This window comes from Sphingomonas glacialis (assembly GCF_014653575.1).
Lineage (GTDB): Bacteria > Pseudomonadota > Alphaproteobacteria > Sphingomonadales > Sphingomonadaceae > Sphingomonas > Sphingomonas glacialis.
This window is the reverse complement of sequence record NZ_BNAQ01000001.1, coordinates 287,627-401,320: the sequence shown is the minus strand read 5'-3', so window position 1 is coordinate 401,320 and position 113,694 is coordinate 287,627. Positions and strand designations below refer to the sequence as shown.

Below are 113,694 nucleotides of genomic sequence, written 5' to 3'. Positions count from 1 at the left end.
GCAGTGGGGCAAGGGCACGCACGCGCTGCCGAGCGGCGACGGAACGCGCGACCGCATCCTGTTCGATTCGACCGGCGGGACCGATCGCCCGCTCGACGTGACGCTCGAGCGCAGCGGGCAGAGTGTCGTCGTCCATGTCGGCAATGACGGCAAGGTCCGCATCGGTGGCTAAGCCCCGCGGCTTCACGCTGATCGAAATGATGGTCGCGCTCGCGGTGTTCAGCCTCGCCGCGCTCGCGCTGATCCGGCTCGAGGGCGCGACGATCCGCGGCGCCGCGACGCTCGACACGACGCTGCTCGCACAGACGGTCGCACGCAATGTCGCGATCGAGGCGATGACCGACGCCAAGCCCCCCACGATCGGCGCGGCGAGCGGCGTCGAGAGCAATGGTGGGCGCGCGTGGAGCTGGACTCGCAGCGTCCAGCCGACCGGCGACATTCGCGTGCTGCGGATCGACGTCACCGTGCGCGATCCGGCGGGGCGGCAGGCGGGGCGGCTGACCGTGGTGCGCGACGGGACGCGCGCGCCATGACGCCCGCGACCGACGACGCGGGCTTCACGCTCGTCGAGGTGATGATCTCGCTGCTGATCTTCGGCTTGCTCGCGGCGGCGGGGGTGGCGCTGTTGTCGTTCTCGGTGCGCGCGCAGACCGCGACGGGCGTGAAACTCGACGACGTCTCGGCGATGAACCGGCTCGGCGCGATCCTCACCGCCGATCTCGCGCAAGCGACGCCGCGACCGACGCGCGGCGAGGATGGGCGCGTCCTCGCGCCTTTCACCGGCGAAGCGGGAGCGGCGGCAGCGCCGATGCTGCGGCTGGTGCGCAGCGGCTGGAGCAATCTCGACGGCACGCCGCGTGCGAGCGTGCAGAAGGTCGAATATGGCGTGGTCGACGGCGCGCTGGTTCGGACCGCCTATCCGATGCTCGACGGTGCGCCGCCGCTCCCGCCGACGCCGCTGCTGGCGCACGTCCGCCAGGTCGCGCTGCGCTACCGCATCAAGGGCGCGTGGAGCGACCGCTGGACCGGCAGCCCGCAATCGCCGCTGCCCGACGCGCTCGAACTGCGCGTGGTGCGCGACAGCGGGATCGCGACGCGCCAGCTCTTCCTCGTCGGCACCGGCTATGGGAGGCGCGTCGATGACCGCGTCGGTTGAGCGCAAACCCTCCGAGCGCGGTGCCGCGCTGCTCACGGTGTTGCTGCTCGTCGCGGTGATCGCGGTGCTTGCCGGGACCGCGCTCGAACGACTGCGGCTCGCCACGCGGCTCGGCGGCAACGCCGTCGCGCTCGACCAGGCGCGCGCCTATTCGTTCGCGGCCGAGACGCTCGCGGTCGTCAGGGTCAGCGAGTTGCTGCGCAAGAGCCCCGACAAGGTGACGCTGCAGGGCGGCTGGAGCGGCACGCCGTACCCGCTGCCGATCCCGAACGGCACCGCGACGGCAACGGTCGTCGATGGCGGCAATTGCTTCAACCTCAACAGCCTCGTCACCGAGACGCCCGCGAAAAGCGGCAGCTATTTCGCCTACACGCCAGCGCAACTCCAGTTTGCGCGACTGATTCGTCTGGTCGATCCCGCAGCGGCATCGCCCGAGGCGATCGCCGCTGCCACCGCCGACTGGATCGACAGCGACGATTCGCCGATCACCGGCGGCGCCGAGGACCGCGACTATCGTGGTGGCGCGCAGCCCTATCGCACCGCGAACACACTGATGACCGATCCGAGCGAGTTGCGCGCGGTGCGCGGCGTGACGCGCAGCGATTATGACAAGCTCCGCCCGTGGCTGTGCACCTTGCCCGTCGCCGCGCTGTCGCGGATCAACGTCAACACGCTGTTGCCGGAGCAGGCGCCGCTGATCGCGATGCTGCGGATCGGCCTTTCGCCCGAGGCGGTGCGGCAAGTCCTGCTCCAGCGTCCGCCCTTGGGCTTCGCGACGACGACCGCCTTCTGGGCGCAAAGTGCGGTGCGCAGCAGCACCGGCGACGATGCACCGTCGCAGACCGACGTAAAGACGACATGGTTTTCGCTGAAGGTGCGCGTCGCGCTCGGCGGGGCCACGCTTGAACAAACCGGACTGATCGACGCGACGGCGCTTCCCGCGCGGCTCGTATCGCGGCAATGGGGCGAGCCATCATGACAGAAACGCTCGTCCTCTTCCTGCCCGCCCCCGATCTGCCGTGGCGCTGGCTGCGCATCGCGGGCGACACCGTCGCGGCGCGCGGCGAGGGCTTTCCGCTGCTCGCCGCCGATACGCCGGTGTCGCATGTCGCGATCGCGCCGGCCGACGCGGTGACGCTGCATTGGGCCGAACTGCCCGATCGCTCGCTTGCCCAGTCGGTCACTGCCGCACGCATGCTCGCGGCGGATGCAAGCGCTGGCCCGATCGGCGATCTGCACGTCGCGGTCGGGCGCGAGGGGGAGGTCGTCGAGCGGCCGATCGGCGTCGTTGCCGCGCTGCAGATGCGCGCATGGCTCGATCTGCTGGCCGAGAACGGCGTCGATCCCGATGCGGTCTTGCCCGCGCCGCTGCTGCTGCCGCGGCCCGAGACGGGCTATCTGCGCGCAGATCTCGGCGGCGAGGGCGTGGTGCGCGGGGTCACGAGCGGGTTCGCCGATGAAGCTCGGCTGACCGAGCTTGTCACGGGCGGCGTCGCGCCGGTGGTCCTGTCGCGCGATGCGCTCGAGACGGCGATCGTTGCGGCGGTGGCGGCGCCGTCGCTCGATCTTCGCCAGGGCGCGTTTGCGCGCAAGACGCGCCGCGCGGTCGATTGGGCGCTGGTCCGCCGACTCGGCTGGCTGAGCGCGGCGATCCTCGGCGTGACGCTGCTCATCACGATCGTCCAGCTGATCAAATATTCGACCGCGGCGGATGATCTCGAACGCCGCACCGAACTGCTCGCGCGGACCGGGCTCGCGCGCGGCGAGGCGGTGAGCGATGCCGATCGCCAGTTGACCGCGCGGCTCGACCGGCTGCGCGGCGGCGGTCAGGGCTTCAGCCGGACAACGGCGGCGGTGTTCGCGGCGATCCGCGCGACGCCTGGAAGCGAAGCGCACACGCTCGCCTTCGATCCCAACGGCACGATGCGCGTCGGCGTCGGCGTCCAGAACGAAGGCCAGATCCTCGACCTGCAGCGCCGGCTCGGCGCGAGCGGCTTCGACGCGACGCCGCAAGGCCAGTTCCAGTCGGTGAACGGCCGCCTCTCGGGGGATCTGACGGTGAAGCCACGATGACCGAGCGCCTGCTCCTCTGGTTTCGCGCGCGCACGCAGCGCGAGCAATATCTCGTGCTGACCGGCGCGGTGCTCACGCTGCTGGTGCTGTGCTATTTCCTCGTCGTGCCGCTCGGCGATGCGCTCGAGTCGGCCAAGGCGCGCCATGCCGATGCGGTGATCGCGCTCGGCGAGACGCAGATCCGCGTCGATGCGGTCAAGGCGGCACAGACGCTGCGCGTCGCTCCGCTCGATGCTCCGCTCGACTCGGTGATTCGCGCGCGCGCCAACGATGCCGGCTTCGCGCTGGCGAGCGTCACGCCGCAGGGCAGCGACCGAGTCGAGATCGCGATCGGCTCGGCGCGACCCGGCGCGCTGGTCGCCTGGATTGCCGAACTCGAGGCGGCGGGGATTCTCGTCGACCGGCTCGCCACCACTGCTGGCGCCGACCGTACCGTGTCGGTGCAACTGACGTTGAAGGCGAAGGGCCAATGACGCGCTTTCGATTGAAGACCGGCCCCGTCGCGCTGTTCGGCGCGGTGTTCGTCGTCGCGCTGCTCGTGCTGCTGCCGCTGCGCTTCGTGCTCGGGGCGTTCGAGCTCGAGCAAAGCCGAGTCGCCGCGCGCGAGGCGAGCGGCAGCGTGTGGTTCGGGCATCTCCGCGAGGCGCAGGTCGGCAGCATCGCGCTCGGCGATCTCAGCGCATCGCTGTCGCCCTGGGCGTTGCTCGCGGGCCGGGCGCGCGTCGATCTCGCGAGTCCGGCGACGGGTGCGGACGCGACTCGCGCGATCCACGGCGCGATCAGCGTTTCGCGGCACGGCGTCGGGCTCGACGACATGACCGCGAGCGTGCCCGCCGGTGCGGTGTTCGCGCCGCTCCCGGTCAGTGGGATCGATCTCGACGCCGTCACCGTCCATTTCGTCAACGGCACGTGCGAGAGTGCCGAGGGGCGCGTCAAGGCGGCGCTCGGCGCCGATATTGCAGGGATCAGCCTGGGGCAGGGGCTCACCGGCACCGCGCGCTGCGATGCAGGTGCTTTGCTGCTGCCGCTCGCGAGCCAGGCGGGGACCGAGCAGATCGCGCTGCGGCTGTGGCTGAACGGGCGGTTCCGCGCGGACCTCACGGTCAAGCCGAGCGACCCGAGCGCGGCGCAGAAACTCGAGCTGAGCGGCTTTCAACCGAGCCCGTCGGGGCATCGGCTGTCGATTGACGGTAAATTCTGAACGATCCATTCTTGACGCTGGCCCCTCGACCCCGCTAGGGGCGCTTCCTCTGCGGCGATCGTAGTTCAATTGGTTAGAGCGTCGGCTTGTGATGCCGGATGTTGCGGGTTCAAGTCCCGTCGGTCGCCCCACTTCTTTCAACAGCCAGGAATTTGTCCGTGACCACCGGCTGGGGCTTCCCCGATTTTGATGATCATGAGGGCGTGCACCTCTTCACCGATCCCGCTTCGGGGCTTCGCGCGGTCATTGCGGTTCATTCGACCAAGCTCGGGCCGGCGGCTGGCGGCGTGCGCTTCTGGCACTATGCCGATAGCGACCGCGCGATCACCGATGCGCTGCGCTTGTCGCGCGGGATGAGCTTCAAGAACGCGATGGCCGATCTCCCGATGGGCGGCGGCAAGGGCGTCGTGCTCGCGGCGAACCCCGGTGACAGCATCAGCCATGCGCAGCTCGAGGCGTTCGGCCGCGCGGTCGAATCGCTCGGTGGGCGCTATGTCACTGCCGAGGACGTCGGCATGTCCGAAGCGAGCATGAAGACGATCGCGACGATGACCAAGCATGTCTCGGGCCTTCCCGTCGCAGCGGGCAGCGCGGGCGGCGATCCCGGGCCGTACACCGCAATGGGCGTCTATCTCGGCGTCAAGGCAGCCGCACAGCGCGGTCTCGGCGCGACCGACATGAAGGGCGTGCGCGTCGCGATCCAGGGGGTCGGCAGCGTCGGCGGTGGGCTCGCCCGCTTGCTCGCCAAGGACGGCGCGGTGCTCACGCTGGCGGACGTCAACGCCGATCGCGCCAAGGCGCTTGCCGAAGAGCTCGGTGCACAGACCGCTGGTGCGGACGAGATTCTCGGCGTCGAGGCCGACATCGTCAGCCCCAACGCGCTCGGCGCGATCCTGACTCCGGCATCTATCGCTGCGCTTCGCACGACGATCGTCGCAGGCGGCGCGAACAACCAGCTCGAGACCAAGGCCGAGGGTGCGGCCCTCCAGGCACGCGGCATCCTGTACGCGCCCGATTACGTCATCAACGCCGGCGGCATCATCAACGTCGCGCTCGAATATCTCGGCCACGGCGATCAGGCCGAAGTCGAGACGCGTATCGCTCGCATCCCCGACCGGCTGGTCCAGGTGTGGGACGAGGCCGAGCGCACCGGCGCGCCGATCTCCGACGTCGCCGATACGATCGCACAGCGTCTGATCGGCCGCGCCTGAAGGCCGCCCACGCGGGCGCCCTCGGGCGTCCGCTGAGGGGCGGTCTGGCATTGGCGCGACGGGCGTTATCGGTCAGAAGGGCCGGATGCCACAGCGTCTCGCCCTGACCTCGCTACTCGTTGCGGATTATGATCTCGCCATTGCCTTCTTCGTCGATGCGCTCGGGTTCGAGCTTCGCGAGGATACTGCGCTCGGCGATCAGAAGCGCTGGGTCGTCGTTGCGCCGCCGGGTAGTGCAAACGGGCTGCTGCTGGCGCGAGCCGTTGGCGAGGCACAAGTCAGCGCGGTCGGCAATCAGAGCGGCGGACGCGTGTTCCTGTTTCTTGAGACCGATGATTTTGCCCGCGACCATCATGCCTATACGCAGCGCGGCGTCCGGTTCGTCGAGCCGCCGCGACACGAGCCGTACGGTATTGTCGCGGTCTTCGAGGATCTGTGCGGAAACCGCTGGGATCTGATCCAGCCGATACGTTCTGGCCACTGACCCGTGGGTGTAGCGCCCGTGAAGCGGCGGCGCGCCCGCGCTTGTGCCTAGACCCCGCACTTGTGCTTAGACCCTGCACTTGTGCTTAGACGTCGCGCGCAAATCCCGTACAGCAGCCTGATGAACGTAGAGCAGACGCAATGAGTGGCTGGATCGGTTTGGCGCTGATCGGCGTCGTGGCCGCCGCAGCCTTATGGGCCAGCGGCGTGTCGCGCTCGCTGTGGACGCTGGTCGGCGCTGCCGTGATGCTCGGGGCTGCGGGATACGCGCTTCAGCAACGCGCCGGGCTTGGCGAACATCTGGCGGCGTCGGATGCGATCCCCGTGGCGGTCGCCCCGGAAATGGTCGAGCTGCGCGACGCGATGCTCGGTCGCTTTACTGGCGACGGCGCATATCTGATCGCGTCGGACGCGCTGATGCGCGCGGGCAGCCGGCGTAGCGGCGTCAATGTCATCCTGCTCGGCCTCAACCATTATCCGCGCAGCCTGACGCTGTGGACCGGGCTGGGGACCGCGATGGCGCAGCACGACGCCGCGATGTCCCCCGCGGCGCGGCTCGCGTTCGAGCAGGCGACCCGGCTCGCGCCAGACCATCCCGCACCAGCATTTTTCGAAGGCCTCGCTTACGCGCAGGCCAGGGACTATCGCACCGCGCATCGCTATTGGGCGCGGGCGCTCAGCCTGGCGCCCGCTGGCACCTCGTATCGTCGCGAGATCGCATTGCGCTTGGCGGCGCTCGACATGGTCCTCGCGCAGCTCGACGCAGCGGGCACGAAAAAGGGCGCCTTCCGCTAGGAAGGCGCCCCAAATCTTCAGATCCGGGCCGAAGCCCAGTGATCTTAGTTGGCAGCCTTGGCGACGTTGTCGGCCTTGGCTTCGCCCGCGTCACGGACGTTGTCGGCAGCGTCATGCAGTTCGTCGGCCTTGTTCGCCAGGACGTCCGAAGCAACCGCGTTCGAGGTGTTCGAAGCCATGTCGTCGATCATCGACGCGTTGTTGTCGATGCCGTCGGCGATGACGTCAGCATTGTTTTCGATTGCAGCAGCTTCAGGGTTCTTGTTGCAAGCGGCGAGCGAGACCAGGCCGGCGGCGACGAGAACAAGGGCGATCTTCTTCATGCAATTGCTCCCAAGCAAATTAGCGCTTCGCAGTCGGCCCTATGCCGCCCGCGAAGATCGGAGGCATAGCGCCCCGCTGCGGTGCGTCAATCGCAAATCGGCCATAGACGGGCGCTTCTGCCACCTTTCGGCCATATTTGCGACGAAGCGAGCGCGGGCTATTTCTTCGGCGTAACCGGGCCGATTGCCTCGGGCGCATCGGCGACGATCGCGAGCATTGTCGCCCAAGCCGCTACATTCTGACGCAATTGTTGCGGATCGATCCGCTCGAGCGTGTCCTCTGGCGTGTGGTGGTAATCGAAATAGCGCGTGCCGTCCTGGTTGAGGTCGATCGCGGCGACGCCGGTCGCCAGAGTCGGGCCGACATCGGTCCCGTCGCCCCCGATTCCGCTGCCGCGAACGATTCCGAGCGGCGCGAGCGCGGCGGCGAGGCTATCGCCGACGGCTTTGGCGGTCGCGGGGAGGTTGGTTTCGAATCGCCAGACGCGGTCGGCGCCGAAGTCGGATTCGGCCGCCAGTGCGTGCGTCTCGCCGGCATGTGCCTTGGCATAGGCGAAGCCGCCGAAGCCGCCGGTCTCCTCGTCGCCGAACCAGACGACGCGAATCGTGCGGCGATGGCGACCGCTGTCCATCAGCCGCTTTGCGGCGGCGGTGGTGATCGCGACCCCCGAGGCGTCATCGATCGCGCCGGTGCCCAGATCCCAGCTGTCGAGATGCCCGCCGATCAGGATCGTGCCTGCCGTGGGATCGGTGCCGGGGACTTCGGCGACGACATTGCCCGACATGCGGGTCGGCACGAAGGTCGGGGTGAGGGTGAGGTGGAGCGTCACGGGCTTGCCGCGCTTGATCATCCGCTCGAGGTTGGCCGCATCGGCGACCGAGAGCGCGGCAGCCGGGATCGGTGCGACGCCCGTCGCGAAATTGGTGACGCCGGCGTGGGGGCCACGACCGTGGTCCGAACCGATCGAGCGGATCACGATCGCGCTTGCGCCCTTGGTCGCGGCGATGCTCGGTCCGGCGCGACGCGCCTGGCCTTCGGGGCCATAGGCCGATCCGTCCTGATTGGCCTGCATCGCGTTCGAGACGAAGGCGAGCTTGCCCGCAAGACTCCCGTCGGGCGCCGCGCGGAGGTCAGCGAGCGAGGGGAAGAAGGCGACCGGGAGCGTCAGCCCCGCGGCGGGCGTCGCGCCCGAATTGCCGAGCGCGGTCAGCCGCAGCGGCTGCGCGAACGGCGCGACCACCTCCGCCGTCTCGACGCCGCGGACCCAGACATTCTGCAGTTCATACGGTTCGATCCGCACATTCTTGAAGCCGAGGCTCTTGAGCTTCGCCACCGCCCATTGCCGCGCCCGCTCTTCCTGCGGCGAGCCGTCGGGGCGGGGCCCGACCTCGGTGGTGAGCCCCTCGACGATGTCATAGGCGATGTCGTCGTTCAGCGCCTTGTCGCGCAGCGCAGCGACTGCGGGATCGACCAGCGGGGCAGGGCGCTGGGCGAGCGCCGGGCCGGTGAGCAGGGTCGAGGCGAGCAGCAGGCAAGGGGCGAGGGCGCGAAGCTTGGTCAAGAAGGAGTCCCGTCTGTTTGCAAGGGGTTGATGGCGGCGACACCGAGCGAGGCGGCAGCGCGGACTTGGCGGATGTCGGTCGAAACGAGTGTAAGCCCGAGGCGTCCGGAAGTGGCAATGTGAATCGCGTCGGGAAGGCGCAAACCGAGTTCGAAGCGCAGCATGTAGCCCGTCGCGACATCGATATCGGATGGCGCGACAGTGGTGCGGGCCCAATCGGGAAGACGCGTGGGGAAATCGAGTAGCAGCGTCTGTGCTTTGGTAGGATCCAATTGCTGCATCCGGACCCGCCGACCGACCGCCGAGGCAAGCTCCCCGAAGCCGAAGTCGCTATAGCTGAGGCTGGGCTTGGTCGTCTCGATCCAATGCCGCACGCTGATCCAATCGGTATCGCGGAACACAAGCGTGCCCATCACGCTGGCATCGCAATAGTGGCTCAATGATCGTCCTCGTCCCGCATTTCGCGGAGCAGTTCGCCCCAGCTCTTCTCGAAACGCGGCATCGGGTGTTCAGCGTGGAAGCGCTCGAGTTCCGCGATGTCGATAGGCTGCGGTTCGCGAGCCGAGACGTCTGGCTCCCGCGCGGCAACGGTCGCCACCACCACGCCATCGCGCACGATCTCCACCGCGCCGTCGCGCTCGACCGCTTCGACCAGATCCGCGACGCGGCGATCATCCGAGATGTCGATCCGTTCCATCGTAACAGGCTACCGCACCCCGCCCACGTTGCCAACGCCCCCGCGCATCGCTATCTGCCACGCCAACAATCCACCATCTTTACCCCCGGAGTCCGCAGCCGATGGCCGTGCAGTACAGCTATGTGATGAAGGGCCTGACCAAGACCTTCCCCGGCGCCCCCAAGCCGGTGCTCAACAACATCTCGCTCCAGTTCCTCCCCGACGCCAAGATCGCGATCATCGGGCCGAACGGTTCGGGCAAGTCGACGCTGATGAAGATCATGGGCGGAATCGACCCCGAATTCACCGGCGAGGCGTGGGCCGCCGAGGGCATCAAGGTCGGCTATCTGCCGCAGGAGCCCAAGCTCGACGAGACCAAGGACGTGATCGGCAACGTCCGCGCGGGCGCGGGCCCGATCGGCGGGATGGTCGATCGCTATAACGAGATCGTCGCGATCATGGGCGATCCGCCCGAGGATTGCGATTTCGACGCATTGCTCGCCGAGATGGGCGATTTGCAGGAGAAGATCGACGCGGTCGACGGCTGGAGCCTCGACAACCAGCTCGAGATCGCGATGGAAGCGCTGCGTTGCCCGCCGGGCGACAGTTCGGTCACCAACCTCTCGGGCGGTGAAAAGCGCCGCGTCGCGTTGTGCAAGCTGCTGCTCGAAAAGCCCAACATCCTGCTGCTCGACGAGCCGACCAACCATCTCGACGCCGAGAGCGTCGCCTGGCTCGAAAACTACCTGCGCGACTATGTCGGCAACGTGATCCTCGTCACCCACGATCGCTACTTCCTCGATAACGTGGTGAACTGGGTGCTCGAGCTCGATCGCGGGCGTTACTACACCTATGAGTCCAACTATTCGGGCTACCTCGAAAAGAAGGTCAAGCGGCTCGAGCAGGAGGATCGCGAGGAGCAGGGCAAGGCCAAGGCGATCTCGGACGAGCTCGCCTGGATGCGGCAGACCCCCAAGGCGCGCCAGACCAAGTCCAAGGCGCGTATCCGCGCGTTCGACGAGCTGATGGAGAAGCAGGAGAACCGCTCGGTCGGCAAGGCGCAGATCCTGATCCAGCTGCCTGAGCGGCTCGGCGGCAAGGTGATCGAGGCCAAGGGCCTGACCAAGGCTTACGGCGACAAATTGCTGTTCGACAATCTCGACTTCGTGCTCCCGCCGGGCGGCATCGTCGGCGTGATCGGGCCGAACGGCGCGGGCAAGTCGACGCTGTTCAAGCTGATCACCGGCCAGGAGCAGCCCGATGGCGGCTCGATCGAAGTCGGCCAGACCGTCAAGCTCGGCTATGTCGACCAGTCGCGCGACGACCTGACGCCGTCGAACACGGTGTGGGAGGAAGTGTCCGACAAGCTCGAAGTGTTCCGCTTCGGCAAGCAGGAGCTCGGCACGCGCGCCTATGTCGGCGCGTTCAACTTCAAGGGCCAGGACCAGCAGAAGAAGGTCGGCCAGCTGTCGGGCGGTGAGCGCAACCGCGTCCATCTCGCCAAGATGCTCAAGGAGGGTGGCAACGTCCTCCTGCTCGACGAGCCGACCAACGATCTCGACGTCGAGACGCTGCGCGCGCTCGAGGAAGCGCTCGAGAGCTTCGCGGGTTGCGCCGTGGTCATCAGCCACGATCGCTTCTTCCTCGATCGCCTCGCGACGCACATCCTCGCGTTCGAGGGTGACAGCCATGTCGAATGGTTCGAGGGCAATTTCGAATCGTACGAGGAAGACAAGCGCCGTCGCCTCGGCGATGCGGCCGACCGCCCGACGCGGCTGGCCTACAAGAAGCTGACGCGCTGATCTGCGCGGTCGATGCGGCGGGCCCTACAGGTTCGCCGTATCGACGCTCAACCCGACGATCGTCGCCGCTGCGATGATATCGCCGAAAGCGACCGCGCAGCGTTCGGCGTAGATGTCGCCGGTGGGCGACCACATCTGGTGGATCGTGCGCGCCTTGATATCGACCACCCAATATTCGGGCATCGCGGCGCGGGCATAGCTCGCGACCTTGCGGCGGATGTCGCTGCGCATCGTCGTGTCGGACACTTCGATGACGAGGTGCACCGATAGGAGCGGGACGAAGCCCTCGCCGCGCGGCTCGCTCGTCAGCACGATGTCTGGCTCGGGCACGTCGTGCCCCGACAGCGCGATGCTCGCCTCGACCAGCGGGCGCAGCGGCGAGCCGATCGCCCGCAGCGCCGCGCGGATCGCATCATACAATTCGATCTTGGCGAGCGCGTGCGGTCGATGCTGTGCGTTCACGAAATACACCCCCCCGTCGATCAACTCGGTGCGAGTGTAGGGGGCGAATGCTCCTGCTTGGTGAAGCAGCAGATAATCCTCGGCCCGCAGCCGGACTGGCAGCGGCGCGGTATTGAGGGGCGGCGCATCGCTCATGCGCCTAGAATAACACTGCTATAGGTTAAGCGCAGTTGCGAAATTGGCCCCGTTTCGGTGCAGTCCGCTAGGCGGTGAAGCGCTTGGTGAAGCCCTTTGGCGCGCGCTCGTCGGCGGGAAGCGCCTCGACATGGTCGACGCGCGAATGTTCGGATCCCTCGCGGCACGCCTCGGCCATCGCGACGACCGCTTCATCCTCGCCGACGACGAGCAATTCGACTCGCCCGTCGTTCAAATTGCGGACCCATCCGGTGAGGCCCAGCTCCTGCGCCTTGCGCACTGCCCAATCGCGATACCCCGTCCGCTGAACCTTCCCACTCACGAACACGCGTTGCATCGTCATTGTCTTGTACTGCTCCCGACACGGCGCGCTTGAATGACGCACGCCGGACCGGCGCTATAGCCGCGTCGATCGCGCAACGCACGACCATCGATCGCACGGCGCGCAATATTCGTCGCACGCCGTGCTTCACATCCTAGAGCGGCGCGCATCCAAGCTGATCGGGCCGGCTCCGGCCGCGGCGAGATACAGGAAGACGAAGCAATACAGCATCGCCGCTTCGCCACCGTTGGCGGCCGGAAAGACGCTCTTGGGGAAATGCGCGATGAAATAGGCGGCGGCCGACATGCCCGACAGCACGAACGCCACCGGCCGAGTGAACAGCCCGACCAGGATCAGCGCGCCCCCGCCGAGCTCGAGCACGCCCGCCACGGTCAGCAAGGGATTGAGCGGCATGGGGAAGGGCGGGATGCCGAAGAATTTGGAGCAGCCATGCTGGACGAAGCCGAGCCCGACGATGATCCGCAGCAGGCTGAGCAAGCGGGGCGACCAGAGAGGGGGGAGCGGCATCGGCAAGGGTCCTTTGATGGTCAGGGCCCAACCGTGTGCGGCGCACCACCCAGCGTCAATCGCCGGGGATGAAACGCTCGGTTGCCGGGTAGGTGATCGCCACCACTTCATACGCGCGCTCGCCCGCGGGGAGGAGTACGCGCCGCAGATCGCCGACCGCCGCGCCGCGGAGCGCCCGCGCGATCGGCGCGTTCCAGCCGATCTTGCCCGCCGCGGCATCGGTCTCGTCGTCGCCGACCAGCGTCAGCACGCGCTCGACATCGTCGTCATCGGCGATCGTGACGGTCGCGCCGAACCAGATTCGCGCGCGATCGGGCTGCTGGGCGGGGTCGATCACCTTGGCGGCTTTCATCCGCCGCGCGAGGAAGCCGAGCCGCCGGTCGATCTCGCGCAGCCGCTTGCGGCCGTAGATATAGTCGCCATTCTCCGAGCGATCGCCATTGCCCGCCGCCCAGGAGATGACGTCGACGAGCTTGGGCCGCTCCTCGCCGAGCAACTGCCGATATTCGGCGCTGAGCACGGCGTAGCCGGCGGGGGTGATGTAGTTGGGAGGGTCGGTCATCGCGATCGTTCCGGCGGCCGGCTATTTTACGCGCTTGACGAGGACGCCGCCGCCGTCGCGTCGTTCGACGACGAAACCGGGCACCGCCTCGACCAAATCAGACAGCCGCGAAAAGCCATAGTTTCGCGTGTCGAAGCTCGAGCGGTTGCTCGCGCGCTGTCCGACCTCACCCAGCGAAGCGAAGCCCTGCCCATCGCGCTTTGACGCATCATAGGCATCGATCAGGAGGCGTACGAGCGCGCTGTCGACAGGTTCCTTTCCCTCTTTCGACAGGATCGCCGGCGGGAGCGGCATCGGCATCTCGGCGGCGGTCTTCTCTAGCGTTTCGACATCGATGAAGCGGTTGCACGCTTGCCGAAAGCCCTCCGGCGTGTTGGCGCGACCGAAGCCGTAGACTTGAAGCCCCTGCTGACGGATGCGTGTCACCAACGGCATGAAATCGCTGTCGGACGACATGATGCCGAACCCCGTGACGCGCCCCGTCAACAGCAGGTCCATCGCATCGATCGTCATCTTCATGTCGGTCGCGTTCTTGCCTCTGGTCAGGTCGAATTGCTGTTGCGGATCGAGTGCATAGCGCAGCGCGACCTCGCTCCAACCCTTGAGCGCGACTTTGCTCCAATTGCCGTAGATCCGCCGGATGTTGACGGTGCCAAGATCTGCGAGCGCGGTCAGGACCGGGTCTATCGCGGTGTGGCTGGCGTTGTCGGCATCGATCAGCAGTGCAACGTTGCCGGTGGGAACAAGGTCATTCATCGCACTATTCTAGACGCTTGCGATCGGCTGGGCCAGCCTCCGCGCTCAGCCTGGAATGCGCTTGCCGAGATACCAGCTGATCCGGTTCGACCCCGACGAGCGCGAGCGCGTGGGGTTCATCAGATCGTACACCACGGCATTCTCGAGCACGCGCTGGACGTAGTTGCGCGTCTCGTAGATCGGGATCGCCTCGATCCAGTCGAGCATGTCGACGCCGCCGCTGCGCGGGTCGCCATTCGCGCGGAGCCATTTGTTCACGTTGCCCGGGCCCGCATTGTACGCCGCCACCGCGAGCGGATAACTCCCGTACAGCTCGTAGATGTGCCGGAAATAGGTCGATCCGACCATGATGTTATAGTCGGTATCGGTCGTCAGCGCCGCGGCATTGTACGCCAGGCCGAGCTTGCCAGCCTGGTCGCGCGCGGTGCCGGGCATCAGCTGCATCAGCCCGCGCGCGCCGGCATGGCTGATCGCGGCGCGGTCGAACTGGCTTTCCTGGCGCGCGATCGCGTGGATCATCGTCCAGTCGTCCTGGCTCGCCACCGGCACGCGGACGTTGGGGAAACCGACGGTCGAGTATTCGCTGAGCCCGTTCTGCAGCGCGCTGCGCCCGACCATCACGCCGAGATCGGGCCGCCCGAGCGTGCGCGACAGTTCGGTCGCGAGGACATGGTCGCTGTCGCTCTTGGCATCGAGCGCGATCTGGCGGACGAACGCGGTCTGGTCCTCCCAATTGCCGACCGTGCCGAGATATTGCGCCGCGCGCACCGTCTCGCGCGCGTAGAACGCCGCGCGCGTCGACGGGTCGACCGGACGCAGCACCGGATCGCCCGGCGCGACGAGCGGCTGGCCGATCCGCTCGGCGGCAAGCTGGCCGTAGAACAGATCGCGGAACGCCGCGGCGCGCACGTAATAGCCGTTGGCCTCGTCGCGACGCCCGGCGGCCTCGGCGGCGCGCCCGGCCCAATACAGCCCCTTCGATTGCGTCGTCGGCGTCTTCGAGGCGGCGGCGTAACTGACGAACAGCGGCACGGCATCCGCCGGGCGGGCGAGCTGCTTCAGCGCGGTGCGGCCCGCGAGCCAGGCAAGACTCGTATAGTCGTCGCGCTCGCCATAAGGCCGCGTGCTGACGTCGGTGCCGATGGGATAGGCATCGCCGAGCTTGCGCGCGATGTCATAGGCGAGCGAATTCTGCCCGTCATTGGCGGCGGCGCGCGCGTTGGTCAGCAGCACTTCGAACCATTGCTCGGCGCTGCCCGGTACGACCGCGAGCGCGGGGCGCTGTGCAAGCGAATTGCGCGCGCTGGCCGAGGCGCCGGTGTTGCGATACCAGCTCGCCCGGTCGGCGATCCAGCCGGGATCGGTCGCGCCATAGGCCTGCGTCGCGATCAGCCGGTCGCCCGCATCGGGCGCGCTGGTGCGGAAGGCGAGCCGCGCGGCGAAGACGCTCTGCCGCGCCGGGCTGGTCAGCATCAGCTGGCGCTGCGCCGACGCGGTCGCGCCCTGCCACAGCAGCATGTCCATCCGAGCATCGTGATCGGCGGGCGACAGGGCGCCGGGGAAGGTCGCGAGGATCTTGCTCTCGTCGGTGCTCGACAGCGTTCCCGACACCCAGGCGGCGCGCGCCGCGCTGGCCGCTTCGCCTTGCTGCCCCGTCGCGGCGAGCGCTTCGGCAAACCGCGTCTTGCCCGCGCCGGTCAACGCGGGGAAGCGCCGGAAGAACGCGACCACGGTCGACGGCGACCAGCCGCCAGAATCGAGCGCCTTCTCCGCCATCCGCCGCATCGCGGTCTCGCCGGGCCAGCCGGGGTGCGCGAGCAGGAAGCGGGCGTAGCTGTCGAAGCCGTAGCTCGACGATTGCTGGAGCGATTTCCACTCGGCGATCGACGCGGCGATCGCGCTGTTGGTGGCGGTCGTGCCGGTCAGCACCTGCGTCGCGCGACCCCAGCCGAGCTGATCCTGCGCGTCGCCAGAGGTAACGGCGAGGGTCGAAATGCCCGCGAGCAGAACACCGGATTTGAAGAGCCATGCAATCATGTGGACAGACTATGCCTCCGGTCCGTATTTGTCCCGCGCATTACACCTCAAATGCGACGAAATTCGGTTCGCAGGAGCAATTCGCTATGTTTTCGGGATCGATCCCGGCGTTGGTCACGCCGTTCGCCGCAGACGGCAGTTTCGACGAGCGCGCCTATCGCGATTTCATCGAGTGGCAGATCGCCGAGGGCTCGGCCGGGCTGGTGCCGTGCGGCACGACGGGCGAGGCGGCGACGCTGACCGCCGAGGAGCATTTCGCGATCGTCGCGGTCTGCGTCGATCAGGCGCGCGGGCGCGTGCCGGTGTTGGCGGGCGCAGGCTCGAACGACACGCGCGTCGCGATCCACAACATCAAGGCGGCCAAGGCAGCCGGGGCCGATGCGGCATTGATGGTCCCGCCCTATTACAACCGGCCCAATCAGGAAGGCATCTTCCGCCATTTCGAGGCGGTGGCGGGGTCGTGCGACCTGTCGATCGTGCTGTACAACGTGCCGGGCCGCACCGTGACTGACATCGCGGTCGAGACCGTCGCGCGGATTGCGCACGCCATGCCGAGCGTGATCGGCATCAAGGATGCGACGGGCGTGATCCAGCGCGTGTCGGCACAGCGCGCGGCGTGCCCCGAGGGGTTCGAGCAGCTTTCGGGCAATGACGACATGGCGCTCGCGTTCAATGCGACCGGCGGGATCGGGTGCATCTCGGTAACGGCGAACGTCGCGCCGCGGCTGTGCGCAGAGTTCCAGGCGGCGTGTGCGGCAGGGGATTATACGCTCGCGCTCGAACTGCACGACCGCCTGTTCGCGCTGCACGTGTCGCTGTTCACCGATGCCTCGCCCGGGCCGGTGAAATATGCGGTAAACAAGGTTCGCCCAGATTTCCCGACGGCGCTGCGCCTGCCGATGACCTGGCCGAGCGAAGCGAGCCAGCGTGTGGTCGATGCAGGGTTGGCTGCGGCCGGGATCTAACGCCTCACACAATTGTCACCCCGGCCTTGTGCCGGGGTCCACCGTGCGGCAAAGTTCACCGCATGACGATCGAGCGAACCCCGTGCGTCTATATTCTGGCGTCCCAGTACTACGGATCTGTCTATGTCGGCGTAACCTCGAATCTAATTGGTCGCGTGCTCCAACATCGCTCCGGTACTTTCGACGGGCACACGAAGAAGTATGGGATACTCCGGCTCGTGTACTTTGAGGTCGCGGGAACGATGGAATCCGCGATCATGCGCGAGAAACAACTCAAGCGCTATCGCCGAGATTGGAAGCGGAACCTCATCGAATCCGACAACCCCGCCTGGAACGATCTCGCGGTTGGGTTCGGCCTCGAGCCGCTGCCGGCTAACGCCCTTCTCGGTGGACCCCGGCACAAGGCCGGGGCGACGGCCGGGTGACGGCGCTCAATCCTTTGCGAAGAACCGATCGATCACGCCCTGCGCCAGCCTTGCCGGCCGCATCGTCTCGACGTTGAGGCAGCACCAGCTCGACTTGACCTCGGCGAGCACGTCCTCGCCGCGCTTGATCACCGTCTCGTAGAATGCGCGCGCGCCCTGCACCTTTTCGAGCAGCACGGTCGCGATCACCTCGTCGTCGAGGAAGGTCGGCTTGCGATAAGTGATCTCGTGCTTGAGCGCGACCCAGGCGTGCGTCGCCACCGCCTCGCTCGGCGCGAAGCGCTGCCAGTGGCTCACCACCGCGTCCTGCACCCATTTGAGATACGAGGCATTGTTGACGTGCCCCATGAAATCAATGTCGGCAGCGTCGATGGCGATCGGGAAGCTGTGGGTCGCGAATTTGGGAGCGGCGAAATCGGACATGGCGGAACTCTACACTGGATCGGGCAATCACGCGAGCGGCCATTGCACCCAAACCTTAAGATAGGGGCTTCGCGCGCGCTTTGCTTGCGCGCGTCGGCTAAATTGTCCGCATGGCTTTTGTTTCGTCGCGGCAACGCCTACATCGCGGCTCCCATGGCACGTCCGAAACCCCCGCTCTTCGAAAAGACCAAGATCGTCGCCGAGAACCGACGCGCACGGTACGATTATTACATCGAGACAGTGTACGAAGCGGGAATCGCGCTGACGGGTACCGAGGTGAAGTCGCTGCGCAGCGGCACCGGCTCGATCGCCGAGAGCTATGCCGAGGTGAAGGACGGCGAGGTCTGGCTGATCAATTCGAACGTGCCCGAATTCAGCCACGGCAACCGCTACAACCATGAGCCCAAGCGCGTCCGCAAATTGCTCCTCAAGGAGCGCGAGATCAACAAGATGCATGGCGCGGTCAACCGCGAGGGCATGACGCTCGTGCCGCTGATGGTCTATTTCAACTCGAAGGGTCGCGCCAAGATCGAGCTCGCGCTCGCCAAGGGCAAGAAGGATCACGACAAGCGCGACTCGATCAAAGAGCGCGACTGGAAGCGTGAGCAGGGCCGGATCATGCGCGACCGTGGCTGATCGCGTGGCGCGTGGCGGACCCGTTGCCCGTGCGACGGGCTGGGCGCGCCGTCATGTGCCGACGCGCGACAGTATCGAGGCGAATCGCTTTCTCCGCCCCGTCTCGCACCGCATCCTCGCACCGTCGCTGTGGCGCTTCACGCGCCGCTCGGTGCCGCGCGGCGTCGCGCTCGGGCTGTTCACCGGCATCCTCTTTCCCCTGGCGCACATGCCGCTCGCCGCGCTGACCGCGCTGCCGGTGCGCGCGAACGTGCCCGTGGCGGTCGGCACGACGCTGCTCCACAATCCGCTGACCACCGTCCCGCTGTTCTGGAGCGCGTACGAGATCGGCCATTGGGTGCTGCGGCTCGACCGCGATGTTCCCGGCGCGCCGATCGCGAGCAACGTCGCGGCGAATGCGAGCTGGCTGCACTGGCTGGTGTCGCATGGCGGCCCCGCGACGATCGTCGGGCTGGTGATCCTGGCGATCGGGCTCTCGGTCGCGGGTTACGGCGTGACGAGCCTCGTCTGGCGGCTGCGGATCGCACGGAAATGGCGCGCGCGCGCGCATCGCGGCGGGGCGACAAGAACGATTTGACTGGCCGTGTCATAGCGGTACAACACGCGGCAATACGGTTCAGGAAGGATACATTTGTATGCGGTTTTCGCTCCTTACACTCTCGCTGCTGGCATCGGCCGCTGCGGGGGGCGTAACCTACGCCCAGACGAGCAAGCCCAAGCCCGTCGTTGCGCCGAGCGCAAGCACCGGCGCCGAGATCGGTAGCTTCGGCATCGATACCGCCGGCATGGATAGCGCAGTAAAGCCCGGCGACGATTTCGCCAAATATGCCGGCGGCGCGTGGGAAGCCAAGACGCAGATCCCCGACGACAAGGCGACCTACGGGATGTTCAACGCGCTGGCCGATCGCTCGCTCGAGCGGACGCGCATCATCCTCGACAAGGCGACGCAGACGCCGGGCAACAAGATCGGCGATTTCTACGCGAGCTTCATGGATGAAGCCGCGGTCAACGCGAAGGGCATCGCGCCGATCCAGCCCTGGATCGGCGAGATCAAGGCCGCCAAGGACAAGGCCGCACTCGCGACCGAGATGGCCAAGCTCCAGCAGCGTGGCGTCGGCGGCTTGTTCGGCGTCGGCGTCGGGCAGGACGACAAGGCTCCCGAGAACTATATCGTCCACGTCTATCAGGGCGGCCTCGGTCTCCCCGACCGCGATTATTATCTCAAGGACGACCCCAAGCTCGCCGACACGCGCACCAAATATCAAGCGTATCAGGCAACGATGCTCGGCCTTGCCGGGCAGGACAATGCCGCACAGCGCGCCGCCGCCGTGTTCGCGTTCGAGAAGACGCTCGCCGAGGCGCATTGGGACCGCGTCAAGTCGCGCAACGCCGATCTGACGTACAACAAATATCTCCCTGCCGACTTCGACGGCAAGGCCGCGGGCTTCCCGTGGGCGGCCTATTTCCAGGCGGCCGGGGCTGCCGGCCAGGCGAACTATATCGTCGGGATGCCGAGCGCGATCGCGGGTGAGGCCAAGGCGTTCGCCGATGCCCCCGTGCAGGTCGTCCAGGACTTCCTGATCCTGCGCACGATGCGCTCGTATGCGGGGTATCTGTCCAAGCCGATCAACGATGCCAATTTCGCGTTCTACGGCACCGTGCTGAGCGGCGCGCCGCAGCAGCCGGTGCGCTGGAAGCGCGGCGTCTCGACGGTGTCGGGCGCGCTCGGCGAAGAGATCGGCCAGCAATATGTCGCGGCTTATTTCCCGCCGGCATCGAAGGCGTCGGCCGATCAGCTCGTCAAGAACATCATCTCGGCGATGGGCACGCGGATCGACAAGCTGACCTGGATGGCGCCCGAGACCAAGGTCAAGGCGCACGCCAAGCTCGCCGCTTTCACCCCCAAGATCGGCTATCCGACCAAGTGGCGCGATTACACCGCGGTGCAGGTCAAGCGTGACGATCTCGTCGGCAACGTCGCCGCAGCGAACCAGTTCGAGTATCAGCGCGACCTGCACAAGCTCGGCCAGCCGATCGACCGTACCGAATGGGGCATGACCCCGATGACGGTGAACGCCTATGCCAACCCGCCGATGAACGAGATCGTCTTCCCGGCGGCGATCCTCCAGCCGCCGTTCTTCGACGCGAAGGCCGATCCCGCGGTCAACTATGGCGGCATCGGTGTCGTTATCGGCCACGAGCTCAGCCATCACTTCGACGATCAGGGCCGCAAGTTCGATCCGACCGGCGCCTTGAAGGAATGGTGGACGCCGCAGGACGTCGCGCGCTTCACCGCGATGACCGACCAGCTGGTCAAGCAGTATGACGCGTACGAGCCGCTCCCTGGCCAGCACATCCGCGGCGGGCTGACGCTCGGCGAGAACATGGCCGATCTCGCCGGTCTCGCGCTTGCGTACGACGCCTATCATCGCTCGCTCGGCGGCAAGCCCGCGCCGGTGATCGACGGGCTGACCGGCGACCAGCGCTTCTACCTCGGCTATGCGCAGGTCTGGCGGATCAAGTTCCGCGAGCCCGCGCTGCGCTCGCAGTTGCTGAGCGATCCGCATTCGCCGGGTCCGTTCCGCACGATGGAAGTGCGCAACGTCGACGCCTGGTACGCCGCATTCGGGGTAAAGCCTGGCGACAAGATGTACCTCGCGCCTGCCGAGCGCGTGAAGGTCTGGTAAAATGCCTGGAGGCCCCGGCGCAGCGCGCTGGGGCCTCCTTTTCGGTCTTTGAGCGCGGCGCGCCTCGTGACCGATCCGCGGCGCCCCGCCGCTTAAGCCCTTGACGTCAGCCGTGTAGCGCTCACAGCATGACGCGATGGTCCCGCTACCTGCGCCCCCCCACGCCACCGCCACACGCAGCGCCGCTCTGATTGCGCTCGGCTGCGGTCTGGCGGCCGCCTTGGTCATCCTCGGCATTCTCCACAGCCTTGTGATCGCTGCGGCTTTCCTCGCGGCGGCGCTCGTCGTGACAGGCGGGTTGATCGCAGCGCGCCGGCTGTTCCCGGCAACGGCCAGCACCGCGATCGAACCCGATTGGAGCGTCGCGCGCGCGCTCGCGGCAAGCAGCCCCGACGCGATCGCGGTGACCGACCGCGCTGGGCGGCTCGTCTGTGCGAACGACCGCTACGAAGCGCTGTTCGGCGGTTTTCCGACACCGCCCGGCCTGCCGCTCGACGCGGGCGGGGTCGATCGGCTCGGCAGCGCCGGGCGCGCGGCGTGGCGCGATGGCGCGGCGAGCGTCGATCGCCTGGTCGTCAAGGGCGCGGCGCTCTCGGCCGATGTCACGCGCGTCGGCGAGGACGAGAATCTGCTCGTCTGGCGCTTCTTCGCCTCGCAAGGGCTCGATCTCGCCAAGACGATGGAAAACCTCATCGCCGGTGCGACGGGCGACCGGCTCGGCAGCGCCGGGATCATGGCCGCGCTGATCAACCCCGACGGCCGGATCCGCGCCGCCAACCGCGTGCTGCGTTCGCGCGCGATGGGGCAGGAGGACGGCGCGATCATCGGGCGCGATTTCGCGCGTTTCCTCATCACCGACGCGCAAGGCATGGCGCGCTTCGAGCGCGAGGGGCTGACGCGCAATCCGTTGCGCGTGCTGCAGATCCCGTTCCTCGATGGCGAAGACGCGCCGATGCTCGTCGCGCTGATCGACGAGGAGGAGGGGCACGCCGCGATCGGCGAGAGCGCGAGCGCGCATATCCGCAGCCTCGTGTCGCTGATGCCGTTCGGCGTCGCGCTGATCGGCGGCGATGGCCGCTTCCTACAGATGAACGACGCCTTCGCGCGCGCCGCCGCGGTCGATCCGGCGAGCCCGCCGATCTATCCGGGCGATCTGCTGGTGCGCGAGGACAAGGGCGTCGTCGCCGACGCGATCCGCCGCTTTGCAGGCGGCGCGACGCATTCGACCGATCTCGCGGTGCGGCTTAAGGACCATCCCGACGAACCCGTCGCCTTGTCGATCGCGGGTGCGCGAGGCTTGGGCGATTCGGCGGTGCTGCTCAGCCTCAAGGACAATAGCGAGGAAACGCGGCTCAAGCGCGAGGTCGCGCAAGCGACCAAGATGCAGGCGGTCGGCCAGCTCGCCGGCGGCGTCGCGCACGATTTCAACAATATCCTCACCGCGATCATCGGCCACTGCGACTTGATGCTGATGCGCCATTCGCCCGGCGACAGCGATTATGACGACATCCAGCAGATCCGCGCCAATTCGAACCGCGCAGCGAGCCTGACGCGGCAATTGCTCGCTTTCTCGCGCCAGCAGACGCTGCGCCCGCAAGTGCTGCAGCTGCCCGACGTGATTTCCGAAGTCTCGACGCTGCTCAAGCGGCTGCTCGGCGAGACCGTCACGCTGACGGTGAAGCACGGCCGCAACCTCTCGCCGGTGCGCGCCGATCCGGGGCAGCTCGAACAGGTCGTCGTCAACCTCGCGGTCAATGCGCGCGACGCGATGATCGCCAAGGATCCGCGCGGCGTCGGCACGCTGACGATCCAGACCTACGCGGTCACCGCGGCGCAAGTGCGCAAGCTCGGCTCGGACATTCTGCCTGCGGCGGACTATGTCGTGCTCGAAGTGGCCGACACCGGCGGCGGGATCCCGCCCGACATCCTGCCCAAGATCTTCGAGCCGTTCTTCACCACCAAGGAAGTGGGGAAGGGCACCGGGCTCGGGCTGTCGACCGTCTACGGCATCGTCAAGCAATCGGGTGGCTGGATCTTCGCCGATACCGTCAAGAGCGGGCCGAAGGGCACGTCGGGCGCAGTCTTCACGATCTATCTGCCGGTCCACACCGCGGGCGCGCTGGTCGACGCGACGCCGGCCAAGGTGCTCCCGCGCGAAAAGCCCGCCGATCTGTGGGGCAGCGGCACGATTCTGCTGGTCGAGGACGAGGACATGGTCCGCGCCGTCGCCGAACGCGCGCTCGCGCGGCAGGGCTATACCGTGCTCACCGCCGAGCATGGCGAGGCGGCGCTCGAGCTGCTGGCCCGCTGCGATCGCCCCGATCTGCTCATCTCCGACGTCATGATGCCGTTGATGGACGGACCGACGCTCGTCCGCCAGGTGCGCGCGCGCTATCCCGACCTGCCGATCCTGTTCATGTCGGGCTATGCCGAGGAAACGATCCGCAAGTCGATCGATCTCGACAATGTTGCCTTCCTTGCCAAGCCCTTCTCGGTCCAGGAGCTCGCCGAGGCGACGCGCGACGTGCTTCGTGCGAAATGACTTGGCGGACGGCGTTCCAGGACGCTAAAGGCACACAATGAGCGCCCAGAGTATCCTGATCGTCGAAGACGAGCCCCTTATTGCCATGATGATCGAGGATTTCCTCGATGTGCTTGGTAAATCCGTCGCGGGCTCGGCCGATACCGTGGAGGGCGCGGTCGCGATCATCGCGGATGGCGGTGTCGATGCGGCGATCCTCGATGTCAATCTGCGCGGCGGCGAGAAGAGCTTTCCGATCGCCGAAGTGCTTGCGCAAAAGGGTATCCCGTTCGTCTTCGCCACCGGCGGATCGCACGATACCGTCGCCGAGCAGTTCCGCGACCGCCCGACCTTGCCCAAGCCGTTCACGATGGACGGCGTGTCGAAGGCGCTCGATGCGTTGGGCACCGCCAGCGCGGCTTGATTGAGGTTAGCCGAATAAACCCGGCTTGTTTGTGAACCGCGTGCAGACGCCATGAGTTACCCGCTCGACCTTTGATAGCGAGCGAGATCGACCCATGAGCAGCAACGATGAATCCTCCGTTTCCCGCCGGGCCGTCGTGGGCGGTGCTGCGCTCGGCGTCGCGACCGCTGCGACCGGCTCGGCCTTTGCCAAGACGCCAGGAACGCCCGCCGGGGCAGCGCCCGCGGCGGGGCTCAAGGATCCGCGGAGCGGGCCTAAGCCGCCGTTCGAAAAGCAGTCGCAGCCATGGCCCGGCCTGTCGTCGAAGATGACCCCCAAGCCCGACAATGGCGAGCAGAGCTATCGCGGCTCGGGTCGTCTGCTCGGCCGCAAGGCGCTCATCACCGGCGGTGATTCGGGCATGGGTGCGGCAGCTGCGATCGCCTATGCGCGCGAAGGCGCCGACGTCGCGATCAACTATCTCCCCGCCGAGGAGGAGGATGCGCGCGCTGTGGTCGCGTTGATCCGCGAGGCGGGCCGCAAGGCGGTCGCCATCCCCGGCGATCTGCGCAGCGAGGCCTTCTGCCAGAAGCTGGTCGAGACCGCGGTCAAGGAGCTTGGCGGTCTCGACATCCTCGTCAGCAACGCTGCGCGCCAGCAGACCCGCGCCTCGATCCTCGACGTGTCGAGCGAGGATTTCGACGCGACGATGAAGACCAACATCTATGCGCCGTTCTGGATCATCAAGGCCGCGCTGCCGCATCTCAAGCCCGGCTCGGCGATTATCGGCACGACTTCCGAACAGGCGACCGACCCGTCGAAGGATCTCTACGACTATGCGATGACCAAGGCCGCGACGACCAACTACGTCCGCAGCCTGGCGAAGCAGCTCGCCCCGCGCGGCATCCGCGTCAACGGCGTCGCGCCGGGGCCGATCTGGACGCCGCTCCAGGTGTCGGGCGGCGCGACGATGGAAAAGCTCGAAAGCTTCGGCAGCATGACGCCGCTCGGCCGACCCGGCCAGCCCGCCGAGCTCGCCGGAATCTACGTTCTGCTCGCCGAAAACGGCGCCAGCTACACCACCGGCCACGTCTATGGCGCGGCGGGCGGCGGCGGGATGCCATAACCTGCGGTGTTAACCTGTCCTACGACCCTCGGAAAAGCACCGTCGTTCCACACTTGTTCTCACAGAACAAATGCGATACATCGCTGTCACGCATTGAACGCATGAGGCGTTCGGTCTAGCGACGGGAGCTACCAATGGCGGTATCTTTGAAGGTCATCGACAGCAAAATGGCAGCATCCACGGACAAGGCCGCCGAAAAGGCCAAGGACGAACGCGCAAAGGCGCTCGAGGCAGCGCTCGCGCAGATCGATCGCGCGTTCGGCAAGGGCTCGGCGATGAAGCTCGGGTCGAAGCAGACGATGCAGGTCGAGGTGATCTCGACCGGCTCGCTCGGGCTCGACATCGCGCTCGGCGTCGGCGGCTTGCCGCGCGGGCGCGTGATCGAGATCTACGGTCCCGAATCGTCGGGCAAGACGACGCTCGCGCTCCACGTGATCGCCGAAGCGCAGAAGACCGGCGGCACCGCCGCGTTCGTCGACGCCGAACACGCGCTCGATCCCGTCTATGCCAAGAAGCTTGGCGTCAACATCGACGAGCTGATCGTCTCCCAGCCCGACACGGGCGAGCAGGCGCTCGAGATCGTCGACACGCTGGTGCGCTCGAACGCGATCGACGTGCTTGTCGTCGATTCGGTCGCGGCCTTGGTGCCGCGCGCCGAAATCGAGGGCGAGATGGGCGACAGCCATGTCGGCCTGCAGGCGCGCTTGATGTCGCAGAGCTTGCGGAAACTGACCGGCTCGATCAGCCGTTCGCGCTGCATGGTGATCTTCATCAACCAGCTGCGCATGAAGATCGGCGTGATGTACGGCAACCCCGAGACGACGACCGGCGGCAACGCGCTCAAGTTCTACGCCTCGGTCCGCCTCGACATCCGCCGCACCGGGCAGATCAAGGATCGCGACGAGATCATCGGCAACACGACGCGCGTCAAGGTCGTCAAGAACAAGGTCGCGCCGCCGTTCAAGCAGGTCGAATTCGACATCATGTACGGGCAGGGCGTGTCGAAGATCGGTGAGATCCTCGATCTCGGCGTCAAGGCCGGGCTGGTCGAGAAGTCGGGCGCGTGGTTCTCCTACGACAGCGTCCGCATCGGCCAGGGCCGCGAGAATTCGAAGACGTTCCTGAAGGAGCATCCCGAAATGTCCGACCGGCTCGAAGCCTCGATCCGCGCGCGCACCGACAAGGTCGCCGAGGAAATGATGGTCGGCGGCGAGCCCGATGACGGGGACGAGCCCGAGATGTGAGATCCGCTCCGGGCCGGCTTGGTCCGGGGCAGGGAGCGGCGGCGGGGCTCGGCCGCGTTCTTTCTACAGGCGGCTTTGGTTGGTCGTCGCAAAACCGCGAAGGCCCGCCAGCAATGGCGGGTCTTTGCTATGGCGGGCTCGTCAAACGGCAGGCGCTTCACAGGATCAGGCGCCGATCGAAAACTACGCTATCGTCACCCCGGCCTTGTGCCGGGGCCCGCCCCTCCGCCCGAGCAGCGTCCGATGTCGGACCGCCCCATGACGGTCGGGTCGTCGCGACGAGGTAGGCACCACGATGGTGCGACTTTAGTGCGACGTTCCGCGTTGCGCGTTACGATCGGTTGATCCTGTCCACCACCGGAGCGCGCGCATGACCCTCATCGTCCACCATCTCAACAACTCGCGCTCGCAACGCATCCTGTGGATGCTCGAGGAGCTCGGGCTGCCCTATGAGATCAAGCGCTACCAGCGCGACGCCAAGACGATGCTCGCCCCGTCCGAGCTGAAGCGCGTCCATCCGCTCGGCAAGTCGCCGATCCTCGAGGACACCGCCGCGGGGCAGACGCTGGTCGAGACCGGCGCGATCATCGACTATCTGGTCGAATATGCCGACGGGAAGCTCGGGCCGCCCGCGCACCGCGACGACGTGCTGCGCTATCGCCAGTTCCTGCATTATGCCGAGGGGTCGGTGATGCCGCCGTTGCTGTTGCTGCTCGTGCTCAACCGCATCCCGGTGATCGGCGCAACCGCCGCGAAGCGTGTCCAGCCGATGATCGACGTCCATCTCGATTACGTCGAATCCGAACTCGCCAAGCGGCCGTGGTTCGCCGGTGACCAGCTGACCGGCGCCGACATCATGATGAGCTTCCCGCTCGAAGCCGCAAAGAGCCGCGCCGGGCTCGACGACAGCCGCCCAGCGACGATCGCCTGGCTCGACAAGATCCATACCCGCCCGGCCTATCAGGCAGCGCTCGAAAAGGGCGGGCCCTACGCCTACGCGTGAAGACGGGGGCGACCCCCAATACCCGTCACCCCGGGCTCGTCCCGGGGTCCACCGTGATCCCGCTCCTGCCGTCGTAGCACGCGCGGCACGGTAGACCCCGCCACAAGGCCGGGGTGACCGCAGGAAGGAATGGTGCGGTAAGCGCTAAGCCCCATGCGGCGCATGCGGCGGCTCGATCTCCGCCGCCTGCGGCTCGCCGAGCGCGCCCTCCCACTTCGCCACCACCGTCGTTGCCACCGCATTGCCGACGACGTTGGTCGCCGAGCGGCCCATGTCGAGGAACTGGTCGACCGGCAGGATCAGCAGCAACCCCGCCTCGGGGATGCCGAACTGCCCCATCACCGCCGCGATCACGACGAGCGAGGCGCGCGGCACGCCGGCAATCCCCTTCGAAGTGATCATCAGCACGAGCAACATCACGATCTGCGTGCCGAGCGGCAGGTCGATCCCGTAGACGCGCGCGATGAACAGCGTCGCGAAGGTCATGTACATCATCGACCCGTCGAGGTTGAACGAATACCCCAGCGGCAGGACGAAGCTCGAGATCCGCCGCGGCACGCCAAAGCGGTCGAGCGCCTCGAGCGTGCGCGGATACGCCGCCTCGGACGACGCGGTCGAAAACGCCAGCAGGATCGGCTCGCGGATATAGCGCGCGAGACCGAAGGCGCGCGGCCCGATGAAGACGAACGCCGCGCCGAACAGCAGCAGCCACAGTGTCGCCAGCCCCAGATAGAAGCCCCCGACGAACAGCCCGAGCGACCACAAGATCCCGAGCCCATTCACCGTGATCGTCGCAGTGATCGCCGCGAACACCGCAATCGGCGCGCAGCGCATCACGTAATCGGTGATCTGCAGCATCATCGCGGCGAGCGCTTCGGCGCCGCGCACGATCGGTTCGCCCTTCTCGCCGATCGCGGTCAGCGCGACGCCGGCGAATACCGAGAACAGCACGATCTGGATGATCTCGTTGGTCGCCATCGCCTCGACGATCGACGAGGGGACGATATGCGTGATGAAGTTGGTAAGGTTGAACGCCTTCTCGTCGAGCCCAACCGAGGCGGCGGGCGGCGGCAGCTTGAAGCCGAAGCCCGTTCCCGGCGCGACCAGGTCGATCACCGCCTCGATCCCGTGGAACAGCAAAAGCCCAAGCGAGAGCGAGACGAGCGAGGCGGTGACGAACCACGCCATCGTGCGCCCACCCACCCGGCCAAGCGCGGCGATGTCGCCCATATGCGCGATCCCGACGACGAGCGTCGAGAAGACAAGAGGTGCGATGATCATCTTGATCAGCCGCAGGAAGATCGTCGTGACGATCGAGAAGCCCGCACCGATGTCCTTCAGCCGCGCGGTCGCGGCGGGGGTGCCGTCGGCGATCTGGAAATGGATCGCCCAGCCGACGATCAACCCGAGCACGAGCCCGATCAGGATATAGCTAGTCAGCCGTTTCGCCACGTGTCGCCCCAATGTCGTCTTTCACGGTCATCAAGGGGAGAATGCGCGCCCGGTCAAGCGCGCACCGCCACGCAAGGCGTTGCGAGCCGCTGGCAGGGCTGGCAGACACGTGCCCGAATTGGGGAGTGCGAGCATGGCCGATCAGAACCGAACCGCGTCGACTTCAGGCAGCCCGATCACCCGTCGCGCGCTCGTCGGCGCCGCCGCGGCGCTCCCCATTCTGTCGACGGCCGTCGTCCGCGCCGCTGCGCCCGACCTTTCGGGCCTGCGCTCGCTGACCACCGCCACCATGCCGATCAGCGCAGCCGAACGCCGCGCCCGGATCGAGCGTGCGCAAGCCCTGATGCGCGCCACCGGCATCGGCGCGGTGCTGATCGAATCGGGCTCGAGCCTGGTCTATTTTACCGGCGTCACCTGGCACCGCAGCGAACGCCTCACCGCGGCGATCCTGCCGGTCGAGGGCGAGCCGTGCATCGTCACGCCGTTCTTCGAGGAACCCTCGGTCCGCCAGACGCTCGGCGTCCCCGCGGAAGTTCGTGTCTGGCAGGAGGACGAGGATCCCGCCAAACTCGTCGCCGGTTTCCTGCGCGACCGTAAGCTTAGCGGTCGGCCGATCGGGATCGAGGAGACGGTGCGCTACTTCGCGGTCGACGGCCTCGCGCATGCGCTGCCGGGCGCGAAGATCGTCAGCGCCAACCCGGTCGTGCGCGGCGTGCGGATGCGCAAGACCGCCGCCGAGATCGCGCTGATGCAGGCGGCGACCGACGTCACCATCGCCGCCTATCGCTGGACCTGGCCACGCGTCGAAAAGGGCATGAAGCCCGCCGACGTGGCCGCGCTGATGAACGCCGCGACGGTGCAGCTCGGCGGCGACCCCGAATTCGCGCTCGTCCTGATCGGCCCCGCCGCCGCCTTCCCGCACGGGAGCCGCGATCCGCAGATCGTCGCCGACGGGCAGATCGTGCTGATGGACTGCGGCTGCGCGGTGCAGGGCTATCAATCCGACGTCTCGCGCACCTTCGTCTACGGCGCGGCGAGCAAGGAGCAGCGCACGGTGTGGGAGCAGGTCCGCACCGGCCAGGCGAAAGCCTTCGCCGCGGCGCAGCTCGGCACACCGGCGGGCGCGGTCGATGATGCGGTTCGCGCCTATTATACGTCGCTCGGCTACGGACCGCGTTACGCGCTCCCGGGCCTGTCGCATCGCACCGGCCACGGCATCGGGCTCGACGGCCACGAGCCGGTCAATCTCGTCCATGGCGAGACGACCAAGCTGATCGAGGGGATGTGCTTCTCCGACGAACCGGGCCTCTATCTGCCGGGCAAGTTCGGCGTGCGGCTCGAGGATTGCTTCCACATGACCCCGAGTGGCCCGAAATGGTTCAGCGTCCCGCCGACCTCGCTTGATGCGCCATTGGGCTAAAGGGGCCACAAGATGATGCCGATGCATCGCGGATTGGCGGCAGGCCTGATCGCCGCGCTCGGGCTGGCAGCGGGAGCGCTCGCATCGAGTACCGCGCCCGCCGAACCCGTCGCGGTCAGGACCGTCGGCGTCTGGCAGCCACCGGCCGGGACGAAGCAAGTCCCGCTCTGGCCGCACGGCGCCCCCGACATGGCTGGCTTCGCGCTGCCGCCCGAGCACCGCGAGACGAGCACCAATCCGCACCGCTTCGAAGGGCGCCCAGTGACGGGCGTGTTCAACGTCTCGACACCGACCCTCACCCTGTTCCGGCCAGGCCGCCCCGGCTCTGGCGCTGCCATGCTGGTCTTCCCCGGCGGCGGTTTTCAGGTGCTGGCGATCGACCTCGAGGGCACGGAGATCTGCGACTGGATGACCGCGAAGGGGATTATCTGCATCCTAGTCAAATACCGCGTGCCTAAGACCGACACCTATGGCGACGGCGATTGCCACTGCCAGGTTACGCCAAAGGTGCTCCGCGCGTTGCAGGATGCGCAGCGTGCGATTCGGACGGTCCGCGCCCGCGCCGCGGAGTTCGGGGTAAACCCCGCCAAGATCGGCGTGATCGGTTTCTCCGCGGGCGGCTACCTCGTCGCGCAAACGAGCAATATCTTCACGCCCGCATATCGCCCAGTCGATGCTATCGACCGTGTCAGCAGCCGACCCGACTTCGCGATCGCCGCCTATCCCGGGCATCTCTGCATGCGCGACACGGGCTTCAACCCAACGATTCGGGTGACGAAACGCACCCCGCCGACCTTCATCGTGCAGAACTGGGATGATCGCACCGACGCGGTCTGCAACAGCACGATGTATGCGCGCGCGCTCGATGCAGCCGGTGTGCCGGCCGAACTGCACCTCTTTGCGAAAGGCGATCACGCTTTCGCGCTGCGTCGCACTGGGCACCCGGTCGACATGTGGCCGTCGCTTGCCGAACGCTGGCTCCACGAGATCGGAATCCTGTGATCGCGCCAAGACCAACCGAGCCCCGCTTGAGCTAAGCCGCGCGCTCGCCTAAGCCACGGCGCATGACCCAGCCTTCGCTCTCGATCCCGGTTTCAACCAACGACATCCGGCGCAGCTTCCTCGACTATTTCGCGGCCAACGGCCACGCCAAGGTCGCCTCGGCGCCGCTCGTGCCGCAGAACGATCCGACGCTGATGTTCGTCAATGCCGGGATGGTGCCGTTCAAGAACGTCTTCACCGGGCTCGAATCGCGGCCCTATGTCACCGCCACCTCGTCGCAGAAGTGCGTGCGCGCCGGCGGCAAGCATAACGACCTCGACAATGTCGGCTACACCGCGCGGCACCACACCTTCTTCGAGATGCTCGGCAATTTCTCGTTCGGCGATTATTTCAAGGAGCGCGCGATCACGCTCGCCTGGAATTTGCTGACCAAGGAATGGGGGATCGACCCCAACCGGCTGACCGTCACCGTCTATCATACCGACGACGAGGCGTTCGACCTGTGGCGCCGCATCGCCGGACTCCCCGAAGAGCGCATCATCCGCATCGCGACCAACGACAATTTCTGGTCGATGGGCGACACCGGGCCGTGCGGGCCCTGCTCGGAGATCTTCTTCGATCATGGCGATCACATCCCCGGCGGTCCTCCCGGCAGCCCCGACGAGGATGGCGATCGCTTCGTCGAGATCTGGAACCTCGTCTTCATGCAGTTCGAGCAATCGGCCGACGGCACGCGCACCGCGCTGCCCAAGCCGTCGATCGATACCGGCATGGGGCTCGAGCGCGTTGCCGCGGTGCTCCAGGGCGTCCACGACAATTATGACACCGATACCTTCAAGGCGCTGATCGGCGCCTCGGTCGCGCAATCGGGCGCGGCGTTGACGCCGAGCACGCAGGCGAGCCACCGCGTCATCGCCGATCACCTCCGCTCGTCGGGCTTTCTCGTCGCCGATGGCGTGCTGCCGTCGAACGAGGGCCGCGGCTATGTGCTGCGTCGGATCATGCGCCGCGCGATGCGCCACGCGCATCTGCTCGGTGCGAAGGAGCCGTTGATGCATCGGCTCGTGCCCGCGCTCGTCGCGGAAATGGGCGCGGCATACCCGGAGCTCGTCCGCGCACAGGCGTCGATCGAATCGACGCTGCTGCAGGAGGAAACGCAGTTCCGCCGCACGCTGGTCAACGGCCTGCGGCTGCTCGACGAAGCGACCGCGAGCATGGAAGCGGGCGCGACGCTGCCTGGCGAGACCGCGTTCAAGCTCTACGACACGTTCGGCTTCCCCTACGATCTGACCGAGGACGCTCTCCGCGCACAGGGCTTCGGCATCGACCGCGCCGGCTTCGACACCGCGATGGCCGAGCAGAAGCGCGCCGCGCGCGCCGCCTGGAAGGGCTCGGGCCAGCGCGCCTCCGACGACGTCTGGTTCGACATCGCCGAGGCGACCGGCAGCACCGAATTCATCGGCTACACCGCCGAAGAAGGAGAGGGCCAGGTCGTCGCGATCGTCAAGGACGGCGCGCGCGTCGAGCGCGCCGTTGCGGGAGAGAGCGTCGAGATCCTGTTCAACCAGACGCCTTTCTACGCCGAGAGCGGCGGTCAGGTCGGCGACACCGGCACGCTCACCGCGCCGGGCGTGGTGGGCCAGGTCGAGGATACGCGGAAGTATCTCGGTCGCCTGTTCGCGCACGCCACCACGATCACGGAAGGCGAGATCGCGGTCGGAGACGCGCTTCACTTGACGATCGACCGCGCGCGCCGCGACCGCATCCGTGCCAACCACAGCGCGACGCATCTGCTGCACGAGGCGCTGCGCCAGCGGCTCGGCCTGCATGTCGCGCAGAAAGGGAGCCTGGTTGCGCCCGAACGCCTGCGCTTCGATTTCTCGCAGCCGAGCGCGATCGATCCGGCCGCGCTCGCCTTGGTCGAGGCCGACGTGAACCATCACATCCGCGGCAATTCGCCCGTCGCGACGCGGCTGATGACGCCCGACGAAGCGATCGAGGAAGGCGCGATGGCGCTGTTCGGCGAAAAGTACGGCGACGAAGTCCGCGTCGTGTCGATGGGGACCGCCAAGGAGGACGGGGTCGACAAGACCTACTCGCTCGAGCTGTGCGGCGGCACGCACGTCCGCGCGCTCGGCGACATCGGCCTGTTCGCGGTAGTCGGTGAAGGCGCCGTGTCGTCGGGTATCCGCCGCGTCGAGGCGCTCACCGGCGAGGCTGCGCGTGCCTATTTCACCGGCCGCGACGAGAAGCTCCGCGAAGCCGCGACCGCGCTCAAATCGTCGCCCGATGAAGTGCCGGCGCGCGTCGCCGCTTTGGTCGAAGATCGCCGTCGCCTCGAGCGCGAGCTCGCCGAGGCCAAGAAGGCGCTCGCGCTCGGCGGTGGGGCAGGGGCGGCGGCCGCTGGTCCCGAGATGATCGGCGACGTCGCGTTCCTCGGACAAGTGGTCGAGGGGCTCGACCCGAAGGGCTTGCGCGGCACGGTCGACGACATGAAACAACGCCTCGGCTCGGGCGTCGCGATGATCGTCGCGGTCAATGACGGTCGCGCCTCGGTCGCGGTCGGCGTCACCGCCGATCTCGTGGCGACGCGCAGCGCGGTCGATCTGCTCAAGATCGCCGTCGCCACGCTCGGCGGTCAGGGCGGCGGCGGTCGCCCGGACATGGCGCAAGGCGGCGGCCCCGATGGCGCCAAGGGTGGCGAGGCGGTCGACGCGGTCAAGGCGGCGCTGGCGGCGTAACGCCAGCCGTCCCGCCCCACCTCCAGCGTCGTCGCGCCCTCAGTCGAGCGTCGTCTGCACGCTCGCCAAGAGCGCGGGCGGGATCTGGTCGGGCAGGGCATCGACCGTCTCGGTCCCGCCTGCGCCAACCCGCGTCAGACGATAGAACAGGTTGGCGTCGACTCGCGCCTGCTCGGCAAAGAGCCGGTCGAGCCCCGCCTGATCGGCCGCCGACAAAGCCGACCAATCCAGCCGGCCGCGCTGATGAACGTGGCTCGCCGGCCCTCCCGCACCAACGAATCCGCCAAAGCCTTCGATCGAAATCTCACGCATCGCGATTGCCTTGGTTGGGAGGGCCGCGGGCCGACCGGGATTACAAGCCGACAGCAGTCCAAGCAGCGTCGACAGCGTTATGGACCGTAGGATCATTGGGGAACAGGCTCGTCGAGAGTTTACGGGTGCGGGCGGCGAATTTGGACATCGTCATATTGGGCATCGGCGGCGCTGTGGTCAGTGCCGTGTACCAGACCTTGCCGGCTTTTTCCCATGAATGCCCGCCAATCGCCTGGGCCGCCTTGTAGAAGGCGAGATTGGGCGGGCCGCTCGAATAATGCGGATCGAGGTTGCCGATGCCGGGATAATAATGGTCGGGCTGCGGCGCCATTGCGTGCGGGCTCTTGGGGGACGCCATGTCGCGCAGGCAGGTAAAGCCCTTCTGCTTGGAGAGCGGGCCCATGATGTCGGCGCCGATCAGCCAGTCGGCCTTGGTGACGACCTGCTTCTTCTCCCATTGGCGGAACATCGATCCGAAGACGTCGGACATGCTCTCGTTGAGCCCGCCGGCCTCGCCCGAATAGGCAAGGCCGAGGCTGTGCTGCGTCACGCCGTGTGTCAGTTCGTGTGCGATCACGTCCTCGCCGAGCGTGAAATCGAGGAAGATCTGGCCGTCCCCGTCGCCGTACGTCATCTGCGCGCCGTTCCAGAAGGCGTTGTTGTATTTGACGCCGTAATGGACGGAGGAGACGAGCGTCATGTGGTTGCCGTCGATCGAATCGCGCTTGAAATTGTCCCAGTAGAATTTCGCGACATTCTCCGATTCGACATAGGCGCGCTTGATCGGACCGTCGGGCGACGACCCCGGATTGGCGACCTGCACCCCGGGCAGCGCCGTCGTGTGGTGACAATCGAAGACGTGCGCGGCGGGAAGCACGTGCGGCAGCGGAAACGGGATCGGCGGGCGCGGCAGGGGCAGCCGGAGCGCGGTCAGCGTCAGCGCGGCGTTCTGCTGGCGCAACGCGCGGATCTGGCCGCTGATCTCGGCGGTGTGATGCAGCGCCTGGCGCGCCGCGTCGGACAGTTCGGGATCGGATGCGAAGCGGAGCAGGATGTCTTCTGGAATGATGCAGCAACCACACGTCATGATGTCCCCCTGGGCGATGATGATGCGACGACGCGATCACAGGCGCAGGACGGCGGGCTGGCGATTCTCTCCCGACGCGGGTGTCCGGTGCCGGCAGCGGAGGCTGTCGGATCGAGTCGATCGGGGAGAGGTTCGGCAGCGCGAGCGTTGGCGCTGCTCCTGGTCGCATCATGCGGCGGGCCGCGTCAAAGCCGGTTGCATCGGTTTCGGATGCGCGCGCGCGCGTGTTGAGCGCGTTTGCCGTTGATCGAGCCGGCGGGATGTTGTCCCAAACCGCTGCAATTGCCATCAAACGATGGCGGTTTGCCCTCAGTCGATCGCGGCGCGATTAGCGGCGTTTCGGATCAACGCGCGGCGGGGCCGCACGTCGGCGTCAGGCCGGGCTACCCTCGGTACGGATGATGCCGCGCACCCGCTTGAGCCGCGGCAGGACTTCCATCTCGGCCGCCGCCTTGATCTCCTGGCGCAGTTCGTCGCGCTTTTCGTGGATCGAGGCGATCACGGGCCCGACCGCGACGCCGAGATCGGTGAGCACAGCCTCGGCAAGTTGGAGCGAGCTTTCGAGCGTCTCGGGCACGGCATCGCTCGCCCCGGCCTTGTAGAGTTGCGCGGCATGCGCGGTATCGCGTGCGCGCACGATGATCGGCAGATCGGGCACCCAGCCGCGCACTCGCCGCGTCATCGACACGCTCAGCACCGGGTCGTTCATCGTCAGGATCAAGGCCTTGGCGCGCCCCAGATTGAGTCGGTCGACGAGCTCGGGACGGACCACGTCGCCGAAAATCACCGGATATCCCTCGGCGCGCGCTGCGGTCACTGCGTCGATGTCCGCCTCGACCGCGACATAGGGCTGGCCGTGCACCGCGAGCATGTCGCACACCATCCGACCGACGCGACCAAAGCCGATTACGACCGTGCCCGGCCCCTCGGGCGAAATCTCCGCCTCAGGCAAGGTGTCGCCGCGGAGCTCGATCCGCTTCGCCGCGCGCTTGCCGAGCATCGCCAGCAGCGGCGTGATGGTGAGGCCGATCGCGGTCACCGTCTGCCAGAAGCTGGTAAGTCCAGGCGCCAGCAATTGCGCCTGTCCCGCTGCGCCGAGCACGATCAGCGTGGTCTCGGACGGGCTGCCCATCAGCACGCCGGTTTCCGCGGCAACGCCGCCACCCAGACCCGAAAGCCGCAGCAGCGCGAAGGTCACCACCGCCTTGATCGCCACGACCGCCGCGATGCCGAGCAGATAGCTGCTCCAATCCGCGAGGATCGCGCCGATATCGACACTCATTCCGACGGTAATGAGGAACACACCGAGCGCGAGCCCCTTGAACGGCGCGGTCATCACCTCGACTTCGCTATGATAGTCGGTCTCGGCGATCAGCAGTCCAGCGAGCAGCGCGCCGACGATCGGCGAAAGGCCGGCGGCGGTGGTCGCCAGGCTCGCGGCGATCACCACGAGCAGCGAGGCGGCGAGGAACAGTTCGGGGCTCTTGGTGCGTGCAGCTTGCGCGAACAGCCGCGGCAGCAGCAAGCGCCCGCCCACGAACAGGATCGCGACCGTCAGCACCGCGAGGCCGCCGACCTTGACGAATCCGGCCCAGCCCGCCGCCGCCGCCATCGGCCCGAGCGCACCGAGCACGAAGATGATCGGGACGAGCGCGAGATCCTCGAACAGCAGCATCGCGAACGCGGTGCGCCCGACCGGGCTCGCGGTCCCCGCGATCGGCAACACCAGCGCAGTCGACGAGAGGGCAAGCGCGATCCCGAGCGCCATCGATCCCGTCCAGGCCAGCCCCATCAGCAGGTGCAGGCCGGTTCCGAGGATAATGCCCGACGCGATCAGCTGCGCGGCGCCCGTACCGAAGACCAATTGGCGCATCGACCACAGGCGCTTGAACGACAGCTCGAGCCCGATCGAGAACAGCAACAACACGATGCCGAACTCGGCGAAGGGTTCGATCGCGTGCGGGTCGGAGATCGTGATGTGGTACAACCAGGGGTAGCTCTTGACGAGCGCACCGAGCCCGAATGGCCCGACGAGCAGGCCGACGAGGATGAAGCCGATGACCGGACTGATCTTCGCGCGGGCAAATGCCGGAATGACCAACCCCGCGGCGCCGAGGATAACGAGCGCGTCGCTGAAGCCGGAAGAGAGAAGGGGAGATGCCATGCAGCCGTTAGACCAGCTTGCGGCCGCTTTGTCAGCTTATGCCTGACACAGATGTGCTGATTATCGGCGGTGGACCGGCCGGTATCATCATCCGATTGTTGGTTGCGGGCCGCTGAGGTCGGCCGATTGTGCTCCGAAGGCAGCGCGATTAACTGCGCGATCGTCGTCGTCGCGCCGCCCGATACCTGACGACCGTGCGGAGCAAGGAGCCCCGGGGTGCAAGCAGGACGCTCGCAACCCCGGGGCTCCTCATCTCCCGGAACGCCGGTATCAGCCGGTGATTTCGCCCATCTTGGCTTCGAGGTTGACGCGGACCTGCTCGAAGAACTGCTCGGTCGTCATCCACGGCTGCTCCGGGCCGATCAGCAGCGCGAGATCCTTGGTCATGTGACCGTCCTCGACCGTCTGGATGCAGACCTGCTCGAGCGTCTCGGCGAACTTGGTCACTTCGGGCGTACCATCGAACTTGCCGCGATACTTGAGGCCGCCGGTCCAAGCGAAGATCGACGCGATCGGGTTGGTCGAAGTCGCCTTGCCCTGCTCGTGCTGGCGGAAGTGGCGCGTGACGGTGCCGTGTGCGGCTTCCGCCTCGACCGTCTTGCCGTCGGGCGTGAGCAGCACCGAGGTCATCAGGCCGAGCGAGCCGAACCCTTGAGCGACCTGGTCCGACTGGACGTCGCCGTCATAGTTCTTGCACGCCCAGACGAACTCGCCGTGCCACTTGAGGGCGGACGCAACCATGTCGTCGATCAGGCGATGCTCGTAGGAGATGCCCGCTTCCTTGAACTTGTCCTTGAACTCGGTCTCGAAGACCTCGGCGAACAGGTCCTTGAAGCGGCCGTCGTAATATTTGAGGATCGTGTTCTTGGTCGACAGGTAGACCGGCCACTTCAGGTTGAGGCCGTAATGCATCGAGGCGCGTGCGAAGTCGCGGATCGAGTCGTCGAGGTTGTACATCGCCTGCGCCACGCCCGACGACGGGAATTGGAACACTTCGCGGTCGATGACCTTGCCATCGTCGCCTTCGAACACGAGCCGCAGCTTGCCGGGGCCGGGGACGAGGAAATCGGTCGCGCGATACTGATCGCCGAATGCGTGACGACCGACGACGATCGGGTGCGTCCAGCCCGGGATCAGGCGGGGAACGTTCTTGATCACGATCGGCTCGCGGAAGATCGTGCCGCCGAGGATGTTGCGGATCGTGCCGTTGGGCGACTTCCACATCTTCTTGAGGCCGAATTCCTCGACGCGCTGCTCGTCGGGGGTGATCGTCGCGCACTTAACGCCGACGCCGTACTTCTGGATCGCCTTGGCGCTGTCGACGGTGATCTTGTCGTCGGTGTTGTCGCGGCTCATCATGCCGAGGTCGTAATATTCGAGATCGATGTCGAGATAGGGGAGGATCAGGCGCTCGCGGATCCACTGCCAGATGATCCGCGTCATCTCGTCGCCATCGATTTCCACGACGGGCGTCTTTACCTTGATCTTCGCCATTTCCGCTCTTTCCTGAAGGGAGGTTTGGGGAGCGTCTAGGAGCATGGCGCGCGGTGATCAACCCGCACCCGGTCCAGGGCGGAGCGCTTTAGGGTTCGCGATTGTCGCAGCGAGGGGGGTGAGCTACAGTTTCCGGCATGATACCATCCGACAAGCTGAACCCGTCCGCCGAAGCCGTGAAATGGCGCGTTCCCGATCTGCACCCCGAAGGGCGTAAATATGTCGCGATCGCGCTGCTGATCGCCTTCCTCGCGTGGGTGTTCGTACCCATCCTGACGTGGCCGCTGCTCGGGCTCGCATTGTGGGTCGCCTTGTTCTTCCGTGATCCGGTTCGTGTCACGCCGTCGGGCGAGGGTCTGATCATTTCGCCTGCCGACGGCTTGGTCTCGATGATCGAGCGCGTGCCCGTTCCGCGCGAGCTCGCCGGGCCGAATGGCCTCGGCGACGCGCCGCTGATCCGCGTTTCGGTGTTCATGTCGGTGTTCGACGTGCACATCAACCGCACCCCGATCGCGGGCACGGTCAAGCAGGTGGTCTATATCTCCGGCAAGTTCGTCAACGCCGAGCTCGATAAGGCGAGCGAGGACAATGAGCGCCAGCATATAGTCGTCGAGGGTCGCGACGGCCGGCGCATCGGCTTCACCCAGATCGCCGGGCTGCTCGCGCGGCGGATCGTTCCGTTCGTCAAGCCAGGCGACATGATCGCGGCGGGGCAGCGGATCGGTCTCATTCGCTTCGGCAGCCGGCTCGATGTGTTCCTGCCCGATGATTGTGCGTGCCAGGTCGTCCTCGGCCAGCGCAGCGTGGCTGGCGAGACGATTCTCGGGCGCATCGGCGGCGCGGTCGCAAGCGGGATTGCGCAGTGATCGAGCGTGTTTCAGCGTCACCTGTGCGGTGGTCTTCGCCTGCCATTCGCGTCGAGCTTGTCGAAGCGTTGTCCGCTACATGGCCGACCGTGCGTTCGTGCGCGGCTGAAAGCGTCATCATTTCGCGGATAATGTCCGCCGGCCTGCCGGGCATCGCCGCATGACCACGCCCCTGCGCCGCACCGCTGCGCGCGGCCTGCCATTGCGGGCCGTCGCGCCCAACGCGGTCACCGCCTTGGCCTTGTGTTCCGGGCTTACCGGGATTCGCTTCGCAATCGCCGAGCAGTGGGAAACCGCGGTGCTGATGGTGATGATCGCCAGTGTGCTCGACGGGATCGACGGCCGGATCGCGCGGATGGTCCGCGGCGAGAGCCGGTTCGGCGCTGAACTCGATTCGCTGTCCGACGCGATTTCATTCGGCGTCTCGCCCGCGCTGATTCTCTATTTATGGTCGCTCAAGGAAGTGCCGCGCTTCGGGTGGCTCGTCGCGTTGGTGTTCGCGGTGTTTTGTGCTCTGCGGTTGGCACGTTTCAACGCTGGCATCGATGTCGCCGAACAACCGCACAAATCGGCCGGTTTCCTCACCGGTTCACCGGCGCCGGTCGGCGCAGGGCTCGCGATGTTGCCACTCTATCTCTGGTTCTGGACCGGCCTCGATCTGTGGCGCTCGCCGTTCATCGTGGGGCCGTGGGTCGCATTGATGGCGATCCTGATGGTGTCGAGCGTCGCGACCTTCAGCTGGTCGTCGCTCAAACTGCGCACCAATATCCGCTTCGAGGCGATCGCAGTCGTCGTGTTGCTCGGCGCGGCGCTGATTTCCGCGCCATGGCACACGCTCACGTTCCTGTGTGCAGCCTATCTGGCGACGGTGCCGTTCAGCATCGCCGCCTATGCAAAGGTCAAGCGGCAGCGCGCAGCTTCGGCCGGGCTACCGCCGACACCGTCCGCATCCGCGCCCGAAGCCGAGGTTCGCTAACGATCCAAACCGGAGGTCGCGTCGCCATCGGATCTACACCGTCGCGGAGCAACGCAACGATCCGCGGCAAGGCCGGCACAAGTGTCAACCAGAACACCGCAACGCTCGCTGCCAGCGCGCTTACAAAAACCAGGAAACCGATAACAGCCATCGTTTATCTCCGTCTATCACGGTGAAGCGTCATAAAGTCGCAACATCCTTAAGGCGTTCGGGTTCCCCGTTCCGCTCTCGAACATGGTATGTTCCGTTTCCGTTCTGCGTGTCAAGTCGTGTTCCGGGTTGATTGTTGGGGCAAGCTCGGCTAACGGAGCCGCCTTCACACCGCATGGGAAGCACATATTGCCGGTGTCCGTCCGGGGTTTCACCCTGGATCCACGGATGACTCGCTTCCCAGAGGCACAACCGGAAAGGACCTATCTTATGGCGGCACCAGTCGTCTCCATGCAGCAATTGCTCGAAACGGGCGCACACTTCGGCCACCAGACGCATCGCTGGAACCCGAAGATGAAGCCTTACATCTTTGGCGACCGCAACGGCGTCCACATCCTCGATCTCTCGCAGACCGTTCCGCTTTTCGCGCGCGCGCTCGAGTTCGTCTCGGCGTCGACCGCCGCTGGCGGCAAGGTCCTGTTCGTCGGCACCAAGCGCCAGGCGCAGGAGCCCGTCGCTGACGCCGCTCGCCGTTCGGGCCAGCACTTCGTCAACCATCGCTGGCTGGGCGGCATGCTCACCAACTGGAAGACGATCTCGGGTTCGATCAAGCGCCTCAAGACGCTCGAAGAGCAGCTCTCGGGCGACACGCACGGCCTGACCAAGAAGGAAGTCCTCCAGCTGACGCGCGAGCGCGACAAGCTCGAGCTCAGCCTCGGCGGCATCCGCGACATGGGCGGCATTCCCGACGTGATGTTCGTGATCGACGCAAACAAGGAAGAGCTGGCGATCAAGGAAGCCAACACGCTCGGCATCCCCGTCGTCGCGATCCTCGATTCGAACGTCTCGCCCGACGGCATCGCATTCCCGGTTCCGGCGAACGACGACGCCAGCCGTGCGATCCGCCTGTATTGCGAAGCGATCGCAATCGCCGCGACGCGCGGTGGCAACGAGCAGATGTCGCGCCGTCAGGACATCGGTTCGATGGAAGCGCCACCCGCCGAGGAAGCGCTGACCGTGGCACCGGAGGCTCCTGCCGCCGAAATCACGCCGGCATCGGACGCAGCTCTGCAGGCCGAAATGGTCGCCGAGGCCGAGCGCCAGATCGACGCGTAAGCGTCACCGAACTGACCTATGGGCGGGGTAGGGCTTTTTGCCCCGCTCCGCCTATATTCGTATCTACAGACAATGAGGATTTTCACATGGCCGAGATCACTGCAGCAGCGGTTAAGGACCTGCGCGAAAAGAGCGGCGCGGGCATGATGGACTGCAAGAAGGCGCTGACCGAAGCAGCTGGCGACATGACGGCGGCGATGGATTGGCTGCGCGCCAAGGGCCTCGCTGCTGCCGCCAAGAAGTCGAGCCGCACCGCGGCCGAGGGTCTGATCGGCGTTGAAGTAAACGGCACCACGGGTGCGGCCGTCGAAGTCAATTCCGAGACCGATTTCGTTGCAAAGAACGACCAGTTCCAGACTTTCGTGCGTGACGTTACCGCAGTCGCGCTCGCGCTCGGCGACGATATCGAGATGATCAAGCAGGCCTCGATCGGCGAGAACACCGTCGAAGAGACGCTGACCAGCAACATCGCGACGATCGGCGAGAACCAGAACCTGCGTCGCGCCAAGCGCCTCGAAGTGACCTCGGGCGCGATCGTGCCGTACATCCACAACGCAGCAGCGCCTGGCCTCGGCAAGATCGGCGTGCTCGTCGCGCTCGAGAGCGAAGCTGGCGAGGACGTGCTCCTCCCGCTCGGCAAGCAGATCGCGATGCACATCGCGGCGGCCTTCCCGCTCGCGCTCAACGAGGACGGCCTCGACCCCGAGATCGTCGCCCGCGAGCGCGCGATTGCAACCGAAAAGGCTTCGGAGAGCGGCAAGCCCGCCGAGATCGTCGCGAAGATGGTCGACGGTGCGATCGCGAAGTACTGCAAGGAAAACGCGCTCGTCAGCCAGCTGCTGGTGATGGACGGCAAGACCAAGATCTCGGACGTCGTCGCCAACGCTGCCAAGGCCGCCGGCAAGTCGATCGAGCTCAAGGACTATGTCCGCTTCCAGCTCGGCGAAGGCATCGAGAAGGAGTCGAGCGACTTCGCAGCCGAAGTCGCTGCCGCTTCGGGCGTTCCGCAGCAGCCGGCCGCGTAAGCGATTCGGTTTCGCCTTCGGGTGATGCGATAAAGGGCATGGGCCGCGCCGGATGGTGCGGCCCTTGTTACGTCGGGAACCCGTCCTCCCCGCGAAAGCGGGGATGACGCTGCCTGGCCCGGGCCGAGAAGAAGAAGCGGGACGCTCGCTTTCGCGAGGGTGACGGAAGCGGGGGCACGCCCACATCCGCGCCGACCCGAGCACTCTGCACGGTTTCCGCGCTTCCAATCATCCGGCGTCGCCGATAAGGTCCGCGCCGCACCGCCCGCTGGCGGACCAAGCCCATTGCAGTCTGGATTCTCGTGACAATCGCCCACAAACGCATCTTGTTGAAATTATCGGGCGAAGTCCTGATGGGCTCGGGCGGCCTGTCGATCGACCCCGACGTCATCGCGCGCGTCGCGGCCGAAATCGCCGATGTGAAGCACCAGGGCTATGAGCTCTGCGTCGTCGTCGGCGGTGGCAACATCTTCCGCGGCATCTCGGGCGCGGCACGCGGCATGGACCGCGCGACCGGCGATTACATGGGCATGCTCGCGACCGTGATGAACGCGCTCGCCGTCCAGAATGCGCTCGAACAGATCGGCGTCGAGACGCGCGTCCAGTCCGCCATCCCGATGGCGTCGGTGTGCGAGCCGTTCATCCGCCGCCGCGCCGAGCGCCACCTCGAAAAGGGGCGCATCGTGATCTTCGCCGCCGGCGTCGGCAGCCCGTTCTTCACGACCGATAGCGGCGCAGCGCTGCGTGCAGCGGAAATGAAGTGCGACGCGCTCTTCAAGGGCACTTCGGTCGACGGCGTCTACGATGCCGACCCGAAGCTCGTGCCGACCGCAAAGCGCTACGACACTGTCAGCTACGGCACCGTGCTCGCGCAGGACCTCAAGGTAATGGACGCCAGCGCGATCGCCTTGTGCCGTGACAACAATATTCCGATCGTCGTCTTCAATATCCGTCAGTCGGGCAACCTTGCCGCGGTACTGCGCGGCGAAGGCGTCTCGACGACCGTTCAGCATATCAAGGGAGACTGATCCATGGCCGCGTATGACAAGGCTGATCTCGAACGCCGCATGGCCGGCAGCGTCGAATCGCTCAAGGGCGATCTCAGCGGGCTGCGCACCGGTCGCGCCTCGACCTCGTTGCTCGATCCGGTGACGGTCGAAGTGTACGGCGCGCAAATGCCGCTCAACCAGGTCGCGACCGTCTCGGTGCCCGAGCCGCGGATGATCTCGGTCCAGGTGTGGGACAAGATGAACGTCGGCCCGTGCGACAAGGCGATCCGTTCGGCCGGGCTCGGCCTCAACCCGATCGTCGATGGCACCACGCTGCGTCTGCCGATCCCCGATCTGACCGAGGAGCGCCGCAAGGAACTCGCCAAGCTCGCCGGCAAATATGCCGAGGATGCCCGCATCGCTGCGCGCAACGTGCGCCGTGACGGGATGGATTCGCTCAAGGTCGACGAGAAGAAGGGCCTGTTCGGCGAGGACGATCGCAAGAAGCTCGAGACCGAAGTCCAGAAGCTGACCGACAAGACGATTGCCGACATCGATGCCGCGGCATCGGCCAAGGAAAAGGAAATCCTGGGCAAGTGAGGCCGTTCGCCGCCCGGGCTGCCGATCCTGCGACCGTGGCCGGGGTGCTCCCGCGCCACGTCGCGATCATCATGGACGGCAATGGTCGCTGGGCCAAGAAGCGGCATCTGCCGCGGATCGCCGGGCACCGCCAGGGCGTCGAGGCGGTCCGCCGCGTCGCGCGCGCGGCGCGGGCGATGGGGATCGAGGCGCTTACGCTCTACGCCTTCTCGAGCGAGAATTGGCGGCGGCCGGAAGAGGAAGTCAGCGACCTGATGGGTCTGCTGCGCGTCTTCATCCGCAGCGATCTCGACGAGATGGTGCGCGACAATGTGCGGCTTCGCATCATCGGCGACTATCGCCGTTTCACGCCCGACCTCGTCGAGCTGATCGACACCGCGATCGCGCGCACGTCGGTCAACACGGGGCCGATCCTCGTGATGGCGCTCAATTACGGCGCGCAGGCAGAGATCGTCGAAGTCGCCCGGCGCATGGCGGAGCGTGCTCAGGCCGGTACGCTCGACCCCGCGACGATCGACGCTGCGATGTTCGAGGATGAACTCGACACGCGCGACTTGCCGCCGCTCGATCTGTTGATCCGTACGTCGGGCGAAGTTCGGCTGTCGAATTTCCTGCTGTGGCAGGCGGCCTATGCCGAATTGCTGTTCGTCGACACGCTCTGGCCTGAATTCGATGCCGAGACGCTGGCTGGCGCGATCGCGACCTTCGGACAGCGGCAACGGCGGTTCGGCGGCCTGTGACCGCCGTCCCCAAGGCGGCCGGCCCGTCGAATCTTACGCTCCGGATCGTTGTCGGATTGGCGCTGATTGCTGTTGCGCTCGGCGCGATCGTGTTCGGCAGCATCGCGTTCTGGCTGCTGTGCGTCGTGCTCGGCTTGTTCATGATGGCCGAGTGGTCCGATCTGCAACAGGCGCCGCCGCACACCAAGCGGCTCGCGCAATATGCGCTGTCGGTGCCGCTGGCGATCATGATGCCGGTGGTCGGGGCAGGGGCGGGGTTCCTGTCGCTTGGCCTGTTGGTTGGCGCGGCGTTTTTCGTCGTGATCGTGACGCGGCTCCCCGGCCTCGCGCGTGGCGTGCTGTACGTCGGGCTGCCGATCATGGCGCTGCTGCTGATCCGGCATCAGCGCGAGGGCGTGGTGCTCACGCTGTGGGCGCTGGCGCTGGTCTGGGCATGCGACATCGGCGCCTATGCCGCAGGACGCGCGATCGGCGGGCCCAAGCTCGCCCCGGCGATCAGCCCCAACAAGACCTGGGCCGGCCTCGCCGGCGGCGTTGCTGCGGCGAGCCTGTTCGCCGCGGCGATGCATCTCTCCTATGGCCTGCCGCTTCGCCTGACGCTGGCGACGCCCTTGCTCGCCGTGCTTGCACAGGCGGGCGATCTTTATGAAAGCTGGCTCAAGCGCCAGGCGGGCGTCAAGGATAGCGGTACGCTGCTTCCCGGCCATGGCGGCGTGCTCGATCGCCTCGACGGGCTGGTGCCCGTCGCCCCCGTCGCGGCGCTGCTGATCCTGTTACCGAAAGTCTATTGGTGGTGAAGACGATTACAATTCTCGGCGCGACCGGTTCGATCGGTACGTCGACGCTCGATCTGATCGAGCGCGAGCCCGACCGGTTCGCGGTGGTTGCGCTGACCGCGAATTGCGACGTCGCGCGGCTTGCTGCCGCGGCGCTCCGCACCAATGCCAAGTTCGCGGTGGTCGCCGACGAAAGCTGCCTGCCCGAACTGCGCGCGGCGCTTGCCGGGACCAATATCGGGTGCGGCGGCGGGCGTGCCGCGGTGCTCGAGGCGGCGAGCATGGGTGCCGACATCACGATGGGCGCGATCGTCGGCTGCACCGGGCTCGAGCCCGTCATGGCGGCTATCGCGGGCGGCAAGACGGTGATTCTGGCCAACAAGGAACCGCTGGTTTCGGCGGGCGAGGTCGTTCTCGCCGCCGCAGCCAAATCGGGCGCGACGCTGCTTCCTGCCGATTCCGAGCACAATGCGATCTTCCAATGCTTCGACGCGGCGCGTCCCGAGCGCGTCCGGCGGATCATCCTGACGTGCAGCGGCGGACCGTTTCGCGAATGGTCGACCGAGCAGATGCGCAGCGTCACGCCCGAACAGGCGGTCGCGCATCCGAACTGGTCGATGGGCGCGAAGATCTCGGTCGATTCGGCCACCTTGTTCAACAAGGGGCTCGAGCTGATCGAGGCGGCGCGGCTGTTCCCGGTGCCGAACGACGCGATCGAGATCGTGATCCATCCGCAATCGGTAATCCATTCGCTGGTCGATTATGTCGACGGCTCGGTGCTCGCGCAAATGGGCCCGCCCGACATGCGCGTGCCGATCGCCTCGTGCCTCGCCTGGCCCGATCGGATGGCCACGCCGATGGCGCCGCTCGATCTCGTCGCGATCGGCCGGCTCGATTTCACCGCGCCCGATCCGGTCCGCTTCCCGGCGTTGAAGCTGACGCGCGATGCGCTCAATGCGGGCGGCGCGCGCCCGGCGATCCTCAATGCGGCCAATGAGATCGCGGTCGCGGCTTTTCTCGCCCGCGAGATCGGCTTCCTCGAAATTGCCGCAATCGTCGCCGATACGCTCGAGGGCTATGATCCGGCCGCGCCGGCGACGTTGGAAGACGTGCTCGTGGTCGATGCCGAAGCGCGCAGGATGGCGCGCCGGTATGTCGGGTCGCGCGGCGGGGCGGCGAGAGGGGCGAACGTGAAGGATATCTCGGTTTGAGCCAATCCCCAGGCCTGTTGCTTACCGTCCTCGCTTTTGCGCTCGTCATCGGGCCGCTCGTTTTTCTGCACGAACTTGGACACTATCTCGCCGGGCGGTTGTTCGGCGTGAAGATCGACGCATTTTCGATCGGCTTTGGCCACGAGCTGTTCGGCTGGACCGACCGCCGCGGAACGCGCTGGAAGTTCAGCGCGCTGCCGCTCGGTGGCTATGTGAAGTTCGCGGGCGATCTCAACGCCGCCAGTGCCCCCGATCCGGCATGGCTCGAACTTCCGCCCGAAGAGCGCGCGCGGACTTTGCAGGCGCGTCCGGTGTGGCAGCGCGCGATCGTCGTCGCAGCGGGGCCGATCACCAATTTCATCGTCGCGATCATCATCCTTTCGGGATTTGCCATGACCTTCGGGGTCGACCGGACGCCGTCCGTCGTCGGTCTGGTCAGCCCCGGCAGCGCCGCGTCGACGATCGGCATGCAGCCGGGTGATCGCATCACCGCGCTTGGCGGACGCCCGATCGCGACCTTCAACGATGTCGCGCAATTCGCCATGCTGCGCCCCGGCGAGCGTGTGATGGTCAGTTACGTCCGCGGCGGAGCAACCGTCGAGCGCGAAGCCGTGCTCGGAACCGCGACCGAGCGCGATCGCTTCGGCAACGAATTCAAGAAGGGCTTGCTCGGGATCGGCCCGACCGCACCCGTCGCTCGCCCCGTCAGCTTGCTCGAGGCGCCCGCGTTCGGCGTCGCAATGACGGGCAAGATCCTGCGGACAACGCTCGACGGCCTGGGCCAGATCATCACCGGGCGGCGCTCGGTCGACGAACTTGGCGGGCCGCTGCGCATTGCCAAGGTGTCTGGCGAACAGCTCGCGCTCGGCTGGCCCGACCTGATCTTCCTGATCGCCGGGGTTTCCATTAATCTCGGATTCATCAATTTATTGCCAGTCCCTCTGCTCGATGGCGGGCACCTGTTCTTTTACGCGATCGAGGCGATCCGGCGCAGGCCCGTGACGCCGGCAATCCAGGAATGGGCGTTTCGCGGCGGGCTGGCGGCGATTCTCGCGCTGATGATCATGGTAACGATCAACGATCTCGGCGCATTTGGCCTCTGGAAGTCGCTGACCGGCTTGATCGGTTGACGCTTGTAAGGCAGGGCGGGCCGACGATTTATCGGCCACGCGGAATTTTCTCCGATTTGGGGTGGGATGTGACAGCGATCAAGGTTTCCAATTTCGGCGCACGGGCCACCGCCGTGTTGCTCGCCGGCACGATGCTGACGGGCGTTCCGCTCGCGGCGTCGGCGCAGACGACGGGCCAGCCCGCCGCAGCTCCCGCGCAGGCCACACCTCCGGTCGTGGCTGCCGCCGCGCCGGTCGTGTCGCGTACGATCAAGTCGATCCGCGTCGAAGGCGCGCAGCGGCTCGAGCCAGAGACGGTGCTGTCCTATACCAAGCTGCGGACGGGGCAGGCGTTCACCAACGAGACGCTCGATCAGGCGATCAAGGATCTCTACGCGAGCGAACTGTTCGCCGACGTGATCATCGCCGGCGCCGATACCGGCGAGCTGGTGCTGCGCGTTCGCGAGAACCCGGTGATCAACCGCGTCATCTTCGAGGGCAACAAGCGGCTCAAGGAAGACAAGATCAAGAAGGAGGTGAAACTCGCCCCCCGCCAGATCTTCACGCGCACCGCGGTCCGGCAGGACGTCGCACGGATCGTCGAACTGTATCGTCGCCAGGGCCGCTTCGCTGCGGTCGTCGAGCCGAAGATGGTCAGCCTCGACCAGAACCGCGTCGACGTGATCTTCGAGGTTTCGGAAGGCCCGAAGTCGAAGGTCCGCCAGATCAACATCCTCGGCAACGAGGTCTATTCGGACAGCAAGCTGCGAGAGCAGATGGCGACCAAGCAAGCGCGCTTGACCACGCTGCTGAGCTCGAACACGAGCTATGATCAGGATCGCCTGGCATACGACCAGCAGAAGCTGCGGCAGTTCTACCTGACGGAGGGCTATGCCGACTTCAAGGTGACCTCCGCGGTCGCCGAGCTGACGCCCGACAAGAAGGACTTCATCATCACGTACGTGGTGGAGGAAGGGAAGCGCTACAAGTTCGGCGATATCACCGTCGACAGCGACATCCGCGACTTCGACAACAAGAAGCTCGCCGCCAACCTCGGCATCAACAAGGGCGATTGGTACGACGCCAAGAAGGTCGAAACCGCGATCGATTCGCTGAGCGAAGCGGCCGGCCTGTTCGGCTACGCGTTCACCGAAGTGAACCCGGATTACGCGCGTGACAAAGACACGCTGACGATGGGGCTCAACTTCCACATCGCCGAAGCCAAGCGTACCTATGTCGAGCGGATCGACATCAACGGCAACACCCAGACGCAGGACAAGGTCGTCCGTCGCGAGATCCGTTTGTCGGAGGGCGATGCGTTCAACAGCTTCCAGGTCAAGCGCTCGCAGGACCGCATCAACTCGCTCGGCTATTTCCAGGACAAGTTCGAGATCAAGCAGACGCAAGGGTCATCGCCCGACCGCGTCGTGCTGACCGCGAACCTCGAGGAGAAGTCGACCGGCGAGCTGTCGCTGTCGGCTGGCTATTCGAGCCTCGAACGCTTCATCATCCAGGCTTCGATCCGCCAGCGCAACTTCCGCGGCAAGGGCCAGGAGCTGCGCGCGAGCGTCAACTATTCGACCTATTCGAAGTCGGTCGAGCTGGGGTTCACCGAACCGTATCTGTTCAACAAGAACATCGCGATCGGTGGCGACATCTTCCGGCGCGATTACAACGCGTTCAACTACACGCTCAATAACCAGCGCCAGACGACCTATACGCAGGTGTCGACCGGCTTCCAGATCCGCTCGGGCGTGCCGCTGACCGAATATTGGCAGCTCGCCGGCCGCTATGGCCTGTCGTACGATCAGGTCGGGTTGGACAAGTCGACCTATTATACCGACAGCAATTTCGACGGCATTCGCGGGAACTCGTCCAACGACGGGTGCGATCCGCTTCAGGCAGGGCGTTATCTGTGCGACGCAATCGGCAATCGCTGGACGTCGTCGGTCGGCTATTCGCTGATCTACGACAGCCTCAACAGCCGCTTGCGGCCGACCGCGGGGCATCGCTTCATTTTCAGCCAGGATTTTGCCGGGCTCGGCGGTGACGTGAAGTACATTCGTACCAAGTTCGAGGGTTCGAAGTTCTTCAACATCGGCAGCGGCTTCATCGCTTCGGCCAACGTCGAGGGCGGCTATATCAAGTCGCTCGAAAAGAGCCGTGGCGTCGGCATCGACAATGTCCGCATCACCGATCGCTTCTATCTCGGCGAGCCCGATTTCCGCGGCTTCGACATTCGCGGCGTCGGCCCGCGCGTCCAGCGGCAGAGCTTCACGACCGATGCTTCGGGCAAGCAGACGGTCGTCACCGATCGTACGCAGCTCCTCGCCGACGATGCACTCGGCGGTCGCGCCTATTACCTCGGCAAGCTCGAGCTGGAGATCCCGCTCGGTGCGGGCGCGCGCGAACTCGGTCTGCGGCCGTCGATCTACGTTCAGGCGGGTGCGCTGTTCGGAATCACATCGCCAGTGTTGCAGGGCGGTCAGTTCCCAACGCGGATAGAGTCCGATGGAAGCATCACCTACCTGCCGTTGATTACGCAAAACTACGCGACGAATGGCAGTCCGCTCTATGTGGTGCCGAATACCGATGCAACGAACCCGGGTTCGGCCACGACCTGCGCAGTCGGCTATTCGTCGACGATCGGTGGGGCGTGCACCGGGACGTCGACCAATGTCGCCTCGACCAGTTCGAACGCGCCGTTCAAGGAAACCTTCGGGGGCGATTCGCCGCGGCCGCGTATTTCGGTCGGTGCGGGCGTCAACTGGAACTCGCCGTTCGGTCCGCTGCGGATCGATCTTGCTTATGCGTTGCTCAAGGATAAGAGCGACGACTCGAAACTCGTTACTTTCAACGTAGGGACACAGTTCTGATGAAGACGTACCAGAAGCTCATGCTGGGTTGCGCGGCGATTGTGCCGGCGCTCGCGATGGCGAATTCGGCATTTGCACAGGCCAATGGCGTGGCGATCTCCGATCCCGAGACGGTGATCCTGACCGCGAAGGCGCTCGACGCCGCCAACCAGTCGATCAGCACGACCTACAAGGCGCAGCTCGACCAGGCGAGCGCACGTCAGGCTGCGCTGCAGACCGAAATGGCAACGCTCGGCGCGCCGCTCGACACCAACAAGGACAAGCGCCTGTCGGACGAGGAAATCGCCGCTGCCCAGGCCGCGCGCAACCCGATCCTCGCCAAGATGGAAGCCGCGCAGAAGACCGCGCAGGCCGAGTCCGCACGTCTCAGCGCACCTGCGACGCGCGCCCAGGCCTGGGCGATCGAGCAGATCTCGCAGAAGTATTCGGCTGCGGTGAAGACCGTCGTCGATTCGAAGAAGATCAGCTTGCTGCTCTCGGCCAATTCGGTCCAGTACAGCGCTCCGGCAGTCGACATGACCGACGAGATCAAGGCCGCCCTCGACGCCGCAAACCCGACAGTGTCGATCACGCCGCCCGCCAACTGGCAGCCGAGCCAGCAGACCGCGCAGCTGCAGCAGCAGTTCCAGCAGCTCGTCTATCTCTCGGCCGTGCGTCGCGCGCAGGCGCAGCAGGCTGGTGGCGCAGCCGCAGCACCGGCTGCCGGCGCCAAGGCGCCATCGGGCCGCTGAGCCCGATGAGCGATAGCGAAAGCAGGGGCCCGCTTGGCCCGCTCGATATCGGGCGGGTCATGGCGGCGCTGCCGCACCGGTATCCGATGCTGTTGGTCGACCGTGTCGAGGAACTCATCCTCGACCGGTCGATCACCGCGATCAAGGCGGTGACGATCAACGAGCAGTTCTTCCAGGGGCATTTCCCGGGGCGGCCGATCATGCCGGGCGTGCTGATCGTCGAAGCGATGGCGCAAGCTGCCGGGATCCTTGCCGTCGAATCGCTCGGGCTCGCCGGCTCGGGCAAGCTCGTCTATTTCATGGCTATCGACGGCGCGAAGTTTCGTAAACCCGTCGAGCCGGGCGTGCTGCTCAAGCTCGAGGTCGAATTCGTCCAAAAGCGCTCGAGCGTCTGCAAGTTCGCAGGCCGCGCTACGATCGACGGGCAGCTCGCCGCGGAAGCCAATTTCACCGCGATGATCGCCGATCCGCCCAAGGCGTAATGGACGCGCTGACCTGGTTCGGCCTGTTTGCCGTGTCGGCGATGCTGGTCTGCTACGCCTTCGAGCAGCGATCGTCCTGGTGGGTCCTCGGCTTTGCCGGGGCCTGCGTGCTCGGCTCGACCTACGGCTTCCTGCAGGGCGCCTGGCCGTTCGGCGGCGTCGAGGCGATCTGGTCGCTGATCGCGCTGCGCCGCTGGTGGGGATTGCGGGGCGGTTGAGTTTGCAAAGACCGCTGCGCCCTGCTAGGGGCCGCGACTTCGCTGCTGGTCGGTAACCAGCGGCTCTTCGGAGATTTAGACGTGAAAAAAGGCATTCACCCCGATTATCACACCATCACGGTGCAGATGACCGACGGCACGCAGTTCCAGACCCGCACCACCTGGGGCAAGGAAGGCGATCTGATGACGCTCGACATCGATCCGCTGGCGCATCCGGCATGGACCGGCGGGCGCGGCACGATGCTCGATGCAGGCGGCCAGGTCGCGCGCTTCAACAAGCGTTTCGGCGCGATGTCGTCGATCGGCAAGAAGTAAGCATCTCGACCAGCGCCGCACGGCGCTGCGTGGATCGAGCCGGCTCGTTCCCCATCACGGGGAGCGGGCCGGTTCTGTTTTGGGGCCACGGAAAATCGCCGCGGGGCAGCATCGCTAACCGCGCTTTAACGATACCGGCATAAGATTTCGTCTCCCGCGAATGGCGCGGGAAGGAACCGCCGATGATCGCCGCCGAATTCGAACCCGCCGTCAGACCCGATCGCCGTCGCAGTCCGCGTTCGCCGATCTCGCTCGATGCCAAGATGGGCCGCGGCGGTCTCGATCGCGCCTTGTGCAAGGTGACCGACGTCTCGCTGCACGGCGCCAAGATCCACACCTATTCGCCGATGACCAAGGGGGCGATGATCTGGCTGACGTTGCCCAAGATCGGCCAGATCGTCGCGACGATCATCTGGGCCGACGAATATCAGGCGGGTTGCCAATTCCGCGAGCCGCTCGACGATGTCGCGTTCGCGCGGTTGACGGACCGGACGCTCGAACTGGCGTGACCTTGGCTGGCTTGCCGTCAGCTACCATAAGGTTTGATCGATGCACGTCCGAGACAAGCGTTCTCGGACGCAATGGCAATCCGTACTGAGGGCGCCCGCCTCTGCGCGCTTCGACTTGCGCCGGGGACCGTAGTCGAGGCATGGCGGCGACATGGCCCATTTGCTTTCCTTTGGTGCGGCAGGCGTGAGTCTTTTTCTTGCGCTGCCCGCTGCGGCGCAGGATGTCGCGCCGCCGGTGGCGATGAGCTTCGAGGCGGCATCGCAGGCGCTGGGCAAGGGCTCGCGCGCGCTGAGTGCTGCGGATCACGAGGTCCGGGCGGCACAGGCCACGGCAGACGCGCTGAAGGCATTGCGGCGGCCCGTTGTCTCCGCCTCGGCGAGCGTTGTCGAATATCAGAAGACGCTTGCGATCGACCTGTCGGGGAGCAAAAGCGACCTGACCGGAGCGACCACCGACTTTCTCGCCGGCTTGCCCGGGCAATTCCCGCCGGGCTTTCAGGAAATCGTCAGCCAGGTGACGCAACGCGTCGGCGCGGCGCTGCCAGGGTTAGTGTCGGCGATCCCGGATACGCTGCGCTTCCAGACGCGCGATACGGCGTTTCGCCCGACGGTGACAGCCGCGCTGCCGCTCTACACCGGCGGTGCGATCCCCGCGATCCAGCGTGGCGCGCAGGCCGGCGTCGCGATCGCCGAGGCGACGCAGGCGCAGGGGCGCGATCTGTCGCAGCTCAACCTGGTCCGCACCTATTTCGGGCAGCAAGTCGCCGAACAGCTCGCTGCCTCGACGCGCGCGACGCGCGACGGCTTTGACCGCCATCTTTCCGACGCGCGCAAGCTCGAGCAGCAAGGCGTGTTGTCGCATGCCCGCGTGCTCGAGGTCCAAGTCGCGCGCGATGCCGCCGACCGCGCCTATCTGCGCGCCGATCTCGAGGCGGCGACCGCGCGTGATACGCTCGCGCGGCTGCTCGATGCCGAGGGTGGGGTGCAGCCGACCACGGCGCTCTTCGTCAACGCCCAGCCGTTGCCGCCCAAGGCCGAGTTCCTCGCCGCAAGCGATCATCCGCAGGCGCGCGGTGCCGATGCGGCGCGCGCGGTCGCCGCGGCCGGGGTCGATCTGGCGCGCTCGCGCTATCGCCCGCAGGCGTTCGCGTTCGGCGAGTATAATCTCAATCGCAACGATGCGCTGCCGACCGAGCCCGACTGGATCGCCGGGGTCGCGGTGCGGATGACCTTGCTGTCGAACGTCGACCGGCGCCGTACGCTCGATGCGGCGCACGAACGCGAGCGCGCGGCCGCCGACGGCGCGGCCGAAATCCGCAAGACGATCGCGACGCAGACGATCCGCGCTTATGACCTGACCGAAACCGCGCGGCGCACCTTTCTCTCGCTCGACAGCAGCGTTGCCGCGGCGGAGGAGAATCTGCGTGTGCAGGAACTCTCGTTCCGCGAGGGCGAGGCGACCTCGGCGGCGGTGATCGATGCGCAGGCGGCGATCGCGACGGTCCGCACGCAACGGATTGCCGCGGCGTATGAATATGATCTCGCGCTGGCGGGGCTGCTTGTCGCCAGCCATCAGCTCGACAGTTTCGGCGGCTATCTCGCGCGCGCCGACCACCGCCTGGGGGCCGTGACGCCATGACCGACAGTCCGCGTAGCAAGCGCAATCTCCTGCCGCTGTTCTACGCCGCGCTGGTCCTCGTCGCGATCCTGCTCGCGATTGGCCTGTGGCTCGCCAGCCGGCCCGCGCCTGAGCAGTTGCAGGGGATGGTCGATGCCGACGAGGTCAATGTCGCGACCAAGGCGCTTGCGCGCGTCGATCGGCTGTTCGTCGATGAGGGCGCGCACGTCCGTGCCGGGCAAGTGCTCGCGGAATTGTCGAGCCCCGAGATCGCGGGCGGACAAGCGCAGGCCAAGGGCGCTTTGCAAAGTGCGCAGGCAGTCCAGTCCGAGACCGAGCAGGGCGCGCGCGCCGAGGATGTCGCGAGCGTAAAGGCGGTCTGGTTGGCGGCGCAATCGGTCGCCAATCTGGCGCAAGTCACCAGCCGCCGGTCGGAGACGCTCTATGCCGAGGGCGTGATCGCGGCGCAGCGGCGTGACGAAGCCGTTGCCGCGCGCGACAGCAGCGCGCGCCAGGCCGAGGCGGCACGCCAGCAATATCTCAAGGCGTTGGCGGGCGCGCGGCCGCAGAACAAGGCGGTGGCGGCGGCGCAGGTCGATATCGCGCGCGCCGCGCTCACTACAGCGACCGCGCTTGGCGGCGAGACGCGGCTGGTCTCGCCGATCGCGGGCGAAGTCTCGCGCAAGCTCGTCCAGCCGGGCGAGGTCGTCAGCCCGATTGTGCCCGCCTATCAAGTGATCGACGTCGCGCATCCGTGGGTGTCGATGACGGTGCGCGAGGACCAGTATCGCGGCATCGCGATGGGCAAGGTGCTGCGCGGCAAGGTGCCCGCGCTCGGCGCGACCGCGAGCTTCCGCATCTATAGCATCGCGCCGCGGGCGGATTTTGCGACGTGGCGCGCGACGCGGCAATCGTCGGGCTATGACGTGCGCTCGTTCGAGGTCCGGATGCGCCCGGTCGGTACGCTCGCCAATCTGCGGCCGGGCATGAGCGTATTGTTCGACTGGCCGCAATGAGCGCGTTCGCGCGCGCGCTGTCGGCGGAGCTCGCGCACTTGCGCGGCTGCCGCTGGGATCTCGCGATGCTGACGCTGATGCCCGCCGCCTTGCTGTTCGCGATGGGGGCTATGCTGTTTGGAGGCGTCGCGCGTGAACTTCCGATCGCGGTGGTCGATCATGACGCGACCAGCGCAAGCCGCGCGATCGTGCGTGCGGTCGATGCGTCGCCGGCGGTGCGGATCGTCTCGGTCGGGGGGGATTTGCCCGATGCGATGACGCTGGTGCGGCGCGAGCAGGCCTGGGCGATCGTCGAGATCCCGCGTGGCGTCGGGCGGGGGGTGGCACGCGGTACAGCGCCGGCGATCCACATCCGTTACCAAGCGAGCTTTCTCTCGACCGGCACGCAGGCGGTGCGCGGGATATCGAGCGCGGTGACCGCGGCGAGCACAGAGCTCGTCGCCGCGCAGTTGAGCGCTCACGGACTGCCACCGCTGCGCGTGACGCCGCTCACCGTGCAAGTGACCGCGCTGTACAACGCCGCGACGAGTTTCGAATGGTATTTGCTCTCGTTGATCAATCCGGCGGTGCTCCACCTGCTGACCGCCTGCGTGACGGTGATGGCGCTCGGCCGCGAACTCCGCGACAAATCGCTCTCCGCTTGGGCCCGCGCGAGCGGCGGTGTCGCGGGCGCGGTGTTCGGCAAGCTGCTGCCCTATGTCGCGGCGATGAGCCTGTGGGGTGTTGCCTGGTTGCTCTACCTGACGCTCGCGCGCGGGTGGCGGGTCGAGGGGAGCATCGCGCTGATCGTCGCAGGGCAGTCGCTTTTCTACCTCGGTACGGCGTGCATCTCGGCACTGCTCGTCGCGGTGACGCGAGAGACCTCGACGGGGCTCTCGGCGAGCGCGGTTTATGCCGGATCGGCGCTCGCCTTTTCAGGAGCGACCTTGCCGCTCGATGGCGGCAGCGGCTTTGCGCGGATCGTCAGTGCGATCCTGCCGTTGACGCATTACCTCGCGCTGCAGATGGGGCAGTTTGTCGGGGATGCGGCGGGGTCGGCGGTCGGGCCGATCCTCGCGCTGCTCGCCTATGTCGCGATTGCGGGTGGCGGCGCGGTGCTGCTGATCGCGCGCAGCGCCCGGAGCGCGGCATGAGCTTTCGCGAAGCCTTCGAGGAGACGTGGCGGACGGTGCTGACCTCGCGCACGCTCGCCAGCACGATGCTGCTCGCGGTCGTGCTCTATGCTTTCTACTATCCCGCGCCGTATGCGCACGAAGCGACGCAAAGCGTGCCCGTGCTGGTGGTCGATCAGGAGGATAGTGGGCTGACGCGCGAGGTGCTGCGCAATCTGGCGGCGACGCGCGAAGTGCGGATCGTCGCCTCGGTCGCCGACATGCCAAGCGCGACTGCGCGGATGCGCGCGGGCGAGGCCGACGGGATCATCCTGATGTCGCGCGGGGTGACGCGCTCGCTGCTGACCGGCGCGCCGGGCGGCGGTGTCGGCGTATGGGTGAAGGCCGCATATCTGTTGCGCGCGAGCGCGATCGGCGAGGGGGTCAGCGCGGCGATCGCGGGCGCGGCGGAGAACCGGCTGGGGAGCGCGGCGCGCGCCCTCGGGCTGCGCACCCCGGTCCGCGTCATCCAGGAGCCGCTGTTCAACACCGGCGCAGGCTACAAGGACTATATCTTTCCCGCGGTCGCGAGTGTGATCCTCCAGCAGACGCTGTTGTTCGGCGTCGCGACCTTCGTCGCCGGGCGACGCGAGCGCGGCGATCCGCCGATGCGGCGTGCTGCGTTTTTGGGGGCATGGGCGGCGATGACGCTGCTCGGCGTGTTCGCGGCGTTCTTCTATTTCGGCTTCATCTTCTGGCTGCAGGACGTTCCGCGTGGCGGCAACATCCCGGCCTTGCTGGTGACGGTGCCGTGCTTTGCCGCAGCGGTGGCGGCGCTCGGGCTGTTCCTCGGCGGGCTCTTCGATCGTTCGGAGCGCGCGATGGCGGTGCTCGTGCCGACCTCGGTTCCGCTCTTCTTCCTCACCGGATCGGCATGGCCGCTCGAGCAGATGCCGTCCTGGCTCGCCGCACTCGCGCATCTCGCGCCCTCGACGCTCGCGGTGCATATCTTCGTGCCGCTCAATCAGATGGGGGCTGGGTTGAACGACGTGGCGGCTGACGCGATCGCGCTGGCTGCTGAAGCGCTGGTCTATGGCGCGCTCGCCGCCTGGCTGCTCACGCGTTCCTCCCGGAGCGCGCGAGCAGCGTGATCGGGTCGATCGCCGGCGTTAGTGGGCGGCGACCGAGAAGCGATAGACGATCACGTTGCGATAGGTCTGGCCCGGATCGAGCCGCGCCGATCCCATCGCCGGCTGGTTGGGGGTGTCGGGGAACACCTGCGGCTCGAGCGCGATGCCGTCGCCCTGGCGATAGGCATGGCCCGATTTGCCGACCGCGGTGCCATCGAGGAAGTTGCCGGTGTAAAGTTGGACGCCCGGCTGGTTCGACAGGATTTCCATCGTCCGCCCGCTCACCGGATCGGAGACGCGCGCCGCAAGCCGCGGCGTCGCGCTGAGCGTGCGCGCGAGGACGTAATTCTCGTCATACCCCTGGCCATAGACGATCTGCGGATCGCTCGCATCGCGGATCCGCGCGCCGATCACGGTCGGCGTGCGGAAGTCGAACGGCGTTCCCGCGACCGGGCGGAAGCTGCCGGTCGGGATCAGCGTGGCATCGACCGGCGTCGTCGTATCGGCGGGGATCGTCAGCACAGCGTCATAGATCGACCGCTGTGCCGCCTCGCCGCCAAGATTGAAGAAGCTGTGATTGGTGATGTTGACGATCGTCGGCTTGTTCGTCGTCGCGCGATACTCGATTGTGAGTTCGTTGGCGTCGTTGAGCGAATAGGTCGCAGTGACCTGGAGTTCGCCGGGATAGCCTTCCTCGCCGTCTGCGCTGGTGTATGCGAGCGTCACGTGTGGCGTGGCACCGCCGGCTACGTCGACGATCCGCCACGGACGCTTGTCGAACCCCTTGACGCCGCCATGCAGCGCGTTGGTCTTGTTGTTGAGCGCGAGCGTGTAGCCCTTGCCGTCGAGCGTGAAGCGACCGCCCTTGATGCGGTTGGCATAACGTCCAACGGTCGCGCCGAAATAATTGGGCGCGGTGAGATAGCCGCGCATATCGCCATAGCCGAGCGTCACGTCGGCGATCTTGCCGTCGCGGTCGGGAACGTCGACGCCCTGGAGGATCGCGCCGTAGCTCAGGATCCGCGCGCGCATGCCGTGGCTATTGGTCAGTGTAACCACTTCGACCGGGCTGCCGTCGGCGAGCGTTCCGAAAGGCGCGCGATCGGCGCCGGCGGCGGCTGCCATGGTGGGTGCGGCAAAGCCGAGCGCAAGCGCCGCAAGAGCGAAAGTCCGAGGCATCGAGGTCCCCTCCAGGAGTCTGTGACACAAGGCCGCCGACGCAGTGTCGACGTGATCCCCTTGCGCTTATAGTCAGACAACAGAGGGCAAAGCGCAAGGCCCCGTGGCGCGCTGTCGCGCCCGGGATAGCCGCCGGGCGCGCCCGGTCAGCGCGCCAGCGTGATCTGCGTTGCCCGGATTGGCGCGGCGACGGTGAAGCTCAGCGTGCCGGCCGCGCTGTCTGGCTGCGCGGTGATCGCCTTGCGGTCCTGCGCCACGGTGGCGGCACCGGTCCAGCCGTGCACGGTGACGGCGATCTGCTTCCACCACGGCGCGAAGCTGCCCTCGCGCGCGTCGAACGCGATCGTCAGTCCGTTCGGGGTTACGCTGCAGCGGACCGTCTGCCGCAGATAGCCACGGCGCTGATAGGCGAGCGTCGTGCCGTCATCCTCGTAGAGCGTTCCGACACAGTCCTCGCCCGGATAGATGTCGAGCATCAGCGGCCCCGACGGCGTTTGCGCGGTGCTCTGGACGAGCGGCTGGCGCGGCAGGATCGTGCCGGCGCGGACGAACACCGGCAGCCGATCGAGCCGCGGGGTTTCGCTCACGCGGTCGCCCTTGGCGTGTTCGGTCGGGACGGCCTGCGTCGCCGACTGGATCGGGCCGGCGGAGGTTGGCTCGGGGCTCCCGGCGCGCTGGCCGGTCCAGTAATCGTACCAGCCGCCCGCGGGCAGGCAGACGTCGTAGCGCTGCGGCGATTCGGGGCTTGGCGGTGGCGCGATCAGCAGCGCCTTGCCGAGCGTGAACGCCATCGACTGATCGCAGCCCATGCTCGCGGCGCTCGGATAATCGTAGAACACCGGGCGCATGATCGGATCGCCGAGCCGGCTGTTCTGGTCGGCGAGCGCGTAGAAATACGGCATCAGCCGATAGCGCTCCTCGACGAAGCGGCGGCGAATCGCGAGATGATCGGGGCCGTCGACCCACGGCTCGACGCGCGGCGTACCGGTCGCCGAGTGATCGCGGAACACCGGCGTGAACGCGCCGATCTCGAACCAGCGCGTCAGCAGATCGGGGCTCGGCCCGCCCGCAAAGCCGCTGACGTCGGCGGCGCTATAGGCGAAGCCCGACAGGCCGAGATTGAGGATCTGGTGGACCGAGAGCTTCAGATGGTCCCAGGTCGCGCTGTTGTCGCCGGTCCAGGTCACGGCATAGCGCTGGCCCCCGGCATAGCTCGCGCGCGTCATGACGAACGGCCGCTCGTTGGGGCGTAGGCTGAGCAGGCCGTCATAGGTCGCACGCGTGTTCTGCATGCCGTAGACGTTGTGGATCTCGCGGTGGTCGCCGGTGCGGGTGGCGAAATCGTCGCTGGCGATGCGGTGTTGCGTGTCGAGCGGCATCGTCTTGGTCGCGGTGTTGAAGATCGCGGGCTCGTTCATGTCGTTCCAGAAGCCGGCAACGCCGTCATCGAGGAAGCCCTTGTAGAGCGTGCCCCACCACGCGCGCGACTTGGCCTGGGTGAAATCGGGGAAGACCGACGGGCCGGGCCAGACCGGCGCGACATAGTCGCTGCCGTCGGGGTTCTTGACGAATTCGTCGCTGCGCTTGCCGCTGGTGTAGGGCGCATAACCGGTATCGACCTTGGCGATGTGCAAGTCGGTGATCGCGACCAGCTTGATCCCCTGCGCCTTCATGTCGGCGACGAGCTTCGCCATGTCGGGGAAGGTCTTGGGGTTGGTGGTGAAGGGCCGGTTGCGGTCCTGATAGTCGATGTCGAGCCAGATCACGTCGGTCGGCACGCGGTCGGCGCGCAGATGCCGCGCGATCTCGCGGACTTCGTCGGCGGACATGTAGCTGTAGCGCGACTGCTGATAGCCGAGCGCCCATTTCGGCGCGAGCGGCGCGCGGCCGGTCAGCCCGGCGTAGCGGCGGGTGACGTCGGCGAGGGTCGGCCCGGCGATGAAATAATAGTCGATCGGGCCGTCGGGGCCGCCGAACGCGAGCGTCTCGGCATCCTTGTGGCCGAAGTCGAACCAGGTGCGATAGGTGTTGTCGAGCAGGATCCCGTAGCTGCCGCCTGCCGCCCCGGTCGAGGCGAAGAAGGGGATCGACTTGTAGATCGGATCGTCCGAGCTCGAGAAACCGAACGCGTCGGTGTTCCAGTCGACGAACGCCTTGCCGCGCCGGTCGAGCCCGCCGGTCTTGTCGCCGAGACCGTAGAAATGCTCGCCGATCGGCAGCGTCTTGGTCAGCGTGAAGGTCTTGCCGTCGACGCTCGCGGGCGCGGCATCGGCCGAGATGATCTTGCCGTCGAGCGTCTCGAACGTCACTGCACCACCGGCACCGATGCGGACGCGCAGGCTCGCGGTGGTGAAACCGTCGGCGGTGGGCGTCACCGCCGCACGCGTCTTGCGCTGTGCAGGGAGGACCGCCCAGCTGGCGTCCTCGGGATAGACGCCGCCGCGCGCGATTCGGACGCGAACGAGATCGTCGCTAAGCGCGATCAGCTTCATCTTGAGCGCGCCGGCGGTGACTTCGACGCCGTCCTTGGCCGCGGTGAGCGTCGGGGCGAGGGCAGCGCTCTGCGCGTGCGCGGCGACCGTGGTGAGCGGCAGCGCGACGGTGGCGAGCAGCAACGCGAGGGGGAAGCGTTTCATGTCAGGTCTTTCAAGAGATTACCGGGGGAGGTGATCGGTATGCGGGCGGAAATTGTGCGCGCAGCGGCGCAGGAAGTCTTCGATCCTGACCATGTCGATCCGCTCGATATCGGGGCCGGGCGGCACGAGCCGCGCGGCGTCGGGGAAGGTGCCGTATCCAGCGAGCAGACAATGCCAGCTTATCGCATTGTAATAGCGCGTTATGTCGAGCTGGTCGATCGTCGCGGTGAGGTCGGCGCCGGTGAACCAGGCCGACATGACGTGCTTGAGCGTGTCGGACGGCTCGACCGCGCGAGCCGCCGCCCAATAGTCGTGCGGGTCGGCGTGACGCTGGTTGAGCCGGTAATGCGCGACGATATAGTCGCGCACGCCGTCATAGCGCGCGGCGATGCGGGCGTTGAAGGGAATGCGGGCCTTCTCGGTGAACCCGTCGGCATCGACGGCGTCGAGGAACGCCTCGACCGTGGCGATGACGATGTGGAGCGCGGTCGCCTCGAGCGGTTCGAGGAACCCCTGCGCCAGTCCGACCGCGAGCGCATTGTGCGACCAGCTTTCGGCGACGCGCCCGACGCGCATCGACAGGTGGCGCGCGGTGCCTTCGTCGCCGACCTTCAAGTGCGCGCGTAGCTCGGCCTCGGCCTGGTCGCGGCTGACATGGCGGCTGGAATAGACATAGCCGTTGCCGGTCCGGCTGGTCAGCGGGATGTTCCACACCCAGCCCGCCGACAGCGCCGTGGCGCGCGTCTGGCTCGCCAGCGGTGCCGCAGGATCGCGCGGGGTCGGCATGACCACCGCCGAATCGTTGAACAGCGAGTCGCCATAACGGACGAACGGCACACTGAGCGTGCCCTCGAACAGCAGGCTGCGAAAGCCGCTGCTGTCGAGGAAGAGATCGCCCGCGATCCGCTCGCCGTCGTCGCACAGCAACGCCGCGATGCCGCCATCGGCGCGCCGTTCGACGCTTTCGACGCGACGCTGGAGGTGAGTGACGCCGAGTTTGGTCACCGCATGCCGGCCGAGGAACGCGCCGACCTTGTAGGCGTCGAAATGATAGCCGTAGCTCACCTCGAACGGAAAGCTCTCCTCGGGCTGCGGCGCGCATCCGGCTGCGGCAAGCCGCGCCGGAAGCAGGAATTGGTCGGGATGCGCCGCGACGCCGCGGCCCGTCCGCCGGGCGCGCGTGTTGTAGAAGAACGAGCCCGCGGTGTGGCTGTCGAGCGCGGTAGGGAAGGGGTGGAAGTAGCGCTCGAACCCCCGCCGGTCGGACCAGCCCGCAAAGCCGATGCCGAGCTTGTAGGTCGCATCGCAGGCCGGCATCCACTCGGCCTCGACGATGCCGAGCCGGTCGAAAAAACCTTTGAGCTGCGGGGTCGAGCCTTCGCCGACGCCGACGATGCCGATCTCGGGGCTTTCAACGAGCGTCACCCGCGCGTTCGGCCAGCGCTGCGCGAACAGGCACGCCGCAATCCAGCCTGCGGTTCCGCCGCCAAGGATCACGATCGCGCCGTCGCGGGCGAGGTCCTTGGCGGCATCGCTCACACGCGCAGCACCAAGCCGGCGAAGGCGGGGAGGGTGCCCGTCTTCAATTCGCCTGTAGCGAGCAGGATCCTACTCGTCGGTTCGATGCCCTCCGGCCAAGCCTGCGCGGCATCGCTCATGTTGAACAGGCACAGCAGCCGCTCGCCATTCTCTTCGCGCTCGAACGCGAGCACGGCGGCGTCATTGTGGCGCATCCGAAGGTCGCCCGAACGCAATGCCGGATGTGCGTTGCGCGCAGCGATCACGCGGCGCGTCCAGTTGAGCTGCGACTCCGGATTTGCATCCTGCACATCGACCGCGAGCGCCGCATGGTCGCCGCCGAAGGGCAGCCACGGCGTTGCGCTTCCGAAACCGAGATCGGGCGCGGCACCGGTCCACGGCATCGGCGTCCGTGCGCCGTCGCGCGACAGCGTCATCGGCCAATTGGCGATCGCCTCGGGATCGAGCAGATCCTCGAACGCGATGTCGACTTGCGTCAGCCCCAGCTCCTCGCCCTGATAGAGGAAAATGTTGCCGCGCAGGCACGCGAGCAGCAGCAGCTTCATCCGCGCGAAGGCGCGCGCATGATCGGGGCGCGTCCAGCGCGTCACCGCGCGCGGTGCGTCGTGATTCTCGAACGCCCAGCTTGGCCAGCCGATCGTCGGATCGTTGGGCCAGCGCGCGAGCGAGTCCGCGACGAGCTCGGGCGTCAGCGCATCGGCGTAGAGAAAGTCGAAGCTGTATGCGCTGTCGAGCCGCTTGCCGCCCGCGGTGAACAGCTTCATCTCGCGGTCGCTATCCTCGCCGCCGATCTCGGCAACGGTGAAGCCAGCGCCATATTCGTCGAGCAACGCGCGGATCCGCTCGAGGAACGGCGGAATGTCGGAATGGCCCTGATTGTGCAGCTTCAACTGGAAATCGAACGGCCGCGTCCGCGCGCGATTGGTCGCGGGCGCGGGCGGGTTATCGGTCAGCGCGGGATCGTGCATCGCGAAATTGATCGCATCGAGCCGGAAGCCGTCGACGCCGCGATCGAGCCAGAAGCGCGCGGTGTCGAGCAGTTCCTGCTGCACCGCCGGATTGTGCCCGTTGAGCTGCGGCTGTTCCTTTAGGAAATTGTGCAGATAATATTGCTGCCGCCGCGCGTCCCACGTCCACGCCGGGCCGCCGAACACCGATTGCCAGTTCGACGGCGGGCTGCCGTCGGGCTTGGCATCGGCCCAGACGTACCAGTCGGCCTTGTCGCCCGACCGGCTCGCGCGGCTTGCCTCGAACCAGGGGTGCGCGTTCGACGTGTGCGAATAGACCTGGTCGATGATGATGCGCAGCCCGAGCGCGTGCGCGCGCGCGATCAGCGTGTCGAAATCGGCGAGCGTCCCGAAGATCGGGTCGACGTCGCGATAGTTCGCCACGTCATAGCCGAAATCCTTCATCGGCGAGGTGAAGAAGGGCGACAGCCAGACGGCGTCCATCCCGAGCCCGGCGACGTATTCGAGATGCGCGGTGATGCCGTTGAGGTCGCCGATCCCGTCACCGTTCGAGTCGGCGAAGCTGCGCGGGTAGATCTGATAGATCGATGCGCCCTTCCACCAGGGTTCGGGAGTTCCGGGAACGGGGTGTTGGGCAGGGGCGGGCATAGGACTCATTCGCTGGGGAGGCGTGCAGGAGTGGCGGCGCAGATGGCGTAGCCGAGCGGTGGGAGCGTGATCGCGGCCGAGCCGGGTGCGGTCACCGTGGCGGGGCAGGCGCCGGCGAGCGTGGCGAAGCCGGCCGAGCGCGCGCCGACTTCGACATTCGCGGTGAGCGGCTGGTCCGAGGTGTTGAGCACGACGAGGATCTCGCGCCCGTCGTCATCGCCGCGCGTGAAGGCGAGCAGGCCGGGCTTGTCCGACGCGAAGCGCACGATGGTGCGACCGTGGCGCAACTGCGCGTGGGTCCGCCGGATCTGCGACAGACGCGCGATCGTCTCGAAGATCGGGTTGTCGGTGCCGAAATGCGCCGTTGCCGTCGTGCTGGTGGTGCCGATCAGGCGATTGTCGTTGTAGCTCGCGACCTTGCTCGCAAACATATCCTCGCGCGCATCCTGGTCGCCGCCATGGCCGGTGAAGCCCTGCTCGTCGCCCGAATAGATCGTCGGCACTCCGCGCGCCGAAAGCAGCAGGACGTGCGCGAGTTCGAGCCGCGCAAGGCGTTCTGCGTCGGTCGCCTTGGGCCAGGCGAGATCGAGCATGTGCCCCATCCGGCCCATGTCGTGGTTGCCGAGAAAGGTCGGCAGCCGCAGCGCGGTGGCGTCGCCGCCTTCGTACAGCACGTCGCCGTCGATCAGCTTGGCGAAGACATCGGTCCCCGCCTTGCCGCTCAGCATCGCACGCGCGGCCGCCTGGAACGAGAAGTCGAGCACTTCGGGATAGCCGTCGCGGCGCGTGAATTGCGCGGTGTAGCCGGGGTCGACGGTTTCCGAATAGACTTCGCCGAAGATCGGGAAATTGCGGATCCCGCGCGCGGCGGCGCGCGCTTGCATCGCCGGGATGAACGCCTGCCAGAATTCGGGATTGACGTGGCGCGCGGTGTCGATGCGGAAGCCGTCAACGCCGAAGCGATCGATCCAGCCGCCATAGATCGCGATGAACCCATCGATCACGCGCGGATCCTCGGTCATCAGATCGTCGAGCCCGCTGAAATCGCCGTAGCGCGCGGATTCTCCGGCAAAGGTCGAGTCACCGCGATTGTGATAGTAGCGCGGGTCGTTGAGCCACGCCGGGACCTTGACCTTCGCTTCCGCTGCCGGAACGAACGGCGTGTAGGCATAGGCCGGGTCGGTCAGCTTGGCGAAGTTCTCGGGCGTCTGTACCGCGTCGCCTGCAAAACCGGCGTTGATCGGTTTGCCCGTGACGCCAAGCCGGCGCTGATATGGATAATCCGCCTTGCCGCGGTACGCACAACTCTTGCCGACGCATTCGCGGTACTGGATCACGTCGGCAGTGTGGTTAGCGATGATGTCCATATAGACCTTCATGCCCTTCGCGTGCGCCGCATCGACGAACGCCGCGAACTCGGCGTCGGTGCCGAAATGCGGATCGACCTTCGTGAAGTCGGTGATCCAATAGCCGTGATAGCCGGCGCTCTCATGCCCTGCCGCGCCCTGCACCGGCTTGTTCTTGAACACCGGCGCGACCCAGATCGCGGTGACGCCGAGCGCCTGGATATAGTCGAGCCGCTGGAGAAGCCCCTTGATGTCGCCGCCGTGATAGAAACCCTTGGCGGTCGGGTCGTACCCCGTCGTCAGCCGGTCGCCGGTCAACCCGCCTGTGTCGTTGGCCGGGTCGCCATTGTCGAAGCGGTCGGGCAGGACGAAATAGATGATCTCGTCCTCGGGCAGACGCGCGCGGACCTGTTCGACCGGGACTGCGGTCGCCGGACCGGCGAGCGCGAGCAGCAGCGCGGCGGTAAGGCTCACGCCGCCACCGGCGTCGGCGCGGCGCAGTGGCGCGCGATGAAATCGGCATGGCTTGGCATCTGGGCAACCTCGCGGGCGTTGAGCTGGTCGATCGTATCGAGGAATTCGGCGAGATCGGCGGCGGGGATCGCGTCGGCGAGCGGGTGGTGCCCAGCCGGAATCACGCCCTGGCCCGCGAACACCTGGAGCCAGCCGACCTCGGTGAAGAGCTCCTCATGCTCGCGCGTGATGTGGCCGTTGCCGCGCCACAGATCGATCTTGGCGGCAAGCGTTTCGGGCAGCGTCGCCTCGCGGCACATCTGCCAGAACGGCTCGCTCCGGTCGTTGGCGTGATAATGGAGGATGATGAAGTCGCGGATGCGTTCGTATTCGAAGTCGCTCTGGCGGTTGAATTCGTCGCGGTCGGCTTGCGCGATGGTGCGACCGGGCAGCAGCTTCATCAGCCGCGCGATCGCCGACTGGATCATGTGAATGCTCGTCGATTCGAGCGGCTCCATGAAGCCGCCCGACAGACCGATCGCGACGACATTGCGGTTCCACATTTGCCGACGCTTGCCGGTGCGGAACTGGATCGGGCGCGGATCGGCAAGCGCTTCGCCATCGAGGCCGGCAAGCAACGTCGCGGTTGCCTCGTCGTCGCTCAAATGCGCCGAGGAATAGACGAGCCCGTTGCCCGTGCGGTGCTGCAGCGGAATGCGCCATTGCCAGCCCGCCGCCTTTGCGGTCGAGCGGGTGTACGGGGTGAACGCGGTGCTGCGTTCCGACGGCACCGCGATCGCGCGGTCGGCGGGCAGCCAGTGCGTCCAGTCGTCATAGCCGGTCTTGAGCGTCTGCTCGATCAGCAGCCCGCGAAACCCCGTGCAATCGATGAAGAGATCGGCGCCGAGCGTCGTCCCGTCCTCGAGCAGCAGCGTCGAAATATCGCCGCGCTCGTCCTGGTCGACGCGGACGACCTTGCCTTCGATCCGGGTGACGCCGCGCGTCTCGCTGTAGCGGCGCAGATGGCGCGCATAGAGGCCGGCGTCGAAATGAAACGCGCTCGGCATGTCGGGCAATACGCGTGCGGTGCGCGCGGGGCCGCGCTGCATCCGGCCGGCGAGTGCCGCCTGATTGTTGAGCGAATAGGCCGCAAGATCGCGCGCCGACCCGAGCTTTTGCGCGCGCAGCCAATATTGGTGGAACGGCAGCAAGCCGACATCGCGCCCGACCGCGCCGAAAGCGTGCATGTAGCGATGCCCTGCCCGCAGCCAGTCGACGAACTCGATCCCGAGCTTGTAGGTGCCTTGCGTCGCGCGCAGGAACGCATCCTCGTCGAGCCCGAGCGCATCGTTGAACAAGCGGATCTGCGGGATCGTCGCTTCGCCGACGCCGACGGTGCCGATCTCTTCGGATTCGATCAGGTCGATCTCAAACCCGGTTTCGAGGAAACGCGCGAACGTGGCGGCCGCCATCCAGCCTGCGGTGCCGCCGCCCACGATGACGATCCGGATCGGTCCGGTCGGATCGGATAGAGTGGCCATGGTCCGCGTCCCCGCTTCTTCGACATTAGACTCGCGGAACGGCGGACGGCGAAAGGGTTCGCCGTCCGCCGTCGCACGCGGTCAGAACTTGTACGTGATGCCCAGATAGTAATCACGGCCATAGCGCTGGTAATCGATCACCTGGCGCGGGTCGTCATTCTGGTACGTCACGAACGGACGGTCGGTCAGGTTCTTCGCCTGCGCCAGGATCGCGAAGTTCTTGAGCGGACCGCTCTGGAACTCATAGCCGATCTGCGCATCGAGAATGCCTTCCGATCGCGCGGTGCGATAGGTCGGGTTGGCCGAGAGGCCCGCGACCTCGGCGAGGAACGACGAGCGATAGCGATAGTTCACCCGCGCCTGGAAGCCGTGCTTCTCGAAATACACCGTGCCGCTGCCGGTCCACTTCGACAGGCCGGGCAGGGTGATCGCCTGCGTTGGGTTGCTGACGAACTTGATCTCCGACTCGGTGTAGTTGCCCGAGACGAACATGCCGAAGCCGTCGAGCGCTTCGCTGACCATCTTGAAGGGGAGCGAGATCGTCCCTTCCACGCCGATCACGCTGCCGCGACCGGTGTTGGCAGGCGCGCTGACGTTGCCGATCGCCAGCCGGTTCGCGGTGACGATCGCGCGCTGTGCCGGCGACAGGGCGCCGAGCAGCGAGGAGAAGTCATACGCGTAGCTGTTGTTCGGATCGACAAAGTCGGTGAGGTGCTTGTAATAGCCCGACAGCGCAACGTAGCCGCCGCCACGGAAATACTGCTCGAACGACATGTCGATGTTGGTCGACTTGTACGGCCGGAGCGCGACATTGCCGCCCGACGAGGTGAACACCGGGTTGAGCCCGGGGTTGAAGTTGTTCGGCACGATATTGGCGATGTTGATCGCCACGTCCTGCGTAACGCGCTCCTGGTCGAGGCGCGGGCGCACCATCGTCTGCGAGGCACCAAGCTTGACATAGCCCAGCGGCACCAGCTCGACCGCCATGGTCGCCGAGGGCAGGACGTTGGTGTAGCTGTACTTTTGCGACGCAGGGGCGATCGTCACGACGCCGTTGACGACGCTTGCGATCTGGCCGGTCGAGCGCTGCTCGCTGTGGATGACCTGCGTGCCGATCGAGCCCTTGAGCGCCTTGCCGCCGACATCGCCGTCGATGTTGATCTTGGCGTAGCCGGTATAGACGTTCTCGGTCACGACGTTGTCGCGGACGAGCGACGACGGGCGGTTGTCGAAGAACGTGTTGTAGCTGTTGTTGTACAGATACAGCGGATCGAGCGCGAGCACCGCGGGGACGCCGAGATAGTCGAGCGGGATCTTGCCGATCACCGCCTGGGTCGGGATCGGCGCCGAAGTCGGGGTGCCGCTCGCGACGGTGCAGTTGCTGCCGGCGCCCTTGGGGCACAGGAAGAACGACTGGTACGCGCTGGTCTTCTCGCGACGGCTGTAGTTGGCGCCGGCCTCCCAGCTCTTGATAATGCTGTTGTCGAATTCGCCGTTGAGGTTCGCGCGGAGCGACTTGAGGTCGTCCTTGAAGCTCGGGCGGTTGAGGAAGCCCGACTGCACGACGGCCTGCGTGCCGTTATAGCCCCAGCCCTGCGGATCGGTCAGCTTGAACACGCTGGTGTTGGTATAGTCGAGCGTCGGCACGATCTTGTAGGTGCCGTTGCCCTGCTGCGAAACCCGGACGGTGTCGTCCGGGCCCGCGCCGCCATAGCCGACGCCGGTATAGGTCTCGAGCAGGAAGTCGGTGCGCGTCGCATGGCTCCAGCTCGCGTCGACGTTGAGGTGGATCTTGTCGCTGAGCTTGAGGTCGTTGTTCCAGCCGAGCGAGAAGTTCTCCGCCTTGCGCTGGTTATAGTCGTTGCGCTGGATCGCATGGACGCCCGAGAAGGTCGTCGCCGTGGCGAAGCCGTTGGCGACGGTCACGCCGCTTTGCGTCGGGCTCGAGAAGCCGAGCGGGAATTCGATCCCGCGCAGGTGCTGCGTTTCCTCGAAGTGCGAATAGAGCGCGTCGAAAGTCGAGTGGAACACCTCCGACGGGCGCCATTCGATCGTCGCGACGCCGCCGTAGCGCTTGAGTTCGTTCGACTGGACATAGGGCTTTGCGCCGCCGAGCACGAACGGGCTCGCCGCGGTACCGGCACCGGCATAACCCCACGCATTGTAGCGCTCGTCCTGCGACGGGGTGAGCGTCGCCGATGCGCCGAGCGCGATGCCGAGCGTGTCATTGGCGAACTTGTCGACATACGTCGCCGACGCGCGATAGCCGTAGCGCGAGCTGTCGGGGTTGAGGTTCTTGATGCCGTTCATCTGGCCGCGAGCGCTGACCGCGAGAACGCGCTTGGCCTGATCGAGCGGGCGCAGCATGCGCAGATCGACCGTGCCCGAGATGCCGGCGGCGACGAGCGACGCGTCGGCCGATTTGTAGACGTTGACGGTCTTGAAGAATTCCGACGGATATTGGTCGTACTCGACGCCGCGATTGTCACCGACGGTGACTTGCTCGCGACCGTTGAGTAGCGTGGTCGAAAAGTCGGGGCCGAGACCGCGGATCGACAGGCGCTGGTCGCGGCCCTCGAGACGCTGCGCGGTGACGCCGGGAAGGCGGGCGAGCGAGTCGGCGATCGACACGTCGGGCAGCTTGCCGACGTCTTCGGCCGAGACCGAGTCGACGATCAGCACCGACTGGCGCTTGATCTTGGCCGAGGAGTCGAGGCCCGCGCGGATGCCGGTGACGACGATGTCGCCGTCGGGCGTGGTGTCCGTGGTCGGCGCAACGTCGGCGGCGGTCACGGGCGCCGGCGTCGTCGGCTGCGGCGTCGGATCGGCTTGGGTCGGCGTTGCTTCGACTTGCGCCTTGGCGGTCGGGTTCGCGTTCGCGGTCGTCGCGGCATCCTGCGCGTAGGCGGCGCTTGGCAGCAGCAGGGCAGCGGTGATCGCGGCGGTGCTGGTGTACAGCCCAAGGCGTGCCGACATGGAAATGCGGCGCAGCGGCGCGCACGCGCGGTCAGCGCGGCTCGGCTCGAAATCAGTCATGTGGTGTTCCCCATCAGGCGGGCCCGGCCCGCACATCCTCGCTTCAGTTTCCTCGACGTCGTGAAACAGCGTCGATTGGCCCGGCACGGCTATATTTCGGGCAGACACATTTCGAAAGGATCGGGCATACGTATTCACGAATGGGCTGTCGTCAGCCGATCGTTTGGCGCAGTATCGCCTGTGCCGTGTAGCGCAGGACCTGCTTTTCCCGATGGCCAGACGACCGACCTCCCTCGATATCGCGCAGCTGGCGGGCGTCTCGCAGCCGACCGTCTCGCGCGCCTTGCGGGGCGTGAAATCGGTCAATCCGCAGACGCGCGCGCGGATCGAGGCGATCGCGCGGAGCCTGCATTATGCGGTCGACAAGAACGCCTCGAGCTTGCGCAGCCAATCGTCCAACACGCTGGCATTGCTGTTTTTCGAAGAGGCGGCGGATGACGATGCCGCGATCAACCCGTTCTTCCTCTCGATGCTCGGATCGATCACGCGCGCTTGTGCGAAGGCCGGGTACGACCTGCTGATATCGTTCCAGCAGCTGTCGGGCGACTGGCACGTCGATTATCAGGACAGCCACAAGGCCGATGGGATCATCCTGCTCGGCTACGGCGATTACGAAGCGTACCGCGTGCGACTCGACCATCTTGTCGAGCAGGGGACGCATGTCGTGCGCTGGGGTGCGGTCGGGACGGGGCCCGCTGGGATCACCGTCGGATCGGACAATCGCGGCGGCGGGGCGTTGGCGACGGTGCATCTGATCGCGCAGGGACGGCGTCGGATCGCGTTCCTCGGCTCGGCCGACAGCCGCTATCCCGAGCTGCTCGAACGCTATCGCGGTTATCTCGATGCGCTGGCGAGCGCCGGGCTGACCCCCGATCCGATGTTGCGCGTCGATGCGACGACGGCCGAGGAACCGGGGCAGGCGGCGGTCGAGATGCTCGCCAGCCGCGGGGTGGCGTACGACGCGATCTTTGCCGCGAGCGACAGCATCGCGATCGGCGCGATGCGCGGCTTGGCGGCGGCGGGGCGGCGCGTGCCCGACGACGTCGCGATCGTCGGGTTCGACGATATCCCCTCGGCCTCGCTGACCAGCCCGCCGCTGTCGAGCGTGGTGCAGGATACGCGGCGCGCGGGCGAAGTGCTGGTCGAGACGCTGCTCGGCCAGTTGCGCGGCGGGATGTGCGAGGCGGCACCGCTCCCGACGCGGCTCGTCGTCCGCGCGAGCAGCGGCGGCTAGCGCCGGCGCGGTCTCAGTCGTCGAACAGGAAGAGGTTGAGCGTCAGGCGGCCCGCAAGCGGATCGGCACTGAGCACGACCTCGGGCGGGAGATGCGCGCAGTGGAGCGTGTTGCCGGGATAGACGAGCGCGCGGTTGAACGCGCCGGGCTGTAGCGCGATCTGTTCGTAGAGCGGCGTATCGCCGGCGATATAGGCGGGGTCTGGCATGCCGTGGGTGCGCACGCCCTCCTCCAGCGTTGCCTTGAAGCGATCGAGCCGGTCGGCATCGACGCTTTCGAAGCCCGTCTCGCGCTGGCGGTAGAAGGCGGTGCCGCCCTGCGCGCCATGGCCGAGGAACAGCAGCAATGCGATCCGGCGCGGCTCGACACCATCGAAATGCGGCAGCCGCTGGATCGGCGCGAGCGCGGCGGGTGGCGTGGTGACGAGCGAATAATAGGCTTCGGACACCGCAGGCGCCGGATCGAACCCGAAATGCGTGGCAAGCAACGGCGCGATCTTGCGACGCATCGTCTCGGCGAGGCGCCCCGGGACTTCGGCGCGGACGCCGGGGTAATGCGGGCCGATCTCGCCCATCCGCAACGCCGCTGCATCCTCGCGCAGCATCTCGGGGTCAGGCCAGAAGTCGTCGATCACGAGCAACGGGCGGCGCTCGTTGCCCTGATGATGGAGGTGCACGGTGTCCATGCCTCGCGTCATGGAACGCGCGTGGGGCGCTCGGCAAGGGTTTGTGCGGCGCTGCGCATTCGTATGCAGGCTTGTGCGGCCCCCGGCTTGTCGCCACGCTCGCCGACAAACACGCCCCGCCGATCGTCAGGCGCCGGGCAGGGGAGGCCAGAGTTGAACGAAAAACCGGTGCAAGGCTTTGGCGGCCTGTGGAATATCAGCTTCGGCTTTTTCGGTATTCAGATCGGCTTCGCGCTGCAAAACGCCAATATGAGCCGGATCTTCCAGACGCTCGGCGGCTCGCTCGACGACCTCTCGTATCTGTGGGTCGCCGCACCGTTGACCGGGCTGCTGATCCAGCCGATCATCGGCCATTACAGCGACCGGACTTGGAACCGGCTCGGGCGGCGGCGGCCGTATTTCCTCGCGGGCGCCGTGCTCGCGGCGCTCGCTTTGTTTGTCATGCCCGAGGCCAGGATCCTGTGGTTCGCGGCGGTGACGCTGTGGGTGCTCGACGCCTCGATCAACGTCTCGATGGAGCCGTTCCGCGCGTTCGTCGGCGATATGCTGCGCAAGGACCAGCACACCGCGGGCTATGCGCTGCAAACCGCCTTCATCGGTGCGGGCGCAGTGGTCGGGTCGATCTTCCCGTTCGTGCTGGCGCATCTCGGCGTCTCGGGAACAGCACTCGGCGGGGTGCCCGACACGGTGCGCTACAGCTTCTGGTTCGGGGGCGCGGCGCTGCTGCTCGCGGTGCTGTGGACCGTCGGCAACGTCAAGGAATACAGCCCGGCGCAAATGGCCGCATTCGGCGAGCGCGATCCCGTCGAAGGCGTGGGCGAACCGATGCGCGCGCTTGCCGCACGCGGGCTGGGGCGCAGCCTCGCGTGGATCGTCGGCGGCGTAGTGATCGTCGCGGCGGTGCCGCTGCTCGCGTTGCAGAAGGAAGTCTATCTGCTCGGTGCGCTGTTGATCGCCTACGGCGTCGCGAGCATCGTCGCGATCCGCCTCGCCCGCGGCGGGAAGACCGACAACGCGCTCAGCATGATCGTAGGCGATTTCGCGGGCATGCCGCTCGTGATGAAGCGGCTGGCGCTGGTGCAGTTCTTCAGCTGGTCGGCGCTGTTCATCATGTGGATCTTCACCACCCCCGTCGTCGCGCAGTACATGTTCGGCGCGAGCGATCCGAAGAGTGCCGCCTACAATGCCGGTGGCGACTGGGTCGGCGTGCTGTTCGCGGTCTATAACGGCGTGGCCGCGCTGGCTGCTCTGCTCGTCCTGCCCCGGCTTGCGGCACGGATCGGCAAGGTCCGGACGCATATCGCCTGCCTGCTGTGCGGGGCCGCGGCTTATGCCAGCTTCTTCGTGATCCGCGATCCCAACTGGCTGATCCTGAGCGAGATCGGCGTCGGCATCGCCTGGGCGTCGATCCTGGCAATGCCTTATGCGATCCTCGCCTCGAGCCTGCCGCAAGCCAAGCTCGGCATCTATATGGGGCTGTTCAACGTCTTCATCGTCGTACCGCAATTGCTCGTCGCGACGGTGATGGGGTCGGTCCTCAAGGCGTTCTTCCCGACCGAGCCGATCTGGACGATGGCGTTCGCCGCGATCGTGATGGCGCTGGCGGCGCTCGCGATGTTGCGGGTTCCCGAGACGGGGGATCGCGCGGTCAGCTGAACGTGATCGCGGCGATCAGGTCGGCCTGGTGGACTGGCTTTTCGAGCACTGCGGCAAAACCCGAAGCGCGGGCGCAGTGTTCCTGCTCGTGCGACGGATTGCTGGTGATCAGCACCGCACGCCCGTCCCACCCGCGGCTTTGCAGGATGCGCAGGATCGCGATCCCGTTGCTGCCGGGCGGGGCATAATCGGTAATCAGGATGTCGGTGGCGTCGGCATAGCCACCCTGCAGCACCGGCGCAGCGGTGCCGAACGAGCGCACCTCGTAGCCATGCCATTGCAACGCCAACTGCAGCTGGCGGCGAACGCTCTCATCGGCGTCGATCAGCACGATACGGGTGCGGCGGGGCGGTTTGGCGGCGGCAAGGTCTGACATAGGTACCCGGGGAATAGGAACGCCGGTCCTGCCGCGAGCGCGACGCCGCGTCGCTACGTAATGGTCCGGGTGTCGGTGGCGTCGGGCGCGCCGCGGACTGTAAAATGAAACGCGGTTCCGCCGTTTGGCCGTGGTACCGCCCAGATCCGGCCTTCGTGCGTTTCGACGATCGTCCTGCAGATTGACAGACCAAGCCCCATGCCGCTTTTCTTGCTGGTGGCGAACGCCTGGAACAGGCGTGGCGCGACCGCGGGATCGATCCCGGGGCCCGTGTCGGCGACGATGATCTCGATCATGTCGCCCGCCGCCGCGCGCACGCTGATCGTCACGTCGCGCGTCAGCGACATCTCGACCGCCTCGACCGCATTGCGCACCAGATTGACCACGACTTGCTGGATCTGCACGCGATCGACGAGGGCGTGCGCGGCATCGCTCTCGAACGCGAAGAAAGATCTTACACCGCGCTCGCGCGCGCCGATCAGTGCCAGCGCGCTGGCTTCCTCGATCAGCGGGCGCAGCGGAACGACGCGGCGATCGACTTCGCCGTGCGATACGAAGTCGCGCAAGGCGCGCACGATGTCGCCGGCACGGAGCGTTTCCTTGGCCGATTGATCGACCGCTTCGCGCAAATAGCCGAGCGTATCGGCATCGGGCGCGTCGAGCAGATCGCGGCTCGCTTCCATGTAATTGGCGATCGCGGTCAGCGGCTGGTTGAGTTCGTGCGCCAGCGTCGACGCCATCGTCCCCATCGCGCTGAGGCGGGAGACGTGGATCAGCTCGGATTGCAGCTCCTTCAGCCGCAATTCGCTGCGTTGCTGTTCGGTCAGGTCGCGGATGAAGCCGGTGAAGATGCGCCGCCCGGTGCTGCTCGCCTCGCCGACCGAAAGCTCCATCGGGAAGGGAGTGCCATCGCGACGCATCCCCACCACGACTCGACCGATGCCGATGATGCGGCGTTCGCCCGTCGTCAAATAATGGCTGAGATAGCTGTCATGGCGGTCGCGGTCGGGGCTCGGCATCAGCATGCTGACGTTGCGGCCGACCAATTCGCCCTCGGCATAGCCGAACAGCCGCTCGGCCGCCGCGCTGAACGACAGGATGCGGCCGCGTTCGTCGATCACGATCATCGCGTCGGGCACGGTTTCGAGGATCGAGCGGACGTGCTGCTCGCTATCGGCAAGCGCTGCCTCGGCGGCGCGACGCGCGGTGATATCGTACACGCTTTGCCCATAGCCAAGCAGCGCGCCTGCCGGATTGCGCAACGCGACGAGCGTTGAATCCGCGAGAAATTCGGAACCGTCGCGGCGGATTCGCCAGGCTTCCTTGCGCGTCGTGACGTCTTTCTGCGCTTGCGCCAGATCGGCGGCGGGGTCGCCGCGTTCGGCGTCGGCGGGGGGGTAGAACAGCATGAAGGACTGTCCGATGATCGCCTCTGCGCTCCAGTCGGTCAGGATTTCGGCACCGCGATTCCAGCTCATCACCAGGCCCGCGGGATCGAGCAGGAACTGCGCGCGATCGGTCGTGCTGTTGACGAACAGGGCGAAGGCATCGGCCAGCGGGTCCGTGGCGGTCACCGTAATGTCTCTATCTCCCCTTCGACAAACCGGATTCGGCCGACCGCCGCGACGAAGAAGGCCGTCGACCAGCCCCGCAGGATGACGCCGTTGGCGCCCTCGCTCGCGCCGACGATCGCCCACGAACGGACAAGTACCACATCCCCATAGCCGATGGTGGCGGAGGTAGGTGTCGAAAAATACAAACCGCTCTCAAATCGGGCCGCGCGTGGGTCGGGCTGTACAGCGCGGCATAGCGTTCCCGGCCCGCACGATGTCGTCCACGGGGGAGCTAGCGGATGTCCTCATACCCTTTGGTCGCGGGTTTGCCGCGCAGCATGATCGACGCATAATTGGCGAGGTAGATCCCCGCGATCTTCGCAAAGCCCTGTTTCTGCATGCGACGGCCCGATGTCGGCATGATGAAGCGCGGTGAGAACAGGACCTTTCCCTGTTGCTTGGCGCGCTTGGCGATGTCGACGTCCTCCCCGTAGAATTCGATCGAGCTGTCGAAGCCGCCCATTTTCTCGAGAACATGGCGCGGAATCGCGAAATTGCCGCCGACCATCAGATAGCCGGTGATCCCGTAGATCGATCGGGCCGCGACGAACCACGCGGTCGACACGCGATTGCGCAAGCCGCTCAGGTCGTAGAAGCTGTAGGGCCCCGACAGGCAGGCAAGATCGCGGTTCGCGGCGAACTGCTCCCAGATCTGCTCGATCCAGCCGGCGGGCGGATGGGTATCGGCGTCGACATATGCCAGAATATCGCCGCTGGACGCGATCAAGCCGCGCTGCCGTGCGCGCGTGATGCCCTTGTTCGGCTCGAACACATATTTGACCGAAGGGTAGCGCTCGACCACCGCCTTGGTGCCATCGGTGCTGTTATTGTCGACGACGATGATCTCGAACGCCTTGCCCGCGACGTTGCGCATGACCGCATCCAAGCAGGCCGGGAGATAGTCCTCCTCGTTATACGCCGGGATGATGAGGCTGATTGTCGGCGTTCGAACTTGGGGTAAGCCGGTCATGCGGCGCAGGTGCCCGATTATCGACCGCAAGGCTAGCGGGGATAACGCAAAAAGTCGGAGAATTGGGATGCATGCGGCATAGCCTGGCGGCGGCCCGTGACCCGATTTGCCGCGACGCTTCGGCGATTGCCCGATCCCCGCGGCTTAATTATATGATCGATCACACATTATCGGCCGCGAGGTCAGGATCGGAGAGCGCTGTGTCACAAAGTCGTTTGGTTTGGCCGGTCGCCGCAACGCTCGGCGAGGGGCCTGCCTGGGTCGATGGCGTGCTGTGGTTCGTTGATATCAAGTCCGGCGCGATCCATCGCTATGATCCGGGTACCGACACGCGCGAGAGCTTTGCCGTCGGCGGAGCGCCGAGCTTCATCGTTCCAACCGCCGATGGCGCGCTGTTGGTCGGTAATCGCGGTGCGCTCCAGCTGTTCGACGGCGCGGCGCTCGGGGCGCCGATCGCGACGGTGCCGATGCCCGATCATAACCGGACCAACGATGCCACGGTCGACCCGCAGGGCCGGCTCTGGTTCGGCACGATGGACGACGAAGAGTCGCGGCCGAGCGGCGCGGTCCACACCTACGACGGTGACAGCATCGCCGTGGTCGGCGGCGAATGCACGATCACCAACGGCCCCGCGATCAGCCCCGACGGGCGCTTCCTTTATCATGTCGATACGCTCGCTGGCACGATCCACCGCTTCGACATCGCGACCGATGCGCAATTGCGCGACGGCACGCTGTTCGCGACGATCGCGCCGGAGGATGGCAATCCCGATGGCGTAACGGTCGATGCGGAAGGGTGTGTCTGGGTCGGTCTGTGGGGTGGCTGGGAAGCGCGGCGCTACGCGCCCGACGGCAGCGTGTTGATGCGCGTCGCCCTGCCTTGCGCCAATGTCACGAAGGTGGCATTCGGCGGGCCCGATCTGCGGACCGGCTATGTCACCACCGCGCGCGCCGGACTGTCCGACGCCGACCTCGCCGCGCAACCGCTTGCTGGCGGGCTGTTCGCGTTCGATGCGCCTGCCCCCGGACTACCGCTTCCTGCCGTCAGGATCGTGCGATGAGCTACCGCATCGTCGGCGATTGGGGCACCAGCCGGTTGCGGCTGTTCCGCATCGAAAACGGCGCGGTCGTCGCGCGCGCCGAGGGCGCTGGTATCGGCGCGCTCGACGGCACGCCCGAGGCGGCGCTGCGCGACGCGATTGCACCGTGGCGCGCCGACGGCGCTGCCGAGTCGATCGCGCTGTGCGGCATGGTCGGGTCGCGCAACGGCTGGATCGAAGTGCCCTATGCGGGGTGTCCTGCCGACGTTGCGGGCTGGCTCGCCGGGGCTGGGCAGGTTGCGCTCGACGGGGTGCCGGTCACGATCATGGCCGGGCTCGCTTGCACCGCGCCGTCGGGCGGCCCCGATGTGATGCGCGGCGAGGAAACGCAACTCTTCGGGGCGATCGCGCGCGATCCTGCGCTGCGCGTGGGACGCCATCGCCTCGCTCTGCCGGGGACGCACAGCAAATGGGCGACGATCGAGGATGGGCGGATCACCGGCTTCCAGACCTTCTTCACCGGCGAGCTGTTCGCGCTGCTGCGCGATCGCTCGACGCTGCTGCGCGCGGCCAGCCAGGGCGACGCCGACCCTGCCGCCGAGCAGGCAGGCTTCGCCCACGGTCTCGCGCGGGCGAACGACAGAGACATTGTGCTCGGCGCGCTGTTCGAGGCGCGCAGCGCGCAGCTCATCGACGGGCGTTCGCCCGATTGGGCCGCCGGCTATCTGTCGGGCCTGCTGATCGGTCGCGAGGTCGCCGAGGTCGCCCCCGCCGCGGGCGAGACGATCGGCTTGATCGGCGATCCCGCGCTCTGCGCCCGCTATGCCCGCGCGCTCGTCGCGCGCGGGATCGATACGAAATTGCTCGATGGCGATGCCTGTGCGCTCGCCGGGCTTGCCTTGTTGGAGACTGACCGATGACGATCGACGATCTGCTGGCCGCTGGTGCCCCGCCCGTCGTGGCGATCCTGCGTGGGATACGGCCCGATGAGGCGCTCCCCGTCGCCGAGGCGCTCGTGAAGGCCGGCGTTCGCATTATCGAGGTGCCGCTCAACTCGCCCGATCCGTTCACCAGCATCGCCGCGATCCAGCAGGCGTTCGGTGACACTGCGGCGATCGGCGCGGGCACGGTGCTCGATCTTGCCGGGGTCGAGGCGCTGGCAGCGACCGGGGCGACCGTGATGGTCACGCCCAACACCGCGCCCGCGCTGATCGCGCGCGCGGTCGAGCTGGGGCTCGAGCCGATGCCGGGCTTCGTCACGCCGAGCGAGGCGTTCCGCGCGATCGATGCGGGTGCGCGGCGGATCAAGCTGTTCCCGGCGGTCGCGCTTGGCCCGAACTACCTCAAGGCGATCCGCGAAGTGCTGCCGCGGCATGTCGCGGTGTGGGGCGTCGGCGGCACGGGGGCCGACAATTTCGGGGAATGGCTTGCTGCGGGGGCCGAGGGGATCGGCGTCGGGGGCGCGCTCTACCGCCCGGGCGACGATGCCGCGCGCGTCGGCGCCAAGGCTGATGGCCTGATCGCTGCCTGGCGCGCTGCTCGCGCGTCGTTGTGACCAGCGGCGAAGGACCCGAGCCGCACGACGTCCGCAGCTCGCTCGGACGCAATCTTACGCACGGGATGCTCGATGCGTTGGGGCGGGCGATCGTGACGGGGGTGTATACGGACAAGCGTTTCCCGACCGAAGCCGATCTCGCGAGCCAGCACGGCGTCAGCCGGTCGGTGACACGCGAGGCGGTCAAGATGCTCACCGCCAAGGGGCTGCTGTCGGCCCGGCCGCGCCAGGGGACGATCGTCCAGCCGGCCGAGTCGTGGAACCTGTTCGATGCCGATGTACTCGGCTGGTTGCTCGAGCGGAAATTCTCGCTCGGGCTGCTGCGGCATTTCAGCGAGCTCCGCATCGCGATCGAGCCCGCCGCAGCGGAGCTTGCCGCGCGCAATGCGGGCGCGGGCGGGCTCATCGCCATCCGCGCGGGCTACGCGCGGATGGTCGCGGCTGAGGCGGGCGAGGATGACTCGCTCGACGCCGATATCGCGTTCCACGTCGCGATCCTGCGCGCCGCCGGCAACCCGTTCTTCGCGCAGTTCGAGGACGTCGTGACGACCGCGCTGCGCTCGTCGATTCGCTTCACCAATCGTTTCAAGGGCCGCAGCGCTGATCTCGCGGCGCACGGCGCGGTGCTGCGTGCAATCGAGGCGCGGGACGGCCTGGCGGCACAGCACGCGATGCAGCAGATCATCGCCGACGTGCTGGCGCTGATCCTTGCGCGCGAGCACGACGACACGTGATCGGACGGCTAGGCCTCGCGCGGCGCAGCGTCCGACGACAGGACGACACGCGAGCCGCGGGGTTTGGGCACGCGTGCCAAGGCTTCGCGCTCGATCTTCTCGAGCTCGACGAGCGTCTCGGCGATCGCCTCCTGCTGCGCGGCGAGCCGGTCGATCCGCTGGCGGCATCGCTGCGCTAGCGCGCGCATCTGTTCGACATGCTGCGGATCGGTATCGTAGAGATCGAGAAATTCGACGATATCGCGTAGCGTGAAGCCGAGCCGCTTGCCGCGCAGGATCAACCGCATCCGCGCGATCTCGCGCCGCGTATAGACGCGGATCGCGCCGACCCGGCAGGGCGTGATCAGCCCCTTATCCTCATAGAAACGCAACGTGCGGGGCGTGATGTCGAGCATGCGCGCGACCTCGTTGATCCCCGTCAGATCCTGCATCGGCTCTTTCATTCACGCCCTCGATCCAAGGACGCCGACCCTTGCCGGACCACCGGCGAGCAACGGACACGCTCCTTTGTCGAATGCGTGGCGATCAACGTCTTGGCCTGTGTGTTGCGGATTTCATCGCGTTGGGGAAGCGCGATCTTGCGGTGTTGCCGGGTCGGTTTGCCCGCGCTGTACCGACAAGTGCTTGACTTGTCGGCATACGAATCTACTGCGAGCCATCTGCCGCATACGTCAACGGGCTCGCCATTAGGGCCGAAACGGAGCGACACCAGAACCGACCGTGCGGGGATCGCTCAAGCACGGCAACCACGATTGCACCACCGAGATGGTGGTGCTTGGAGAGGAACGTACATGTCCCTGCTGCTCATTGGCGCCCTGCTCGCCGGCGCCCCCGCCACCGCCGACACCGTGATCGGCCGCTGGAAGACTGAGACGCTCAATGCCATTGTCGAGATCAGCCGTTGCGGCGCCTCGATCTGCGGTAAAGTCGTCACGTCCGATGCGATCCGCGCCAATCCTTCGCTCAAAGACGCCAAGAATTCGGATGAAAAGCTGCGCACGCGTCCTGTCCAGGGAATGCTGATGCTGAGCGGCTTTGCACCCGACAAGGACGGCGTATGGGCCAACGGCCAAGTCTACAATGCCGAGGACGGCCACACCTATAGCGGTCGTATCACCCCCGTTGGCAGCGACCGGCTCAAGCTGCGCGGCTGCGTCTTCTTCCCGCTCTGCAAGACGCAGACGTGGACGCGCGTGCGCTGAGCCCACTTTCTTTCTTCCCCCTCGAAAAGTCAGTTCAGGAATATATCATGGTTATCCGTTGCAAGGCCCCGTTGCTGGCCGCGTCTGCACTCGTCTCGACCGTCGGCTTCGCCGGCGTTGCGCACGCCGATGCTTTCTATCTCCAGTCACAGACCACGGTCGGCGCGGGGCGTTCGTTCTCGGGTGAAGTCGCCGACACGGGACCGTCGTCGCTGTGGTGGAACCCTGCCGCGATCGCCGGGATCACCGACACCGAAGTCCAGGTCAGCGCGACTGCAATCCTGCCCAAGGGTGACGTCGTCGACAACGGCACGCTGATCGCGCGGCCCGGCCAGGCCTTCGCGCCGATCGGCGGACAGACCCGCTCGCGCAATCCGATCAACAACGGCGTGCTGCCGAGCGGATCGGTCGCGTATCCGATCAACGACCGGATCGCGGTCGGCCTCGCGGTGACGTCGCCGTTCAGCTTCACCACCGATTACGACGCCAATAGCTGGACGCGCTACAGCGCCGACAAGACGCGCCTGCGCACGATCGACATTCAGCCCTCGATCGGCGTGGTGCTGACCGACTGGCTGCGGGTCGGCGGCGCGCTCAATGTCGAATATACCGACGCGTACCTCAGCAACGCGCTGCCCAACGTCTCGGCGGCACTGCCCGACGGCAGCCAGACGCTGCGCGGCGACGGCTGGGACTTCGGCTGGACCGCGGGCGTCCAGCTCCACAACAAGCTCGTTTCGGTCGGCATCAGCTACAAGTCGAGCATCAAGCATACGCTGAAGGGCGATCTCACCGTTGCCGGGCTGGTCGGCCCGCTCGCGGCGCAGAACCGTTCGCTCTCGGGCGTCCAGGCACAGTTCAACACGCCGGGTCAGGTGATCGTCGGTGGCCGCCTGCGCGCAACCGAAGCGCTGACGCTCAACGCACAGGTCGTCGCGTATAACTGGAGCAAGTTCGACGCGATCCGTCTCGGCGCGCCGCTCAACGTCGCACTGCCCGAGAACTACCGCGACAGCTGGAGCCTCGCCGGCGGTTTCGATTACGCCGTCAGCCCCAAGGCGACGGTGCGTGCCGGCGTGCAGCGCGCGGTGACGCCGACACAGGATGGCCTGCGCGACGCGCGCGTGCCCGATTCGAACCGCTGGACCTATTCGGCGGGCGGCAGCTACCGGATGAGCAACCACATGACGATCGATGCCGCGGCGAGCTATGTCGATTTCAAGGACACGACGATCGACCGTGCGACCGCAGCCTATGCCGGCACCGCCGCGCAGACGGTCATCCTGACCAAGGGCCTGCTGCAGAACGCGCATGCCGTCGTGCTGTCGCTTGGCGGGCGCTTCAGCTTCTGATCGAACGGACATTCGGAGATCTTGCAATCCCCGGAGGCGTCACCATCTTCCTGTCATCGTTCAACAATGGAAAGGAGGTGGTCGAATGTCTCATTGTCTCACGCCGCAGTCGGCACAGGGTTTGAGCTCGGTCTCCCTCGTGGAGGGCGGTCTCGCCTGAAGAGTTGCCGGCCTGAGGCCGACAATGGAAAGGCCGTCCCGCAAGGGGCGGCCTTTTGTCTTTGGATCGATGATGCGTGATCTGTTCGATACCCCGATCCTGCCGGGCCTGACCGCGGTCGACGATTTCGTCTCCGCGGACGAAGCGGGCGCGTTGATCGCTGCAATTGACGCCTGCGCGCTAGAGCCGTTCCGCTTCCAGGGCTGGCTCGGCAAGCGGCTGACGCACAGCTTCGGCTGGCATTACGACTTCGACACCGGCGGGATGGCCGAGGCTTCGCCAATTCCGGCGTGGCTCGATCCGCTTCGTCGCCGTGCCGAGGCGATGGCGGGATTGGCCGCTGGCACGCTCGTCCAAGCGCTGGTGATTCGCTACGATATCGGTGCCGGGATCGGCTGGCACCGCGACCGGCCGCACTTCGAGCATGTCGTCGGCATCTCGCTCGGGGCGCCCGCGACGCTGCGCTTCCGCCGTCGGATCGGCGACCGCTTCGAGCGGGCCACCGCGCTGCTGACTCCGCGCGGCGCCTATCATCTGAGCGGCTTGGCACGCCACGCGTGGGAGCACAGCATCGCCGAAATGGATGCACCGCGCTGGTCGATCACCTTTCGCAGCCTGTCCGACACGGGCAGGGCGCTGATCGCGGCCGCAAATCGCTAAGCCTGTGGACAATGCCCGCCTGAAAACTGCTATGCCGGACGACGTGTCGTCTGCCGAGTTCCAATCCCCGCCGCCCGATTTCGTCGTGATCGACGTCGAGACCGCCTGTTCGCGCGCGAGCAGCATCTGCCAGATCGGCATTGTCGGGTTTCGCGGAGGCCGCGAAGTCTTTGAATACGAAACGCTGCTCGATCCGTGCGACGAGTTCAACATCTTCAACACGCGGATCCATGGGATCGCCGCGCACCATGTCGTCGGGCAGCCGCGCTTCGGCGACGTGCACGCGGTCGTCGAACGGCATCTCGCCGGGCGCACCACGGTCGCGCATTCGTTCTTCGACAAGAGCGCGCTCGCGGCGGCCTGCCGGCAGCACGATCGGCCGATGATCGAGACGACGTGGCTCGACAGCGTCCGCGTCGCCCAGCGCGCTTGGCCCGATCTCGAAAACCACAAGCTTGGGGGGCTGGCGCGCTTTCTCGGGATCGCGCATCGCCATCACGACGCGCTGAGCGATGCGCGCGCTGCGGGCTGGGTGATCGTCAAGGCGATCGAGCAGACTGGGATCTCGCTCGAGAAATGGCTGGCACCGCCGCGCAAGCCGGGGCCAGCGCCGACCCCGGCCGAGGCAGGGCCGCTGCTCGGCGAGCGAGTCGCGATCGTCGGCGAGCCGCGCGATGGGCCATTGGCGCATCGGCTCGCGGCGCTCGGCGCCAAGGTGATGACCTCGGTCGGTACGAGCACCAATGTCCTCATCGTCGCCGGAGGCGATCGCTTCACGCGCGCGACGTTGATGAGCCCGGCATATGGCAAGGCCGAAGCGCTGCGCCGCGCGGGCAAGCCGATCCGGATCGTGTCCGAACAGACGCTGCTCGCCGCAATCGGGCAAGCCGCTTAGAGCATCGCGAGCGGCGTACGCGCGCGTGGCGGCGGGAACGCTGCATCCAGCGCTGCCAGCGTTTCCGCGTCGAGTTCGAGATCGAGCGCGGCACGATTGTCACGGACGTGCGCGACGCTGCCGGCCTTGGGGATCGCGATCACGGCGTCGCGCCGCATCGTCCAGGCCAGCGCGAGCTGTGCCGGTGTCGCGTCGCGCGCGGCAGCGATCGTCGCCAGCGCGCGGTGACCGAGCAGGCGTCCTTGCTCGACCGGGCTGTACGCCATGATCGGCATGTGCCGTGCCGCGAGCCATGGCAACAGGTCATGCTCGGGCCCGCGTCGCGTGAGATTGTAGAGGATCTGATCGGTCGCGCAGCCTTGGCCACCGGCTTCGACCAGCTCCTCCATATCGTCGGTGTCGAGGTTGCTGACGCCCCAGCGCACGATCATGCCGGCATCGCGGAGCGCCTCCATCGCCTCGATCGTCTCGGCCAGCGGCACAGAGCCGCGCCAGTGGAGCAGATAGAGATCGAGCCGATCGGTCCCGAGCCGCTTGAGGCTCGCTTCGCACGCCGCGCGAAGGCGCGCGCGGCCGGCATTCTGCGGATAGGCCTTGCTGACCAGAAACACCTGATCGCGAAGCCCAGCGATCGCTTCGCCGACCAAGGCTTCCGATTCGCCGTCGCCGTACATTTCGGCGGTGTCGATCAGCGTCATGCCGAGCGTGATGCCTTCACGCAAAGCCGCGATCTCGGCGCTGCGGTTCGAGCGATCCTCGCCCATCATCCACGTGCCCTGGCCAAGCGCCGGCACGCTTGTGCCATCGGGGAGGGAAACCTGTTTCATCACTGATCCTTGGGGCGCGTCAGAACTGCCAGCCCCCGCCAAGGGCCTTGAACACATCGACTTGCCGATCGACCAACAACGCGTTGGAGGCGGCAAGGTTCGCTTGCGCCGTGGTGAGCGCGGCCTGTGCGCTCAGCAGAGCGAGGAAATCGGTCCGCCCGAAGCGATAGAGCGTGCCCGCCTGGTTCGCCGCGCGCGCGGCACTCGCCTGCGCGCGAGCGAGTGCCGCGTTGCGATCGGCCTCGCGCGCATAGGCCGAGAGCGCGGTCTCGGTCTGGCGCAGCGCCTCGAGCGTCGTCGAATCGAACTGCGCGAGCGCAGCGTCGGCGGCCGCACCCGCCTGCGCGATCTGTGCGCGGACGATCGGGCGGTTGGGGAAGCTCCAGCTGATCAGCGGTCCCAGCCCGACATGGAAGGCATCGCCCGACCCGAACGCCGAGAGCGGCCCGGTCAGCCCGACCGATCCACCGAGGCTGACCTGGGGATACAGGTTCGCCGTGGCGACCCCGATCCGCGCGGTCGCGGCGGCGAGCGAGCGTTCGGCGGCGCGGATATCGGGCCGCCGCGCGATCAGCCCTGCGCCGTCACCAATCGGCAGCGGCTTGCGCATCGTCGGCGCGGTCGCGCAGCTCGCCACGTCCTTCGGGTAATCGGCGGGCGCGCGGCCCATCAGCGTGGCGAGCCGGTAGAGCGCGGCGGTGCGCGTCGCGATCGTTGAGGGAACCAGCGCAGCGCTTTGATCGACCGCGCTTTGCGCGCGCGTCACGTCGAAGGCCGTCCCGCGTCCGCCGCGTTGCAGCCGCTGCGTCACGCCGAGCGTCTGGCGCTGGAGCGCGAGCACGCGGTTGTTGGCGGCGAGCACCATGTTCGCCGTGCAGGCCGCCGCATAGCTGCGCGCGATCTCGGCAGCCACGGTCACGCGGACATTGTCGCGCGCCGCGGCGACGGCTTCGGCATCGCCCTGCGCCGCCTCGATTGCGCGCCTGATCCGGCCTGCCAGATCGAGCGGGTAGGCGAGCGACAGCCCGACATCGTAGCCCACCGTCCCCGGCAGCGATCCGCCGGTGCCAGCGGGCCGCGACAGCGACGCGCCGCCGCCAAGCGCGGTCGACAGCGTCCGTCCAGCAGCGACCTCCGCCACGACCGCATCGGCGCGGCGCAGATTGGCGTCGGCAACGCGCAGGTCGGCATTGGCGGCAAGCCCTTCCGCGACGAACCCGTCGAGCCGCGTGTCGCCATAGAGCTGCCACCAGTGATCGGGCAGCGGGACATCGGCAAAGCGCTTCTCCTTGCCGCTGTCGAACGCGCCCTGCGCGCTCGGGCGGTTGACCACGGCGGGATCGGGCAGCGTGTAGTTCGGTCCGGCAGTGGTGCAGCCGGCCAGCAGAAGCGCGGCAGCTCCCGCGAGGACACCGCGCCTCATGCGTGCACCTGTGGGGCTTGCGGGACGACCGTTACCGTCGCGCTGCGCCCGACGATCAGCGAGACCCCCTGCGGCACCGCGGTCAGCTTGACGCGCACCGGGATGCGCTGTGCGAGGCGGACCCAGGTGAAGGTCGGGTTGACCGTCGGCAGCTGGTTCGCGCTGATGCTGCGCTCGTTGTCGCTGATGCCCGCTGCGATGCTGTCGACGCGGCCCTTCAGCGCGCGCGGCTCGCCCATCAGATGGACGGTGACGGGGTCGCCGATATGAATGCTGCCGAGCTTTGTTTCCTCGAAATAGCCCTCGACGCGAATCGAATCCGAATCGAGCAGCGCCATCGCTTGCGCCCCCGCTGCGATGAAGTCGCCCGGGTGCAGATCGAGATTGGTCACCGTGCCGTTGACGCTCGCGCGCACCGTGGTCCGCGCGAGGTTGAGCGCGGCGGTGGAGCGCGCGCTCTGCGCCTGCGCGAGCGCCGCGCTGGCGGTCGCAACGCGCGCGACATTCTGCTCGTGCGTTTCCTTGGCGACGAGATCGCCGAGCGCAAGGTCGCGCTGCGCCTCGCGCCGCGCCTGCAGCAGCGTCGCGCGCGCGCTCTGGATCGCCGCGTCGGACTGAGCGAGTGTCAGTGCGAAGCGCGGGCGATCGACGACGAACAGTACGTCGCCCGCCTTCACGCGCTGATTGTCGTGCACCGCGACTTGCGTGATCAACCCGCCGACATCGGGGGTGATGCGGACGACATCGGCACGGATGTGCCCGTCGCGCGTCCACGGATCGGTCTCGTAGCGGCGCCACAGCCACAAAGCGACGAGGATCGCGAGCAGCACGATCACGATCGTCACGGCGGAACGGCCAAGCGGGGCGAGCAGCGATTTCATAACGAGGGTCCGGTCAGCAAGGACAAGAGTCCGAGGATGAGGAAGAAGAGCGCGAGGTCGACCAAGGGTCGGTAGGCAACGAAGCGATACGCGCCGAACGCCGACAGCAGCCGCGTGACGACGGCGGTCAGCACCAGCGCGGCGATCGCCAGCAGCAGGATCGTCGGCACGAACACCCCGCCGATCGAGACTTCGCCGATCATGCCGCGATTCCATACGCCGGCGCGCCGGGGAACAGGTTGCGGCGCAACGACGTCAAAGCCAGCACGCCGGCACGCGCGCGGGCGGGTTCGGGGTTGGCCGCCAGATCGCCGATCGCGCTGTCGAGATCGGCAAGCAGCTCGGGTTCGGGTGGGGCGGGGCGATCTGGCCGCAGCGCGCGATAATGCGTGCCGACGCCCTGCAGGACGGGAGTTATGCTCGCAGCGTCGTCGAGCGTGCCGTCGAGCCGCAATTGCCGCAATTCGCCGATCGCGACGCCAACGCGCAGATCGCTCAACGCATCGAGCAGCGGTTTGCCCGGATCCTTGTCCTGCAGCGCGAGCCGCGGCGCTAGCAAGCCGATCCGGTCGAGCATCCGCGCGACCCAGCCCGCGGCGTCGGGCGGGCCTTTCGCGTTGCTGCGCTGCGCCAGTTCGCGCCAGCCGGCGCGGATCAGGCGGCGCGCGGCGGTGTCGGCGCCGATCGTCTGGAACAGGCCGACGGTGACGACCGCGAAGATCGTCCCGATCAGCTGCGAGACGCCGCCATTGACGAACCCGTCGAAGCTGCCGCCGTAGCGATCGTTGAGCCCGACCGTATTGATTCCGCCGAGCAACGCGCCGAGCGTGACCAGCGTCGTCCGCGGGCGCGACAGAAATACGCCGCCGATCAGCATCGCCGGCGCGAGCACCGCGATCAGCGTCACGAAATCGGTGACGCGTGGCAGGATCGCGAAAGCGTAGATCGCCGCCACGGTCAGGCCGAGGATCGTCCCGTAGAAGAACGCCATGATCGACGGCGCGGGATCGTCGCTGTTGCCGAACAGCGCGCAACACACGCCTGCGATCAGTACCGCGCCCGCGCCATCGGACCAGCCCGTCCCGATCCAGAAGACGCAGCCGATCAGGATCGTCGCGACGGTTCCCGCCGCCGCCCGCAGCGCGATGCCACGGTCGCGGTGGAGCGGGCGGCGCGCGGTCCGCGCCAGCAGTCGCGCGACGCCGGGGTTGAGCGGCGTGCGCGAGGGCGAGCGCATCTGGTCGAGCAAGTCGCGCGCATTGCGATGCGCATCGATCAGCTCGGCGAGCCGCGCGAGCAAACTCAGCCGCAGCGCGTCGCGCCACAACAATGGCTCGACCACCGGCGGCTCGAGCGCGCGGGCGCGGGCGATCAGCGCATCGGCGGTGGCGTTGCGCTCGGCCATCGGCAGCGCCGCTGCAAGCCAGCCGCGAACCTCCTCGATCAACGCGAGCGCTTCGGGCCGCGGCGCGTCGGCCCCACGCAGCAATTCGCGGATACGGTCGTCGACGGCGCTGGCGAGCGGGAGCAGCATCGACAGCTCAGCTTGAAGCGCGCGCAGCGTACGGACGCGCGGCTGGAGGCGTGCAGTGTCGAACGGCAGATGGATCGAGAGCTGGTGCAGCTCGTTGATATCGAGCGCGAGCCGGCGCCGATCACGGTCGAGCCGGCTGTCGGCCAGCCCCGCGAGCGAATCGCGCGACCAGCGCTCGGCATCGGCGAGGATCGCGTTGACGCGCGAGAGCAGCGTCGCGGTCACGGTCTGCGGGAAGACGAAGCCGTGCACCAGTGCGCCGCACAGGATCCCGATCGTGATCTCCTCGACGCGCAGGATCGCGGTGGTGAAAATCGCACCCGGCGCTTCGACCGAGGGGAAGCCGATGATGCTCGCGGTATAGCCGGCGAGCAGAAAAACGTAGGCGCGTGGCGTTCGGTCGAGCAACGAGATGTAGAGGCACACGCCCAGCCACAGCGCGAGGCCGAGCGACAGCAGTTCGGGAGCGTTGACGAGGTTCGGCACGAGCACGACAGCGGCGGCGGCGCCCAGCACGGTGCCCAGCACGCGGAACGCCGCCTTCGACAGCGCGGCGCCGGCGAGCGGTTGCGCCACGATGTACGACGTCGTCACCGCCCAATACGGTCGCGTCAGGCCGATCCGCAGCGCGATATAATAGGCAAGCACCGCCGCGAGCAGGCATTTGAGCGAGAACAGCGCCTCTTTCCAGCCGAAGCGATTGCCCGTCATCGGTTGCGCTTCCGGGTAAAGCGCGCCTCGAGCTGCTCGGCAACGCGCAGGGCGGTGGCAAGATCGGCGTCGGCGACATCGGCGAGCATCTCGCGTCGCAAGGCCTCGAACGCCGCCTCGATCTTTGCGACCAGCGCGCGGCCCCGTTCGGTCAAGCGGACGCGGCTGACGCGCGCATCGACGTCGTCGCGTTGGCGGTCGACCAGTTCGGCCGCGACCAACTGATCGACCACGCGAACCAAGGAGGCGGCGGAAACGTCGAGCTCGGCGGCGAGGTCGGTCTGGCGCACATCGTCACCAAGGCGCCCGACTTGGACGATCGTCCATCCGCCTGACGCGGATAGGCCAAAGCCGCTCAGCGCACGGTCGGCGGATTGCCGCCACATGCGCGCGAGCGGAAGGAGTGTGCGAGCATAAGCGGCTTCGACGTTAGATCGTTCGGACATCATTAGCGTGCTAAGTAATGATGCATGGCGCAATCGCAACCCTTGAGGACGGAATGCGACGGCAACGAAACGAAACCGCTTTGGGTCCAAGCCGGGCCGAATATTGGTGCGGTCGGGCCTACGGGGCCTTGGCCGACCACGCCAGCGTTACGACGATTGTACGGCGCGGCCCTGGCTTAGCCGGTAGGAGCGCGTCCGTGTGGGTCGACGCGCCGCCGATGGCTCCTTTGATCGGCCGCCGCGGCGCCCTGCACGATCAGCTTTGTCGGGATTGCCATCCACCCCCCAGCGCGCGGAACAGATCGATCTGCGCATCGGCGATCCGCGCGTCGGCGGCTGCCAGTTCGGCGTCGCTGTCGGCGAAGGTGCGTTCGGCATCGAGCACTTCGAGGAAATCGATCGTCCCCTCGCGCTGGCGCGCGCGGGTGATCCGCGCGGCGGTCGCGGCATTGTCGCGTGCCGACTGGAGCTGGGTGCGGCGGTCTAGTTCGCGAGCATAGGTCGACAGCGCGGTCTCGGTCTCCTCGAGCGCGCTTAGCACGCTGCCGTCGAAGCTGGCGAGCGCGCCGCGCGTCTCGGCCTTGGCGCCGGCGATCTTCGCCCGCGCCGCCGACTGGTTGAGCGACCAATTGAGCAGCGGCCCGAGCAGCCAGCGCACCGGACCGCCGGTGAACAGATCGCCGACCGTCGTCGCGGTCGAGCCGATCGAGGCGCCGAGCGAGATCTGCGGATAGAGTTGCGAGGTCTGCACCCCGATCCGCGCGGTCGACGCGGCAAGGCGGCGCTCGGCGGCGCGAACGTCCGGGCGTCGGGCGAGCAAAGCCGCCCCGTCGCCGATCGGGATCGGCTGGTCGAGCCGCGGCGTCGTGCTGCGCGCGCTGGCGCTGGCGGGGAGGTCACGCGGCGTTCGACCGGTGAGCGTCGCCAGGCGGAGCAGCGCGGCTTGCCGCTCGCTCTCGATCTGCGGGACGAGCGCGGCGCGCTGGTCCCGCAGCGCCGCGATGCGGACCTGGTCGAGCCGGGTAGCGCGCCCGGCGTCGACGCGCTTGCCGGTCAGCGTCGTCGACTTTTCGAGGAGGTCGACGATCCGCCGCGCCACCGCGAGCCGCTCGGCCGAGGAGGCGGCATCGACATAGGCGCGCGTCGTCGCGGCGACGATCGAGACGCGGACCGCATCGGCATCGGCCTGCGCCGCGCCGACATCCCCGCGTGCCGCCTCGACGTTGCGTCGGACTCGGCCCGAGAGGTCGAGCTCGTAGCTGACGTCGAGGCCGACGTCGTAGGTGGCGCGCTCGCGTGCCAAGCCGGGCAGGCTCTGGAGTTGCGACGACCGTGCGTAATTGCCGCTCGCGCCGGCATTCACCTGCGGCTCGCGGTCGGTCTTGGCGCCGCGCAGCGAGGCGCGGGCGGTGTCGAGCCGCGCGACCGCGACGCGTAGATCGGTGTTTGCCGCTAACGCATCGGCGACGAGCCCGTCGAGCACGGGATCGCGGTACATCCGCCACCAGTTCAGCTCGGCATCGGTGGTGACCGTCGCGGCGTTTGACGTGACGAACGGCGCGGCGGCGGTCGGTGGGGGCAGGGGGGCGACATAAGTGGGGCCAGCGGCGCAAGCGGAGAGCGCGAGCGCGGAGAGGCTGGTGAGCAGGATGGCTTTCATCATCGTTCCTATTCGGCTGGCTGCAGCGTGGGCGCTGCGGCGGGGCCATGGGTCGCGTGCGGGGCGGGGCGGCGGCGTTCGAGCCGCTTCGCCAGCGCGCGCGCGACGACGTAGAAGGTGGGGGTGAACAGCAGGCCGAAGCCGGTCACACCGATCATCCCGAAGAACACGGCCGTGCCGAGCGCCTGGCGGAGTTCGGCGCCAGCCCCTTCGGCGATCACCAGCGGCACCGCGCCGAGGATGAAGGCGAAGCTCGTCATCAGGATCGGCCGCAACCGGTCCTTGGCGGCGCGGACCGCTGCCTCGACCGGCGACAGGCCGTCTTCCTCCTCTGCCTGCTTGGCGAACTCGACCACGAGGATCGCGTTCTTGGCGGCCAGCGCGATCAGCACGACGAGGCCGATCTGCGTCAGGACATTGTTGTCCATCCCGCGCAGATTCACCCCGGTCATCGCGGCCAAAAGGCACATCGGCACGATCAGGATGATCGCGAGCGGCAGCGTCAGGCTCTCATATTGTGCGGCGAGCACGAGGAAGACGAACAGCACCGCCATGCCAAAGACGAGCCCCGCCGTGCTGCCCGCCGATTTCTGCTGGAAGGCGATGCCGGTCCATTCATGCGCGTACCCCGTCGGCAATGCGGTATCGGCGAGCTTCTCCATCGCGACGAGCGACTGGCCCGACGAGCTGCCCTTGGCGGTATCGCCATCGACCTCGACCGCCGGGAACAGATTGTAGCGCACGACGCGATACGGCCCGGTCTTGTCGCGGAAGGTCGAGACCGATCCGATCGGCACCATCTGCCCGGTGTTCGACCGCGTCTTGAGGTTGGCGATATCGGCAGTGGTGTTGCGGAACGGTGCATCGGCCTGGGCGGTGACGCGGTAGGTGCGACCGAGCAGGTTGAAGTCGTTGACGAACGCCGACCCGAGATAGACCTGCAGCGCCTCGAACACGCGCTCCGGTGGCACACCCAGCATGTTCGCCTTGGTGCGATCGACATCGGCGAAGATGCGCGGGGTGGCGGTGTCGAAGAAGGTATAGACCTGCGCCAGCCCCTTGGTCTGGTTCGCCTGGCCGATCAGGCCGTAGGCGGTCTTACCCATCTCCTGATAACCGTGGCCCTGCAGGTCCTGCACCATCAGGCGGTAGCCGCCGGCCGAGCCGATGCCTTGGATCAGCGGCGGCGGGACGATCAGCAGGCGTGCCTCATTGATGTCGGCAGTCGCCTTCTGCGCCTCGCCCATGATCGAGGCGAGCGTAACGCCGAGCTTGCGACGTTCCTCAAAGCTCTTGAGCGGGATGTAGGCGGCGGCGCTGTTGGGCGCGAGCGTCTGCGACGGGCCGTCGAAGCCGGCAAGCATGACCGCGCCCTTGACCCCGGCGAGCGGCAGGATGCGCTTGGCGACCTTCTGCATCACGGCATCGGTGCGATCGACCGCCGAGCCCGGCGGCAGCTGGATAATCGTCAGGAAGTAGCCCTGATCCTGTGCTGGCACGAAGCCCGACGGCGTGACGGTGAAGACGACGGCGGTCAGCGCGATCAGCGCGCCATACGCCAGCATCATTTTGCGCGGTGCGCTGACGAGGCGCAGCGTCATGCGGCCATAGGCCTCGCTCATCCGCTCGAAGCCGCGGTTGAAGGCGTCGCCCGCGCGGCGCACCAGCCGCGCGGCGCGGTTGCCCGAATCCGCCGGTCCATGCGGCTTGAGCAGCATCGCCGCGAGCGCTGGCGACAGTGTCAGCGAAAGCAGCAGCGAGATGATCGTCGCGGTCGAGATCGTCACCGCGAACTGGCGGTAGAACGCGCCCGACAGGCCGGTGAGGAACACGGTCGGGATGAACACCGCGCAGAGCACGAGCACGATCGCGACGAGCGCACCCGACACTTCGTCCATCGACTTGCGCGCCGCCTCGAGCGGGGAGAGCCCGTGCTCGAGGTTGCGCTCGACATTTTCGACCACGACGATCGCGTCATCGACGACGATCCCGATCGCGAGCACCAGCCCGAACAGCGACAGGTTGTTGAGCGAGTAACCGACCGCTGCCAGCACCGCGAAGGTGCCGATCAGCGAGACCGGGATCGCGACGATCGGGATGATCGCGGCACGCCACTTCTGCAGGAAGACGAGGATGACGAGCACGACGAGGATCATCGCCTCGATCAGCGTGTGCTTCACCGCGTCGATCGACTGGGCGATGAATTCGGTGGGGTTGTAGATGACGCGATAGGCGAGCCCCTTGGGGAACTTCTTCGACATCGTCTCCATCTCGGCCGACACCGCTTGCGCGGCAGCGAGCGCGTTCGAGCCGGGGCGCTGGAAGACCGCCGCGATGACCGTCGGCTTGCCGCTGAGATAGGTGTTGGCGCCGTAGTCCTGCGCACCGAGCTCGACCCGCGCGACGTCCGAGACCTTGACCTGGTGACCATCCTTGTCGGTGCGGATCACCACGTCGGCGAACTGCTTGGGGTCGGTCAGGCGGCCCTGCGTCTCGACGTTGAGCTGGAAGGCGTTGCCAGTGGCGTAGGGCGGCTGGCCGAGCGTGCCGGCTGCGACCTGGACGTTCTGTGCACGCAGCGCGGCGACGATCTCGCCCGCGGTCAGGTCGAGCGCGGCGGCACGGCCGGGGTCGATCCAGACGCGCATCGAATAGTCGCGCGCGCCGAACAGTTGCACGTCACCGACGCCGTCGATGCGGCTGAGGCGATCGCGGACCTGGGTGAGCGCGTAATTGGAGATGTAGCCGCGATCGAGCGAATTGTCGGGCGAGATCAGGTTGACGACCATCAGGAAGTCGGGGCTGGTCTTGCGTGTCACGACGCCAAGACGCTGCACGTCCTCGGGTAGCCGCGGGACCGCGACCGCGACGCGGTTTTGCACGAGCACCTGCGCGGCATCCAGGTTGGTGCCGATCTTGAAGGTGACGGTGATCGTCACCTTGCCATCGCCGGTCGATTGCGACGACTGGTACAGCATGTTGTCGACGCCGTTGATTTCCTGCTCGATCGGCGCGGCGACGGTTTCCGCGACCGTTTCGGCCGAAGCGCCCGGATACACCGCGCTGACCGTCACCGTGGGGGGCACGATATCGGGATATTGCGACACCGGCAGGGTGAAATAGGCGATCAGACCCACGATGGTGATGACCACCGCGATGACCCCGGCGAAGATCGGCCGGGTGATGAAGAAGCGCGAGAAGCGCATGGACAGTGTCCCTCGAAGAAGCGCGCACGTCACCGGGCAGCGTCCAAGAGCGGACGCCGAAGCGACGAACGGCAATGATGAATCGATCGGCTATTGGGTCCGGACAGACGCCACTCCCGTCATCCGCGCGAAGGCGGGAATCCCGCTGCCTTGCCCCGTCGTAGGAGAAGAAGCGGGACCCTCGCCTTCGCGAGGGTGACGAGTAGGGGCGTCACCGGCTCAGCGTCGCTTCGCCCGCGATTGGCTGCGCGGTCGGCGCAGATGCATCCGCCGAAACCGCGATCTTGCCGACCGTGGGCGCAACCTTGGCACCCGGCATCGCCATCTGCGTGCCCTTGATGATGATGCGATCCTGCGGGCCCACGCCCGATCGGATCACGCGCATCCCGTCGACCACCGCGCCGAGCACGACCGGCTTGGCGGTGACGACATTGTTGCCATCGACCGTGAGCAGGACCTTGCGCGCCTGGTCGGTCTGCACCGCATCGTCGGGGACGAGCAAAGCGGGCCTGGTCCCGGCGCTGGCGAGCCGCATGTTGCCGAACATCCCCGGCGTCAGGAACAGCCCCGGATTGGCGAGCACCGCACGCCCGCGGATCGTGCCCGAATGCGTGTCGAGCCCGTTGTCGGTGAAGTCGAGCTTGCCCTTCCAGCGATGGCTCGTCTCGTCCTGCAACTGGATCTCGACCGCAGGCGCAGCGGCACCCGGCTGGCGGTTGCGTTGCGTCTTGAGGAACAACGCCTCCGAACCGTCGAAGGTGAAGTAGATCGGGTCGAGCGCGTTGATCGTCGTCAGCACCGTGCCGCCGGTGCCTTCGCCGCCGGCGACCTGATTGCCCGCATCGACGCGGCGATCCGAGATGCGTCCGCTGATCGGTGCCCGGATCTGCGTGAAGGACACATCGAGCGCGCGCGCCCGGACGCGGGCTTGCGCCGCCGCGAGGCCGGCTTGTGCCGCCTGCAGCTTCCCGCGCAGTGCATCGACTTCGCCGGCCGAAACCGCATCGTCGGCGATCAGCCGCGTCGCGCGGCCGAGATCGGTGCGCGCCAGCACCAGCGCGCTTTGCGCACTCGCCTCGTTGGCGCGTGCTTCGGCGAGCGCGGCGGCGAAGGGGCGGGAGTCGATCGTGAACAGCAATTGGCCCTGGCGGACGACATCGCCGTCGTGGAAATGCACCCCGGTCACTTCACCCGCGACGCGTGGGCGAACCTCGACGCTACGGCTAGGCGCGAAGCGGCCGACATAGTCGTCCCACTCGCTGACCTGGCGCACCAACGGCGTGGCGATGGTCACGGCGGCGGGCGGCGGAAGCGCTGCGACCGCGTCGGAATGGTCGAACAGCTTGACGCCGACGACCCCGGCGACCGCGATCGGCAGCAGGACAGCCGCGCGTTTTTGCCAGCGCATCCAACGCCTTGGTTTTGATACGTCGGATTCGGTACGAAGCTCCTGCGTCGTATCGATCGGTGCGATCATGTTCATGCGAAGATCCTCCGGTCGGTACGGCCGACGCGCATTCCGGTCACGCTGGTGATGAGCGTTTCGAGTTGCGCCTCGCTGAAGCCGACCGAATGGAAATGCGCGATTTCAGCCGTTGGCAGGGCGAAACCGCGATGCCGGGCGTGCACCGCCGCGCGGCGGAGCGCTTCCAGCTTCGGATCGGCGAGCCGCGATGCGGTACCGCGCCCGAATACGCCGCCAAGCGCGCGCGCCAGGCGGCCAGGGGTGGTAAGGCTGCCGAGCGTATCGCGTTGCGCCAGCGCAATGACGCTCCATTCGAGCGCCGAGAACCCGGCAAGCCCAGCGGTGGCAGGCGTCTGGCTGCGGCTGGTGACGGGCGCTGCGAACATATTGTCGAGGTCGAGATAGGCCATGGAAAATCCCCCTCTTGGGTCTTTGGCGGACAGACGAGCAGCCCCCTACGCAGACGAGGCTTCGTCTGCGGTAGCCGCGCGATGGGCGTGAGAAATCATGCCAGGACGCACATGCTTCCTGCTGATCAAGCTTTGGAAAGTGTAGAAAAGGCCCGCGGCATTACCGCCGGACCCTTCAGTCAGGTGATCGTGTTGGTCATGGGCACAGACCCTTTTGCCGCTACCGGTTCCGCGTTAGGATCCAGCTTCAATACCGTTCGGTATATAAAGCGCCAAAGGAGTGCGTCAACGGCATTCTGTACCGGTCCGAATATTTATCGACAAGTTTTTATTGGGTCGGCCAAACCGCCATGCTGGTCTCGACGAGTTGCGAAAGCTCAGCGCAGGTCGCGCCCGATCCGCCTTGCAGCGCGAGGCCTTGCAGGATCGCGAAAAGGAAGCGGGTCAGGGCCTCGGGCGTCATGCCTTCGGGGAATTCGCCCGCGGCCTGTGCCTCGGCGAAGCGCTTGACCAGCGCTGCCTCGGACGAGGCGCGCCGCTTGACGACCTCGGCCTTGATGGGTTCGGCCTCGGCGCCGCAGGTCGCGGCGCTGATCACCCCGAGGCAACCCTTGGGATCGCACGTGCTCATCTGCATTTCGAGCGATCCGCGCAGCAAGCGTTCGGCGACACCGCGCGCCGTCGGTGCTTCGAGCGCCGACGTCATATAGGCCAGTTTTTCGCGCTCGTAGAGGTCGAGCGCCTTGTGGAACAGCTGCTCCTTATTGCCGAACGCAGCGTACAGGCTTGGCTTGGTGATGCCCATCGCACTGGTCAGCTCGGTCATCGACGCGGCCTCATAGCCGTTGCGCCAGAACACCAGCAAAGCCTGGCCCAGTGCCTCGTCAATGTCGAACTCACGCGGCCTGCCTTTCGGCGCCGAGGGGGAGCAAACGCTATTCATACCGGTCGGTATATAGGCATTCTACCCGCGACGTCCAGACCTGTCACACGTGCGGACGCGTCAGCGAACCTAGCGTTCAACCGCATCGCGCTTGATCGGCGCGAGCTTGGCGAGAAAGCGATTCTGCGCGGCGAAGGGCACGCCTTCCTTGCGCATCGCCGCCTGGAGATCCTCGACGAGGGCACCGACGTCGGCCGTCTGCAGTCCGAGATTCTTGTGGCCTTCGCGCATCGTGCGTCCACTATAACCGCAGCCGCCGTTGAGGATGTAACAGAATTGCTCCTTGAGCAGCCGCCGCAACCGCACCTCGTCCTGGCCTTTGAGGATATCGGCGATCCGCGGGTCGATCACGATGCGCGTGACGAGATCGTCGGCGATCCGGTCCACGCCTGCGCGCCCGTGGAACGCGGCGAGCATCGCGCTGCCCTTGAACGGCGTCGCTCCGGCGTTGGCGTTGCTGTGCGGATAGGGATCGACGGGATCCTCGCCAGGCGGCGTGGTCTGAAGCGCGAGCGCGAGAGCAAGAAGTACCATGGGAACGCGCCTATCTCAAAAGCTCGCCTGGAGCGAAAGGAATGCGCCGCGCTGGCGCTTGAAGGTCGCGATACTGCCGAGATCGGCATAGGCGGCAGTCACCGTCAGGTGGCGCTCGAATTGCCACGCCGCAAACGCATCCACCGCTTTGCGCTCGCGCGCGAAACCGAGATTGTCGGGCTTGGTGCGAATCTCGGCGCCAAGCAGCAGGCGGCGCGAGACGAGCAGACCAGCCGACCCTTCGAATTCGGCGTGATAGGCATCGCTCCGGTCGCCGCCAAAACCGAGCAGCCCGAACTGATTGGCCTTGGTGAAGCGAACCGTCGCGCCGAGAACGAGACTGCGCGCGAGCACGACCTTGCTCGCCGACAGCAGGAAATCGGTGCCCTGGGCGTGCTTGCCGCCGACCGCCGCGATGATCGCGCTCTTGGTGGCGCGGTGATACTGCACGCCGATCGAGATTTGCGGCAGCACGCGGTCCTGATCATACACCGCATCGCCGATCACGCGCAGTTTTGCACCGAACACGTCCTGGCCAAACGTGAAGTTGCGCCCGAGCCCGAGCGTCGCGCCCGCCCGGCGCGTGTCGAAGCTCTGGTGCGCGTAGGAGAATTCAACGCGATTGTGCAGGCCGATCGCGCCGCCGACGCTCTTCAGGTCGAAATCGGGCAGCGCGACGATGGTCGCATGCGCGCTGCCGCCGATCCCGGCATCGGTCTCATTGCCGGCAATCAGCGCCCAAGTCGCCAGTCCGCCGCCGGCCGATCCCTCGACGGTCGAGACCCCGCTCGTCAGCATCAATTTGCCGCCCTGGCGCAATTCGCCGGCGAAGGCGGGAGAGGCGCACAGCAAGGCGAGCGCGCAAACGACCAGAGCCTGAAAGTGTCGAAACATGATACGCCTACCCGCGCCGATTGAAGTGCAGGCGCGGCCTGTTGCCTAGGGAAAGACCCTTAGGGTTCCGTAAATACGTATTTTACGTTTTCGCCACCTTTCCGGCTTAGCCGGGTGTGATGTTAATCCATGTTATGCGATTCACCCGAGCGGCCGCGGCGCTCGCATGTTCGTTTCCGGCCTTCGCCGCGACCGTTTCGGTCGACGTGATCGGCGCCGATGGCAAACCGCTCGCCGGTGCGGTGGTGCTCGTCGATACCCCCCGCAAACCGGCCGGCGCGATGAAGCCGGGCGGCCCGTACGAGATGGCGCAGCAGAATATCGCGTTCGTCCCGCACGTGCTGATCGTGCCGGTCGGGGCGACGGTCAGCTTTCCCAATCGCGACAAGGTGCGCCACCACGTCTATTCCTTCTCGAAAGCGCGCAAGTTCGACTTGAAGCTGTACGGCAAGGAAGAGACTCGCTCTGTCGTCTTCGACAAGCCCGGAGTCGTCGCCCTCGGCTGTAACATCCACGATGCGATGAACGGGTCGATCATCGTCGTCGAAACGCCTTATGCGGTGCAATCGGACGCGAAGGGGCACGCGACGATCACGGACGTCCCGGTTGGGGGCGCGACGATCCGCGTATGGCATCCATCAATCCGCGCGCCCGACAATATGCTGTCTCAATCGGCCACGGTGACTGCGACCGGGTACACCACCACCTACACCATTCGCGGGCGCTGAGATGACCGTACGGGCCCTGCCACGGTGGCGCTTCCGGCATCTGCGCACGCGGCTCGCGGTGCAATATGGCGTGCTGTTCGCAGCCAGCCTGCTCGTTGTCGCAATCGTCGGGCAGCTCGTGATCTGGGGCCAGGCCCGCGACGCGGTCCGCGCCGAGTTGCGGACGAGCGGCAGCGTCTACGATCGTATTTGGGCGATGCGCGCGCACGCGCTTATGGACAGCGCGTCGGTGTTGACGCGCGATTTCGGCTTCCGCTCGGCGGTCGCGAGCGGCGATCGGCCGACGATCGAGTCTGCCCTCGCGTCGTTGCGCACCCGCGCCGACGTGCCGCAGGCATTCTTCGTAGATCTTCAGGGGCAAGTTTTCGGTACTGGCTCGGGTGACGTTCGGCGTGCGATCGCGAGCGTGCCGACCACCCTCGCGCGCGGCCGGACCGAGGCGGTCATCGCCACGCGAACCGGCGCATTCCGGCTCATCGTCGCACCGGTCCTCGCCCCGAATGAAATCGGTTGGGTCACGTTCGCGCTTCCGCTCGATCGCGCCGAGATGGCGGCGTTGCAGCATCTGTCCGCTATCCCGCTCGCCGCGACGATCCTGACACGCGATGCGAAGGGATCGTGGCACGGCGTATCGAGCGACGTTGCCGGGTCGCGGGCGCTCGACGCATTCGTCGCGACCGCAATCGGCGGACGCAGCGAGCCGGCGTTTCTGGCCCTGCGCGATGGCGATGCGCTGGCGCTCGCCAAGCCGTTGCTCGGGCCGGCGGGCAAGCCGAGCGCGGTCCTGTTGCTGAGCTATCCCTGGGCAGCGGCGATGGCGGCGTATCGCACGATGGAGGTCGGTATCGCGCTCGCCGGCGTGATGGGGCTGCTGCTCGTCCTGCTCGGCAGCCGCCGCTTGGCGAACGGAATCGCCCGTCCGATCGCAGCGCTCGATGCGGCCGCGCGCGCGCTCGAGGAAGGCACGCGCACCGAACTGCTGGTCGAGAGCGACGATGAGGTCGGGCGGCTCGCGCAGAGCTTCAACCGGATGTCGGCGGGGATCGTCGAGCGGGAGCATCGCATCACGCATCTCGCGTTCCACGACACGCTGACCAGCCTGCCAAACCGCACCTATTTCTGCCAGCAGCTCGAGTCCGAATTGCAGCGTTCGCTCAAACGCGGACAGCGCACGACCTTGCTGTGCCTCGATCTCGACGGGTTCAAGGGGATCAACGATTCGCTCGGCCATCCGATCGGCGACGCTTTGCTCCGCCAGATGGGCGACATCCTCTCGCGTATCGCCAGCGATGCAGTCGTCGCGCGGCTTGGCGGCGACGAGTTCGCGATCATCCTCGCCGATCATGACGATGTCGATCGCCCGCGCGCTTTGGCGCAGGCGATCCTCGATGAGATGCGCAGCCCGTTGCTCGTCGATGGGCATCAGATCGCTACCGGGGCCAGCATCGGCATCGCGATCAGCCCGAACGACGGCGCCGACAGCGACGCGTTGCTCAAGAATGCCGACCTCGCGCTGTATCGTGCCAAGCAGGACGGGCGCGGAGTATTCCGCTTCTTCGAGCCCGCGCTCGATGCCGCAGCGCGCAAGCGGCGTGCGCTCGAGCTCGACTTGCGCGAAGCGATCCAGAGCGGCCAGTTCCGGCTCAACTTCCAGCCAATCTTCGATCTCAAGCGCGATCGGATCGGCGGTTTCGAGGCGTTGTTGCGCTGGGAGCATCCGACGCGCGGCAACGTCCCGCCGATCGAGTTCATTTCAGTTGCCGAGGAGACCGGCCTGATCATCGCGATCGGCGATTGGGTGATGCAGGAGGCGTGTCGTCAAGCGACTGCCTGGCCGGCGCATGTCCGCGTCGCGGTCAATGTCTCGCCGCTGCAATTTCGCAATTCGGGCTTTCCGAGCGTCATCTTCCAGGCGTTGAGCCATAGCGGGCTCTCCCCCGACCGGCTCGAGATCGAGATCACCGAGTCGGTGTTTCTCGATGGCGAGACGACCGTCGTCACGCTGCTCCACAAATTGCGCGCGATGGGCGTGCGGATCGCGCTCGACGATTTCGGGACCGGCTATTCGTCGCTCAGCTATCTGCGCAGCTTCCCGTTCGACAAGATCAAGATCGACAAGAGTTTCGTCGACGCGGTCGCCGAGGACCGCAGCGCGGCGGCGATCGTCCGGGCGATCGTCGACCTGGCGACCGCGCTCCACATGGAGACGACCGCCGAGGGTGTCGAGGACCGCGACCAACTGAGCGAGCTGCGCGGGCAGGGGTGCAGCAGCATTCAGGGGTATCTCTTCAGCCGCCCGATCGAAGGCAATATGGTCGCGGCGATGATTGGCAGCGCGATGAGCGCGGCGGCGTAACGGCCAGCCGCCACGTTCGATTAATGGTCGGGGGCAGGCCGGCGACGACTGCGCCCGATCAGTCCGGCAGGTCGAACAAGCGGCTGTGCTGGCGCGGCTGCGAGCGCAGATATTGGTTTGGCGCGGCGACGCGCGCGCCGAGATGCGCCGCGGCATGCCACGGCCAGCGCGGATCGTAGAGGATCGTCCGCGCCAGCGCGATCATGTCGGCATCGCCTGTGCCGATGATCGCCTCGGCCTGTTCGAACTCGGTGATGAGACCGACCGCGACGACGGGGATCGTCACCGCCTGCTTGACCGCACGCGCGAGCGGGACCTGATAGTTGGGGCCGACCGGGATCGCCTGGCGCGGATCGAGCCCACCGCTCGACACGTGGATCGCCGCGCACCCGCGCGCCTCGAGCGCCTGCGCGAAGGCGATCGTGCCATCCACGTCCCAACCACCCTCGACCCAATCGGTACCAGAGACGCGCATCGTGACGGGCTTGTCGGCGGGGAAGGCCGCCCGCACCGCATCGAACACTTCGAGCGGAAAGCGCAGCCGGTTCTCGAGGCTGCCACCATAGTCGTCATCGCGGTGGTTCGACAGCGGCGAGAGGAATTGGTGGAGCAGATAGCCGTGCGCCGCGTGGAGCTGGACCAAATCGATCCCGAGCCGCGCCGCGCGCGTGGCGGATGCGGCAAAGGCATCGCGAATCCGGGCAAGGCCGTCACGATCGAGTGCGAGCGGGGGGTTCTCGCCCTCCGCGAAGGCGGCGGCCGACGGCGCTTCGGTCTGCCAGCCATTCGGCGCCGATGGCGTGATCTGCTTGCCGCCGTGCCACGGCAGGTCGGTCGATGCCTTGCGGCCGGCATGCGACAGCTGGATCGCGATCGGCATGTCGGAATGCCGCCGGATGCTGGCGATGACGCCTGCAAGCGCGGCCTCGGTCGCGTCGTTCCACAGCCCGACATCGCCATAGCTGATCCGCCCCTCGGGCAGCACCGCGCTGGCTTCGATCGTCAGCAGGCCAGCGCCCGAGAGCGCCAGCTGGCCAAGGTGGATCAAATGCCAATCGGCCATCGCACCATCGACTGCGGAATATTGGCACATCGGGGCGATCACGATGCGATTGCGCAGCGCGAGACCGCCGATGGCGATCGGCTCGAACAGTTTTGGGCCTGGCATGAAACACTCCGGGTAAGACGATCGCTGCAACGCACGGATGCGCGTTTGGCCGCACGCCGCCCACAATGGGCAAGGTTATTTGACGGTCTGCTTCTCGAGCTTCCGCGCGAGGGTGCGGCGGTGCATTCCGAGCTGGCGCGCCGTCTCGGAGATGTTGAAATCGTTCGCCGCGAGCGTCTGGTGGATATGTTCCCACTCGAGCGTCTTGATCGAGGTCGGGCGGTTGGTCAGCGGCGTGTCGACATTGCCCGCCGCCGCGCCGACGGTCTGGCCGAACGCCGCCTCGATATCGTCGGTGTTCGACGGCTTGGCGAGATAGTTGGTCGCGCCGAGCTTGATCGCCTCGACCGCGGTCGCGATGCTCGCATAGCCCGTCAGCACGACGATCCGCGTCGTCGCGTCATGCGCGTGGATCGCCTGGACGCACGCCAGCCCAGAGGTCGCGCCGAGCTTGAGATCGACCACCGCAAAATCGGGCGTACGCTCGGCAAGCGCGCTCGTCACGGCTCCCTGGTCGGCAGCGACCTCGACCACATAGCCGCGGCGCTCGAACGAGCGGCGCAGCGTGCGGGCGAACGCGCCATCGTCCTCGACGATCAACAGATGCTTCTCGCTCATACGCCATCCCACTCCAGTGCCGAGAGCGGCAAGGTCAGAGTGACGACGGCGCCGCCACTCGGGCGATTGCGCGCTTCGACCGACCCGCCGAGCTTGCGCATTGCGTTGACGACGAGGAACAGCCCCAGCCCGCTGCCGAGCCGGTCGCGCGTCGAGTGATACGGCTTGCCGATATTGGCAAGCATCTCGGGCGCGAAGCCCGGGCCGGTATCGCTCACCGCGAACAGCAGCGACGGCCCGTCGCGGGCGACCTCGAGCGTGATCGGCTGGCCCGACGCTTCCTTGGCATTGTCGAGCAAATTCCAAATCATCTGCTTGACCGCGGTATCGGCGACGATCGCACGATCGTTGCCGAAGCGGTTGCGGAAGACGATCGCGTCGTCCGAATTCTGCACGCGCCATTCGGCGACCACTTCGTCGCAGAAGCGATGGACGCTGGTGATCGTCGGATGCTCGCCGCGCGCTTCCCCCGCCGCCATCAGGATGCCGGTGACGATCGTCTTGCAGCGGGTCAGCGCGACCCGCATGTCCTCGATTTCCTCGGCGAGCCCCGGCTGTGCACGCAACGCGGGGGAATGCCCCCAATCGTTGACGATCACCGAGAGCGAGGCGAGCGGCGTCCCGAGTTCATGCGCCGCGCCGGTCGCGAGCAGCCCCATCCGGACGATATGATCCTCCTCGGCGGCCTGCTGGCGCATCGTCGCGAGCCGCGCGTCGCGCATCCGCAGGTTTCGGTTGATCCGCGTGACGAAGCCGACGATCAGCACCGCGATCAGCACGAAGCAGATCAGCGAACCGAGCACATACAGATCGCTCCAGTCGTAGGAGAAGCGCTGCGGCAAGAGCAGCGGCATATGCACCTCGGCGAGCAGGGCGAAGGCGGCGATCGTCACCGCGACCAGCGCCCAACTCGACCACGCCTCGAGCAGGATCGCGCCGAGCACGATTTGGACGAGATACAGCGCGATGAACGGGTTGGTTGCGCCGCCGCTTTGATAGAGCAGGGCGGTAAGCGCGCCGACGTCGAGCAACAGGCTGGCGAAGAGTTCGCCATTCGATATCGCGACACGGCGCGGCAGTTGCGTGATGCTGACGACGTTGAGCAGGACCAGCCCGCCGACGACCAGTAGCATCGGCGCCAGCGGCAGCGTCAGACCCATGAGGAATTGCGCAACCAGGATCGTCGCGAACTGGCCACCGACCGCGAGCCAGCGCAAATTGATCAATTGCCGCAGATTGTCGCGCCCGGTCGTATCGAGCGGCGGGAGCGGGGCGCTCATGCAGCGTCGCGCCGCTGGCTGCGCACGAGCATCGCTGCGGCACCGGCAACCATCACCGCGAGCGCGAACCAGGTGAGCGCGTAGACGAGATGATTGTTCGAAAAGCGGATCACGGTCAGCCCGCCGACCGGCACGCGTCCCGGCGGTCCTGCCTCTGCATCGATGAAATAGGGCGCAACCGGACCAAGTCGCCGCGCAGCCGCAATCGCTGCCACGTCGCGCGAATACCAGCGGTTTGCCGCTGGGTCGTTGCTGCGCAAGAAGCCGCCGCCGGGCTCGCTCGGGCGCAGCAGCCCGCTAACGCTCGCAGCGCCGCCTGCCGGCGTTCGGCGATCCGCAACGAAGCCGCGGTTGATGAGAACGGTGAAGCCGCGATCGGAGACGAGCGGGGTCATCGCCCAGAAACCGGGACCGCGTTCGGTCACGGCTTGAACGAACACCGTCGCGTCATCGCGGTAGCGACCGGCGACGCGGACATGACGATAGCCGTCCTGCGTCGCGCTGATCGTGGCCCAACGTTCGGGGCCGGGTGCGGGGATTGGGGCGGCGTGGACGCGCTGTTCGACCGATGCGATCAGCGCGAGTTTCCAACTGAGCCGCTGGATCTGCCAGATACCGAGCCCGATCAGCCCGGCACACAAAACCCCCGCGACGACCAGCAGCGCAGCCATCGTCGCGGGGGACCGTCTCATTGCTGGCTCATCGTCTCGGACGACATGGCGGGGCTCATCGGCATCATGTTGGCGTTCATGTGATACATCACCCAGATCGATCCCGACAGCGTTATGACGATGACGATCAGCGTGAACAGGAGCGCGATGAACGACCAGCCACCTTCGTTGCTCGTCTTCATGTGCAGGAAGTAGATCATGTGGACGAACACCTGGATCAGCGCGGAGCCGAGCACCAGGATCGCGGTCCACGTGTGATCGAGTGCCCCGGTCATGACCAGCGCGAACGGGATCGCCGTCAGGATGACCGAGAGTATGAAGCCGATGACGTAATCGCGCATCGAGCCGTGCGGCATGTCGTCGCCATGCGCGTCATGGTAGCCGCCGGCGCCGGCGTCGTATTCGGGCGCGTGTGCGCTGTGCGTATCGGCGCTCATCCGAGCACTCCCATGAGATAGACGATGGTGAAGACGCCGATCCAGATGACGTCGAGGAAGTGCCAGAACATGCTGAGGCACTGCAGGCGGCGGCGATTGGCCTGGCCAAGGCCATGCGTCCCGATCTGGATGACGAGCGTGGTCAGCCAGATCAAGCCGCAGGTGACGTGAAAGCCGTGCGTGCCGACCAGCGTGAAGAATGCCGAGAGGAACGCGCTGCGCGACGGGCCATTGCCCTCCGCGATCAAGTTGCTGAACTCGTACATCTCGACGCCGAGGAAGGTCAGGCCGAACAGGCCGGTGACGACCAGCCAGAACTGCACCTGGCGAACGCTGCCCTTCTCCATCGTCAACATGGCGATGCCGTACGTCAGCGACGAGAACAGCAACATCGCGGTGTTGAACGCGACCAGCGGGAGTTCGAACAGCTCCTTCGGGCCCTTGCCGCCGCCATAGCCGTGCCCAAGCACCCCGTAGCAAGCGAACAGCACCGCAAAGATGAGGCAATCGCTCATCAGGTACATCCAGAAGCCCAGCATCGTGCTGCCGCCCTCGGGATGGTCGTGCTCGTCGAAGTCGAAGAACACCGGCTTCCCGCCGCCGGTGATCTGTTCGTGGGTCAGTTCGGTGCTCATGCCACAACCTTCTGCGCTGCGAGGAGGCGCGTGCGCTCGTCTTCGGTGCGGATCACGTCCTCCACGGGGATGTGGAAATCGCGCTTGTAGTTGAACGAATGCCAGATCGAGACGCCGAGCATCGCTACCAGCGAAGCAATCGCCAGCCACCAGATGTACCAGATCATTGCAAAGCCGAAGCCAACGCTGATCAGGCCGATGATGACGCCGGCCGCGGCGTTCTTGGGCATGTGGATCGCCTTGAAGCCTGCCGTCGGACGCTCGAAGCCGCGCGTCTTCATGTCCCAGAACGCATCATTGTCATAGACGATCGGGGTGAACGCGAAGTTGTAGTCTGGCGGCGGCGACGAGGTCGACCATTCGAGCGTGCGGCCATCCCACGGATCACCGGTCAGGTCGCGCAGCCGCTCGGTGTTGCGATCGCGGATGCTGACGAAGAACTGGATCGCCATGCAGCCGATGCCACCCGCGATCATGGCCGCGCCGATCGCCGCGACGATGAAGTAGGGCTGGTACGAGGCATCGTCGAAGTGGCTCAAGCGACGCGTCACGCCCATCAGGCCCAGCACGTAGAGCGGTGCGAAGGCGGTCCAGAAACCGACCACCCACAACCAGAACGAGCGCTTGCCCCATACCCGGTCGAGCTTGAAGCCGAATGCCTTGGGCCACCAGAAGTTGATGCCCGCGAACATGCCGAACAGCGTACCGCCGATGATGACATTGTGGAAATGCGCCACCAGGAACAGCGAGTTGTGCAGCACGAAGTCGGCCGGCGGCACGGCGAGCAGGACGCCGGTCATCCCGCCGATCGTGAAGGTCAACATGAAGGCGACCGTCCACATCATCGGCAGCTCATAGCGGATGCGGCCGTGGTACATCGTGAACAGCCAGTTGAAGATCTTCGCGCCCGTCGGGATCGAGATGATCATCGTGGTGATCGCGAAGAACGAGTTGACGCTCGCGCCCGAACCCATCGTGAAGAAGTGGTGGAGCCAGACGAGGTAGGCGAGGATCGTGATGACGATCGTGGCATAGACCATCGACGTGTAGCCGAAGAGGCGCTTCTGCGAGAAAGTCGCGACGACCTCGGAATAGATGCCGAACGCCGGCAGGATGAGGATGTAGACCTCCGGGTGGCCCCAGATCCAGATGAGGTTGACGTACATCATCGGGTTGCCGCCGAGGCCATTGGTGAAGAACTGCATCCCGAGCAGACGGTCGAGCGACAGGATCGCGAGCACGGCGGTCAGCACCGGGAAGGCGGCGACGATCAGCGTGTTGGTGCAAAGCGCAGTCCACACGAAGATCGGCATCTTGAACAGCGTCATGCCGGGCGCGCGCATCTTGACGATGGTCGCGAGCAGATTGACGCCCGAGAGCAACGTGCCGAGACCGGCGATCTGCAGCCCCCAGATGTAATAGTCGACCCCGACGTCCGGGCTCGCCTCCATCCCCGAGAGCGGCGGCATCGCGAGCCAGCCGGTGCGCGCGTAGTTGCCAACGAACAGCGAGATCATCGTGATGATCGCGCCCGACGCGGTCAGCCAGAAGCTGAAATTGTTGAGATACGGGAAGGACACGTCGCGTGCGCCGATTTGCAGCGGCACGACGAAGTTCATCAGCCCGACGACCAGCGGCATCGCCACGAAGAAGATCATGATCACACCGTGCGCGGTGAAGATCTGGTTATAGTGGTCGGGCGGAAGGTACCCGGCGTTGTCGCCGAACGCCATCGCCTGCTGCGCGCGCATCATGAGGGCGTCGGAGAAACCGCGCAGGAACATGACCAGCGCGAGGATCACATACATGATGCCGATCTTCTTGTGGTCCACCGAGGTGAACCAGTCGCGCCACAGCCATCCCCACGCCTTGAAGTAGGTGATGATCGCGAGCAGCGCGAGGCCGCCGACCGTGACGCCGCCAAAGGCGAGCAGCACGGGCAATTCGTGAAGGGGCAACGCATCGAGCGTCAGACGCCCGAGAAGCGGGCTGACCACTGGGTGTACATCTCTCATGGGGGGCATCATGTCAGAAGGTCCTCCGGTCGCCGGGCATCGGCAGACCTGCGCCGGCAAGGCGCGCTGTGCTTTGGGCGGAATTCTTGGCGGTGATCTTGGTTGCTTCTACCACTTCGGGTTTCCCTGAACCGGGCATCGGCATCGCCGACATCTTCATCGCGTCGTCGTTCTTGGCGTGGCCTTCGGCATGCGCGCCACTGTGCGGTCCCGCATCGGCGCGCATCATCGCGTCCATGCAGACTTGCCCAGGCTTGGTGCAATTGTTGGCGGCAGCGTTAAACAGGCCGGGCGCGACGCCCGAATAGAAGGTTGGTGCATGGTTCATGCTCGGTTTGGCGACCTTGAGATAGGTCGCGCGGTCGAGCATGGCGCCGCTCGCACGGACTCGTGCGACCCAGGCGTCGAAGTCGCTTTGCGATCCTGCAAGGAAGCGGAACTTCATATACGAGAAGCCGTCGCCGCTGAAGTTGGACGAGAAACCCGCATAGTTGCCGGGCTTGTTGGCAACTGCATGGAGCTTCGTCGTCATGCTCGGCATCGCATAGATCATGCCGGCAAGATCGGGGATGTAGAACGCGTTCATCACGTCGGCCGAGGTCAGGTCGAACTCGATCGGCTGATCGATCGGCGCGGCCAGCTGGTTGACTGTGGCGATCCCGTAATCGGGATAGATGAACAGCCATTTCCAATCGAGTGCGACGACTTGCACGCGGATCGGCTTGGCGTTGAGCGCCACCTGGCGGGTCGCGTCGATCCGGCCGATCGGACGATATGGATCGAGCAGATGCGTGCTGGTCCAGGTTACTGCGCCAAGGCAGATGATGATCAACAGCGGCACCGCCCAGATGACCAGTTCGAGCGCAGTCGAATGATGCCACTCGGGGCTGTACGGCGCATCGGTATTGGCCTGGCGATACCGCCAGGCAAAAAAGGCGATCAGCGCCATAACGGGCACGATAATGATCAACATCAACAATGTAGCGATGACCACCAGGTCACCCTGCTGCTGCGCAACATCTCCCGCGGGCGACAGCACGACGGTGCTGCACCCTCCGAGCAAGGCGGGCGCTAGCAGCGCGAGGCCCGCGATTGCGGGGCGAAGGGGCGAGGGAAGTCGGATCATGTCGCGGAGCTAAGCCTCTATGGCGGCGCCTCCCATTGGACATTTTGTCCAATCCTCGCTGCGCTGCAGCACGCGTAGAGGAACGCCATAAACGGCGATCATGGCCGGGAGTTCGAACACCGATGCAAGCCACCCACACCCCGACGTCGCGCGCGATCGAGGCCGATGCCAGCCGGATCAACCAGGAGCATGTTTCCTCGGGCGAGATCGCGATCGGCGTGGTGATCGGGCGCACGTCCGAGTTCTTCGATTTCTTCGTCTATGCGATCGCCTCGGTGCTCGTCTTCCCGACGATGATCTTCCCCTATGTCGACCGTCTTACGGGCACGCTGTATTCGTTCGGCCTGTTCGCACTCGCCTTCGTCGCCCGGCCGATCGGATCGATGATCTTCCTCGCGATCGACCATCTATATGGCCGCGGCACCAAGCTGACGATTGCGCTGTTCCTGCTCGGCGGATCGACCGTCGCGGTCGGCTTCCTGCCAGGCCATGCCGAGATCGGCGTCTATGCCGCGTTCGTCCTCGGTTTCCTGCGGATCTGTCAGGGGCTGGCGCTCGGCGGGAGCTGGGATGGCCTGTCGTCGCTGCTGGCGCTCAATGCGCCGCAGGACAAGCGCGGCTGGTATGCGATGATTCCGCAGCTCGGCGCGCCGCTCGGCCTGATGGTCGCGGCGGGGCTGTTCGCATATTTCACCGCGACGCTGTCGTCGGTCGATTTCCTCGACTGGGGCTGGCGCTATCCGTTCTTCGTCGCCTTTGCGATCAACGTCGTCGCGCTCTTCGCCCGGCTGCGCATCGTCAGCACGTCGGATTATCAGGACATGTTCACCAGCCGCGATCTGATCCCGGCGCCGGTGCTCGAGACGGTCCGCAAGCAGGGGCGGACGATCGCACTCGGCGCGTTCGCACCGCTGGCGAGCTTTGCCTTGTTCCACATGGTTACCGTGTTTCCGCTGTCGTGGGTCTTCCTCTATACCAAGAGCAATCCCGAGCGCTTCCTGGCGATCGAAGTGGTCGGCGCAGCGATCGGCGTCGTGGCGATCGTCGCATCGGGGTATCTCGCGGATCGTATCGGGCGTCGCACCTTGCTGGGTGCGTCGGCGGCGGCGATCGCCGTATTCTCCGGCTTCGCGCCGCAGTTGCTGGCCGCAGGCGAGCTTGGCGAAGTGATCTTCATGGTGCTCGGCTTTGCCTTGCTCGGAATTTCGTTCGGCCAGTCGTCGGGCGTCGTCGCTTCGGAATTCACGGGCGAATCGCGCTACACCGGCGCTGCGCTTACGTCGGACATCGCGTGGCTGGTCGGTGCCGGCTTCGCGCCGCTGGTCGCGTTGTTCCTGTCGTCGCACTTTGGCCTGGTCGCAGGCGGCGCGTATCTGTTGTCGGGGTCGCTGGCGACCTTGCTCGCGCTGTGGCTCAACAAGGAACTGGCGAGCCGCACCTGATCGGCACGTCGCGACGCTCTGCTTCGATCTTCGAGACGCTCCCTCGGCCTATGCCGGGGGAGCGTTTTTATGC

Annotated in this window: 107 protein-coding genes and 1 tRNA gene (1 of these 108 running past the window's edge); 58 read left to right on the top strand and 50 right to left on the bottom strand. The window is 66.6% G+C overall.

Annotated elements, in window-relative coordinates:
• The 11 genes from IE187_RS01790 to IE187_RS01740 form a co-directional block, all read left to right on the top strand.
• A protein-coding gene (locus IE187_RS01790) for a GspH/FimT family pseudopilin (protein ID WP_189674866.1) crosses the window boundary here: on the top strand, positions 1-172 show its 3' portion. The gene continues 305 nt to the left of window position 1, outside the view; 172 of the gene's 477 nt are visible here — the last part of the coding sequence; its start codon lies off the left edge, out of view; its stop codon occupies positions 170-172.
• Positions 135-533: a type II secretion system minor pseudopilin GspI gene (gene gspI, locus IE187_RS01785; RefSeq protein ID WP_438810905.1), complete on the top strand. Its 399-nt coding sequence runs from the start codon at positions 135-137 to the stop codon at positions 531-533. Before IE187_RS01790 ends, gspI begins: the two co-directional genes overlap by 38 nt.
• Positions 530-1,156, top strand: coding sequence for a type II secretion system minor pseudopilin GspJ (gene gspJ, locus IE187_RS01780; protein ID WP_189674864.1), 627 nt, complete (start codon positions 530-532; stop codon positions 1,154-1,156). Before gspI ends, gspJ begins: the two co-directional genes overlap by 4 nt.
• Positions 1,140-2,135: a type II secretion system minor pseudopilin GspK gene (gene gspK, locus IE187_RS01775; protein WP_189674863.1), complete on the top strand. Its 996-nt coding sequence runs from the start codon at positions 1,140-1,142 to the stop codon at positions 2,133-2,135. The genes gspJ and gspK overlap by 17 nt, the downstream gene beginning before the upstream one ends.
• Positions 2,132-3,229 (top strand): type II secretion system protein GspL, encoded by a 1,098-nt coding sequence (gspL, locus tag IE187_RS01770; RefSeq protein ID WP_189674862.1) that lies wholly within the window; start codon positions 2,132-2,134, stop codon positions 3,227-3,229. The genes gspK and gspL overlap by 4 nt, the downstream gene beginning before the upstream one ends.
• Entirely contained in the window at positions 3,226-3,702 is a 477-nt protein-coding gene (locus IE187_RS01765; protein ID WP_189674861.1) for a type II secretion system protein M, read from the top strand. Before gspL ends, IE187_RS01765 begins: the two co-directional genes overlap by 4 nt.
• The gene (locus IE187_RS01760; protein ID WP_189674860.1) at positions 3,699-4,430 is read left to right on the top strand and encodes a type II secretion system protein N; all 732 of its coding nucleotides are present in this window, start codon (positions 3,699-3,701) and stop codon (positions 4,428-4,430) included. The genes IE187_RS01765 and IE187_RS01760 overlap by 4 nt, the downstream gene beginning before the upstream one ends.
• Before the next feature lie 54 nt (positions 4,431-4,484).
• A tRNA-His gene (locus tag IE187_RS01755) sits at positions 4,485-4,561 on the top strand.
• A 27-nt stretch (positions 4,562-4,588) separates the two neighbouring features.
• Positions 4,589-5,641: a Leu/Phe/Val dehydrogenase gene (locus tag IE187_RS01750; protein ID WP_189674859.1), complete on the top strand. Its 1,053-nt coding sequence runs from the start codon at positions 4,589-4,591 to the stop codon at positions 5,639-5,641.
• An 85-nt stretch (positions 5,642-5,726) separates the two neighbouring features.
• Positions 5,727-6,125 carry a VOC family protein gene (locus tag IE187_RS01745; protein WP_133188572.1) on the top strand — a complete coding sequence of 133 codons (399 nt, stop codon included), beginning with the start codon at positions 5,727-5,729 and terminating at the stop codon, positions 6,123-6,125.
• A gap of 140 nt (positions 6,126-6,265) precedes the next feature.
• Positions 6,266-6,919 (top strand): tetratricopeptide repeat protein, encoded by a 654-nt coding sequence (locus tag IE187_RS01740; protein ID WP_189674858.1) that lies wholly within the window; start codon positions 6,266-6,268, stop codon positions 6,917-6,919.
• A 44-nt stretch (positions 6,920-6,963) separates the two neighbouring features.
• Here IE187_RS01740 and IE187_RS01735 read toward each other — a convergent pair whose 3' ends face one another.
• The 4 genes from IE187_RS01735 to IE187_RS01720 form a co-directional block, all read right to left on the bottom strand.
• Positions 6,964-7,242 carry a hypothetical protein gene (locus IE187_RS01735; RefSeq protein ID WP_133188568.1) on the bottom strand — a complete coding sequence of 93 codons (279 nt, stop codon included), beginning with the start codon at positions 7,240-7,242 and terminating at the stop codon, positions 6,964-6,966.
• Between the two features lie 158 nt (positions 7,243-7,400).
• Complete coding sequence (locus IE187_RS01730; RefSeq protein ID WP_189674857.1) at positions 7,401-8,804, bottom strand: M20/M25/M40 family metallo-hydrolase; 1,404 nt, start codon at positions 8,802-8,804, stop codon at positions 7,401-7,403.
• A complete protein-coding gene (locus IE187_RS01725; protein ID WP_189674856.1) occupies positions 8,801-9,244 on the bottom strand; it encodes a type II toxin-antitoxin system VapC family toxin in 444 nt (147 codons plus the stop codon). Before IE187_RS01725 ends, IE187_RS01730 begins: the two co-directional genes overlap by 4 nt.
• Positions 9,241-9,501, bottom strand: a complete 261-nt coding sequence (locus IE187_RS01720; RefSeq protein WP_189674855.1) for a hypothetical protein — start codon at positions 9,499-9,501, stop codon at positions 9,241-9,243. The genes IE187_RS01725 and IE187_RS01720 overlap by 4 nt, the downstream gene beginning before the upstream one ends.
• A gap of 101 nt (positions 9,502-9,602) precedes the next feature.
• On the opposite strand from IE187_RS01720, the gene ettA reads away from it, so the two are divergent.
• A complete protein-coding gene (ettA, locus tag IE187_RS01715) occupies positions 9,603-11,282 on the top strand; it encodes an energy-dependent translational throttle protein EttA (RefSeq protein WP_133188560.1) in 1,680 nt (559 codons plus the stop codon).
• Positions 11,283-11,306: 24 nt separating this feature from the next.
• Here ettA and IE187_RS01710 read toward each other — a convergent pair whose 3' ends face one another.
• The 6 genes from IE187_RS01710 to IE187_RS01685 form a co-directional block, all read right to left on the bottom strand.
• Positions 11,307-11,879, bottom strand: a complete 573-nt coding sequence (locus IE187_RS01710; protein ID WP_189674854.1) for a Uma2 family endonuclease — start codon at positions 11,877-11,879, stop codon at positions 11,307-11,309.
• A gap of 67 nt (positions 11,880-11,946) precedes the next feature.
• A complete protein-coding gene (locus IE187_RS01705; protein WP_189674853.1) occupies positions 11,947-12,222 on the bottom strand; it encodes an acylphosphatase in 276 nt (91 codons plus the stop codon).
• A 126-nt stretch (positions 12,223-12,348) separates the two neighbouring features.
• Positions 12,349-12,729 carry a DoxX family protein gene (locus IE187_RS01700; RefSeq protein WP_189674852.1) on the bottom strand — a complete coding sequence of 127 codons (381 nt, stop codon included), beginning with the start codon at positions 12,727-12,729 and terminating at the stop codon, positions 12,349-12,351.
• A gap of 55 nt (positions 12,730-12,784) precedes the next feature.
• Positions 12,785-13,291: a transcription elongation factor GreB gene (greB, locus tag IE187_RS01695; protein ID WP_189674851.1), complete on the bottom strand. Its 507-nt coding sequence runs from the start codon at positions 13,289-13,291 to the stop codon at positions 12,785-12,787.
• A gap of 21 nt (positions 13,292-13,312) precedes the next feature.
• Positions 13,313-14,047: an NYN domain-containing protein gene (locus IE187_RS01690; protein ID WP_133188550.1), complete on the bottom strand. Its 735-nt coding sequence runs from the start codon at positions 14,045-14,047 to the stop codon at positions 13,313-13,315.
• A gap of 45 nt (positions 14,048-14,092) precedes the next feature.
• Complete coding sequence (locus IE187_RS01685; RefSeq protein ID WP_189674850.1) at positions 14,093-16,084, bottom strand: lytic transglycosylase domain-containing protein; 1,992 nt, start codon at positions 16,082-16,084, stop codon at positions 14,093-14,095.
• 86 nt (positions 16,085-16,170) lie between these two features.
• On the opposite strand from IE187_RS01685, the gene dapA reads away from it, so the two are divergent.
• Together dapA and IE187_RS01675 are read left to right on the top strand one after the other, a co-directional pair.
• Positions 16,171-17,049: a 4-hydroxy-tetrahydrodipicolinate synthase gene (gene dapA / locus IE187_RS01680; RefSeq protein WP_189674849.1), complete on the top strand. Its 879-nt coding sequence runs from the start codon at positions 16,171-16,173 to the stop codon at positions 17,047-17,049.
• A 62-nt stretch (positions 17,050-17,111) separates the two neighbouring features.
• Positions 17,112-17,474, top strand: coding sequence for a GIY-YIG nuclease family protein (locus IE187_RS01675; protein ID WP_189674848.1), 363 nt, complete (start codon positions 17,112-17,114; stop codon positions 17,472-17,474).
• Positions 17,475-17,480: 6 nt separating this feature from the next.
• Here the strand turns inward: IE187_RS01675 and IE187_RS01670 are convergent, their stop codons facing one another.
• A complete protein-coding gene (locus IE187_RS01670; RefSeq protein ID WP_133188542.1) occupies positions 17,481-17,897 on the bottom strand; it encodes an acyl-CoA thioesterase in 417 nt (138 codons plus the stop codon).
• A 153-nt stretch (positions 17,898-18,050) separates the two neighbouring features.
• Between IE187_RS01670 and smpB the strand changes: the two genes are divergently transcribed.
• From smpB to IE187_RS01630, 8 genes are all read left to right on the top strand, one after another.
• Entirely contained in the window at positions 18,051-18,533 is a 483-nt protein-coding gene (gene smpB, locus IE187_RS01665; RefSeq protein ID WP_010186783.1) for an SsrA-binding protein SmpB, read from the top strand.
• Positions 18,526-19,110 (top strand): DUF2062 domain-containing protein, encoded by a 585-nt coding sequence (locus IE187_RS01660; protein WP_189674847.1) that lies wholly within the window; start codon positions 18,526-18,528, stop codon positions 19,108-19,110. The genes smpB and IE187_RS01660 overlap by 8 nt, the downstream gene beginning before the upstream one ends.
• Before the next feature lie 58 nt (positions 19,111-19,168).
• A complete protein-coding gene (locus IE187_RS01655) occupies positions 19,169-21,220 on the top strand; it encodes a M13 family metallopeptidase (RefSeq protein WP_189674846.1) in 2,052 nt (683 codons plus the stop codon).
• A 136-nt stretch (positions 21,221-21,356) separates the two neighbouring features.
• Complete coding sequence (locus IE187_RS01650; protein WP_189674845.1) at positions 21,357-23,762, top strand: response regulator; 2,406 nt, start codon at positions 21,357-21,359, stop codon at positions 23,760-23,762.
• A 37-nt stretch (positions 23,763-23,799) separates the two neighbouring features.
• Entirely contained in the window at positions 23,800-24,165 is a 366-nt protein-coding gene (locus IE187_RS01645; RefSeq protein ID WP_189674844.1) for a response regulator, read from the top strand.
• A 94-nt stretch (positions 24,166-24,259) separates the two neighbouring features.
• Positions 24,260-25,270: an SDR family oxidoreductase gene (locus tag IE187_RS01640; RefSeq protein WP_189674843.1), complete on the top strand. Its 1,011-nt coding sequence runs from the start codon at positions 24,260-24,262 to the stop codon at positions 25,268-25,270.
• A gap of 134 nt (positions 25,271-25,404) precedes the next feature.
• The gene (gene recA, locus IE187_RS01635) at positions 25,405-26,514 is read left to right on the top strand and encodes a recombinase RecA (protein ID WP_029625358.1); all 1,110 of its coding nucleotides are present in this window, start codon (positions 25,405-25,407) and stop codon (positions 26,512-26,514) included.
• A gap of 370 nt (positions 26,515-26,884) precedes the next feature.
• On the top strand, positions 26,885-27,517 hold the full coding sequence (locus tag IE187_RS01630; RefSeq protein ID WP_189674842.1) for a glutathione S-transferase family protein: 633 nt from the start codon (positions 26,885-26,887) through the stop codon (positions 27,515-27,517).
• 144 nt (positions 27,518-27,661) lie between these two features.
• Here IE187_RS01630 and IE187_RS01625 read toward each other — a convergent pair whose 3' ends face one another.
• Entirely contained in the window at positions 27,662-28,969 is a 1,308-nt protein-coding gene (locus tag IE187_RS01625) for a dicarboxylate/amino acid:cation symporter (protein ID WP_189674841.1), read from the bottom strand.
• Positions 28,970-29,102: 133 nt separating this feature from the next.
• On the opposite strand from IE187_RS01625, the gene IE187_RS01620 reads away from it, so the two are divergent.
• From IE187_RS01620 to alaS, 3 genes are all read left to right on the top strand, one after another.
• Positions 29,103-30,389 carry a M24 family metallopeptidase gene (locus IE187_RS01620; RefSeq protein WP_189674840.1) on the top strand — a complete coding sequence of 429 codons (1,287 nt, stop codon included), beginning with the start codon at positions 29,103-29,105 and terminating at the stop codon, positions 30,387-30,389.
• A gap of 12 nt (positions 30,390-30,401) precedes the next feature.
• Positions 30,402-31,391, top strand: a complete 990-nt coding sequence (locus tag IE187_RS01615; protein WP_229839177.1) for an alpha/beta hydrolase — start codon at positions 30,402-30,404, stop codon at positions 31,389-31,391.
• Positions 31,392-31,453: 62 nt separating this feature from the next.
• Positions 31,454-34,132, top strand: a complete 2,679-nt coding sequence (gene alaS, locus IE187_RS01610) for an alanine--tRNA ligase (RefSeq protein ID WP_189674839.1) — start codon at positions 31,454-31,456, stop codon at positions 34,130-34,132.
• Positions 34,133-34,171: 39 nt separating this feature from the next.
• Here the strand turns inward: alaS and IE187_RS01605 are convergent, their stop codons facing one another.
• From IE187_RS01605 to IE187_RS01590, 4 genes are all read right to left on the bottom strand, one after another.
• A complete protein-coding gene (locus IE187_RS01605; RefSeq protein WP_189674838.1) occupies positions 34,172-34,444 on the bottom strand; it encodes a hypothetical protein in 273 nt (90 codons plus the stop codon).
• Positions 34,445-34,484: 40 nt separating this feature from the next.
• A complete protein-coding gene (locus tag IE187_RS01600) occupies positions 34,485-35,531 on the bottom strand; it encodes a M4 family metallopeptidase (RefSeq protein WP_189674837.1) in 1,047 nt (348 codons plus the stop codon).
• A gap of 373 nt (positions 35,532-35,904) precedes the next feature.
• Positions 35,905-37,695, bottom strand: a complete 1,791-nt coding sequence (locus tag IE187_RS01595) for a cation:proton antiporter domain-containing protein (RefSeq protein ID WP_189674836.1) — start codon at positions 37,693-37,695, stop codon at positions 35,905-35,907.
• 270 nt (positions 37,696-37,965) lie between these two features.
• Entirely contained in the window at positions 37,966-39,189 is a 1,224-nt protein-coding gene (locus IE187_RS01590) for an NADP-dependent isocitrate dehydrogenase (RefSeq protein WP_133188514.1), read from the bottom strand.
• Between the two features lie 137 nt (positions 39,190-39,326).
• Between IE187_RS01590 and IE187_RS01585 the strand changes: the two genes are divergently transcribed.
• From IE187_RS01585 to IE187_RS01490, 20 genes are all read left to right on the top strand, one after another.
• Complete coding sequence (locus tag IE187_RS01585; protein WP_189674835.1) at positions 39,327-40,055, top strand: phosphatidylserine decarboxylase; 729 nt, start codon at positions 39,327-39,329, stop codon at positions 40,053-40,055.
• A 160-nt stretch (positions 40,056-40,215) separates the two neighbouring features.
• Complete coding sequence (locus IE187_RS01580) at positions 40,216-41,031, top strand: CDP-alcohol phosphatidyltransferase family protein (RefSeq protein WP_189674834.1); 816 nt, start codon at positions 40,216-40,218, stop codon at positions 41,029-41,031.
• A 420-nt stretch (positions 41,032-41,451) separates the two neighbouring features.
• Positions 41,452-42,297: a 30S ribosomal protein S2 gene (rpsB, locus tag IE187_RS01575; RefSeq protein WP_189674833.1), complete on the top strand. Its 846-nt coding sequence runs from the start codon at positions 41,452-41,454 to the stop codon at positions 42,295-42,297.
• A gap of 86 nt (positions 42,298-42,383) precedes the next feature.
• The gene (gene tsf / locus IE187_RS01570) at positions 42,384-43,322 is read left to right on the top strand and encodes a translation elongation factor Ts (RefSeq protein ID WP_189674832.1); all 939 of its coding nucleotides are present in this window, start codon (positions 42,384-42,386) and stop codon (positions 43,320-43,322) included.
• A gap of 353 nt (positions 43,323-43,675) precedes the next feature.
• Positions 43,676-44,350 (top strand): UMP kinase, encoded by a 675-nt coding sequence (gene pyrH, locus IE187_RS01565; protein ID WP_229839259.1) that lies wholly within the window; start codon positions 43,676-43,678, stop codon positions 44,348-44,350.
• A 3-nt stretch (positions 44,351-44,353) separates the two neighbouring features.
• Complete coding sequence (gene frr / locus IE187_RS01560; protein ID WP_133188501.1) at positions 44,354-44,911, top strand: ribosome recycling factor; 558 nt, start codon at positions 44,354-44,356, stop codon at positions 44,909-44,911.
• A complete protein-coding gene (locus IE187_RS01555; RefSeq protein WP_189674831.1) occupies positions 44,908-45,651 on the top strand; it encodes an isoprenyl transferase in 744 nt (247 codons plus the stop codon). The genes frr and IE187_RS01555 overlap by 4 nt, the downstream gene beginning before the upstream one ends.
• Positions 45,648-46,448: a phosphatidate cytidylyltransferase gene (locus IE187_RS01550; protein WP_189674830.1), complete on the top strand. Its 801-nt coding sequence runs from the start codon at positions 45,648-45,650 to the stop codon at positions 46,446-46,448. The genes IE187_RS01555 and IE187_RS01550 overlap by 4 nt, the downstream gene beginning before the upstream one ends.
• Positions 46,445-47,638, top strand: coding sequence for a 1-deoxy-D-xylulose-5-phosphate reductoisomerase (locus IE187_RS01545; RefSeq protein ID WP_189674829.1), 1,194 nt, complete (start codon positions 46,445-46,447; stop codon positions 47,636-47,638). The genes IE187_RS01550 and IE187_RS01545 overlap by 4 nt, the downstream gene beginning before the upstream one ends.
• Positions 47,635-48,768: a M50 family metallopeptidase gene (locus tag IE187_RS01540; protein ID WP_189674828.1), complete on the top strand. Its 1,134-nt coding sequence runs from the start codon at positions 47,635-47,637 to the stop codon at positions 48,766-48,768. Before IE187_RS01545 ends, IE187_RS01540 begins: the two co-directional genes overlap by 4 nt.
• Positions 48,769-48,836: 68 nt before the next feature.
• On the top strand, positions 48,837-51,623 hold the full coding sequence (gene bamA / locus IE187_RS01535; RefSeq protein WP_189674827.1) for an outer membrane protein assembly factor BamA: 2,787 nt from the start codon (positions 48,837-48,839) through the stop codon (positions 51,621-51,623).
• Positions 51,623-52,354 (top strand): OmpH/Skp family outer membrane protein, encoded by a 732-nt coding sequence (locus IE187_RS01530; protein WP_133188491.1) that lies wholly within the window; start codon positions 51,623-51,625, stop codon positions 52,352-52,354. Before bamA ends, IE187_RS01530 begins: the two co-directional genes overlap by 1 nt.
• A 5-nt stretch (positions 52,355-52,359) precedes the next feature.
• Entirely contained in the window at positions 52,360-52,836 is a 477-nt protein-coding gene (fabZ, locus tag IE187_RS01525) for a 3-hydroxyacyl-ACP dehydratase FabZ (protein WP_133188489.1), read from the top strand.
• Positions 52,836-53,054: a hypothetical protein gene (locus IE187_RS01520; RefSeq protein WP_133188487.1), complete on the top strand. Its 219-nt coding sequence runs from the start codon at positions 52,836-52,838 to the stop codon at positions 53,052-53,054. Before fabZ ends, IE187_RS01520 begins: the two co-directional genes overlap by 1 nt.
• An 81-nt stretch (positions 53,055-53,135) precedes the next feature.
• Entirely contained in the window at positions 53,136-53,369 is a 234-nt protein-coding gene (gene rpmE / locus IE187_RS01515) for a 50S ribosomal protein L31 (protein WP_010186706.1), read from the top strand.
• 182 nt (positions 53,370-53,551) lie between these two features.
• On the top strand, positions 53,552-53,878 hold the full coding sequence (locus IE187_RS01510) for a PilZ domain-containing protein (protein ID WP_189674826.1): 327 nt from the start codon (positions 53,552-53,554) through the stop codon (positions 53,876-53,878).
• A 151-nt stretch (positions 53,879-54,029) separates the two neighbouring features.
• Positions 54,030-55,517: a TolC family protein gene (locus IE187_RS01505; protein ID WP_189674825.1), complete on the top strand. Its 1,488-nt coding sequence runs from the start codon at positions 54,030-54,032 to the stop codon at positions 55,515-55,517.
• Complete coding sequence (locus IE187_RS01500) at positions 55,514-56,512, top strand: HlyD family secretion protein (protein WP_189674824.1); 999 nt, start codon at positions 55,514-55,516, stop codon at positions 56,510-56,512. The genes IE187_RS01505 and IE187_RS01500 overlap by 4 nt, the downstream gene beginning before the upstream one ends.
• Positions 56,509-57,645 (top strand): ABC transporter permease, encoded by a 1,137-nt coding sequence (locus IE187_RS01495; RefSeq protein WP_189674823.1) that lies wholly within the window; start codon positions 56,509-56,511, stop codon positions 57,643-57,645. The genes IE187_RS01500 and IE187_RS01495 overlap by 4 nt, the downstream gene beginning before the upstream one ends.
• Positions 57,642-58,754, top strand: a complete 1,113-nt coding sequence (locus IE187_RS01490; RefSeq protein WP_189674822.1) for an ABC transporter permease — start codon at positions 57,642-57,644, stop codon at positions 58,752-58,754. The genes IE187_RS01495 and IE187_RS01490 overlap by 4 nt, the downstream gene beginning before the upstream one ends.
• An 18-nt stretch (positions 58,755-58,772) precedes the next feature.
• Here the strand turns inward: IE187_RS01490 and IE187_RS01485 are convergent, their stop codons facing one another.
• The 7 genes from IE187_RS01485 to IE187_RS01455 form a co-directional block, all read right to left on the bottom strand.
• The gene (locus tag IE187_RS01485) at positions 58,773-59,912 is read right to left on the bottom strand and encodes an aldose epimerase family protein (protein WP_189674821.1); all 1,140 of its coding nucleotides are present in this window, start codon (positions 59,910-59,912) and stop codon (positions 58,773-58,775) included.
• Between the two features lie 146 nt (positions 59,913-60,058).
• Positions 60,059-62,548, bottom strand: a complete 2,490-nt coding sequence (locus tag IE187_RS01480) for a TIM-barrel domain-containing protein (protein ID WP_189674820.1) — start codon at positions 62,546-62,548, stop codon at positions 60,059-60,061.
• An 18-nt stretch (positions 62,549-62,566) separates the two neighbouring features.
• Positions 62,567-64,087 carry a tryptophan halogenase family protein gene (locus IE187_RS01475; protein ID WP_189674819.1) on the bottom strand — a complete coding sequence of 507 codons (1,521 nt, stop codon included), beginning with the start codon at positions 64,085-64,087 and terminating at the stop codon, positions 62,567-62,569.
• Positions 64,084-65,703 (bottom strand): alpha-amylase family glycosyl hydrolase, encoded by a 1,620-nt coding sequence (locus IE187_RS01470; RefSeq protein WP_189674818.1) that lies wholly within the window; start codon positions 65,701-65,703, stop codon positions 64,084-64,086. The genes IE187_RS01475 and IE187_RS01470 overlap by 4 nt, the downstream gene beginning before the upstream one ends.
• A gap of 5 nt (positions 65,704-65,708) precedes the next feature.
• Positions 65,709-67,523, bottom strand: a complete 1,815-nt coding sequence (locus IE187_RS01465) for an alpha-amylase family glycosyl hydrolase (RefSeq protein WP_189674817.1) — start codon at positions 67,521-67,523, stop codon at positions 65,709-65,711.
• Positions 67,520-69,043, bottom strand: coding sequence for a tryptophan halogenase family protein (locus tag IE187_RS01460; protein WP_189674816.1), 1,524 nt, complete (start codon positions 69,041-69,043; stop codon positions 67,520-67,522). The genes IE187_RS01465 and IE187_RS01460 overlap by 4 nt, the downstream gene beginning before the upstream one ends.
• 81 nt (positions 69,044-69,124) lie before the next feature.
• Positions 69,125-72,079, bottom strand: a complete 2,955-nt coding sequence (locus tag IE187_RS01455) for a TonB-dependent receptor (RefSeq protein WP_189674815.1) — start codon at positions 72,077-72,079, stop codon at positions 69,125-69,127.
• A 211-nt stretch (positions 72,080-72,290) separates the two neighbouring features.
• Here IE187_RS01455 and IE187_RS01450 point away from each other — a divergent pair, with 211 nt between their 5' ends.
• The gene (locus tag IE187_RS01450; protein ID WP_189674814.1) at positions 72,291-73,313 is read left to right on the top strand and encodes a LacI family DNA-binding transcriptional regulator; all 1,023 of its coding nucleotides are present in this window, start codon (positions 72,291-72,293) and stop codon (positions 73,311-73,313) included.
• 13 nt (positions 73,314-73,326) lie between these two features.
• On the opposite strand, the gene IE187_RS01445 is transcribed toward IE187_RS01450, so the two are convergent.
• Positions 73,327-73,998, bottom strand: coding sequence for a DUF6445 family protein (locus tag IE187_RS01445; RefSeq protein ID WP_189674813.1), 672 nt, complete (start codon positions 73,996-73,998; stop codon positions 73,327-73,329).
• Positions 73,999-74,061: 63 nt separating this feature from the next.
• Here IE187_RS01445 and IE187_RS01440 point away from each other — a divergent pair, with 63 nt between their 5' ends.
• On the top strand, positions 74,062-75,654 hold the full coding sequence (locus IE187_RS01440) for an MFS transporter (RefSeq protein WP_189674812.1): 1,593 nt from the start codon (positions 74,062-74,064) through the stop codon (positions 75,652-75,654).
• Here the strand turns inward: IE187_RS01440 and IE187_RS01435 are convergent.
• The 4 genes from IE187_RS01435 to IE187_RS01420 all read right to left on the bottom strand — a co-directional run bounded on the left by IE187_RS01435 (position 75,647) and on the right by IE187_RS01420 (position 78,613).
• Positions 75,647-76,030, bottom strand: a complete 384-nt coding sequence (locus IE187_RS01435; protein ID WP_133188459.1) for a response regulator — start codon at positions 76,028-76,030, stop codon at positions 75,647-75,649. The two genes, IE187_RS01440 and IE187_RS01435, sit on opposite strands and share 8 nt — an antisense overlap.
• Positions 76,031-76,083: 53 nt before the next feature.
• Complete coding sequence (locus tag IE187_RS01430; protein WP_268249479.1) at positions 76,084-77,604, bottom strand: PAS domain-containing sensor histidine kinase; 1,521 nt, start codon at positions 77,602-77,604, stop codon at positions 76,084-76,086.
• On the bottom strand, positions 77,601-77,789 hold the full coding sequence (locus tag IE187_RS01425) for an ion channel (protein WP_189674811.1): 189 nt from the start codon (positions 77,787-77,789) through the stop codon (positions 77,601-77,603). Before IE187_RS01425 ends, IE187_RS01430 begins: the two co-directional genes overlap by 4 nt.
• A gap of 86 nt (positions 77,790-77,875) precedes the next feature.
• Entirely contained in the window at positions 77,876-78,613 is a 738-nt protein-coding gene (locus IE187_RS01420; protein ID WP_189674810.1) for a glycosyltransferase family 2 protein, read from the bottom strand.
• 200 nt (positions 78,614-78,813) lie between these two features.
• Between IE187_RS01420 and IE187_RS01415 the strand changes: the two genes are divergently transcribed.
• The 4 genes from IE187_RS01415 to IE187_RS01400 all read left to right on the top strand — a co-directional run bounded on the left by IE187_RS01415 (position 78,814) and on the right by IE187_RS01400 (position 81,942).
• Complete coding sequence (locus IE187_RS01415; RefSeq protein ID WP_229839175.1) at positions 78,814-79,674, top strand: SMP-30/gluconolactonase/LRE family protein; 861 nt, start codon at positions 78,814-78,816, stop codon at positions 79,672-79,674.
• Complete coding sequence (locus IE187_RS01410; RefSeq protein WP_189674808.1) at positions 79,671-80,573, top strand: 2-dehydro-3-deoxygalactonokinase; 903 nt, start codon at positions 79,671-79,673, stop codon at positions 80,571-80,573. Before IE187_RS01415 ends, IE187_RS01410 begins: the two co-directional genes overlap by 4 nt.
• Positions 80,570-81,208 (top strand): 2-dehydro-3-deoxy-6-phosphogalactonate aldolase, encoded by a 639-nt coding sequence (locus IE187_RS01405; RefSeq protein ID WP_189674807.1) that lies wholly within the window; start codon positions 80,570-80,572, stop codon positions 81,206-81,208. The genes IE187_RS01410 and IE187_RS01405 overlap by 4 nt, the downstream gene beginning before the upstream one ends.
• Positions 81,209-81,273: 65 nt before the next feature.
• Positions 81,274-81,942 (top strand): FadR/GntR family transcriptional regulator, encoded by a 669-nt coding sequence (locus IE187_RS01400; RefSeq protein ID WP_133188447.1) that lies wholly within the window; start codon positions 81,274-81,276, stop codon positions 81,940-81,942.
• Positions 81,943-81,950: 8 nt separating this feature from the next.
• Here IE187_RS01400 and IE187_RS01395 read toward each other — a convergent pair whose 3' ends face one another.
• Complete coding sequence (locus tag IE187_RS01395) at positions 81,951-82,385, bottom strand: MerR family transcriptional regulator (RefSeq protein WP_189674806.1); 435 nt, start codon at positions 82,383-82,385, stop codon at positions 81,951-81,953.
• A gap of 348 nt (positions 82,386-82,733) precedes the next feature.
• Here IE187_RS01395 and IE187_RS01390 point away from each other — a divergent pair, with 348 nt between their 5' ends.
• The 4 genes from IE187_RS01390 to IE187_RS01375 all read left to right on the top strand — a co-directional run bounded on the left by IE187_RS01390 (position 82,734) and on the right by IE187_RS01375 (position 86,211).
• Positions 82,734-83,144, top strand: coding sequence for a DUF2147 domain-containing protein (locus IE187_RS01390; protein WP_133188443.1), 411 nt, complete (start codon positions 82,734-82,736; stop codon positions 83,142-83,144).
• 47 nt (positions 83,145-83,191) lie between these two features.
• The gene (locus IE187_RS01385; RefSeq protein ID WP_189674805.1) at positions 83,192-84,496 is read left to right on the top strand and encodes an OmpP1/FadL family transporter; all 1,305 of its coding nucleotides are present in this window, start codon (positions 83,192-83,194) and stop codon (positions 84,494-84,496) included.
• A gap of 229 nt (positions 84,497-84,725) precedes the next feature.
• Positions 84,726-85,316, top strand: a complete 591-nt coding sequence (locus IE187_RS01380; protein ID WP_189674804.1) for an alpha-ketoglutarate-dependent dioxygenase AlkB — start codon at positions 84,726-84,728, stop codon at positions 85,314-85,316.
• 31 nt (positions 85,317-85,347) lie between these two features.
• The gene (locus IE187_RS01375) at positions 85,348-86,211 is read left to right on the top strand and encodes an exonuclease domain-containing protein (RefSeq protein WP_189674803.1); all 864 of its coding nucleotides are present in this window, start codon (positions 85,348-85,350) and stop codon (positions 86,209-86,211) included.
• Here IE187_RS01375 and IE187_RS01370 read toward each other — a convergent pair.
• From IE187_RS01370 to IE187_RS01310, 13 genes are all read right to left on the bottom strand, one after another.
• Positions 86,208-87,038: an aldo/keto reductase gene (locus IE187_RS01370; RefSeq protein ID WP_189674802.1), complete on the bottom strand. Its 831-nt coding sequence runs from the start codon at positions 87,036-87,038 to the stop codon at positions 86,208-86,210. The genes IE187_RS01375 and IE187_RS01370 overlap by 4 nt on opposite strands.
• A gap of 19 nt (positions 87,039-87,057) precedes the next feature.
• Entirely contained in the window at positions 87,058-88,461 is a 1,404-nt protein-coding gene (locus tag IE187_RS01365; protein WP_189674801.1) for an efflux transporter outer membrane subunit, read from the bottom strand.
• Complete coding sequence (locus tag IE187_RS01360) at positions 88,458-89,342, bottom strand: efflux RND transporter periplasmic adaptor subunit (protein ID WP_133188431.1); 885 nt, start codon at positions 89,340-89,342, stop codon at positions 88,458-88,460. Before IE187_RS01360 ends, IE187_RS01365 begins: the two co-directional genes overlap by 4 nt.
• Positions 89,339-89,545: a DUF1656 domain-containing protein gene (locus IE187_RS01355; protein WP_189674800.1), complete on the bottom strand. Its 207-nt coding sequence runs from the start codon at positions 89,543-89,545 to the stop codon at positions 89,339-89,341. Before IE187_RS01355 ends, IE187_RS01360 begins: the two co-directional genes overlap by 4 nt.
• Positions 89,542-91,587, bottom strand: coding sequence for an FUSC family protein (locus IE187_RS01350; RefSeq protein ID WP_189674799.1), 2,046 nt, complete (start codon positions 91,585-91,587; stop codon positions 89,542-89,544). Before IE187_RS01350 ends, IE187_RS01355 begins: the two co-directional genes overlap by 4 nt.
• A complete protein-coding gene (locus IE187_RS01345) occupies positions 91,584-92,033 on the bottom strand; it encodes a MarR family winged helix-turn-helix transcriptional regulator (RefSeq protein ID WP_189674798.1) in 450 nt (149 codons plus the stop codon). Before IE187_RS01345 ends, IE187_RS01350 begins: the two co-directional genes overlap by 4 nt.
• A 256-nt stretch (positions 92,034-92,289) precedes the next feature.
• Positions 92,290-93,693, bottom strand: a complete 1,404-nt coding sequence (locus IE187_RS01340) for an efflux transporter outer membrane subunit (protein ID WP_189674797.1) — start codon at positions 93,691-93,693, stop codon at positions 92,290-92,292.
• An 8-nt stretch (positions 93,694-93,701) separates the two neighbouring features.
• The gene (locus IE187_RS01335; protein WP_189674796.1) at positions 93,702-96,899 is read right to left on the bottom strand and encodes an efflux RND transporter permease subunit; all 3,198 of its coding nucleotides are present in this window, start codon (positions 96,897-96,899) and stop codon (positions 93,702-93,704) included.
• A 211-nt stretch (positions 96,900-97,110) separates the two neighbouring features.
• Positions 97,111-98,382: an efflux RND transporter periplasmic adaptor subunit gene (locus IE187_RS01330; protein ID WP_189674795.1), complete on the bottom strand. Its 1,272-nt coding sequence runs from the start codon at positions 98,380-98,382 to the stop codon at positions 97,111-97,113.
• Complete coding sequence (locus tag IE187_RS01325) at positions 98,379-98,774, bottom strand: hypothetical protein (RefSeq protein WP_189674794.1); 396 nt, start codon at positions 98,772-98,774, stop codon at positions 98,379-98,381. Before IE187_RS01325 ends, IE187_RS01330 begins: the two co-directional genes overlap by 4 nt.
• A 328-nt stretch (positions 98,775-99,102) precedes the next feature.
• A complete protein-coding gene (locus tag IE187_RS01320) occupies positions 99,103-99,717 on the bottom strand; it encodes a TetR/AcrR family transcriptional regulator (protein ID WP_133188415.1) in 615 nt (204 codons plus the stop codon).
• A 69-nt stretch (positions 99,718-99,786) separates the two neighbouring features.
• On the bottom strand, positions 99,787-100,251 hold the full coding sequence (locus IE187_RS01315; RefSeq protein WP_189674793.1) for a group I truncated hemoglobin: 465 nt from the start codon (positions 100,249-100,251) through the stop codon (positions 99,787-99,789).
• Positions 100,252-100,266: 15 nt separating this feature from the next.
• Positions 100,267-101,145, bottom strand: a complete 879-nt coding sequence (locus tag IE187_RS01310) for a DUF3034 family protein (protein WP_189674792.1) — start codon at positions 101,143-101,145, stop codon at positions 100,267-100,269.
• Positions 101,146-101,264: 119 nt separating this feature from the next.
• On the opposite strand from IE187_RS01310, the gene IE187_RS01305 reads away from it, so the two are divergent.
• Both IE187_RS01305 and IE187_RS01300 read left to right on the top strand, forming a co-directional pair.
• Complete coding sequence (locus IE187_RS01305; protein ID WP_229839174.1) at positions 101,265-101,873, top strand: methylamine utilization protein; 609 nt, start codon at positions 101,265-101,267, stop codon at positions 101,871-101,873.
• Position 101,874: 1 nt separating this feature from the next.
• The gene (locus IE187_RS01300; RefSeq protein WP_229839173.1) at positions 101,875-104,229 is read left to right on the top strand and encodes a putative bifunctional diguanylate cyclase/phosphodiesterase; all 2,355 of its coding nucleotides are present in this window, start codon (positions 101,875-101,877) and stop codon (positions 104,227-104,229) included.
• Positions 104,230-104,287: 58 nt separating this feature from the next.
• Here the strand turns inward: IE187_RS01300 and IE187_RS01295 are convergent, their stop codons facing one another.
• From IE187_RS01295 to cyoA, 8 genes are all read right to left on the bottom strand, one after another.
• Positions 104,288-105,397 carry an NADH:flavin oxidoreductase/NADH oxidase gene (locus IE187_RS01295; protein WP_189674791.1) on the bottom strand — a complete coding sequence of 370 codons (1,110 nt, stop codon included), beginning with the start codon at positions 105,395-105,397 and terminating at the stop codon, positions 104,288-104,290.
• A 75-nt stretch (positions 105,398-105,472) separates the two neighbouring features.
• Positions 105,473-106,015 carry a response regulator transcription factor gene (locus IE187_RS01290; protein WP_189674790.1) on the bottom strand — a complete coding sequence of 181 codons (543 nt, stop codon included), beginning with the start codon at positions 106,013-106,015 and terminating at the stop codon, positions 105,473-105,475.
• Entirely contained in the window at positions 106,012-107,295 is a 1,284-nt protein-coding gene (locus IE187_RS01285; RefSeq protein WP_133188407.1) for an ATP-binding protein, read from the bottom strand. The genes IE187_RS01290 and IE187_RS01285 overlap by 4 nt, the downstream gene beginning before the upstream one ends.
• Positions 107,292-107,987: an SURF1 family protein gene (locus IE187_RS01280; RefSeq protein ID WP_189674789.1), complete on the bottom strand. Its 696-nt coding sequence runs from the start codon at positions 107,985-107,987 to the stop codon at positions 107,292-107,294. Before IE187_RS01280 ends, IE187_RS01285 begins: the two co-directional genes overlap by 4 nt.
• Entirely contained in the window at positions 107,984-108,403 is a 420-nt protein-coding gene (gene cyoD, locus IE187_RS01275; RefSeq protein ID WP_133188403.1) for a cytochrome o ubiquinol oxidase subunit IV, read from the bottom strand. The genes IE187_RS01280 and cyoD overlap by 4 nt, the downstream gene beginning before the upstream one ends.
• Entirely contained in the window at positions 108,400-109,038 is a 639-nt protein-coding gene (gene cyoC / locus IE187_RS01270; protein WP_133188401.1) for a cytochrome o ubiquinol oxidase subunit III, read from the bottom strand. The genes cyoD and cyoC overlap by 4 nt, the downstream gene beginning before the upstream one ends.
• Positions 109,035-111,053, bottom strand: a complete 2,019-nt coding sequence (gene cyoB, locus IE187_RS01265; RefSeq protein ID WP_133188399.1) for a cytochrome o ubiquinol oxidase subunit I — start codon at positions 111,051-111,053, stop codon at positions 109,035-109,037. The genes cyoC and cyoB overlap by 4 nt, the downstream gene beginning before the upstream one ends.
• A 13-nt stretch (positions 111,054-111,066) precedes the next feature.
• Positions 111,067-112,179 carry a ubiquinol oxidase subunit II gene (gene cyoA / locus IE187_RS01260; protein WP_189674788.1) on the bottom strand — a complete coding sequence of 371 codons (1,113 nt, stop codon included), beginning with the start codon at positions 112,177-112,179 and terminating at the stop codon, positions 111,067-111,069.
• A 122-nt stretch (positions 112,180-112,301) separates the two neighbouring features.
• Between cyoA and IE187_RS01255 the strand changes: the two genes are divergently transcribed.
• A complete protein-coding gene (locus tag IE187_RS01255) occupies positions 112,302-113,621 on the top strand; it encodes an MFS transporter (RefSeq protein ID WP_133188395.1) in 1,320 nt (439 codons plus the stop codon).
• The last annotated feature ends 73 nt before the right edge of the window (positions 113,622-113,694 follow it).

Bases quoted from the DNA above. Each gene is read 5' to 3' on its own strand.
- gspI (WP_438810905.1), top strand. From the start codon at position 135: ATGTCGGCAATGACGGCAAGGTCCGCATCGGTGGCTAAGCCCCGCGGC.
- gspJ (WP_189674864.1), top strand. From the start codon at position 530: ATGACGCCCGCGACCGACGACGCGGGCTTCACGCTCGTCGAGGTGATG.
- gspK (WP_189674863.1), top strand. From the start codon at position 1,140: ATGACCGCGTCGGTTGAGCGCAAACCCTCCGAGCGCGGTGCCGCGCTG.
- gspL (WP_189674862.1), top strand. From the start codon at position 2,132: ATGACAGAAACGCTCGTCCTCTTCCTGCCCGCCCCCGATCTGCCGTGG.
- IE187_RS01765 (WP_189674861.1), top strand. From the start codon at position 3,226: ATGACCGAGCGCCTGCTCCTCTGGTTTCGCGCGCGCACGCAGCGCGAG.
- IE187_RS01760 (WP_189674860.1), top strand. From the start codon at position 3,699: ATGACGCGCTTTCGATTGAAGACCGGCCCCGTCGCGCTGTTCGGCGCG.
- IE187_RS01745 (WP_133188572.1), top strand. From the start codon at position 5,727: ATGCCACAGCGTCTCGCCCTGACCTCGCTACTCGTTGCGGATTATGAT.
- IE187_RS01740 (WP_189674858.1), top strand. From the start codon at position 6,266: ATGAGTGGCTGGATCGGTTTGGCGCTGATCGGCGTCGTGGCCGCCGCA.
- IE187_RS01735 (WP_133188568.1), bottom strand. From the start codon at position 7,242: ATGAAGAAGATCGCCCTTGTTCTCGTCGCCGCCGGCCTGGTCTCGCTC.
- IE187_RS01720 (WP_189674855.1), bottom strand. From the start codon at position 9,501: ATGGAACGGATCGACATCTCGGATGATCGCCGCGTCGCGGATCTGGTC.
- ettA (WP_133188560.1), top strand. From the start codon at position 9,603: ATGGCCGTGCAGTACAGCTATGTGATGAAGGGCCTGACCAAGACCTTC.
- IE187_RS01710 (WP_189674854.1), bottom strand. From the start codon at position 11,879: ATGAGCGATGCGCCGCCCCTCAATACCGCGCCGCTGCCAGTCCGGCTG.
- IE187_RS01705 (WP_189674853.1), bottom strand. From the start codon at position 12,222: ATGACGATGCAACGCGTGTTCGTGAGTGGGAAGGTTCAGCGGACGGGG.
- IE187_RS01700 (WP_189674852.1), bottom strand. From the start codon at position 12,729: ATGCCGCTCCCCCCTCTCTGGTCGCCCCGCTTGCTCAGCCTGCTGCGG.
- greB (WP_189674851.1), bottom strand. From the start codon at position 13,291: ATGACCGACCCTCCCAACTACATCACCCCCGCCGGCTACGCCGTGCTC.
- IE187_RS01690 (WP_133188550.1), bottom strand. From the start codon at position 14,047: ATGAATGACCTTGTTCCCACCGGCAACGTTGCACTGCTGATCGATGCC.
- IE187_RS01685 (WP_189674850.1), bottom strand. From the start codon at position 16,084: ATGATTGCATGGCTCTTCAAATCCGGTGTTCTGCTCGCGGGCATTTCG.
- dapA (WP_189674849.1), top strand. From the start codon at position 16,171: ATGTTTTCGGGATCGATCCCGGCGTTGGTCACGCCGTTCGCCGCAGAC.
- IE187_RS01675 (WP_189674848.1), top strand. From the start codon at position 17,112: ATGACGATCGAGCGAACCCCGTGCGTCTATATTCTGGCGTCCCAGTAC.
- IE187_RS01670 (WP_133188542.1), bottom strand. From the start codon at position 17,897: ATGTCCGATTTCGCCGCTCCCAAATTCGCGACCCACAGCTTCCCGATC.
- smpB (WP_010186783.1), top strand. From the start codon at position 18,051: ATGGCACGTCCGAAACCCCCGCTCTTCGAAAAGACCAAGATCGTCGCC.
- IE187_RS01655 (WP_189674846.1), top strand. From the start codon at position 19,169: ATGCGGTTTTCGCTCCTTACACTCTCGCTGCTGGCATCGGCCGCTGCG.
- IE187_RS01650 (WP_189674845.1), top strand. From the start codon at position 21,357: ATGGTCCCGCTACCTGCGCCCCCCCACGCCACCGCCACACGCAGCGCC.
- IE187_RS01645 (WP_189674844.1), top strand. From the start codon at position 23,800: ATGAGCGCCCAGAGTATCCTGATCGTCGAAGACGAGCCCCTTATTGCC.
- IE187_RS01640 (WP_189674843.1), top strand. From the start codon at position 24,260: ATGAGCAGCAACGATGAATCCTCCGTTTCCCGCCGGGCCGTCGTGGGC.
- recA (WP_029625358.1), top strand. From the start codon at position 25,405: ATGGCGGTATCTTTGAAGGTCATCGACAGCAAAATGGCAGCATCCACG.
- IE187_RS01630 (WP_189674842.1), top strand. From the start codon at position 26,885: ATGACCCTCATCGTCCACCATCTCAACAACTCGCGCTCGCAACGCATC.
- IE187_RS01620 (WP_189674840.1), top strand. From the start codon at position 29,103: ATGGCCGATCAGAACCGAACCGCGTCGACTTCAGGCAGCCCGATCACC.
- IE187_RS01615 (WP_229839177.1), top strand. From the start codon at position 30,402: ATGATGCCGATGCATCGCGGATTGGCGGCAGGCCTGATCGCCGCGCTC.
- alaS (WP_189674839.1), top strand. From the start codon at position 31,454: ATGACCCAGCCTTCGCTCTCGATCCCGGTTTCAACCAACGACATCCGG.
- IE187_RS01605 (WP_189674838.1), bottom strand. From the start codon at position 34,444: ATGCGTGAGATTTCGATCGAAGGCTTTGGCGGATTCGTTGGTGCGGGA.
- IE187_RS01600 (WP_189674837.1), bottom strand. From the start codon at position 35,531: ATGACGTGTGGTTGCTGCATCATTCCAGAAGACATCCTGCTCCGCTTC.
- IE187_RS01595 (WP_189674836.1), bottom strand. From the start codon at position 37,695: ATGGCATCTCCCCTTCTCTCTTCCGGCTTCAGCGACGCGCTCGTTATC.
- IE187_RS01590 (WP_133188514.1), bottom strand. From the start codon at position 39,189: ATGGCGAAGATCAAGGTAAAGACGCCCGTCGTGGAAATCGATGGCGAC.
- IE187_RS01585 (WP_189674835.1), top strand. From the start codon at position 39,327: ATGATACCATCCGACAAGCTGAACCCGTCCGCCGAAGCCGTGAAATGG.
- IE187_RS01580 (WP_189674834.1), top strand. From the start codon at position 40,216: ATGACCACGCCCCTGCGCCGCACCGCTGCGCGCGGCCTGCCATTGCGG.
- rpsB (WP_189674833.1), top strand. From the start codon at position 41,452: ATGGCGGCACCAGTCGTCTCCATGCAGCAATTGCTCGAAACGGGCGCA.
- tsf (WP_189674832.1), top strand. From the start codon at position 42,384: ATGGCCGAGATCACTGCAGCAGCGGTTAAGGACCTGCGCGAAAAGAGC.
- pyrH (WP_229839259.1), top strand. From the start codon at position 43,676: ATGGGCTCGGGCGGCCTGTCGATCGACCCCGACGTCATCGCGCGCGTC.
- frr (WP_133188501.1), top strand. From the start codon at position 44,354: ATGGCCGCGTATGACAAGGCTGATCTCGAACGCCGCATGGCCGGCAGC.
- IE187_RS01530 (WP_133188491.1), top strand. From the start codon at position 51,623: ATGAAGACGTACCAGAAGCTCATGCTGGGTTGCGCGGCGATTGTGCCG.
- fabZ (WP_133188489.1), top strand. From the start codon at position 52,360: ATGAGCGATAGCGAAAGCAGGGGCCCGCTTGGCCCGCTCGATATCGGG.
- IE187_RS01520 (WP_133188487.1), top strand. From the start codon at position 52,836: ATGGACGCGCTGACCTGGTTCGGCCTGTTTGCCGTGTCGGCGATGCTG.
- IE187_RS01510 (WP_189674826.1), top strand. From the start codon at position 53,552: ATGATCGCCGCCGAATTCGAACCCGCCGTCAGACCCGATCGCCGTCGC.
- IE187_RS01505 (WP_189674825.1), top strand. From the start codon at position 54,030: ATGGCCCATTTGCTTTCCTTTGGTGCGGCAGGCGTGAGTCTTTTTCTT.
- IE187_RS01500 (WP_189674824.1), top strand. From the start codon at position 55,514: ATGACCGACAGTCCGCGTAGCAAGCGCAATCTCCTGCCGCTGTTCTAC.
- IE187_RS01495 (WP_189674823.1), top strand. From the start codon at position 56,509: ATGAGCGCGTTCGCGCGCGCGCTGTCGGCGGAGCTCGCGCACTTGCGC.
- IE187_RS01490 (WP_189674822.1), top strand. From the start codon at position 57,642: ATGAGCTTTCGCGAAGCCTTCGAGGAGACGTGGCGGACGGTGCTGACC.
- IE187_RS01485 (WP_189674821.1), bottom strand. From the start codon at position 59,912: ATGCCTCGGACTTTCGCTCTTGCGGCGCTTGCGCTCGGCTTTGCCGCA.
- IE187_RS01480 (WP_189674820.1), bottom strand. From the start codon at position 62,548: ATGAAACGCTTCCCCCTCGCGTTGCTGCTCGCCACCGTCGCGCTGCCG.
- IE187_RS01470 (WP_189674818.1), bottom strand. From the start codon at position 65,703: ATGCCCGCCCCTGCCCAACACCCCGTTCCCGGAACTCCCGAACCCTGG.
- IE187_RS01460 (WP_189674816.1), bottom strand. From the start codon at position 69,043: ATGGCCACTCTATCCGATCCGACCGGACCGATCCGGATCGTCATCGTG.
- IE187_RS01455 (WP_189674815.1), bottom strand. From the start codon at position 72,079: ATGACTGATTTCGAGCCGAGCCGCGCTGACCGCGCGTGCGCGCCGCTG.
- IE187_RS01450 (WP_189674814.1), top strand. From the start codon at position 72,291: ATGGCCAGACGACCGACCTCCCTCGATATCGCGCAGCTGGCGGGCGTC.
- IE187_RS01445 (WP_189674813.1), bottom strand. From the start codon at position 73,998: ATGGACACCGTGCACCTCCATCATCAGGGCAACGAGCGCCGCCCGTTG.
- IE187_RS01440 (WP_189674812.1), top strand. From the start codon at position 74,062: ATGCAGGCTTGTGCGGCCCCCGGCTTGTCGCCACGCTCGCCGACAAAC.
- IE187_RS01435 (WP_133188459.1), bottom strand. From the start codon at position 76,030: ATGTCAGACCTTGCCGCCGCCAAACCGCCCCGCCGCACCCGTATCGTG.
- IE187_RS01420 (WP_189674810.1), bottom strand. From the start codon at position 78,613: ATGACCGGCTTACCCCAAGTTCGAACGCCGACAATCAGCCTCATCATC.
- IE187_RS01410 (WP_189674808.1), top strand. From the start codon at position 79,671: ATGAGCTACCGCATCGTCGGCGATTGGGGCACCAGCCGGTTGCGGCTG.
- IE187_RS01405 (WP_189674807.1), top strand. From the start codon at position 80,570: ATGACGATCGACGATCTGCTGGCCGCTGGTGCCCCGCCCGTCGTGGCG.
- IE187_RS01400 (WP_133188447.1), top strand. From the start codon at position 81,274: ATGCTCGATGCGTTGGGGCGGGCGATCGTGACGGGGGTGTATACGGAC.
- IE187_RS01395 (WP_189674806.1), bottom strand. From the start codon at position 82,385: ATGAAAGAGCCGATGCAGGATCTGACGGGGATCAACGAGGTCGCGCGC.
- IE187_RS01390 (WP_133188443.1), top strand. From the start codon at position 82,734: ATGTCCCTGCTGCTCATTGGCGCCCTGCTCGCCGGCGCCCCCGCCACC.
- IE187_RS01385 (WP_189674805.1), top strand. From the start codon at position 83,192: ATGGTTATCCGTTGCAAGGCCCCGTTGCTGGCCGCGTCTGCACTCGTC.
- IE187_RS01380 (WP_189674804.1), top strand. From the start codon at position 84,726: ATGATGCGTGATCTGTTCGATACCCCGATCCTGCCGGGCCTGACCGCG.
- IE187_RS01375 (WP_189674803.1), top strand. From the start codon at position 85,348: ATGCCGGACGACGTGTCGTCTGCCGAGTTCCAATCCCCGCCGCCCGAT.
- IE187_RS01370 (WP_189674802.1), bottom strand. From the start codon at position 87,038: ATGAAACAGGTTTCCCTCCCCGATGGCACAAGCGTGCCGGCGCTTGGC.
- IE187_RS01365 (WP_189674801.1), bottom strand. From the start codon at position 88,461: ATGAGGCGCGGTGTCCTCGCGGGAGCTGCCGCGCTTCTGCTGGCCGGC.
- IE187_RS01360 (WP_133188431.1), bottom strand. From the start codon at position 89,342: ATGAAATCGCTGCTCGCCCCGCTTGGCCGTTCCGCCGTGACGATCGTG.
- IE187_RS01355 (WP_189674800.1), bottom strand. From the start codon at position 89,545: ATGATCGGCGAAGTCTCGATCGGCGGGGTGTTCGTGCCGACGATCCTG.
- IE187_RS01350 (WP_189674799.1), bottom strand. From the start codon at position 91,587: ATGACGGGCAATCGCTTCGGCTGGAAAGAGGCGCTGTTCTCGCTCAAA.
- IE187_RS01345 (WP_189674798.1), bottom strand. From the start codon at position 92,033: ATGTCCGAACGATCTAACGTCGAAGCCGCTTATGCTCGCACACTCCTT.
- IE187_RS01340 (WP_189674797.1), bottom strand. From the start codon at position 93,693: ATGAAAGCCATCCTGCTCACCAGCCTCTCCGCGCTCGCGCTCTCCGCT.
- IE187_RS01335 (WP_189674796.1), bottom strand. From the start codon at position 96,899: ATGCGCTTCTCGCGCTTCTTCATCACCCGGCCGATCTTCGCCGGGGTC.
- IE187_RS01330 (WP_189674795.1), bottom strand. From the start codon at position 98,382: ATGAACATGATCGCACCGATCGATACGACGCAGGAGCTTCGTACCGAA.
- IE187_RS01325 (WP_189674794.1), bottom strand. From the start codon at position 98,774: ATGGCCTATCTCGACCTCGACAATATGTTCGCAGCGCCCGTCACCAGC.
- IE187_RS01320 (WP_133188415.1), bottom strand. From the start codon at position 99,717: ATGAATAGCGTTTGCTCCCCCTCGGCGCCGAAAGGCAGGCCGCGTGAG.
- IE187_RS01315 (WP_189674793.1), bottom strand. From the start codon at position 100,251: ATGGTACTTCTTGCTCTCGCGCTCGCGCTTCAGACCACGCCGCCTGGC.
- IE187_RS01310 (WP_189674792.1), bottom strand. From the start codon at position 101,145: ATGTTTCGACACTTTCAGGCTCTGGTCGTTTGCGCGCTCGCCTTGCTG.
- IE187_RS01305 (WP_229839174.1), top strand. From the start codon at position 101,265: ATGTTAATCCATGTTATGCGATTCACCCGAGCGGCCGCGGCGCTCGCA.
- IE187_RS01300 (WP_229839173.1), top strand. From the start codon at position 101,875: ATGACCGTACGGGCCCTGCCACGGTGGCGCTTCCGGCATCTGCGCACG.
- IE187_RS01295 (WP_189674791.1), bottom strand. From the start codon at position 105,397: ATGCCAGGCCCAAAACTGTTCGAGCCGATCGCCATCGGCGGTCTCGCG.
- IE187_RS01290 (WP_189674790.1), bottom strand. From the start codon at position 106,015: ATGAGCGAGAAGCATCTGTTGATCGTCGAGGACGATGGCGCGTTCGCC.
- IE187_RS01285 (WP_133188407.1), bottom strand. From the start codon at position 107,295: ATGAGCGCCCCGCTCCCGCCGCTCGATACGACCGGGCGCGACAATCTG.
- IE187_RS01280 (WP_189674789.1), bottom strand. From the start codon at position 107,987: ATGAGACGGTCCCCCGCGACGATGGCTGCGCTGCTGGTCGTCGCGGGG.
- cyoD (WP_133188403.1), bottom strand. From the start codon at position 108,403: ATGAGCGCCGATACGCACAGCGCACACGCGCCCGAATACGACGCCGGC.
- cyoC (WP_133188401.1), bottom strand. From the start codon at position 109,038: ATGAGCACCGAACTGACCCACGAACAGATCACCGGCGGCGGGAAGCCG.
- cyoB (WP_133188399.1), bottom strand. From the start codon at position 111,053: ATGAGAGATGTACACCCAGTGGTCAGCCCGCTTCTCGGGCGTCTGACG.
- cyoA (WP_189674788.1), bottom strand. From the start codon at position 112,179: ATGATCCGACTTCCCTCGCCCCTTCGCCCCGCAATCGCGGGCCTCGCG.
- IE187_RS01255 (WP_133188395.1), top strand. From the start codon at position 112,302: ATGCAAGCCACCCACACCCCGACGTCGCGCGCGATCGAGGCCGATGCC.